At 63.0% G+C, this 96,780-nt stretch carries 87 protein-coding genes and 2 pseudogenes (1 of these 89 running past the window's edge); 47 read left to right on the forward strand and 42 right to left on the reverse strand.

Annotated features, from left to right (window positions below; translation table 11 throughout):
- The 3 genes in view from E8Q41_RS04470 to E8Q41_RS04480 are tightly spaced (at most 57 nt apart) and all read left to right on the forward strand, a layout consistent with a single transcriptional unit that may run on beyond the window.
- On the forward strand, positions 1–527 hold the 3' portion of the coding sequence (locus E8Q41_RS04470) for an ABC transporter ATP-binding protein (protein WP_137154307.1). The gene continues 460 nt to the left of window position 1, outside the view; only the last 527 of its 987 coding nucleotides appear in the window; the start codon falls outside the window, past its left edge; its stop codon occupies positions 525–527.
- A gap of 30 nt (positions 528–557) precedes the next feature.
- Positions 558–2,114, forward strand: a complete 1,557-nt coding sequence (locus E8Q41_RS04475; protein ID WP_137154308.1) for an ABC transporter substrate-binding protein — start codon at positions 558–560, stop codon at positions 2,112–2,114.
- A 57-nt stretch (positions 2,115–2,171) separates the two neighbouring features.
- Positions 2,172–3,707, forward strand: coding sequence for a trimethylamine methyltransferase family protein (locus E8Q41_RS04480; protein WP_246660074.1), 1,536 nt, complete (start codon positions 2,172–2,174; stop codon positions 3,705–3,707).
- Positions 3,708–3,905: 198 nt separating this feature from the next.
- Here E8Q41_RS04480 and E8Q41_RS04485 read toward each other — a convergent pair whose 3' ends face one another.
- Complete coding sequence (locus tag E8Q41_RS04485) at positions 3,906–6,317, reverse strand: DUF2309 domain-containing protein (protein WP_137154310.1); 2,412 nt, start codon at positions 6,315–6,317, stop codon at positions 3,906–3,908.
- A gap of 4 nt (positions 6,318–6,321) precedes the next feature.
- Positions 6,322–7,905, reverse strand: a complete 1,584-nt coding sequence (locus E8Q41_RS04490) for a proton-conducting transporter membrane subunit (RefSeq protein ID WP_137154311.1) — start codon at positions 7,903–7,905, stop codon at positions 6,322–6,324.
- 125 nt (positions 7,906–8,030) lie between these two features.
- Here E8Q41_RS04490 and E8Q41_RS04495 point away from each other — a divergent pair, with 125 nt between their 5' ends.
- A complete protein-coding gene (locus E8Q41_RS04495; protein WP_137154312.1) occupies positions 8,031–8,921 on the forward strand; it encodes a LysR family transcriptional regulator in 891 nt (296 codons plus the stop codon).
- Positions 8,922–9,028: 107 nt separating this feature from the next.
- On the opposite strand, the gene E8Q41_RS04500 is transcribed toward E8Q41_RS04495, so the two are convergent.
- From E8Q41_RS04500 to E8Q41_RS04515, 4 genes are read right to left on the reverse strand one after another with little or no spacing between them, the layout of a single operon-like run.
- The gene (locus E8Q41_RS04500) at positions 9,029–10,285 is read right to left on the reverse strand and encodes an ABC transporter substrate-binding protein (RefSeq protein ID WP_137154313.1); all 1,257 of its coding nucleotides are present in this window, start codon (positions 10,283–10,285) and stop codon (positions 9,029–9,031) included.
- Position 10,286: 1 nt separating this feature from the next.
- Entirely contained in the window at positions 10,287–11,333 is a 1,047-nt protein-coding gene (locus tag E8Q41_RS04505) for an aldo/keto reductase (protein WP_137154314.1), read from the reverse strand.
- 4 nt (positions 11,334–11,337) lie between these two features.
- Entirely contained in the window at positions 11,338–11,679 is a 342-nt protein-coding gene (locus E8Q41_RS04510; RefSeq protein ID WP_137154315.1) for a TIGR04076 family protein, read from the reverse strand.
- An 8-nt stretch (positions 11,680–11,687) separates the two neighbouring features.
- Positions 11,688–12,398: a GntR family transcriptional regulator gene (locus tag E8Q41_RS04515; protein WP_137154316.1), complete on the reverse strand. Its 711-nt coding sequence runs from the start codon at positions 12,396–12,398 to the stop codon at positions 11,688–11,690.
- 100 nt (positions 12,399–12,498) lie between these two features.
- Between E8Q41_RS04515 and E8Q41_RS04520 the strand changes: the two genes are divergently transcribed.
- Genes E8Q41_RS04520 through E8Q41_RS04540 form a run of 5 tightly spaced genes read left to right on the forward strand, consistent with a single transcriptional unit; the run spans position 12,499 to position 17,380 of the window.
- Positions 12,499–13,299, forward strand: coding sequence for an ABC transporter ATP-binding protein (locus E8Q41_RS04520; protein WP_137154317.1), 801 nt, complete (start codon positions 12,499–12,501; stop codon positions 13,297–13,299).
- Entirely contained in the window at positions 13,296–14,039 is a 744-nt protein-coding gene (locus tag E8Q41_RS04525) for an ABC transporter ATP-binding protein (RefSeq protein ID WP_137154318.1), read from the forward strand. The genes E8Q41_RS04520 and E8Q41_RS04525 overlap by 4 nt, the downstream gene beginning before the upstream one ends.
- Positions 14,036–14,947: a branched-chain amino acid ABC transporter permease gene (locus E8Q41_RS04530; RefSeq protein ID WP_137154319.1), complete on the forward strand. Its 912-nt coding sequence runs from the start codon at positions 14,036–14,038 to the stop codon at positions 14,945–14,947. Before E8Q41_RS04525 ends, E8Q41_RS04530 begins: the two co-directional genes overlap by 4 nt.
- Positions 14,944–15,915: a branched-chain amino acid ABC transporter permease gene (locus E8Q41_RS04535; protein ID WP_137154320.1), complete on the forward strand. Its 972-nt coding sequence runs from the start codon at positions 14,944–14,946 to the stop codon at positions 15,913–15,915. Before E8Q41_RS04530 ends, E8Q41_RS04535 begins: the two co-directional genes overlap by 4 nt.
- Positions 15,916–15,919: 4 nt before the next feature.
- Positions 15,920–17,380: an aldo/keto reductase gene (locus tag E8Q41_RS04540; protein WP_137154321.1), complete on the forward strand. Its 1,461-nt coding sequence runs from the start codon at positions 15,920–15,922 to the stop codon at positions 17,378–17,380.
- Between the two features lie 47 nt (positions 17,381–17,427).
- Here the strand turns inward: E8Q41_RS04540 and E8Q41_RS04545 are convergent, their stop codons facing one another.
- From E8Q41_RS04545 to E8Q41_RS04595, 11 genes are all read right to left on the reverse strand, one after another.
- Positions 17,428–17,799: a hypothetical protein gene (locus tag E8Q41_RS04545; protein ID WP_137154322.1), complete on the reverse strand. Its 372-nt coding sequence runs from the start codon at positions 17,797–17,799 to the stop codon at positions 17,428–17,430.
- A gap of 143 nt (positions 17,800–17,942) precedes the next feature.
- The gene (locus E8Q41_RS04550; protein WP_137154323.1) at positions 17,943–19,019 is read right to left on the reverse strand and encodes an ABC transporter ATP-binding protein; all 1,077 of its coding nucleotides are present in this window, start codon (positions 19,017–19,019) and stop codon (positions 17,943–17,945) included.
- Positions 19,016–19,816: an ABC transporter permease gene (locus E8Q41_RS04555; RefSeq protein WP_137154324.1), complete on the reverse strand. Its 801-nt coding sequence runs from the start codon at positions 19,814–19,816 to the stop codon at positions 19,016–19,018. The genes E8Q41_RS04550 and E8Q41_RS04555 overlap by 4 nt, the downstream gene beginning before the upstream one ends.
- Positions 19,817–19,826: 10 nt before the next feature.
- Complete coding sequence (locus tag E8Q41_RS04560; protein ID WP_246660079.1) at positions 19,827–20,690, reverse strand: ABC transporter permease; 864 nt, start codon at positions 20,688–20,690, stop codon at positions 19,827–19,829.
- Positions 20,691–20,750: 60 nt separating this feature from the next.
- Positions 20,751–21,761, reverse strand: a complete 1,011-nt coding sequence (locus E8Q41_RS04565) for an ABC transporter substrate-binding protein (RefSeq protein ID WP_137154326.1) — start codon at positions 21,759–21,761, stop codon at positions 20,751–20,753.
- A 30-nt stretch (positions 21,762–21,791) separates the two neighbouring features.
- Positions 21,792–22,130 (reverse strand): NIPSNAP family protein, encoded by a 339-nt coding sequence (locus E8Q41_RS04570; RefSeq protein WP_137154327.1) that lies wholly within the window; start codon positions 22,128–22,130, stop codon positions 21,792–21,794.
- 4 nt (positions 22,131–22,134) lie between these two features.
- Positions 22,135–23,598 (reverse strand): aldehyde dehydrogenase, encoded by a 1,464-nt coding sequence (locus tag E8Q41_RS04575; protein ID WP_137154328.1) that lies wholly within the window; start codon positions 23,596–23,598, stop codon positions 22,135–22,137.
- A gap of 10 nt (positions 23,599–23,608) precedes the next feature.
- Complete coding sequence (locus E8Q41_RS04580; protein WP_137154329.1) at positions 23,609–24,646, reverse strand: LLM class flavin-dependent oxidoreductase; 1,038 nt, start codon at positions 24,644–24,646, stop codon at positions 23,609–23,611.
- A gap of 3 nt (positions 24,647–24,649) precedes the next feature.
- Positions 24,650–25,573 (reverse strand): flavin reductase, encoded by a 924-nt coding sequence (locus E8Q41_RS04585; protein ID WP_137154330.1) that lies wholly within the window; start codon positions 25,571–25,573, stop codon positions 24,650–24,652.
- Entirely contained in the window at positions 25,563–26,375 is an 813-nt protein-coding gene (locus tag E8Q41_RS04590; protein WP_137154331.1) for an alpha/beta hydrolase, read from the reverse strand. Before E8Q41_RS04590 ends, E8Q41_RS04585 begins: the two co-directional genes overlap by 11 nt.
- Positions 26,350–26,952, reverse strand: a complete 603-nt coding sequence (locus E8Q41_RS04595) for an amino acid synthesis family protein (RefSeq protein ID WP_137154332.1) — start codon at positions 26,950–26,952, stop codon at positions 26,350–26,352. Before E8Q41_RS04595 ends, E8Q41_RS04590 begins: the two co-directional genes overlap by 26 nt.
- A gap of 97 nt (positions 26,953–27,049) precedes the next feature.
- Between E8Q41_RS04595 and E8Q41_RS04600 the strand changes: the two genes are divergently transcribed.
- On the forward strand, positions 27,050–27,745 hold the full coding sequence (locus tag E8Q41_RS04600) for a GntR family transcriptional regulator (RefSeq protein WP_137154333.1): 696 nt from the start codon (positions 27,050–27,052) through the stop codon (positions 27,743–27,745).
- Positions 27,746–27,855: 110 nt separating this feature from the next.
- Here the strand turns inward: E8Q41_RS04600 and E8Q41_RS04605 are convergent, their stop codons facing one another.
- The 9 genes from E8Q41_RS04605 to E8Q41_RS04650 form a co-directional block, all read right to left on the reverse strand.
- Complete coding sequence (locus E8Q41_RS04605; RefSeq protein WP_137154334.1) at positions 27,856–28,737, reverse strand: intradiol ring-cleavage dioxygenase; 882 nt, start codon at positions 28,735–28,737, stop codon at positions 27,856–27,858.
- Positions 28,738–28,746: 9 nt separating this feature from the next.
- The gene (locus E8Q41_RS04610) at positions 28,747–30,501 is read right to left on the reverse strand and encodes an FAD-dependent monooxygenase (protein ID WP_137154335.1); all 1,755 of its coding nucleotides are present in this window, start codon (positions 30,499–30,501) and stop codon (positions 28,747–28,749) included.
- Positions 30,494–31,609 (reverse strand): branched-chain amino acid ABC transporter permease, encoded by a 1,116-nt coding sequence (locus E8Q41_RS04615; RefSeq protein WP_137154336.1) that lies wholly within the window; start codon positions 31,607–31,609, stop codon positions 30,494–30,496. Before E8Q41_RS04615 ends, E8Q41_RS04610 begins: the two co-directional genes overlap by 8 nt.
- Positions 31,610–31,616: 7 nt before the next feature.
- The gene (locus E8Q41_RS04620; RefSeq protein ID WP_137154337.1) at positions 31,617–32,480 is read right to left on the reverse strand and encodes a branched-chain amino acid ABC transporter permease; all 864 of its coding nucleotides are present in this window, start codon (positions 32,478–32,480) and stop codon (positions 31,617–31,619) included.
- Positions 32,467–33,186 (reverse strand): ABC transporter ATP-binding protein, encoded by a 720-nt coding sequence (locus tag E8Q41_RS04625; RefSeq protein WP_137154338.1) that lies wholly within the window; start codon positions 33,184–33,186, stop codon positions 32,467–32,469. The genes E8Q41_RS04620 and E8Q41_RS04625 overlap by 14 nt, the downstream gene beginning before the upstream one ends.
- A 3-nt stretch (positions 33,187–33,189) precedes the next feature.
- Positions 33,190–33,909, reverse strand: a complete 720-nt coding sequence (locus tag E8Q41_RS04630) for an ABC transporter ATP-binding protein (protein WP_137154339.1) — start codon at positions 33,907–33,909, stop codon at positions 33,190–33,192.
- A 229-nt stretch (positions 33,910–34,138) separates the two neighbouring features.
- Positions 34,139–35,419 (reverse strand): ABC transporter substrate-binding protein, encoded by a 1,281-nt coding sequence (locus E8Q41_RS04640; protein ID WP_137154340.1) that lies wholly within the window; start codon positions 35,417–35,419, stop codon positions 34,139–34,141.
- 60 nt (positions 35,420–35,479) lie between these two features.
- Positions 35,480–36,535: a maleylacetate reductase gene (locus E8Q41_RS04645; RefSeq protein WP_137154341.1), complete on the reverse strand. Its 1,056-nt coding sequence runs from the start codon at positions 36,533–36,535 to the stop codon at positions 35,480–35,482.
- Complete coding sequence (locus E8Q41_RS04650) at positions 36,532–37,404, reverse strand: dioxygenase (protein ID WP_137154342.1); 873 nt, start codon at positions 37,402–37,404, stop codon at positions 36,532–36,534. Before E8Q41_RS04650 ends, E8Q41_RS04645 begins: the two co-directional genes overlap by 4 nt.
- 98 nt (positions 37,405–37,502) lie before the next feature.
- Here E8Q41_RS04650 and E8Q41_RS04655 point away from each other — a divergent pair, with 98 nt between their 5' ends.
- The 9 genes from E8Q41_RS04655 (at position 37,503) to nirD (ending at position 47,115) form a co-directional block, all read left to right on the forward strand.
- On the forward strand, positions 37,503–38,453 hold the full coding sequence (locus E8Q41_RS04655) for a LysR family transcriptional regulator (RefSeq protein ID WP_137154343.1): 951 nt from the start codon (positions 37,503–37,505) through the stop codon (positions 38,451–38,453).
- 224 nt (positions 38,454–38,677) lie between these two features.
- Entirely contained in the window at positions 38,678–38,980 is a 303-nt protein-coding gene (locus tag E8Q41_RS04660; RefSeq protein ID WP_137154344.1) for a hypothetical protein, read from the forward strand.
- Positions 38,977–39,576 (forward strand): ANTAR domain-containing response regulator, encoded by a 600-nt coding sequence (locus tag E8Q41_RS04665; RefSeq protein ID WP_137154345.1) that lies wholly within the window; start codon positions 38,977–38,979, stop codon positions 39,574–39,576. Before E8Q41_RS04660 ends, E8Q41_RS04665 begins: the two co-directional genes overlap by 4 nt.
- Positions 39,577–39,673: 97 nt before the next feature.
- Positions 39,674–40,882, forward strand: coding sequence for a CmpA/NrtA family ABC transporter substrate-binding protein (locus E8Q41_RS04670; protein ID WP_246660080.1), 1,209 nt, complete (start codon positions 39,674–39,676; stop codon positions 40,880–40,882).
- 352 nt (positions 40,883–41,234) lie between these two features.
- Positions 41,235–42,533, forward strand: coding sequence for a CmpA/NrtA family ABC transporter substrate-binding protein (locus tag E8Q41_RS04675; protein WP_137154347.1), 1,299 nt, complete (start codon positions 41,235–41,237; stop codon positions 42,531–42,533).
- Between the two features lie 76 nt (positions 42,534–42,609).
- The gene (ntrB, locus tag E8Q41_RS04680) at positions 42,610–43,512 is read left to right on the forward strand and encodes a nitrate ABC transporter permease (protein ID WP_137154348.1); all 903 of its coding nucleotides are present in this window, start codon (positions 42,610–42,612) and stop codon (positions 43,510–43,512) included.
- A 12-nt stretch (positions 43,513–43,524) separates the two neighbouring features.
- Positions 43,525–44,322, forward strand: coding sequence for an ABC transporter ATP-binding protein (locus E8Q41_RS04685; RefSeq protein WP_137154349.1), 798 nt, complete (start codon positions 43,525–43,527; stop codon positions 44,320–44,322).
- A 5-nt stretch (positions 44,323–44,327) separates the two neighbouring features.
- Positions 44,328–46,775, forward strand: a complete 2,448-nt coding sequence (gene nirB, locus E8Q41_RS04690) for a nitrite reductase large subunit NirB (protein ID WP_137154350.1) — start codon at positions 44,328–44,330, stop codon at positions 46,773–46,775.
- 4 nt (positions 46,776–46,779) lie between these two features.
- A complete protein-coding gene (gene nirD, locus E8Q41_RS04695; RefSeq protein WP_137154351.1) occupies positions 46,780–47,115 on the forward strand; it encodes a nitrite reductase small subunit NirD in 336 nt (111 codons plus the stop codon).
- A 2-nt stretch (positions 47,116–47,117) separates the two neighbouring features.
- On the opposite strand, the gene E8Q41_RS04700 is transcribed toward nirD, so the two are convergent.
- Together E8Q41_RS04700 and E8Q41_RS04705 are read right to left on the reverse strand one after the other, a co-directional pair.
- Complete coding sequence (locus E8Q41_RS04700; RefSeq protein ID WP_137154352.1) at positions 47,118–47,516, reverse strand: type II toxin-antitoxin system HicB family antitoxin; 399 nt, start codon at positions 47,514–47,516, stop codon at positions 47,118–47,120.
- 2 nt (positions 47,517–47,518) lie between these two features.
- The gene (locus E8Q41_RS04705) at positions 47,519–47,701 is read right to left on the reverse strand and encodes a type II toxin-antitoxin system HicA family toxin (protein WP_137154353.1); all 183 of its coding nucleotides are present in this window, start codon (positions 47,699–47,701) and stop codon (positions 47,519–47,521) included.
- Between the two features lie 152 nt (positions 47,702–47,853).
- Between E8Q41_RS04705 and E8Q41_RS04710 the strand changes: the two genes are divergently transcribed.
- From E8Q41_RS04710 to E8Q41_RS04745, 8 genes are all read left to right on the forward strand, one after another.
- Positions 47,854–50,511, forward strand: a complete 2,658-nt coding sequence (locus tag E8Q41_RS04710) for a nitrate reductase (protein WP_137154354.1) — start codon at positions 47,854–47,856, stop codon at positions 50,509–50,511.
- Positions 50,483–51,979: a siroheme synthase CysG gene (cysG, locus tag E8Q41_RS04715; protein ID WP_137154355.1), complete on the forward strand. Its 1,497-nt coding sequence runs from the start codon at positions 50,483–50,485 to the stop codon at positions 51,977–51,979. The genes E8Q41_RS04710 and cysG overlap by 29 nt, the downstream gene beginning before the upstream one ends.
- 202 nt (positions 51,980–52,181) lie before the next feature.
- Positions 52,182–53,171 (forward strand): sugar phosphate isomerase/epimerase family protein, encoded by a 990-nt coding sequence (locus E8Q41_RS04720; RefSeq protein WP_137154356.1) that lies wholly within the window; start codon positions 52,182–52,184, stop codon positions 53,169–53,171.
- A gap of 28 nt (positions 53,172–53,199) precedes the next feature.
- Positions 53,200–54,240 carry a substrate-binding domain-containing protein gene (locus E8Q41_RS04725; RefSeq protein ID WP_137154357.1) on the forward strand — a complete coding sequence of 347 codons (1,041 nt, stop codon included), beginning with the start codon at positions 53,200–53,202 and terminating at the stop codon, positions 54,238–54,240.
- A gap of 64 nt (positions 54,241–54,304) precedes the next feature.
- The gene (locus tag E8Q41_RS04730) at positions 54,305–55,816 is read left to right on the forward strand and encodes a sugar ABC transporter ATP-binding protein (protein ID WP_137154358.1); all 1,512 of its coding nucleotides are present in this window, start codon (positions 54,305–54,307) and stop codon (positions 55,814–55,816) included.
- A gap of 15 nt (positions 55,817–55,831) precedes the next feature.
- The gene (locus E8Q41_RS04735; RefSeq protein ID WP_137154359.1) at positions 55,832–56,806 is read left to right on the forward strand and encodes an ABC transporter permease; all 975 of its coding nucleotides are present in this window, start codon (positions 55,832–55,834) and stop codon (positions 56,804–56,806) included.
- A complete protein-coding gene (locus tag E8Q41_RS04740; RefSeq protein ID WP_137154360.1) occupies positions 56,803–57,675 on the forward strand; it encodes a MurR/RpiR family transcriptional regulator in 873 nt (290 codons plus the stop codon). The genes E8Q41_RS04735 and E8Q41_RS04740 overlap by 4 nt, the downstream gene beginning before the upstream one ends.
- A complete protein-coding gene (locus tag E8Q41_RS04745; RefSeq protein ID WP_137154361.1) occupies positions 57,672–58,577 on the forward strand; it encodes a ribokinase in 906 nt (301 codons plus the stop codon). The genes E8Q41_RS04740 and E8Q41_RS04745 overlap by 4 nt, the downstream gene beginning before the upstream one ends.
- Before the next feature lie 124 nt (positions 58,578–58,701).
- Here E8Q41_RS04745 and E8Q41_RS04750 read toward each other — a convergent pair whose 3' ends face one another.
- From E8Q41_RS04750 to E8Q41_RS04775, 5 genes are read right to left on the reverse strand one after another with little or no spacing between them, the layout of a single operon-like run.
- Complete coding sequence (locus tag E8Q41_RS04750) at positions 58,702–59,667, reverse strand: sugar-binding transcriptional regulator (RefSeq protein ID WP_137154362.1); 966 nt, start codon at positions 59,665–59,667, stop codon at positions 58,702–58,704.
- 27 nt (positions 59,668–59,694) lie between these two features.
- Positions 59,695–61,320 carry an acetoin dehydrogenase dihydrolipoyllysine-residue acetyltransferase subunit gene (locus E8Q41_RS04755; RefSeq protein ID WP_205910364.1) on the reverse strand — a complete coding sequence of 542 codons (1,626 nt, stop codon included), beginning with the start codon at positions 61,318–61,320 and terminating at the stop codon, positions 59,695–59,697.
- 1 nt (position 61,321) lies between these two features.
- Complete coding sequence (locus E8Q41_RS04765) at positions 61,322–62,335, reverse strand: alpha-ketoacid dehydrogenase subunit beta (protein WP_137154363.1); 1,014 nt, start codon at positions 62,333–62,335, stop codon at positions 61,322–61,324.
- A 1-nt stretch (position 62,336) separates the two neighbouring features.
- Entirely contained in the window at positions 62,337–63,335 is a 999-nt protein-coding gene (locus tag E8Q41_RS04770; protein ID WP_137154364.1) for a thiamine pyrophosphate-dependent dehydrogenase E1 component subunit alpha, read from the reverse strand.
- A gap of 2 nt (positions 63,336–63,337) precedes the next feature.
- On the reverse strand, positions 63,338–64,657 hold the full coding sequence (locus tag E8Q41_RS04775) for an NAD(P)H-dependent oxidoreductase (protein WP_137154365.1): 1,320 nt from the start codon (positions 64,655–64,657) through the stop codon (positions 63,338–63,340).
- A 249-nt stretch (positions 64,658–64,906) separates the two neighbouring features.
- Between E8Q41_RS04775 and E8Q41_RS04780 the strand changes: the two genes are divergently transcribed.
- From E8Q41_RS04780 to E8Q41_RS04810, 7 genes are all read left to right on the forward strand, one after another.
- Positions 64,907–66,460: an extracellular solute-binding protein gene (locus tag E8Q41_RS04780; RefSeq protein WP_137154366.1), complete on the forward strand. Its 1,554-nt coding sequence runs from the start codon at positions 64,907–64,909 to the stop codon at positions 66,458–66,460.
- A gap of 7 nt (positions 66,461–66,467) precedes the next feature.
- Positions 66,468–67,403, forward strand: a complete 936-nt coding sequence (locus tag E8Q41_RS04785) for a sugar ABC transporter permease (protein WP_137154367.1) — start codon at positions 66,468–66,470, stop codon at positions 67,401–67,403.
- Entirely contained in the window at positions 67,403–68,245 is an 843-nt protein-coding gene (locus E8Q41_RS04790; RefSeq protein WP_137154368.1) for a carbohydrate ABC transporter permease, read from the forward strand. Before E8Q41_RS04785 ends, E8Q41_RS04790 begins: the two co-directional genes overlap by 1 nt.
- 3 nt (positions 68,246–68,248) lie before the next feature.
- Positions 68,249–69,292 carry an ABC transporter ATP-binding protein gene (locus tag E8Q41_RS04795; protein ID WP_137154369.1) on the forward strand — a complete coding sequence of 348 codons (1,044 nt, stop codon included), beginning with the start codon at positions 68,249–68,251 and terminating at the stop codon, positions 69,290–69,292.
- A gap of 3 nt (positions 69,293–69,295) precedes the next feature.
- Positions 69,296–70,255 carry a sugar kinase gene (locus E8Q41_RS04800; protein WP_137154370.1) on the forward strand — a complete coding sequence of 320 codons (960 nt, stop codon included), beginning with the start codon at positions 69,296–69,298 and terminating at the stop codon, positions 70,253–70,255.
- A gap of 61 nt (positions 70,256–70,316) precedes the next feature.
- Entirely contained in the window at positions 70,317–71,027 is a 711-nt protein-coding gene (locus E8Q41_RS04805) for a hypothetical protein (protein WP_137154371.1), read from the forward strand.
- Positions 71,020–71,652, forward strand: a complete 633-nt coding sequence (locus tag E8Q41_RS04810; RefSeq protein ID WP_205910365.1) for a hypothetical protein — start codon at positions 71,020–71,022, stop codon at positions 71,650–71,652. Before E8Q41_RS04805 ends, E8Q41_RS04810 begins: the two co-directional genes overlap by 8 nt.
- A gap of 66 nt (positions 71,653–71,718) precedes the next feature.
- On the opposite strand, the gene E8Q41_RS04815 is transcribed toward E8Q41_RS04810, so the two are convergent.
- Together E8Q41_RS04815 and E8Q41_RS04820 are read right to left on the reverse strand one after the other, a co-directional pair.
- On the reverse strand, positions 71,719–73,116 hold the full coding sequence (locus tag E8Q41_RS04815; protein ID WP_137154372.1) for an ATP-binding protein: 1,398 nt from the start codon (positions 73,114–73,116) through the stop codon (positions 71,719–71,721).
- Complete coding sequence (locus E8Q41_RS04820) at positions 73,113–73,829, reverse strand: response regulator (protein WP_137154373.1); 717 nt, start codon at positions 73,827–73,829, stop codon at positions 73,113–73,115. Before E8Q41_RS04820 ends, E8Q41_RS04815 begins: the two co-directional genes overlap by 4 nt.
- A 219-nt stretch (positions 73,830–74,048) precedes the next feature.
- On the opposite strand from E8Q41_RS04820, the gene E8Q41_RS04825 reads away from it, so the two are divergent.
- Complete coding sequence (locus E8Q41_RS04825; protein ID WP_137154374.1) at positions 74,049–75,254, forward strand: efflux RND transporter periplasmic adaptor subunit; 1,206 nt, start codon at positions 74,049–74,051, stop codon at positions 75,252–75,254.
- Positions 75,255–75,259: 5 nt separating this feature from the next.
- The gene (locus E8Q41_RS04830) at positions 75,260–78,382 is read left to right on the forward strand and encodes an efflux RND transporter permease subunit (protein ID WP_137154375.1); all 3,123 of its coding nucleotides are present in this window, start codon (positions 75,260–75,262) and stop codon (positions 78,380–78,382) included.
- Positions 78,383–78,599: 217 nt separating this feature from the next.
- On the opposite strand, the pseudogene E8Q41_RS25820 reads toward E8Q41_RS04830, so the two are convergent.
- Positions 78,600–78,767: pseudogene (locus E8Q41_RS25820) on the reverse strand (IS481 family transposase); the annotation flags it as partial.
- On the opposite strand from E8Q41_RS25820, the gene E8Q41_RS25470 reads away from it, so the two are divergent.
- Complete coding sequence (locus tag E8Q41_RS25470; protein ID WP_170976359.1) at positions 78,738–78,908, forward strand: hypothetical protein; 171 nt, start codon at positions 78,738–78,740, stop codon at positions 78,906–78,908. The pseudogene E8Q41_RS25820 and the gene E8Q41_RS25470 overlap by 30 nt on opposite strands.
- A gap of 241 nt (positions 78,909–79,149) precedes the next feature.
- Here E8Q41_RS25470 and E8Q41_RS04835 read toward each other — a convergent pair whose 3' ends face one another.
- Together E8Q41_RS04835 and E8Q41_RS04840 are read right to left on the reverse strand one after the other, a co-directional pair.
- The gene (locus tag E8Q41_RS04835; protein WP_137154376.1) at positions 79,150–80,694 is read right to left on the reverse strand and encodes a GMC family oxidoreductase N-terminal domain-containing protein; all 1,545 of its coding nucleotides are present in this window, start codon (positions 80,692–80,694) and stop codon (positions 79,150–79,152) included.
- A gap of 85 nt (positions 80,695–80,779) precedes the next feature.
- Positions 80,780–81,475, reverse strand: coding sequence for an FCD domain-containing protein (locus E8Q41_RS04840; RefSeq protein WP_170976360.1), 696 nt, complete (start codon positions 81,473–81,475; stop codon positions 80,780–80,782).
- A gap of 315 nt (positions 81,476–81,790) precedes the next feature.
- Between E8Q41_RS04840 and E8Q41_RS04845 the strand changes: the two genes are divergently transcribed.
- Positions 81,791–82,966, forward strand: a complete 1,176-nt coding sequence (locus tag E8Q41_RS04845) for an alanine--glyoxylate aminotransferase family protein (RefSeq protein WP_137154378.1) — start codon at positions 81,791–81,793, stop codon at positions 82,964–82,966.
- A gap of 49 nt (positions 82,967–83,015) precedes the next feature.
- Here the strand turns inward: E8Q41_RS04845 and E8Q41_RS04850 are convergent, their stop codons facing one another.
- The 4 genes from E8Q41_RS04850 to E8Q41_RS04865 form a co-directional block, all read right to left on the reverse strand.
- Complete coding sequence (locus tag E8Q41_RS04850) at positions 83,016–83,948, reverse strand: ABC transporter permease (protein WP_137154379.1); 933 nt, start codon at positions 83,946–83,948, stop codon at positions 83,016–83,018.
- A 2-nt stretch (positions 83,949–83,950) separates the two neighbouring features.
- Positions 83,951–85,060 carry an ABC transporter permease gene (locus E8Q41_RS04855; protein ID WP_137154380.1) on the reverse strand — a complete coding sequence of 370 codons (1,110 nt, stop codon included), beginning with the start codon at positions 85,058–85,060 and terminating at the stop codon, positions 83,951–83,953.
- A complete protein-coding gene (locus E8Q41_RS04860) occupies positions 85,057–86,628 on the reverse strand; it encodes an ABC transporter ATP-binding protein (RefSeq protein ID WP_137154381.1) in 1,572 nt (523 codons plus the stop codon). Before E8Q41_RS04860 ends, E8Q41_RS04855 begins: the two co-directional genes overlap by 4 nt.
- Before the next feature lie 77 nt (positions 86,629–86,705).
- On the reverse strand, positions 86,706–87,668 hold the full coding sequence (locus E8Q41_RS04865; protein ID WP_246660075.1) for a BMP family protein: 963 nt from the start codon (positions 87,666–87,668) through the stop codon (positions 86,706–86,708).
- A 141-nt stretch (positions 87,669–87,809) separates the two neighbouring features.
- Between E8Q41_RS04865 and E8Q41_RS04870 the strand changes: the two genes are divergently transcribed.
- The 9 genes and pseudogenes from E8Q41_RS04870 to E8Q41_RS04910 form a co-directional block, all read left to right on the forward strand.
- Positions 87,810–88,244: a hypothetical protein gene (locus E8Q41_RS04870; protein WP_137154383.1), complete on the forward strand. Its 435-nt coding sequence runs from the start codon at positions 87,810–87,812 to the stop codon at positions 88,242–88,244.
- Positions 88,245–88,779: 535 nt separating this feature from the next.
- Positions 88,780–90,270 (forward strand): 4-hydroxyphenylacetate 3-hydroxylase N-terminal domain-containing protein, encoded by a 1,491-nt coding sequence (locus E8Q41_RS04875; RefSeq protein ID WP_137154384.1) that lies wholly within the window; start codon positions 88,780–88,782, stop codon positions 90,268–90,270.
- A gap of 90 nt (positions 90,271–90,360) precedes the next feature.
- Complete coding sequence (locus E8Q41_RS04880) at positions 90,361–90,759, forward strand: nuclear transport factor 2 family protein (protein WP_137154385.1); 399 nt, start codon at positions 90,361–90,363, stop codon at positions 90,757–90,759.
- A gap of 5 nt (positions 90,760–90,764) precedes the next feature.
- Complete coding sequence (locus E8Q41_RS04885) at positions 90,765–92,201, forward strand: amidase (RefSeq protein WP_137154386.1); 1,437 nt, start codon at positions 90,765–90,767, stop codon at positions 92,199–92,201.
- A 21-nt stretch (positions 92,202–92,222) separates the two neighbouring features.
- A complete protein-coding gene (locus E8Q41_RS04890; RefSeq protein WP_137154387.1) occupies positions 92,223–93,536 on the forward strand; it encodes an amidase in 1,314 nt (437 codons plus the stop codon).
- Positions 93,533–94,615, forward strand: coding sequence for an AbrB family transcriptional regulator (locus tag E8Q41_RS04895; protein WP_137154388.1), 1,083 nt, complete (start codon positions 93,533–93,535; stop codon positions 94,613–94,615). The genes E8Q41_RS04890 and E8Q41_RS04895 overlap by 4 nt, the downstream gene beginning before the upstream one ends.
- Positions 94,616–94,617: 2 nt before the next feature.
- Complete coding sequence (locus tag E8Q41_RS04900; protein WP_137154389.1) at positions 94,618–95,142, forward strand: flavin reductase family protein; 525 nt, start codon at positions 94,618–94,620, stop codon at positions 95,140–95,142.
- 30 nt (positions 95,143–95,172) lie between these two features.
- Positions 95,173–96,210 (forward strand): 2,5-dihydroxypyridine 5,6-dioxygenase, encoded by a 1,038-nt coding sequence (locus E8Q41_RS04905; protein ID WP_137154390.1) that lies wholly within the window; start codon positions 95,173–95,175, stop codon positions 96,208–96,210.
- A 124-nt stretch (positions 96,211–96,334) separates the two neighbouring features.
- Positions 96,335–96,714, forward strand: a pseudogene (locus tag E8Q41_RS04910) (DDE-type integrase/transposase/recombinase); the annotation flags it as partial.
- Positions 96,715–96,780 lie beyond the last annotated feature (66 nt).

Genomic DNA, 96,780 nt, shown 5'->3' on the forward strand with positions numbered 1-96,780 from the left:
TTTCAGGCGGACAGGCGCGCCGGGCAGCGGTGGCGCGGGCGCTTTCGGTGACGCCGAGGCTGATTATCGCCGATGAGCCGACCGCCGGCCTCGATCTCTCGGTGCAGGCGGGCGTCCTCAACCTGTTTCTCGACATCCGCGACGATGTCGGCTCGGCCTTCCTGATCATCACCCATAATCTGGCCGTGGCGCGCCGCGTCTCCGACCGCGTCGCCATCATGTATCTCGGCCGCATCGTCGAGACAGGGCCGACGCGCGACATCTTCGCCGCCCCGCGCCATCCCTATACGCAGGCGCTTCTGGCCGCCGAACCCGCGCCGGATCCGCGCAAGCGCCGCACGGAGCCGCCGGTGATCGGCGAAACGCCGAGCCTCCTGCATCGCCCCACGGGCTGCGAATTTCATCCGCGCTGTCGCTTCGCGCAAGACCGCTGCCGGACCGAAGCGCCTGTTGAGACGCACCTTTCCGACTACCATCGCATTCGCTGCCACACTCCGCTCGCGCCGCCGGCGTCAGGAGACGGCTGACCGCATCGCATTCAAAAAGAGGGAACGATCATGACCGGACTGTTGATGAATCGCAGGCATTTCCTTCATACCGCAGCGGCGGCGGCCGGCGCATTGGCGCTGAGACCGGGCCTTTCCTACGCCGTCGAGGGCGACACGCTGGTGATCCGCGGCGCCTCCGATATCGAGGTCCTCGACCCCGCCTTCCAGAACGGTCTTCTTGAAGAGGAGGTCGGCCGCGCGCTGTTCCTGTCACTCAACCGGCTGGGCGATGTCCGCGGCGGCACGAAATGGGATCTCTACGCCGCCAAGGAGCTCAAGCAACTGTCGCCGACCGAAATCGGCTTCGAGCTGCATGACTGGCTGGAATGGACCGGCGGCTATGGCCCCGTCACCGCCGACGACGTGAAATTCTCCTTCGAACGGGTGAAAGATCCCGCCAACGCCTCGGCCTGGGCCTATGCCTTCGACGCCATGGACAAGGTCGAGGTCACAGGCGAACGCACCGGCGTCATCAAGCTGACGGCGCCCTCGGCGCCGTTCTGGCTGACCACCATGCCCTATTACATGGGCAAGATCGTCTGCCGCAAAGCGTTGGAAAAGGCGGGCGGCAAATTCACCACCGAAGCGCCGGCGACGTCAGGCCCCTATGTGATCGAAAAATGGACGCCGAAGCAAAATCTGACGCTCGCCCTCAATCCCGGCTGGAGGGGACCCGCCCCGATCTTCCCGAAAATCCGTTTCGAGATCGTCACCGACGATGAGGCCGCCGCGCTCGCCTATGAATCCAAGGCGATCGACTATGCCAAGATCAGCCTCAACACGCTCGCCGCCTATCGCGACAAGCTGCCGGAGAGTACGGACCTGATCGAGATGGACGGCAATCGCTTTCTGTGGCTCGCCATCAACGTCAACAATGAGAAATTCAAGGACGAACGCGTCCGCCGCGCGATCCAATATGCTGTCGATGTCGAGCAGATCATGCAGGGCAGCTATTCCGGCCTCGCCAAGGCGGCCACCGGCGTGATCCCGCCTGGGATGACCGGCCATCGCGACGCGATCCTCTATCCCGCCGACGCCGCAAAGGCGCAGGCGCTCCTGGAAGAGGCCGGCGTTTCGGAGCTGACGGTGGAGTTGATCTGCCAGAACGACAAGACCAGCCAGCTGACCTGCCAGATCGTCCAGGCCCTGCTCGGCCAGATCGGCGTCACCGTCGAGATCAAGGCTTTGGATGACGGCGTTTACTGGACGGTGGGCGACAAGAGTTCGGGCGACCAGTGGAAGACGCTCGAAATCGCACTGATGAATTTCGCCGGCGGCGTCGATCCCTCCGAAAATCTCACCTGGTTCCGCCCCTCCCAGATCGGCGTCTACAACTGGTCGCAATTCGACAGTCCCGACTTCGAAAAGCTCTATCAGGAGGGCATGGCCGAGACGGATCCGGCCAAGCGCGACTTCATCTACAAGAAGATGCAGGATCTGATGGAGGAATCCGGCGGTTTCGTCTTCCTGACGCATGAAACCTTTGCCGCCGTGGCGCGCAAAGGGCTGAAGCCGCTGATCCTCGCCGATGGCTACCTCGACGTCACCCGCTTCGCCAAAGCCTGACCTTAACCCCGAGGGCTTCTCTTCGTCGAAGAGAAGGCCCTGATGCAGGAGATGACCATGACGCGACAGGCGGGACGCCGCGAGGCAAGACGGGCGGCAGGCGGGATCAGACAGATGGGTTTTGGCGGCGTCGTCAATCGCTATCCGCCGATCGGGCTGTTGAGCGAGGACGAGGTCCATTCCATCCATCTCGCCTCGCTCGATCTTCTCGCCCGGACGGGCATGGAGGTGATGCATGGGGAAAGCCGAAAGCTTCTGAAAGCGGCCGGCGCCGATGTCGACGAGACGAGCCAACGGGTGCGCTTCGATCCCGCCATGATCGAGGAGATCATCCGCAGCGCGCCATCGTCCTTCACATTGCAGGCCCGAAATCCCGCCCGCGATCTCCGGGTTGGCGACGGCAGCCTGATTTTCGCGGCCACCGGCGGCCCGGCCTTCGTCTCCGATCTCGATCGCGGCCGCCGCGCCGGCAATTATCGCGATATGTGCGACTTTATCAAAGTCGTGCAGAGCCTGAATGTCCTTCACCAGGAAGGCGGTTGCCCCTGCGAGCCGACCGATCTCGATCCTGACTCCCGTCATCTCGATTTCTACGACGCGGCCATCCGGCTGACCGACAAGACCTGGCAATGCTGGGCGCTGGGCCGCTATCGGGTGGAAGATGCGCTGGAAATGCTGACGATCGCGCTCGGCCAGAGCCGGGACGAGTTGCGCCGGAAGCCGGCGACGCTGACGGTGGTGAACTCCAATTCGCCGCTCCGCCTCGACATTCCCATGGGAGAGGGGCTTCTCGCCATGGCGCGGGCCGGCCAACCGGTGGCGATGACGCCGTTTACGCTGTCAGGCGCCATGAGCCCGGTCACGATCGCCGGCGCGCTCACCCAGCAAAACGCCGAAGCGCTCGCGCTGATCACGCTGGCGCAGATCGCAGCGCCGGGCGCGCCGGTGCTCTATGGCGGCTTCACCTCGAACGTCGACATGCGCACGGGGTCGCCGGCTTTCGGCACGCCGGAATACGCCAAGGCGCAGATCGCCTCGGGCCAACTGGCGCGGAAATACAGCATTCCCTTCCGCTCCTCCAATGTCACGGCGTCGAATACGGTCGATGTCCAGGCGGCCTATGAAAGCGGCATGTCGCTGTGGTCGACCATCATGGGCGGCGCCCATCTCATCGAACACGCCGCGGGCTGGCTGGAGGGCGGGCTGACCGCCTCGTTCGAAAAGCTGATCCTCGACGCCGAAATGCTGCAGATGATGCGCAGCTTCCTCGATCCGCTGCAAGTCAACGCCGACACCCGCGCGGTTGATACCATCGGAGATGTCGGCCCCGGCGGCCATTTCTTCGGCGCGCCGCACACTATCGCCCGTTTCGAAAACGCCTTTTACGAGCCGATGCTATCAGACTGGCGGAATTTCGAGACCTGGTCCGAGACGGGCGCCCGCAGCGGCACCGAACGCGCCAACGCCATCTGGAAGGAGCTGCTCAGGACCTATCAGCAGCCAGCGCTGGATCCTGCGATCGAAGACGAACTTGAGGCCTATGTCGCGCGCCGCAAAGAGGAAATTGGCCGCGGCCAACTCGACGCGGCCTGATCGGGCCGTCTCCGCCCCGGCCCAGCACTCGTCTCAGAGCCCTGAAAGGAGCAACGAGACATCTGTGACTCCAATCCGGCGCCTCCGGCTTTCGATGACGCCGCAGATGCGGAACCAGGGCTTAGGGACCGATGTTCGCGCCCGCGACCCCGGCCGCGTGCGCCATCCGTGTCGCAGGCGCACGCCCCACATCCCGCATCAGCTCGCGGCCTTGACCGCCGCCTCCACGTGGACATCCGAAGAGGCGTCCACCCAGCGCAGACCGCCCTGGTAACGCCAGGCCATCCGCCCCTTGTCGTCGAGCGCGAACAGGCTCAGCCAGCCATTGTCGAACAGCGCGCGGACGCCCGCATGCCGCTGCAGTATATCTGAAATGGCCTCTTTCGGAGCCTCCACCGCGACTGTCAGGCGCAAGGGTTCATGGACGAAATTCTCGCCGTCATGCACCGATTGCCAGGGAAGTCCCGCACGCAGGTTTCCGCCATTGCCTTCGACCACGCCGATGCCGCCGACGACATTGTGCAACAGCTTGTTGCCGGCTCCGAAGAGCGAGGGCGCGACAGAGGAGCCGAAATATTGCAGGCTGATCCAGCTCGCCACCACAACAGGCGCCGTCAGGATCAGTTCGAGGACCTTGAAGCCCTCGTCCTTCCGCCAGACATAGTCGTGCAGGAAGGCCTGCCCCTCGAGCGACCGCCCGACCGTGCGACTCCGCGGCGCGGCGATGAAGGCGCGGCAGCCGGCGAGACCAAATTCCGGGCGCACTTCCGACCAGTCGCGGCTCCGCCCGCTCACATTGCCCGCCTTGGCGCGGGGCAGCCTGAGCGACCGTTCCGCCCGCGTCAGCCGGCCTGCAAGCGCCAGCCAACTCCGGATGCGCGACAGGTCTTCTGCGGCGACAGCGGCGTCGACATCATCCGTAAACAAGGTGACGGCGTCGGTCGTGGTGTCATGCAGACCGGCAAGGAACACAGTATCCGTCGGGATGCGGATGCCCTTCAGCGCCAGCCTCTCGCGCACGCCGCGGTCATTGAGGAGGTCGGCCAGAAGGCGCGCATTGACATCGCCGGCATAGCCGCCGCAGGCGCCGCAATGCAGCGCGCTGGCATAGGGGTTGTTCACCGTATTGGCGCCATGGCCGGCGATCAACACATAGCGAGCGAAGCCTTCGGTCAGCGACATCGCCTTGAGCACCGTCTCGGCCATGCCGGCGCGCAGGTCGAGATCGAGGCTCGGAGAAAGGCGGGGCTTGGCGGCGTCGGGCCGCTTCCCCTTGCCGAAACCGAAGCCGTCGCGCAGCAGTTTGGCGGCATAGACGGGACCCATCGCTTCAACAAAAGCGAAGGACGACACCGCCGCGAGCTTGAACCGCCCGCAGGCCCGGGTCGCGCGGGCGCTGAACCGCGCCTGCCGATCGGCATCCTTGTTCTCCTCTACCTCGGCGCAGGTGAAGACCGACGGCTTCAGCAGAACCGGCAGGCGATGTTCGGGCACATCGGAGGCAAAGCCCTTGTGGCTCGCGCCGAGGCCGAAGAAGCCGGCGAAGCCGAGCGTCCGGATGCCGCCATCCGCGCTTTCGAGCGCGCGCCGGAAGATTTCCGACCGGACATCGATGCAGAAGGCGGCCTGCAGCATCGGCCTGACCTCGGCGAGTTTTTCGGCCTGCGGCGCGGCGAGGAGTGACGCCAGCTTGCGCTGAGCAGCCCGCTCTACGGCCAGTTGCAGCACAGCGTCGATGCGTATGTCGGCGGTCGGGGTCAGCGGTTCGGCATGGATCTTCCGCACCTTGCGCCATTCCGCCTCGATTGCGCTCTTGTGCAGCGCATAGAGCGCCTCCTCGAAGACGAGCAGGATAGCGAGCATCTCAAGCGGGGAGGGGTCGGTGCGGCCCGAGACTTCGGCCTTGAACTGACTATGCCGCGCATATTGCGCCCAGCCCCCGAGCGTCAGCAGCAGTTGGTGGAAGTACGTCCCCGGCTCGGCTCCGAGGCCGAGCGAGACGGCGGCCCGTTCGATCGCGGCCTCGGGCGCCTCCGGCGTGTCGGCCACATGCGCGCCGAAACCCTTGAGACCCAGGATCTCCGGCGTGAGGTCATGCATGGCGAAGGCCCGCCAGGCGGCGTAGAGGCCGTTGCGGCGCGAGGCTGCCCAGAGCGCCTGCCCCTCATCGAAGAAGCCGGCGGCGAAAGCCCCGATCCTGTCGGCGACGATGGCGGGCCAGTCCTTGCCGGCTGCGCGCGCGGCGAGATCCGCGATGGTCGGCAAGGCCGCCACTGGCTTGGGCTCCGACGCAGCCGCAGACTTGAGCGCGGCGAGGTCCAGATCGGATGCGCCGAAGGCGGCCAGAGCCGACAGCAAATCCTCATCGACAATCTCACCGGAAGCGATCTTGTCGGCATAGTGCTTGCGCGGAAGCGCCAGACGCACGCCGGCGATTCGAGAGAGAAGAGCGGCCGTGTTGTCGAAAGCTTCGGTCGTCTGGCCGATAAAGGGATTGACGGCAACGGTCGCCGTCAGAGGCCAAGCAGGGGGGATTGCCCTGACGGCCTTGTCCGCCGCGCGCGAAAGCGTCTGGCCATGCAGCGTGTCGAAAGAGGATGTATCGGCCATGGGTTCACTCCTTCACGGATGCGGAGGTTGAGGAGACGGAGCGGGGGAGGGACCAGCCGCCGAGAAGACGATCAAAAAGCGCGTTGACATAGAGCCCGTTGGCGAGATGAACGCGAAGGCCCGCAGCTGCCGGATGATAGGCCCAAAGCGGAAACAGCGACTGGGCGACGGCCACTGCGCCAAACGAGATGACGGCGAGCAGCATCAACGTCCATTCGAGCGGACCGGGCGACGGCGGCGGCGGCAATACGCCATGCATCAGCATGTCGGAGATCCGATGCAGCCCGAAATAGGCGGTCGCCGCCGAGATCGAATAGAGAGAGGTTCGCCAGGTCAACGCCCATGGAGCGGCGTCCGCCAGGCCCTGGGCAATCAGATAGGCGACGCCGAAGATCAACATGGCGCCGAGAGCCAGCGCCTGAATCGGCATAGGACCGAAGCCGAACAGGAAGCCGATCGCCGCATAGATGATGAGGGCCAGAAGGAAAGCCCGGCCGACCGCCCGGGCGTTGGGGATCGCCACAGGACCCGGCCTGCGGATAGACGCGACGCTTTCGACCGCCGAGCCGGAGGCCAGGAAGGCGTGCGCCTTGTAGAGCGAATGGGCGACGATGTGCAGCAGCGCGATCGGAAACAGGGCGAGGCCGCTTTGCAGGATCATGAAGCCCATCTGCGCGACAGTCGACCAGGCGAGCGAGGTCTTGACCGCCGGCTGGGTGAGCATCACCACACAGCCGAACAGCGCGGTGAAGCCGCCGACCATGACGAGAACCGCCAGCACGCCCGGCGCCTGCAGCATGACATCGGCAAACCGGATCAACAGGAAACCGCCGGCATTGACCACCCCGGCATGCAGCAGCGCGGAGACCGGCGTCGGCGCTTCCATCATTTCGGTCAGCCAGCCATGGGTCGGAAACTGCGCCGACTTCAGCAGCGCGGCGAGCGCGAAACACGCGGCGGCGCAGACCGTCAGCGGCAGACCCTGACCCTCGCGCGCAGCGGCCAGAATGGTCGCAATATCGCCGGTTCCGAAGGAAATCGCCAGAAGCGCAGCGCCGCCGATCAGCGCGGCGTCGCCGAGGCGGGAGACGATGAACTTCTTGCGCGCCGCGCGTCGGGCGGCTGGCCGCTCCGGATAAAACAGCAGGAGCCGGTGCAGCAGCAGGCTTGCGCCGGCCCAGCCGATGATCAGGACCAGAAGCGAGCCCGCCTGCACCAACAGCAGGACCGCCGCCAGGGTTGCCGTCATCCAGCCCGTGAATGCGCCTTGCCGGGCCTCGCCGTCCAGAAAGGTTCCTGCGAAGCGAAGCACCACCCAGCCGATGAAGGAGACAAGGGCGAGCATCACCAGACTGACGAGATCAAGGCGAACCGAGAAGGTGAAATAGCCGACGCCGATGGTCGCGCTGGTTCCCGCCCCGAAGAGGCCGAGCACAAACCCCGAAGCGGTAACAACTATTATGGAACTTATTGCGGCGACTTCAGCGGCGCGGATCGCTCCGCGCGGACGCAGGCCCGGGGATCTGAAGGCGTAAAGCGATGCCGCCGCGAGCAACAGCGGCGCAAGAAGCGGTAAAGCATGGATCATGAGACATCTCCGATCAGAGCTGCGGGCCTGGGAGGCGGCGCCGGGCAATTCACGGCTTTGTTATCAGTCGAGTATGCTCAATAAAAATTCATTGTTTCTGCAATTCCGTTCTATATTATAGAACCATGTCCGAGCTGAACTATCATCATTTGCGCTATTTCCGCGCCGTCGCCCATGACGGAAATCTGACGCGCACGGCCGAACGGCTGAACTTGTCGCAATCGGCTTTATCCATTCAGATCAAGCAGTTGGAGGAGCGTCTGGGGCATGCCCTGTTCGAGCGTCGGGGCCGGCAACTGTTTCTGACCGAAGCCGGCAGGATCGCGCTCGACCATGCCGACACGATTTTCTCCACCGGCGAGGAACTGGTCGAGACGCTGAAGGAAACCGGGCGAACCCGTCGCGCCATCCGCATCGGCGCGCTCGCGACCCTGTCCCGCAACTTCCAGATCGAGTTTCTTCGCCCCATTCTCGGGCGCTCGGATGTAGACATCATCCTGCGTTCGGGCAGCGCCAGCGAATTGCTAGGAGCGCTGGAGGGGCTCAATCTCGACATCGTGCTGTTGAACCAGGCGCCGATGGCCGACTCCGTCACCCCCTTTATCGCCCAGCATGTCTATCAGCAGCGGGTGAGCCTGATTGGCCGTCCGACCTATGGCCAAGCAGGCGCGACGCTCGCCGATCTCCTTGCTGCCCATCCGGTCATTCTGCCGACGCTCGAAAGCGGCGTCAGGGCGCAATTCGAAGCGCTCGTCGCCCGTCTCGGCGTGACGCCGCAAGTGGCCGCGGAAGTGGACGACATGGCGATGATGCGTCTTTTGGCGCGCGAAGGCGCAGGCCTCGCAGTATTGCCGCCGATCGTGGTCAAGGGCGAACTCGAAGCCGGCTCGCTCATGGAGTTCGACGCCCTGCCCGGCATGATCGAATCCTTCTACGCCGTGACCGTCAAACGCCGCTTCCCAAATCCGCTGATCGGCCCGTTGCTCGATCATGCGATGGACAGGGATATCGGCTGAGGGCCCATAAGGCCCGCAGATGAGGCGAAGAGCAGATACTAATTTCAGCCGGCGAATGCAGACGGGCGGCGCACATGGCGCCGCCCTTGCTCTCGTTACAGGATCAATTACTCGCCGAGCGACGCCTTGAGCTTGGTCACTTCGTCGGCTTCCATCTGGCCGACAGTGGTCACTTCGCCGTCCTTGATCTTCCACAGGCGGAAGGGGCCGGTGATGTCGCCATATTTGTCGAAGCTGACATTGCCGATCACACCTTCATACTTGATCGGCTTGCCTTCCTTGAGAAGCTTCAGCGCCTTTTCAAACTCCGCCTTGCCGGCATGGATGGGCTCGCCGCCCGGGGCCACGATTTCCGGAATAGCGGCCTTGATGGCGGCCTTGTCGGCCTTGCCGGCCTTGGCGATGGCGAGCCCGACGATCGCGCCGGCGTCATAGGAGCGGTCTGCCGCCGGCGCCGCCGGCGAGATGCCGCCCGAAAATTTTTCGTAATTGGCGTTGAAATATTCAGTCGAGGCGGTCGGGCTGGTGCCCGAGGACGTGCCATAGGCGTCGTTCAGATATTGCGCGCCGACGGCGGAGATGAAATCTCCGGAATTCATGCCGTCATTGAGCAGGAACTTGGCCGGGCCGCCGCCGGAGATCCAGGCGCGGGCAATGGTCGCGCCGTCGACCGGCGTGCTGACGAGATAGAGGGCTTCCGGCTCGCCGTTCATTGCGGCGCTGGCTTCGGCCGAATAGCTCGCCTGCTTTTCGTTATAGGGCGTGGTGGAGGTGATGACGCCGCCGAGCTTGGTGTAGGCGGCGGAAAACTCCTTCACCATGTTGACGCCGAAGTCGTTGTTGACGTTGATGATGGCGATCTTCTTGAGGCCCTGGTCGATGGCGTATTTCGCCGCAGCCGTGCCCTGCAGCGCATCAGACGTGATGGTGCGGAAGAACACGCCATTGGTTTTGCCCTCGCGACCCAGCGCCGTCAGCGTCGGCGAGGACGAAGCGGGCGAGACCTGCGGCACGCCGGCAGGCGCGGTCACCGAGGTCAGGATCGGGATCGACACCGATGAGATGATGCCGCCGATGATCACCGGCGCCTTCTTGATATTGACCAGCTGGGTCGCCTGGTCCACGGCGACATTGCCCTGGCTCTGGCTGTCACGGGTGTCCATGACGAGCTTGCAGCCGCCGACGCCGCCGGCGTCGTTGAAGTCGCGGAAGGCCATTTCGATCGATTTTGCGCCGGCCTTGCCATATTCGCCGGCCGGGCCCGTGAGTTCCATGACGACGCCGACGGTGATGTCGCAATCGGCGGCGAAGGCCGGCAGCGCGAGGCCCGCCAGCATGGTGGATGCGAGAACCAGTTTTTTCATGTCATTCCCCTTTGTTGAGATTGTATTTCATGATGCTCCCATGACGTCCCGTCCGATCCCGTTCGAGCGTGTAGACGTCCCCTTCCAGCTCCTTCGCCTCGGCCATGACGGCCTCGATTTCGGAGAGATCCTCGTCCGACAAAGTCGTGTCGGAAATCGCCAGATTGGCGGCGAGATGATCGCGATTGCGCGCGCCGACGATGACCGCAGCCACGCCCGGCCGCCGCAGCATGGCGGCGCTGGCGATCGTGGCGATGTCGGTGCCGCGCCGGTCGGCGATGCGGCGCAGCGCGCCGAGCAGCGCCTGGAACAGATCCCAGCCGCCGATATCGTCGATGATCAGCTTGTATTTGGTGAGCGAGCGGTTCTCTAGCGGATGCTCGGGCTCAGTCACACCAAGCCAGCGATCGCTCAGGAAGCCGCCAGCAACGGTGCCGTAACAGAAAAGAGCAAAGTTGTTCTCGGCGGCAAGCGCTGTCATCCGCTTTTCGGGACGCCGGTCCAGGAGCGAATATTGCAGTTGCAGCGAGGCCAGCGGCACGCCGGATCCGATCAGCGCCTCGATATGATCGCTGTCGAAATTGGTGGCGCTGACCTTGTCGATCTTGCCCGCCGCCTGCAGTTCCTTCAACCAGCCCGCTGTCTCCAGCCAGCCGTCGATGTCGTAAGCCCACCAGTGAAACTGGACGAGATCGAGCCGCTCCAGATTGAGCCGCTTGAGCGAGGTGTCGATGACGCCTTCGACATAGGCCTTGCTAATGGTGGGCAGCACCGCGAGATCGGGCACGAATTTGGTGTGAACCCGGATGCGATCAAGCGCTTCCTGGCCGCGCAGATCGCGATAGCGGAGCCGAAAGCGGCCGATCATCTCCTCGACGCCGGTATAGATGTCGGCGCAGTCGAAGGTGGTTATGCCCGCATCGGCGAACGCCACCATGTCGTCGATGGCGGCGTCGGGATCGACAGCGCCATGGCCGCCCGCCAATTGCCAGCCGCCGCGAATGACGCGGGAAATCTCGTAGCCGGGCGCGAGGGTAATGCGTTGCATGATGTCAGTCTTTCAAGGGAACGGCAGTGGTTTCGGCATGGCTGAACCTGCGCAAGCCCAGCCGCTTGATGCGCAGACGCGTGCCGCAATTGGGGTCCGGACAGGCGATTTCGGCGTCGGTGGTCATCCAGTCATGCGGATGTGTGGGGCGCTGCTTGGCGGCTAGAAGCGGCAGAACCGAGGCGAGCGAATAGATCGAAAAGCCCTGCCCCGGCGGCAGATGCAGCATCTCGCCGCGAAGCTCGAAATGATCGCCGGGCTTGGCGCCGCAATAGACGGGCCCTTTTTCAGGAATCACCACCTCGACGCGGAGATCGTAGAGTTCAAACAGATCATTGACGCTCATGGCATTCCTCACGCGGCCTGTTCGGCCAGAAGCCGGGTTCTGACGAGATCGAAGGACCGCCCGATGTCGTTGGCGAGGGCCCGCGTCGCGCCCTCGGCGTCGCCACGTTCGATCGCTTCGATCATCGCCCAGTGATGGTCGGTGGCGGCAAGCCCGCCCTGCTCGTCATGGATCTGGGCGGCAGCGCGCACGACCGGGCCGGACTGAAGCCACAGACTTTCGACGATCGGGATCAGCACATTGGAGCCAGCCGCCTGATAAATGTGAAAATGGAAGCGCTGATTGAAGCTCGACGTCACTGGGCCGATGTCGTTTCCATGCTCTCCAAAGGCCGCATCGCATTGCCTGTTGATCTCCTTGAGGATCTCGTGATCCTGCACAGTCAGATTGGCGATGGCGAGCTCGACCATCCGGCCTTCGATCAGCACGCGGGCGCGTTCGAGGTCGTCGAGCCGTTGCCGGGTGATGAGGGGCACACGAACGGTTCTGTTCGGCATTGCCTCCAGCGCCTGTTCAGAGACGAGGCGACCGAGCGCTTCGCGCACCGGCATGGTGGAGGTCTGCAGCCGTTCGGCGAGATCGACGATGCGCAACGCATCTCCGGCAGCGAAGCCTCCCGAGATCAGCGTCTGGCGCAATTGGCCGTAGACCCGATCCTGCACGGTTTCACGCCCGACCGGCGTCAGGCCTTCCACGCGATTGGGCTGTATGTCCGTCATCCCCCGCCTCATGCGTTTTCCGGCGAAATACCGGTTGATTTTCTTCCGGTCATAAAGTTTGATCAAACATCACACATCAAATCAAGTCTGAATCTTGCAAATGGCCGCCAGCACAGTTCAAACCACACCGGCCCCCCTCCCGCCCGTCATCGAGGCGCGGCGCCTGACCAAACGTTTCGAGGGCCTGACCGTGGTCTCCGAGATGTCGCTGACCGTCGGGCGCGGCGAGATGGTCGGCCTGATCGGACCGAACGGCGCCGGCAAGACGACGATGTTCAACCTCATTGCCGGCAGCCTGAAACCCACCTCCGGCGAACTCTGGATTTCCGGCCGCGAAGTCTCGGGCGCCGCGCCTGAAACGCGCATCGCGCATGGCTTGGCGCGCACCTTCCAGATCCCCCGTCCTTTTCCTGAGATGAGCGTGCTTGAAAATGTGCTGGTCGGCGGCCAGCAGCAGGTCGGCGAAAGCCTGTTCGCCAACTTTCTCCGTCCGTCGGCGGTGCGCGCCCGCGAGACCGCGCTGATCGACAAGGCCCGCAGTCTTCTTGACTTCGTCACGCTGTCGCATCTCGAACATCAGCCAGCCCGTGTTCTCTCGGGCGGCCAGCGCAAGCTGCTCGAACTCGCCCGCGTGCTGATGGCCGATCCCGATGTCATCCTGCTCGACGAGCCGGCGGCGGGCGTAAATCCCGTCTTGCTGGAGGTGATCATCGAACGCGTGACGGCGCTCAACCGTCAGGGCGTCTCCATCCTGCTGATCGAGCACAATATGGACATGGTCTCCCGGCTCTGCTCGCGCGTCGTCGCGATGGCTCTCGGAAAGCCGCTGGCGGAAGGCTCTCCTGCGGATGTGGCGGCTAACCCTGCAGTCATAGACGCCTATCTCGGAGGCGGACTGTGAACGACATCGTCCTCTCCACCCATGCCCTCGTGGCCGGTTACGAACCCGACCTGCCCATCGTCCGCGGCGTCGATTTCGAGGTGCTGAAGGGCGAGCTCGTGGTGTTGCTCGGTCCCAACGGCGCAGGCAAATCCACTTTCGTCAAGGCGATCGCCGGCCTCGTGCCTATCCATTCGGGCGCGATGACGCTGAACGGCCGCGACATCACCCGCGTCGCTCCGCATCGGAAAGTGGCGGAAGGGCTGGGCTTCGTGCCGCAGACCGAAAATGTCTTCGCCACGATGAGCATTCTCGAAAACCTGCAGATCGCGGTTGCGCATCTGCCGCGGTCCCAGCGCAAGACGGCGATCGAGGCGCTGTTTGCCCGCTTTCCAGATCTGGCGTCCAAGCCCTCTCGCCTCGCCGGCGCGCTGTCGGGCGGACAACGTCAGATGCTCGCGGTCGCACGCGCCCTGGCGCTCGATCCGCCCGTCATCATTCTCGACGAGCCCTCGGCGGGCCTGTCGCCCAAGATCGTCGGCGAGGTCTTTTCCATGCTGCGCAGCGTAAACGCCAGCGGCGTGACCGTGATCCTGGTCGAACAGAATGTGAAGGCCGCGCTCGCCATCGCCAGCCGCGCCGTGATCCTGGCCGAGGGACAGATCCGCCATCAGGGAACGCCTGCAGAACTGGCAGATGACCCGCTGGTCGGCAAGATCTATCTGGGCGCGACCCATCCGAGTGAAAGGGGCTCCCCATGAACCCGCAATTTCTGATGGACGGGCTGATTGCCGGATCGATCATCGGGCTCGGCGCGGTCGGCGTGACGCTGACCTATTCGATCCTGCGCTTTTCCAATTTCGCACATGGCGAGCTTCTGTCCTGGGGGGCTTATCTCGCCCTCGCCGCCTCGGGCGCGCTCGGCTATCTCGCGCCCGGGCTCACGGCCCCCATCGGCCCTTTCTCCTTCGGCTGGTCGCTGCCATCGGGGCTGCTTCTCGCCATCGTGCTGACTGGACTGCTGGCGCTGGCCGTGGATGCGATGCTGTTTTCCAGTTTTCGGCGCCGTGGCAGCGCCGTGATCATCATGGTCATGGCGAGTTTCGGCGCGTCGCTAGCTTTGCGCAGTATCCTCGAATTCATCTTCACCTCCAGTCCCGCCTATTTCACCAATGCGCTGCAGATCGCCATGAAGCTCGGCGGGGGCCTGCGCGCCACGCCCGACCAGCTGCTGATGCTGGCGCTCGCGGCCATCGCGGTGATCGTTGTGCATCTGCTGATGACCCGCACCGATATCGGCCGCGCCATGCGGGCGGTCAGTGAAAATCCCGCGCTCGCCAGCATCGCCGGCATCGATGTGCGCCGTGTGATCCGCACGGTCTGGTTTCTCGGCGCGGCGCTCGCCTGCGTGGCCGGCGTGATGAGCGGTCTGCTCATCCAGATCCGCCCCTATCTCGGCCATGACCTGCTGTTGCCGCTGTTCGCAGCCGCGATCCTCGGCGGCATCGGCAGCGTGCCGGGCGCCATGCTGGCGGGGCTGATCATCGGCCTTTGCGAGGCGCTGGCGGTTCAGCTTGTCGGCGCGGAATGGCGCGCGGCGGTCGCCTTCGTCATCCTCATCGCGGTTCTGCTCGCGCGCCCGCGCGGCCTGTTCGGGAGAGCGACATGAGCCTCGATATCCTCGCTTACGCCGCCTTCTTTCTGACGATGGCTCTGACCTATGCGGTCATCTGCCTCGGGCTAAATGTCCAATGGGGCATGACCGGTCTCTTCAATGTCGGCGTCGCCGCTTTCGTGGCGGTCGGCGCCTATACATCGGCCATTCTGACGACGCCCGACGCTCCCGACCGGCTGGGCGGCTTCGGCCTGCCGATCGTGGTGGGCTGGCTGGGGGCCGCCATTCTTTCGGGCCTTTTGTCCTGGGGCGTCGGGGCGCTAACGATCCGCCTGCGCGCCGATTATCTCGCCATCGCCACCTTCGGCGTGGCGGTGACGATGCAGCTCGCCATGCTCAATCTACAGCCGGTCACCGGCGGCGCCTTCGGCATCGGCTTCATTCCCCGCCCCTTCGGCGTTTGGCAGGAAAATGCCGCATTGTTCAGCTTCTCCAATCTCGGCGTCATGGCCGTCGTCGTTCTCTGCCTCTATCTCGGCCTGGAGCATCTGGCGAAAAGCCCCTGGGGCCGCGTGCTCCGCGCCGTGCGCGAGGATGAAACGGCGGCGCAGGCGCTCGGCAAGCGGCCGATCCGCTTCCGCCTGCAAGCCTTTACCCTCGGCGGCGCGATCATGGGGCTCGCCGGAGCCTGCCAGGCGCATTTCATCGGCTTTATCGCGCCGGACAATTACATGCCGATCCTCACCTTCCAGGTCTGGGCCATGCTGATCGTCGGCGGCTCCGGCAACAACAAGGGCGCGATTGCAGGCGCCATCCTTGTCTGGGGTCTTTGGGCGCTCACCGCATCCGCCGTCTCGAGTTTCGTTCCGCCCGACCAGCAAGCGCGCGCCGCCTCTCTGCAAATCGTCGCGATCGGCGTCGGGCTCTGCCTGATGCTGCTCTGGCGCCCTCGCGGCCTGTTCGGAGAGGTCAGCCCGCTGAGCCGCCTCAAATCCGCCCGCGCCGTAAAAAACAAGGACTGACAACATGACCGCCCGCCCCGACCGTATCCGCCTCACCCCCGATCTCGAGGTCAGCCGCCTCGTCTGCGGTCTATGGCAGGTCGCCGACATCGAGAAGAATGGCGAGACCATCGATCCGGAAACCGGCGCCGACGCGCTGGCCGCCTATGCGAAAGCGGGCTTCGACACATTCGACATGGCCGATCATTACGGCTCTGCCGAAATCATCACCGGCCGGCTGCTGGCCCGCTTCGAGGGCGCCGACAGACCGCGCGCCTTCACCAAATGGTGCCCGGAGCCAGGCCCGATGAGCCGTGACATCGTGCGGCGCGGCGTCGAAGAGCGGCTGCAGCGGCTGAACGTCTCCAAGATCGACCTTCTGCAATTTCACTGGTGGACATTCGAGCATCCGGCCTGGCTCGACGCCCTGCATGAAATGCAGGCGATGAAGGACGAGGGTCTCATCGGCGCGCTCGGTCTCACCAATGTCGACGCGGCGCATCTGGCGCTGGCCTTGGCTGATGGCATCGAGATCGTCAGCAATCAGGTGTCGTTCTCGCTCATCGATCGGCGCGCGGCAGGCGATCTCTCCCGCGTCTGCGCCCGATCCGGCGTCAAGCTTCTCGCCTATGGCACGCTCTGCGGCGGTTTCCTGTCGGAAAAATGGCTTGGCCAGCCCGAGCCGGCGGAGATCGCAGACTGGAGCCGGTCGAAATACAAGCGTTTCATCGACGCCGCCGGCGGCTGGGAGCCCTATCAGGCCATCCTCCGCGCCGCCTCAAACATCGCCCGCAAGCACAACGTCTCGCTTTCCAATGTCGCGAGCCGCTGGGTCCTAGAGCATCAGGCCGTCGCGGCCACCATCATCGGCGCGCGTCTCGGCGAGAGCGAGCATCGCGACGACAATCTGAATGTCTTCCGCTTCGCGCTCGACGCTGACGACCATGCCGCGCTGGATGCGGCTTTCGGTGAGACCACGCCCATTCCCGGCGATTGCGGCGACGAATATCGCAAGCCGCCATTCCTCACGGCGTCCGGCGACCTCAGCCATCATCTGGATGCAATCCCTTCGGTCTATCAGGCCGTTCCCGTGCCGGGACGTCCTGATCGTCTCAGGGTATCCTCGGGCAGCGTCTGGGAGCCGATCGCCGGCTATAGCCGCGCGGTCCGCGTCGGCGACCGCATCCTTGTCTCCGGCACCACCGCAACCCATGGCGCGAACCGCTGCGTCGCCCCGGGAGACCCCGGCGCGCAGGCGACCTATATCCTCGACAAGATCGCCGCCTCGCTCGCGCCGCTCGGCGGCAAGATGGAAGACGTGGTCCGCACCCGCATCTATCTCAAGGACGCCAACCAGTGGGAGCCGGTCTCCCGCGCCCATGGCCGCGTCTTCGGCGAGGTCCTGCCGGCCAACACGCTGATCGAGGCCGGCAATCTGATCGGCGACTATGAGGTCGAGATCGAGGCGGAAGCTGTGGTCGGCTAGGGCCGAACACAGCTTCCGGGCTCGGGCGTTTCGTACGGCCGGAAGCGTTACGCCTCCACCGGCTCGCGCACTTCGTCCAGAAGGAAGTGGACGGTGACATAGTTCGTCGTGACGCTACGACCGCTCTCGCTCACATGCTCTTCCGTTCCCCCATCGGTGGGATGCCAGCGGTGATAATGTGGGTTGGTGGTGATGAGGGTGATCGCCTTCCCCAGTCGTTCGCCGCCGAGGCGATAGCGCGCCTCCGCCAGCGGCCAGATCCGCTCGAAATCCTGTTGTGAGATCCGCACGCGCAGCGCCTTGCGCACACCATGCCCATCTCTCTCCGATCCCGCTCCGCCGCTTCCGGACGCTTCCAGCGTCACCTCTTCGGCGCCGTTCAGAATGAAGTCGAGGTCGTCAGGCCACATCCGTCTCATGAAGTCGCTCCTCCCAGCTTTCCCATGTAGATAGCAAGGACAGTCTACGCCCAATGGCTAGCGACGCAAGGAGGTGGTTGATGCGATATGCGGCTTACATCCGGATGAACCAGAAATTTATTCTGGGAGCGGCATCTGCGCCTTCAGTACCTGAAAGCATGCGCAGATGCCGGATTAAACCGGAGATGAACGCTGGCGCCATGGCCGAGACCTTCAAGCATCGGATGGCCGAACGGCAAGCGCACCGAAATCGGCTCGCCCGCACCAATATCGACGAGAAAATGGGTGTTGTTGCCGAGGAAAGTCAAATCGCGCACCTGCCCCGACAGCGCCCCCTCGCTTGTCCCCTGCCCCAGTTCGATGCGTTCAGGCCGCAGCAATAGCGATGCTTTTTGACCGGTTCCCTGGCTGTGCAGCGGCACGCCCGACACCGTCACGCCGCCCGGCAGAGCGAGAGTGCTCGTGCCGCCATCGACCGCCACGATGTCGGCTTCGACGAAATTGGAATCGCCGACGAAGCCCGCAACAAAGCGGGTGGCGGGATCGGCATAGAGTTCCTGGCCCGTGCCGATCTGGTCGATCTTGCCATGGCTGAACACGGCGATACGGTCGGACAGGCGCAATGCCTCTTCCTGGTCATGGGTGACATAGAGAATGGTGACGCCGGTTTCCTGATGGATGCGGCGGATTTCGAACTGGATTTCCTCGCGCAGCTTCTTGTCGAGCGCCGACAGCGGCTCGTCCATCAGCAGCACCGGCGGCTCATAGACCAGAGCCCGGGCGAGCGCGACGCGCTGCTGCTGGCCGCCCGACATCAGCGCCGGCTTGCGGTCTTCGAAGCCTTCGAGTCGCACGAGACGCAGCGCCGCCTTCACCCGGCGCTCGACATCGGCCTTCGGCAGCCGGCGGATGCGCAAGGGAAAAGCGACATTCTCGCCCACCGTCAGATGCGGAAACAGCGTGTAGCGCTGGAAGACCATGCCGATATTGCGTTTGTGCGACGGCGTGTCGAGCAGCGTCTTGCCGTTGAGCAGGATGTCGCCCTGGGTCGGATCCTGAAAACCGGCGAGGATGTAGAGCGTCGTGGACTTCCCCGAACCCGAGGGACCGAGAAAGGTCATGAACTCGCCTTGCCGCACATCGAGCGTCACGTCTTTCACGGCGGTGACGGGACCGTAATCCTTGCGGATGCCGCGGATTTCGAGAAAGGGTGAAGTCATGATTTCCGTCCCTTGCGGACCACAGCCGCGATGATCATCAAAAGCATGGTGAACAGGATGAGGAGTGTGGAAGCCGCCGCGATCACCGGTGTCAGATCCTGCCTGAGCGTCGACCAGATCTTCACCGGCAGCGTCTGCAGCGTCGGGCTCGCCATGAAGATCGCCAGCACCACCTCATCCCAGGAGGCGAGGAAGGAGAACACCGCCGCGCCGAACAGGCCATGGCTGATGGCAGGCACGGTGACACGGAGCCGCGCTTCCCAGGGCGAGGCGCCACAGAGAATAGCGGCGTCCTCGATCGATTTGTCGAAACCCTCGAGCGCATTGCCAATGGAGATGATCGAAAAGGGCAGCGCGATCAAAAGATGGGCGATGATGAAGCCGAGCGTCGTGCCGGCGAGCCCGATCTTAAGGAAGAAGGCGTAGAGCGCAACCGCCAGCACCACAACCGGCAGGATCATCGGCGTGAGAAACAGCGCCCGGAGCGTCTCCTTGCCAAGGAAATGGCCGCGATTGAGGCCGAGCGCGGCCAGAAACCCGATGACCACCGAAAGCACGGTCACGATCAAGGCGATCTTGAGGCTGGTGAAAGCGGAAGAGAGCCAGCGCGGATCGGCGAAGAGTTCGGCGTACCAGCGTGTGGTCCAGGATGGCGGCGGAAAGATCAGCCATTGCGACGAGCCGAAGGACAGCGCGGCGATGAACACGATCGGCAGGATGAGAAACAGACACACAAGCGTGGTGACGCCGATGAGCAGCCATTTCCATGCGCCGAGTTTTTCGAAATCCAGAAGCATCGCGTCCCCCTCAGTTCATCCGGCCTGCGCCGAAAAAGCGCAGTTGCACGCCATAGAGGATCAGCGTCACGACCAGCAGCACGAAGGCCGCCGCGCCGCCCATGCCCCAATTGACGAGCGACTGGACGAACTGCGCCACCATTTCGGCCAGCATCATATTGGCCGTTCCCCCGAGGAGAGCCGGCGTGACATAGTAGCCAAGCGCCATGACGAAGACCATCAGCCCACCGGCCGCGATGCCTGGCAGTGACAAGGGCAGCAGGATGCGGGTGAAACATTGCCAGCTATTGGCGCCGCACAGTGCGCCGGCCCTAAGTATGGCGGGGTCAATGGACCTGATGACGCCGACCAGCGGCAGGATCACGAACGGCAGCATGATGTATGTCATGCCGATGGTCACGCCGACGAGATTGTTGACCAGCGCCAAGGGCTGGTCGATCAGGCCGAGCGCCTTCAGCGTCTTGTTGATCACGCCGGTGCGCTGCAACAGCACCATCCAGGCATAGGTGCGGGCGAGCAGATTGGTCCACATCGACAGGATGATGATGGCGAAGACCAGCCGCGACCAGCGCTCCGGCATGACGGCGAGCGCCCAGGCGACGGGATAGCCGATCACCACGGACAGAAGCGTCACCACGCCTGCGACGAGAAAGGTGTTGGCGAAAATGCGCACATAGGTGCCGGAACCGATCAGTTCGGCGTAATTCTGCAGGCCGACTTGCGGCTCGGTGAGGCTGCGCAACATCAGGCCGGTAACGGGGGTCAAAAAGAAGAGAACAATGAGAATGAGCGCCGGCGCGACATAGGCGAGAGCGTTTCCGCGCCGCGCCGGTCCCCGTCTCAGCGCAACTGTCGCGCTCGTGGTCATGGCAATGGTTCCAGTGGAGAAAGAGCCGGCCGCACGCGGAGAGCGGCCGGCGATGCGATCCGGGGCTTACTTCGCCTGCCAGTCGTACCAGCGCTTGCCGATCTCATCACGGTGTTCGGCCCAGTAATCCATGTCGGCATTGACCTGGCTGTCGGCCTGCATGTCGGGCAGCGTCTTGCGGATCGCTTCTTCCATCAGCAGGTTGGAGTCGAGATTGGTCGGCGCGTAGCCGGTCGCCATGGCGAACTGCGCCTGCTGCATGTCGGCGGTCGCGTGCGCGATGAACTTCATCGCGGCGTCCTTGTTCTTGGCGCCCTTGGGCACGACCAGCGAGTCGGCGGCAGTGATGTTCTGCGCCCAGGAGGTCTCAACCGTCACGCCGGTGGCGGCGAGCGCGGTGAGGCGACCGTTCCAGAACGAGCCGAACGGCGCTTCGCCGGAGGCGAGCAACTGCTGGGAAGCCGCGCCGCCGTCCCACCACACTATGTCGGCCTTGATCGTGTCGAGCTTCTTGAAGGCGCGATCGAGATCGAGCGGATAGAGCTTTTCGGCCGGCACGCCATCGGCGAGCAGCGCGGCTTCGATCACGCCCGGCGCCGACCATTTGTAGAAGGCGCGCTTGCCGGGGAATTTCGCGGTGTCGAAGAGATCGGCCCAGGTCTTCGGGCAATTGCCGGCGATGTCCTTGTTGCAGCCGATCACGAAGGAATAATAGAAGCTGCCCACCGAATAGTCGGTGACGAAACGCGGATCGAGCTTGGACTTGTCGATCACCGAGAAGTCGAGCTTTTCGAGAAGGCCGGCCTTGCCGGCCTGAACGGGGTAGTCGCCTTCGACATCGACCACGTCCCAGGTCACATTGCCTGCTTCGACCATCGCTTTGATCTTGCCGTAGTCGGTCGGACCGTCCTGGATGACATTGATCTTGGTGTTGGCGGTAAAGCTGTCGGCCCAGTTGGCCTTCTGCGCGTCCTGCGTGGTGCCGCCCCAGCTTGCGAACACCATGTCCTCTGCTTGCGCTGCGCCGGTGAAGCCGACCACAGTCATGAGAGCGGCGATTGCGAATGATTTTTTCATGTTCCCGTTCCTTGTTTTGATTTTTGGCATTCACGTGGTTTGGATAGGCGCACTCCCGCCGAGCGGCGAAAACGCCGCCGGCTTCATGATCTTGTTTTCCGCAACCTCGATCAGGTCGCGGATCTTTGGGAGGAAAGCGCGCCAGGCCGGATCCGCCATCAGGCGGGCGCGGCGCGCGTCACGGTCATCGAGGCTGTCGAAAGCCCAGATATGAACGATCTCGTTGATGGGGCCGATTTCCGAGAAGAAGTAGCCGAGCAGTTGGCCCAGATGTTTCTTCTGGATGGCGATGCCCTCTTCGCCCACGACTTTGAGATAGTCGGGGATCGCGCCATTCTTCAGCCTGTAGGTGCGGATCTCGTAATACATGGCGTCACCGCATCACGAAGGGATCGGGGATCGGATCGTCGGAGGTGCGAACCCAGACCGTCTTGGTGCGGGTGTAGTCGAGCGCTGCGGCGAGCCCGCCCTCGCGGCCTTGGCCGGACTGGCCGAAGCCGCCGAAGGGCGCGATCGGCGACACCGCGCGATAGGTGTTGACCCAGACCACGCCGGCGCGGATGCGCTTGATCATCCGGTGCGCGCGGGTGAGGTTCTGCGTGAAGACGCCTGAGGCCAGACCAAACGGCGTGTCGTTGGCGAGCCTGACGGCCTCCTCTTCCGTTTGGAAGGACAGGACGGATAACACAGGGCCGAACAGTTCCGTCTCGACCGACGGCGAGGTCACACCGTCGCAATCGATGACGGTCGGCGCGTAATAAAGGCCCTTGTCGCCGAGCTTGCGGCCGCCCGTGACCAACCGCGCGCCGGCGGCGATGGAAGCGTCGATCGTCTTCTCGATCAGCGCGCGCTGACGCTCGGTGCAGAGCGGGCCAACTTCCGTGGCCATATCCAGCGGTTCGCCGATGCGGATTGCCTCGGCGCGGGATTTGAGGATGGCCAGGAACCGGTCCTTGACGGAGGCTTCGATGATCAACCGCGAGCCGGCCACGCAGGACTGGCCGGTGGCGGCGAAGATGCCGGCGATCTGGGCGTTGGCGGCGCTTTCGAGATCGGCGTCTGCGAACACCACGAAGGGCGATTTGCCGCCGAGTTCGAGCGAGGTGCTGGCGAGGTTTTCGGCCGAATTCCGCACGACGGCCGCAGCGGTGCTGGGACCGCCGGTGAAGGCGATATGCGCCACTTTCGGATGCCGGGTCAGCGCGCTGCCGCAGGACGGACCGAAACCGGTGATGACATTGACGACGCCGGCCGGAAAGCCAGCCTCATGGATCAGCCGCGCAAATTCCAGAAGCGGCGCCGGGCCGTCTTCGGAGGCTTTCACCACGACCGTGCAACCGGCGGCGAGCGCCGGGCCGAGCTTGACGGCGGAGAGAAACAGCTGGCTGTTCCAGGGCACGATGGCCGCGACCACGCCAATCGGCTCGCGCCGGAGCCAGACATCCATATCGGGCTTGTCGATCGACAGATAGGCGCCCTCGATCTTATCGGCGAGACCGGCGTAATAGCGGTAATAGTCTGCGACATAAGCGATCTGGGAGGATGTTTCGCGTATGATCTTGCCGGTGTCGCGGGTTTCCAGCTCTGCGAGGCGGCTCGCATTGGCGGCGACGAGATCAGCAAGGCGATAGAGAAGCTTGCCGCGTTGGGTCGCCGTCATACTGGCCCAGGGGCCGGACCAGAGCGCCGCCTCGGCGGCATTGACGGCCCTGTCGACCTCGGCTTCGCGGGCCTCCGGCATATTCGCCCAGGCCTCGCCTGTCGCGGGGTCGATGCTGGCAAAGCGTCCGCCGCCATCCTCGAATTGCCCATTGATATAGAGCTGAAAACGCTGCATCGGGCTCTCCTCAGCCGAAGGCCGGCATGACCTCGGCGATGAAGCGTTCGAGAGACGCCTTCTTGCGCTCGAAGCTCATGCCGGTGTCGATCCAGAAGGAATATTCGTCATAGCCGAGAGCTTCATAGGCCTTGAGACGGCCAATGACCTCGTCGGACGTGCCGATCGGCATATTCGCCCGCATGACATCCGGGCCGAGCATGGCGTTGGCGGCGATATCTTCCTCGCTCAGCCGTTCGATCAGGCCCTGATGGATCGGGCGCTCATTCTTGAACCAGGCGAAGAAGTAATTGTAGTAGACGCTAACTTCCTTCATCGCCTGCTGCACATCCGCCTCGTCGGAGCCGACATAGGTGTGGAGCAGCAGCATGATCTTCGGCTTGGCGATATCGGGATTTTTCTCGCAGGCGGCGTTGAAGCGGCCCATCAGGCTTTCGATCTCGGCGTCGCCGTTCCAGAGCGGCGTCACCTGAACGTTGCAGCCTTGGGAGACGGCAAATTCGTGGCTGTTGGGATCGCGCGCGGCCACCCAGATGGGCGGATGCGGCGTCTGGACCGGCTTTGGCGCGGAGGTCGTGGAGGGGAACTTCCAGAAATCTCCGTCATGGGCGTAATCGCCGGCCCAGACGCCTTTCAGCGCCGGGATGAGTTCGCGCATGCGCTGGCCCGCGCCCCATGCGTCTAATCCCGGAAGAAGGCGTTCATATTCAAAGCCATAGGCTCCTCGTGCGATGCCGACATCGAGACGTCCGCCTGTCACGATGTCGGTCATCGCCGCTTCGCCCGCCAGTTTGATCGGGTGCCAGAAAGGCGCGATCACCGTACCCGTGCCGAGCCGGACATTCTTGGTGCGGCGGGCGAGATCGGCAATATTGATGAAGGGATTGGGGGCGATGGTGAAATCCATGCCGTGATGCTCGCCCGTCCAGATGGCGTGCATGCCGCCGCGATCGGCAATCTCGCAGAGCTGGACGAACTCCTCATAGAGCTCCTGATGGGTCTGGCTGGCGTCCAGCCGCTCCATGTGAACGAAGAGCGAGAATTTCATGCGTCACCCTCTGACGGCCTGGGCGTGAACCCGGCCCTTTTCCTGATTTCCCACATAGACGCCGAAATTGCCGAGGCTGGCTTCGGCGGCGTATCGCTTGAGCACATCCCGCGTCGCAGCGTCTGCAATCCGCTCCGTCGGCAGCGCGTCGATGGGATAGAGCGCGCCCGACGCGACAGGCCCGTCGCCAAGACCGGCGCGATAGACCACATGCTGACGCCGGGTCTTGGTGTCTTCATACACCGAATAAAGCAGACCAAGCTGAACAGTGAGACCCGAGAGAGCGGCGACCGCATCGGTCAGCGCATCAAGGCTCTCGCCGCTCGCAAGCTCCACGGCCGGCAGACCGAGCGAACCGTCGGAGGTTTCCACCAAAAGAACCTGGCCGCCCCGTTCTGCCACCGCGCTGAGATGTTGCGGCATGTCCTGGCCGGCAAGCAGCGCCTTGTCGGCGAGAACGGGCGAGAAATAACCGCCGCGTGCATAACCAAGTCCGGCCTGGCCGGAATTCTCAAAGGCTTCGATGCGCCCGAGCAGAATGACGTGATCGCCAGCGTCGATCACCTGATGCATGGCGCAATCGAACCAGGCCGCAACATCCGAAAACACCGGTGAGCCATGCGGCCCCTTGCGCCAGTCGACGGCGGCGAAGCGATCCTCGACCGGACGGGCGAAGGTGTTGGACACATCCTTCTGACCTTCGGAGAGAATATTGACGGCAAAACCAGAGGCATTGGTCATGGTCGCGAAATTGCGCGACGTCTTGGCGAGGCAAACCAACAGCAGCGGCGGATCGAGCGAAACGCTGGTGAAGGAATTGGCCGTGAAGCCGATCGGCGCGCCGGCCGCGTCATGGGTGGTGACCACGGTGACGCCAGTCAGGAAGGCGCCGAAGGCGTCCCTCAGGGCTCTCGGTTCAAGCGTCATGGCGGGCCTCCTCCCTGGTCCATGTCATCCACTCAGTCAGCGCCGTAGTCACAGCATCCGGCGCCGTGAGGTTCACCATATGCCGGTGCCCCTTGATGATCACCGCCCGGCCGTTCGGGGCGGCCGCCGCCATAGCCTCGGCCATTGCAGGCGTCGAATTCAGATCTCCGTCGCCGGTCAGGAACAGCGCCGGGCAGGGCACCGTTGGCCAACGATCGGCATAAGTCGCATCGCCTCCGGCGAAGGCGCCGTAGGCGGTGGCGTAACCCTGCTGGTCGACCAGCGCCAGCAGACGCCGGGACAGAGCGTAAGCCTCCTCATGCTCATGCCCTTCGCCAAACCAGCGCCGCAGCGGCGCTTCTCGATCGAAAGCGCCCGTAACAATCTCCGCCGCCCGCGCTTTCACCGCTTTGCGGGCCGCGTCATCCCGCCTGTAGACGCCGTTCAGAAGCGCGACCCGCGCCACCTGATCGGGCGCTTCGGCGGCGATGCCGCCTGCGATCAGCGCCCCCATCGAATGGCCGGCGACGCTGACCGGACCCAAGCCGAGTTCGCGAATCATTCTGGCGAACCAGGCGACAAACCCTTCAAGCGGCGCCCCCGCAGGAAGCGGGTCACTTTCACCATGGCCCGGCAGATCCACCGCGATTACCTGGAAGCGCTGTGACAACGCCTCGATCTGTGGCGTCCAGGCTTCGAGCCGCATGCCCACGCCATGGATCAGAACGAGCGGATCGCCGGCGCCCGCCACGGCATAGGCCCCGCCCGAGGGCGTCTTACACCGCTGCGGGATTGGCGACATCGTGGCCCAACTCCTTGAGATCCTCATAGCGATTGCCGATCCGGTGATGCGGGCGCCCGCCGATCGACGCGCCAAGCGCAATGACGATCTCGTCCGCCGCCGGCGCATCCGGGATGGCGCATTGGATGGTGAGGTAATGCGAGCGGCGGCCCTCGTCATTCTTGTCCATCAGCGGGATCATGATGGGGGCGTTGGCCGGGCCGCGGGTATTGCAGAAGGCGAGATAGGATTTCGCGCCAACCGCCTGGCGATAATGATTGCCGAAACGCAGCGTGTGGATCAGCGCCGAGGCATGCTCGATTTCACCGTCGAGGCCGACGACCGCGCTCTTGCCATAGCCTTCGACCGCTTCGCCTGAGCCGGCGACATCGAGGATCATCTTGGTCAGGAGCGCACCGAGCACGGGAGCCGCCGCATGGATTTCAGGCTTGAGGTTCTCGACGAAGCCACGGCCTGCCCAAGGATTCTTGATCACCGCCATGGCCGCAATCATCTTCAGGGGAACGGCGGCTTCCTTGCCGCCCTCGATGAGCGTGTTCTCCACATGAAGAAGAGTTTTGCGTATCACGGGAACCAAGGCCGCCTCCTGTCATTTCGTATGACTGCATGTTGGTATACCATAAGACGACGTGTCAAGAGCTTGCTTGAAACAAAATTTCCGGCTACACGGAATCATGACCTCACAGGACGCTCATCTCGCTGATCTCCGGATCGACACGCCCCCCGTAACGCTGCGGGAAATCGCGCTTGAGCGCATGCGCCGCGCCATCATCGCCGGATTGTTCGAACCCGGCCAGCGGCTTGTGGAGCGAACGCTCTGCGATCAACTGGGCGTCTCGCGCTCGGTTATTCGCGAAGTGATCCGGCATCTGGAATCCGAGGGACTGGTCGAGAGCCTCGCCAAGCAGGGGCCGATCGTCGCCAAGATCACCTGGGACGATGCTCGACAGATCTACGAGATCCGCTCGGCGCTCGAATCTACGGCGGTGGCCGATTGCGCACGGCGCGCCAACGCGAAGGTCAAGGCGCAGCTTGGCGCGGTGCTCAGCGAACTCGACCGGACATCAAAGAAGAATTCACCGCCGGCCATCCTCGACGCCACCCATGAATTCTATAAGATCATCTTCGAAACCAGCGGTCACACGATCGCCTGGGAGATCGTCAACCGGCTGAACAGCCGCATTTCACGCCTCCGTGTGATGACGCTGTCCACCGCCAACCGTACCGTGTCGGGGCCGGCGCGGATGCGGGAAATCTATTCCGCCATCGAGAGAAACGACCCCGAGGCCGCCACCGCCGCATGCCGCGCCCATGTGGAAGAGGCCGCCAAAATCGCCGAGACCCTGCTCGCCAAAGAAGCGCAAGGCTGACGGCGAATACGACGAGGCGACAGACAACACGCCATAAGGTCTATTGACCATAGCCCGGTCGCCGCCGATAGCATCTCGGTTGATCGGCGGCGGCTCGCCGCCATTCTACTTTACGACGCCACCACCAGCACGAAATCGTGCTTCACCTCCCAAAACTCCTCGGTGAAGCCATAGTCGGCAGCGCGTTGCGCATCCTTCTGACGCACGAACTCGGCAAGCAAGCTTTCCTTCACGCCGAACACCGCATCGGAATTGATGTAAGGGTCGTCAGGGTCGAAGATGTGGGTGATAAGCGTCTCGTAGCCCTCGGCCTTGATGATGTAATGCAGATGCGCGGGCCGATAGGGATGGCGGCCCAATTTGCCGAGCAGTTGTCCGACCGGGCCATCATCGGGGATCGGATAGAATTTCGGCTTCACCGCCCGGAACCAGTAGGTTCCATCAGGGCCGGTGCGGAAGACGCCGCGCAGGTTGAAATCGGGCTGCACGCCCTTCTGCTGGACATCGTAGAAGCCTTCGTCATTGGCCTGCCAGACATCGATGACAGCGTTGGCGATCGGCTTGCCCTCGGTGTCGAGGATGCGGCCCGAGATCACCATGTCCTCGCCCTTGGAGTCGAGGCAGATATTGGCGCCCATCGGCAGTTCCGGCGCGTCGGCCACATGGAAGGGGCCGAGCACCGTGCTCTCGGACGCGCCCGAAGGCTTGCGGTTGTTGATCGCGTCGACCAGCATGGAGACGCCGAGCACGTCCGACAGCAGGATGAACTCCTGCCGCCATTCGTTGCACATCTGGCCGGTGCGGGTGAGGAAGAGAATCGCCTCCATCCATTCGTCCTGCGTCGGCTCCAGTTCCTTGACCGCCTCATGCAGCTTGCGGGTGATGACCTCCATCACCTGCTTCAGCCGCTCGCTTTGTGCGTTGGCGTTGCGGCCAGTCACCACGTCGACGGAGTTTTCCTCGGTGAAATAGCCCTTTTCATGCGCTTCCATGGGAGATCCTCACCGGTTCAGGATAGTTTTCAGAACGCGCCGCAGTTCTGCTTCCGGATCTTCGACAGCTGCAACCGCCCGCCACGCGACATGATGATCCGGGCGCACAAGAAGCGCGCCGGAATCGCGGATTTCGCGGGCGCGCGCCCAATCGCCGGAGAAGTCCTGCCAGGTCTGGCGCGGACCGATTTTGTGCACCGTGATCGGCAAGCCGAATTCCTTGGACAGCGTTTTCGCCGCCGCGACCCAGCCGTCGCCGCCGATGCCGGTCAGCAGCGTAAAGACGCCGTGGCCGGTCAGGTCCAGGCTCGACACCTTCTCGCCCTCCGACCCATAGAGCCAGACATGCGGCAGGCGCGCGCCCGGCCAGGTGGTCGGCTGGTGGTGCAACTCGGCGTCCTTTTCGAAGGCCGGTTCAGGCTGACCATCTGTCAGCACCGCGTCGGATTTATAACGCTGGTTCATCTCGACGCCATGGGCGTCGAATTCATAGACCTTGGCGGCGATCGCCTGACGGATCGCCTCGCGTTGGCGTTCGGCGTCGGCGGTGTCGTCGCAGCGGGCGTCCATGTTTTCCTGCATTTTTACCGGATCGACGGAATCGAGCAGGCCGAGCGCCTTGAAGATCGGGCCGAACTCTTCGATCGACTTGTTGGCGCGGGTGACGATCTGCTTGGCGACCGGGGCGCGTTCGGCTTGGTAGCTGTCGAGCAGTCCGGCGCCAGCCTGACCGCGAATGACCATGGCGAGCTTCCAGGCCAGATTGAACGCGTCCTGAATCGAGGTGTTGGAGCCGAGACCGTTAGACGGCGGATGGCGATGGGTCGCGTCGCCCATGCAGAAGACGCGACCGTTCGACATGGTCGTCGCATACATATTGTTGACGGTCCAGGTGGAGACCGACTTGATTTTCGGCTGCAGGTCCTGCACGCCGACGAGATCGCGCACCACCTTGGTGGCGAAGGCGTCGTCGACCGCCGGCGCCGGCTGGTTGATGTCATAGCCCCAGACGATCAGCCATTCGTTCCATGGGCGCACCATGCGCACGAGGCCCATGCCGATGCCGCCGACATCGGCGCCGGGCTGCAGCACCCAGTAGAGCACCGAGGGACGATGGGCGACATAGCGCGACAGATCGCATTCGAACAGGATGTTCATCGAGCCCGCGACGCCCATCTTGCCCTCGAAGGACAGACCGGCATGTTCGGCGACCTTGGAATTGCCGCCATCGGCGCCGACGAGGAATTTCGAGCGGACGGTGATTTCCTTGCCGGTCAGCCGGTCGAGGCAAGTCGTGGTCACGCCTTCGGCGTCCTGCACATGGCTCACATATTCCGTCGACATCCGCGCCTGCGCGCCGCGCGAGCAGGCGGTCTTGAAGAGCAGCGGCTCCATATAAGTCTGCGGCAGGTCGTTCATCCGGCCGGGTGAAGAGAGCAGATGTTCGGCGCGCGACAGCGGATGGTTGCCCCAGCTCTGCATGCGGCCGATCTCTTCCCCTGCAACCGCGGTGCAGAACACGTTCTGCCCCATCAGGTCCTGCTCGGTCGCGAACATATACGCCTCGTCCTCCACATCGCGGCCGAGATCGCGCAGCACTTCCATCGTGCGCTGATTGGTGATGTGGGCGCGCGGGGTGTTGGCGAGCCAGCGGTAGCGATTGATCACCATCGGCTCAAGGCCGTAGCTTGCAAGCAATGCGGCGGTGGCGGAGCCGGCCGGCCCGGTGCCGATAATCAGAACGTCGGTGGTGATGTCAGCCATGAGGCCCTCCCTTTTCTGTGTGTTCGAGTGACCCGCCGCGCAAAGTGCGACGAACCGGAAAGAGTTCGATGCCGGTGCGGTCGGTGATCAGACCCCAAATGCCCCTGGGCGCAAACAGCATGGTGATGATGGCGATGGCGCCGAGCAGCAGCAGATACCAGGAGCCATAGCTCGACAAAGCATTCTGCAGCAGGAAGAACAGGATGACCCCGAGGATCGGCCCTTCGATCGCGCCGATGCCGCCGATCACCACGATGAACACGACATAGGCCGTCCAATCGGTGAGCGAGAAAGCGGCGTCCGGCGAAATCCGCGCTTTCTGCAGATAGATCAACGCGCCGACGAGACCGGTGATAAACGCGGTGGAGAGATAGATCGCGAGCTTCAGCCGGCGGGCGTCGACGCCGAGCGCGCGGGCCGCCGTCTCATTGTCGCGCACGGCCGCGAGGCCCAGCCCCTGCTTGGAGCGCAGCAGCCGATAGACGAAGCCGATCGTCAGCACCAGCACGAGAAGCGCCAGCCAGAAGGCGATGGCGTCCGAGGCGGCGGCCGGCCGCATGCCGAACCAGTCCTTGAGCAGCACGACGCCGGCCATATCGCGCGTGGCCTCGCGCGGCAGCGATGTGCCGGTGCCGCCGCCGAGCGTCTTCCATTGCGCGAAGACGAGCCGCCCGACTTCGGCGATCACCCAGGTGCCGATGGCGAAATAGGGTCCGTAGAGCCGAAAAGCGAAAAAGGCGGTGGGCAGGGCAATCAGCGCCGCGAAGAGACCGGCGAGCGGCACGGCCAGCAAAGGATCGACGCCGAGCAGGATAACGAAACCGAACAGCGCATAGGCGCCGCAGCCGACAAAGAGTTGCTGTCCCACCGAGATCAGCCCGGCATAGCCTGCCAGCAGGTTCCAGCATTGGGCGAGCGCCAGCATCGTCAGAATGAAGAACAGGTCCTGCACCACGCCGCGCGAGACGACGAACGGCGCGAGCGCGAGCAACAGCACGAAGAGGATCGCGGCAAACGAAAACAGCGCGGAGACGCGAGTGCGGGTCTCGACCCGCCAAGTTGGAGAGCGTGTCACCGTGGTGGGGAGTGTGTCGGTCTGAACGGTCATCTCAGCCTCAATCGACGGCTCGGGGGAAGAGACCCCGGGGACGGAACAACAGAACGAGCAGGAAGGCGATATGGCCTGACAGAATCTGCCATTCCGGATTGATCGCGGCGCCGAGCGTCTGCGCCACGCCGAGAATGACGCCGCCGGCAAGCGTTCCCCAGAGGGAGCCGAGCCCGCCGATGATCACCGCCTCGAAGGCGTAGATCAGCCGCGCCGGCCCGGAAGTCGGATCGAAATTGGCGCGCGTGCCCAAATAGAGTGCTGCGATGGTGACGATGACCATGGCGAGCCCGGTGGCGATGGCGAAGATCTGGTTCGGGCGAATGCCCATCAGCCCCGCCGTCACCACATCATCTGAGGTGGCGCGAAACGCACGGCCCAGCGCCGTCTTGTAGATCAGCTGGTTGAGGCCAACGATCACCAGGATCGCAGAGGCGAAGGTCAAGAGCGGCATGACGCCGGCGTTGATACCACCGAGCGAGATCGACGCCTGTTCGAGGGCGCTGGCTGAAATGCGCCGGCTGTCGGCGGTGAAGCTCTCCAGCAGACCGTTCTGGATGACGATGGACAGGCCGAAGGTCACGAGCAGCGGCGGCAGGATATCCTTGCCGAGCGTGCGGTTAAGAAGATGAAATTGCAGGAGATAGCCAACGCCGAACATCAGCGGCGCGGCGACCAGCGCCGCCAGAAACGGGTTGAGCCCGAGCGTCGAGACGAGCACGAGGATCAGGAAGGCCGCCAGCACGATCAGATCGCCATGAGCGAGATTGACGAGCCGCATGATGCCGAAGACGAGCGAAAGACCTGCCGCAAACAGTGCGTAGAGCCCGCCAAGCAGAATGCCCTGAAGAATGGTGTCAAGCCAGTTCATGGGTGTCCGCTCCGAAATAGGCCGCATGGATGTCGACGCGATCGAGCTCGCCCGGCCGCCCTTCGAGGGTCACCCTGCCCTCCATCATGCAATAGACGCGATCGGCGACTTTCAGCGCCTGGGCGATGTCTTGTTCCACAATGACGATGGCCGCTCCCGTCTCGCGGATGCGCGGAAAGGCGGCGTAGATGTCCTTGATCACCACCGGCGCCAGCCCGAGGCTGAGTTCGTCGCAGAGCAGCACTTCCGGATTGGACATCAGCGCCCGACCGATCGCCACCATCTGCTGCTGCCCGCCCGACAGCGCCGTGGACGGATTGCGCCGTCTTTCCTTCAGAATCGGAAACAGTTGGTAGACGCTGTCCAGCGTCCAGGGACCATCGACCTTGCGGCCATGCCGGCCCACAAGCAGGTTCTCCTCCACCGTCAGCGAGGGAAAGAGCCGCCGTCCCTCCGGCACCAGCGCAACGCCGCGCGCCATCACATCCGGCGCGGAAAGCGCGCCGATCGTTTCGCCGCGATGCAGGATCGCGCTCGGCTCATTGCGCAAAACGCCGGCGATCGAGCGCATCAATGTCGATTTTCCTGCGCCATTTGCGCCGATCACGGCGATGGTTTCGCCGGGATGCAGGACAAGATTGACGCCGAACAGGGCCTGGAAGTCGCCATAAAAAGCCGTGAGGTTGTTCGTCTCGATCAGGCTCATCGCTCAGACCTCCATGCCCAGATAGATCTCGCGCACCTCGCGCGAATTCATGATGGTTTGCGGTTCGCCATGCCCGATCACCCGGCCGAAATTGAGCACCAGAATCTTTTCGGCGACAGCGGTCAGCGCATGCAGCACATGTTCGATCCAGATGATCGTCATGCCCCGCTCATGCACCCGCTTGATGGTGGCGACCAACTGCCGGCATTCGCCTTCGGTCAGGCCGCCGGCGATTTCATCGAGCAGCAGAAGCTTGGGCTGGGTGGCGAGCGCGCGCGCCAGTTCCAGCCGCTTACGCTCGAGAAGCGTCAGGCTGCCGGCCGGCTTGTTGGCCTTGCCGATCAGCCCGGTCTCGACCAGGATATCCGCGCAGAGATCGGAGACATCGGCCTCCCTCTTCTCACTGCCGAACGCGCCGGCGACCAGCAGGTTTTCATAGACCGTCAGCCGCTCGAACGGTTGCGGGATCTGAAAGGTGCGGCCCATGCCGGCAAAGCAGCGCTGCATCGGCGGCATGGTCGTCACATCCCGGCCGTCAAAGCGGATATTGCCCTTGGCGACGGAGAGATTGCCGGTGATCAGATTGAACAACGTCGACTTGCCGGCCCCGTTCGGCCCGATCACCCCCAGCGCCTCGCCGGGCTCGACGGCAAAACCGATATCCTCGGCGACCACCAGGGCCCCGAAGGATTTGGAAACACCGTTGAGTTCAAGGATCGGCATGGTTGCGGTCTCGGTTAGAAATTTGGTGTGGGAGCTTTGGGGCTACCCCCCTCTGTCCTACCGGACATCTCCCCCTCAAGGGGGGAGATTGCAGAGAGGCGTGCTTATCGCCCAGCAACTGGCGTCGAGAGGGAGGGAAGCAGGCGCCGCCAGCCAATCTCCCCCCTTGAGGGGGAGATGGTCGGCAGACCAGAGGGGGGTGCTGCATCCGCGGAGACCCCACCCATCATCACCCCAGCGCTTCCATCTTGCCGCCGAGCGGCACGTTCGGCGCCAGCCCGTTTTCGACCACGACCAGATCATAGCCGCCGCCGGATTTCAGTCGCCATTGACCACCGACGAGCGGGGTCTTGGCGACATTCTTCTGGGCGAAAGGCGGCAGCTTGTCGTTGTTCCAGGCGATCGGACCGACGAGCGTATTTAGCTTGGTCTCGCCGATGGCTTTGGCGACGGACGCGCCGTCGCCGATATCCTCGGCGCGGCCCATGACATCGACGGCGAGTTCGAACAGCGCATGGGCAAAGCCGATCGGCTGGGTCCAGGGACCGCCGGTCGCTTCCCGGAAGGCGTCGGCGACTTCCTGGGCGGTCTGGCCGGTCAGCGACGATTTGAACGGATGCGACGGCGTCCACCACACTTCGGTGGACAGGTTGTGCCCCCCGTCGCCGAGCGTGTCGACGGTCTGCGGGAACAGCAGCGCCTTGCCGATCGAGGCGATCTTCGGCTTCAGTCCCTGCTGCTTGGCCTGATTCCAGAAGGTCGTGAGATCGGGCGGGATCATCACGCCGGTGAGGATCTCGGTCTCCGCCTGCTTGAAGGCGTTGATCTGGGCCGAGAAATCGTCGGTCAGGTTCTGATAACGGCCGGTGTCGGTCAACGAATAGCCGAGCTTTTCGAGCACCGGCGGGAAGCCGACGACCTTGTCGCCCCAGGCATTGCCGTCGCCATCGTTCGGGAAGAGACCACCGACCTTCTTGTTGGTCTCGATCTGGCTCCACATGCCGGTGAACACGGCGATGATGTCTTCGAGCCCCCAGAAGAAGTGATAGGCGTAGTTGAACGGCTTCCAGCTCGCGGGATCACCGGGATTGCCCTGCTGGCCGATGAACCAGGGCTGCCAGGGGGCAACCGTCGAAATGCAGGGCATTTCCTCGGCTTCGCAAGTGGTCGAGACGGGATTGGTCGTCTCCGGCGTCGAGGAGACCAGAACCAGATTGACTTCGTCGTCGACGATCAGTTCCTTGGCCACCTCCGCCGCCCTGTTGGGGTTGGACTGGCTGTCCTTGACGACGACCTCGTAGTCGAGACCGAGTTGTTTGGCGATTTCGAGGAAATTGGTGACCACGAATGTGTCGGCTTCACCGAAAGCCGCCAGCGGCCCGGTCTGCGGGCTGACATAGCCGAGCTTCACCTTGGCTGTCTGTGCGATGGCCGGCGCGGCCAGGCCCGATGCTGCCAGAACGGCGCCGCCGGCTGCCGTCGTTTTCAGGAACTTGCGTCTCGTGAACATGCTTCCTCCCATCATCGTCTCTCCTCCCAAAGAGCGCGCCTCGCGCGTCAGATGTCTCGATCAGTCGGGCCTCACGCCCTCCCAGGCCTGCTGCAGCAGCGTCCGGATCGATGCCTGATCGATCGGGCGCGGATTCCAGTATGGATTTTCAGTGGCGATCGCAGCCGCGCGGTCGAGGTCGGCCTCGGTCAGGCCAAAATCCCGAAGCGACAGCGGCGCGCCAATCGCTTTCGCAAAGTCCCAGAGACCGCCGCCGATCGAGCCGCCAAAAATCTGCGCAGCCGGAACAAGCTCTTCGCGCGCAGCCTCGGCGTTGAAAGCGGCGGTATGTGGCAGCATCACCGCATGCGTCTCGGCATGCGGCGTATCGAAGGAGCCGCCCAGCGTGTGGCAGATCTTGTGATGCAGCGCCATGCCAACCGCGCCGAGCACCGTGCCGCAGAGCCAGGCGCCGTAGAGCGCGTCGGCGCGGGCCTGCCCGTCATGCGGGCTTTTAACGAGCGTCGGCAGGCTCTCTGCAAAGGCTCTGAGACCTTCGACGGCCATCAGCGTCGAAACGGGATTTCGATCCTGCGCATAGAGCCCTTCCACCGCATGCGCCATGGCGTTGAGACCGCTGGTCACGCTCATCGCCACGGGCAGTCCGAGCGTCAGGTCTGGATCGTAGATCACCACTTCCGGCAGGATACGGTCATGCCGCACCGTCGTCTTGCGGCCGGCTTCTGTCTGGCCCAAAATGGGCGTGACTTCCGATCCGGCGTATGTGGTGGGAATGACGATCTGCGGCAGATCGGTGCGATAAGCGATCGCCTTGCCAAGGCCGGTCGTGGAGCCGCCGCCGAGCGAGACGACGCAATCCGCACGACTCTCCGAGACCACATGGAGGGCCGCCTCGGTCACCTCGACCGGCGTATGCATCACGGCTCCTGCAAAGACGCCGACCGACAATGCGCCGAGCCGAACAGCAAGCGCCTCGGCGTCCGCCTTCTGATGCGGAGTGGCGAGCACGAGCGCGCGCTTGCAAGCCAACGCTTCGATTTCTTTCGCTGCATCGGCGCTTCGGCCGGAGCCGAAGACGATGCGGGCGGGACTGCCGCGATAGCTGAAATTCTTCATTTGCCCCTCCCCGGCCGCGCCCTGATCATGACGAATTTGACTGTGACCCGCGATGCCGGGCGTCCGTCGATTTCTGCGGGCTCGAAGGATCGCACGAGTTCGGGCCGGACGCCGAACAGCGCGTCTTCTCCCAGCCGGGGATCCCCGGCGTCATAGATATGCGTGGTGATGGTCTCGAAGCCGGGCGCGCGGACCAGGAAGTGCAGATGCGCCGGCCGCCGCAGCGGATAGCCTGCCTGGCTGAGCAGGCGGCCCACGGGCCCGTCATCCGGCACGCCATAGCCGGCCGGCCGCACCGTGCGATAGTGAAAAGCGCCCGTCTCATCGACGCGGAACAGGCCGCGCAGATTGAATTCCGGCTGCAGGTCGGGTTGCTGGTTTTCGTAATAGCCTTCGGCATTGGCTTGCCAAGTGATTATCTCGGCGCCGGGCACGGGCTTGCCGTCGAGATCCTCCACCCGCCCTTCCACCAGAAGGGGTTCGCCGACGCCATCGAGGGAAATCGAAGCGCCGGGGCGACGCTCCGGTGTGTCGGCGCGGAAGAAAGGCCCCCGGATCGTGTTCGGTGTCGCGCCCTTGGGGCGACGCGTATTGATCTCCTCGACGAGAGCGGACGCGCCGATGAGATCGGAGAGCAGCACCCATTCCTGGCGGCGCTCGTCGGAGGCATGACCGACATCCGTGAGAAATTCGATCACCTTGCGCCACTGGTCCTGCGATGGGCGGAATTCCTTGATGAGCGCATGGACATGCGAAACGACCGCGGCGAGCAGCCGGGCCGAGCCGTCATCGGGCACGGCAAAACGGCTGGCGAAAACTTCGGCCGAGGTGGTCTCGTTGAAGGCGATGAGTTCGGCGGCCCGCGACATGCATCTCCTCCCAAATCCGCATTGCTGGTCGAGGAGAAGCTAGCAGGCCTGAAATGGAAGATTGATGATTTGTTTCCGCGTCAATATAACAATTCGTTATGAAGTTCGATGAAAGGCACCTGATACAGCTGGCCGCCGTGGTCAAGACGGGCGGCGTCACCGAGGGCGCGGCGCTGCTGGGGCTTGCGCAGCCGGCGGTGTCGCGCACGCTGTCGATGCTGGAAAAGCGGATCGGCGAGCCGCTATTCATCCGCGGACGGCGACCGCTGCAGCCGACGCCGCTCGGCCTCGCGCTCGCCGAACACGGGCTGGTGATGCTCGCCGCCTCGCGCAAGGCGTCCGATCTGATGGAAAGCTTCCGGGTGGGCAAGAGCGGCGTCGTCAGGATCGGCGGCACGCCGTTTTTCATGGACTCGCTGATCGCCGGCATGTGCGCGGAATTCCAGGCAACCCATCCCGAAGTGCGCATCGACCAGTCCTACGGCTATTTCCCCGATCTCCGCGCCGCTCTGAAAGCCGACCAGATCGACCTCGCCATCTGCCCGATCGACATTCTCGACGAGGGATCGGGGCTGGCTTTCCAGCAGATCCTGCCGGGCCGCAACGTCATCGCCTGCCGGGTGACGCATCCGCTTCTCCTGAAGCGTCGCCTGCAGCCGGCGCATCTCCTCGACTATCCCTGGGTCGCGCCGCCGCCGGGCAGCCCGCTGCTCGCCGATCTCCGCGCGCTGCTGCTATCATTCGGCGCCACCGAAATCCGTATCCGCTATTCCGGCGGCTCGCTCGCCAGCGTCGTCAATTATCTGAAGGCGGCGGACGCGCTGACGGTGATGCCGCATAGCGTGGTCTTCGCGCAACGCAAGGAGAAGACCATCACGGCGCTGCCGATCAGCATTCCGCATCCGGAACGCGCGCTCGCGATCCTTCGCCGCGTCGACGCGCTCCGCTCCCCCGCCGTCGAACAGTTCTCGACCTTCATCCAGGCAAGTTTCGACAGCCTGAAACACCTGATCAAGCGACACGAAGAGGCGGTGGTCTGGGGGAACTGAGTTCGTTGGATCGACGCGAACGAACGGGAAGCTCAACCGCGTCCTTGATGGCCGCCTGCCAAGTCTTCGCGCCTAATGTGTTGCGACGCCGTCCTGTCGTGAAACCGGGGCTTGACCACCGCTCCGGAATATCTTTGTGGGGAGCCAATCACCGCCACGCCAATTTAGTGGGCATTTGGCGTAAAAATTGCTTGCTCGTGAGCCAGATGGTTCAGGAGATCTCTTTGTTTGCCTATCCGCCTATCCTCAGCATCGTCATCGGATTGTGCTGGACCGACTTCGTTGCGATGTTCTCGGCGCATACAGGCGCTTCGCGCGGACGATTGATCCGGATGACGATTGCCTCCAGTCTGCTGCTGACCTCACTGGCGTTGGTGTTTTCCGAGGCAGATTCAGCGTTGAGCCTGGCGCTTTTGCTGGCAATTGCGGCCGCCGCCCTCCTGGCGAGCCGCAGTCTGAGTTCGAATTCGGCGTTGAGCGTCGCGGGTGTCGGCTTCGCGCTCTATTTCTGCGGTGCAACGCCTTGAATGAACCGAAAAACACCGCCGACCTCACCATTCTCGTGATCGACGAGAACGCAATCCGCGCGTCGATCATCGAGGAAGGGCTGAACGAGGCGGGCCACCTCAATGTGAAGGTGATCCACGAGATGCGAGGGGTGGCGCGGCTGATCGAGACGCTCGATCCCGATGTCATCATCATCGACATCGAAAACCCGAACCGCGACATGATGGAGCATATGTTCCAGCTCAGCCGGACAGTCTCGCGCCCGATCGCCATGTTCGTCGACCGGTCCGACACGGCTGCGATCGAGGCTGCGGTCGATGCGGGCGTATCCGCCTATGTGGTCGACGGCCTGAAGAAGGAGCGCATCAAGCCGATCCTCGACATGGCCGTCAGCCGTTTCAACGCCTTCAGCCGGCTGCAGCGGGAACTCACAGAAGCGCGCAATGCGCTGGAGGAGCGCAAGGTTATCGAACGCGCCAAAGGCATACTGATGAAGATGCGCGGACTGAGCGAAGAACAGGCTTTCGCGCTGTTGAGACAGACCGCCATGAACGAAAAGAAAAAACTGGCGGACATCGCCCAGAGCGTCGTCACGGCAGCGGGACTGCTGCTGTGATGGGAGCGCCGGACGACACAGGCTGGGGAGAACCATGATGGCCACGACAGGAAACAGCGACGCCGTGAAATCTCCAGCGCGAATTGGCGGCAGCGACATGAAGGTCGTCAGGGCGGGCTTCATTCCCTTGATGGACGCTTCAATTCTCATCGTCGCCGCAGAACTCGGTTTCGCCGAGAAAGAAGGCCTCCGCCTCGATCTGGCGCGTGACGTCTCCTGGGCCAATGTGCGGGACCGGCTGGCGTTTCGCCAGTTCGACGTCGCCCATATGCTCTCGCCGATGCCCGTCGCCTCCATGTTGGGGCTGGGATCGAACCCCTCGCCGACCATCGCGCCCTTCTCCTTCGGCCGGGGCGGCAATGCGATCACTCTCTCCGCGCGCATCTTTGAACGCATGAAAGCCGCAACGGGCCTGACCGACGACGCCGGCGCGCTGGCCAACGCCCGGGCGCTCGCATCGCTTCTCGCCGACATGCGGTCTCGGGGGGAGCCCGCCCCCACGCTCGGCATGACCTATCCGTTTTCGTCCCACAATTACGAATTCCGCTACTGGCTGGCGGCGGGCGGTATTCATCCCGATCGCGACGTCAAGCTGGTCGTGGTTCCTCCGCCTCTGACCTCGGATGCGCTGGCGGCAGGCGAAATCGATGGTTTCTGCGTTGGCGCGCCCTGGAATATGGTCGCATCCGAACGCGGCGCCGGGCGTATCGTCGCCGCCAAGCAGGACATCTGGCCGCTTGCGCCCGAAAAAGTGCTCGGCATGCGCCCCGATTGGGCCGAAGCCAACATCGACACCGTATGCCGACTGATCGTCGCGCTGGACCGGGCGGCGCGCTGGTGCGACGACACCGCCCATCATGACGAACTGGCGGAAATTCTGGCAGCTCCCGCCTATATCGCTGCGCCGAAAACCATCATCCGCCGCGTTCTCAGCGGCGAATTCAGTCTGGATGCTCAGGGCACGACCCGCGTCATCCCCGATTATTTTCTGTTTCATCGTGGCGAGGCGAACCATCCGCGCCTTGATCAGGCAAGCTGGATCTACAGCCAGATGATCCGCTGGGGGCAGACGGAGTTCAGCGCCGAGGGCCTGATGCGGGCGCAAGGCGCCTTCCGCCCCGATCTCTACAAATTGGCGCTCGGCGCCGACGCCCTCGAGCCGCATGATGTCGATGAAGGCGAGGCCCATGGCTATGACGGCTTCATGGATGGCCAGCGCTTCGACCCGAACGACATCGAGGACTATGTGCAGCGCTTTTCAGTGCGCTCGAACGCGCAAGCCAAGACTGAAACCCATGAGGACTGATGGAGTGCAATGCACAATCCGAGGGCATTTGCATGGAATGCGAGGCCGTTGAACGTGCAATGTCCTGCCTCTCGCAGCGATCGATGCGAAGGCCGCCGTCCTCGAAAACACCTATATCTGTAATGGCTTGATCAGCCCGCGTCTGATTTGGCACGGCGCTTGCTTGACAATGTTTGTCTGCGGTCAACGGCGACCAAGGACGGATGAGCGCCCTGTGTGGCGCAGATAACCATCAGACACCGACGTCGCAGGCTCTTTTGCCGTCCGGCTCCTCCCGCCCGGACCTGGCAGATCAGCACGCGGCGTTTTTTTGTTTTCCGAATTCCGTCGGACTCCAGAGGGACCAAGACCCATGACGAAGAATACAGGAATGACCATCAGCCGGCGTCGGATCCTCAAGGCCGGCTCTGCAGCCGCCCTCCTCGGCGCCGTGCGCCTTGCTTTCCCGTCTGGCGCATTCGCCGCATCATCCGGACCTGAGGTCACGGGCGTCAAGCTCGGTTTCATCGCGCTCACCGACGCAGCCCCGCTGATCATCGCCAAGGAGAAGGGCCTGTTCGAAAAGCATGGCCTGCCGGATGTGGAGGTGTTGAAACAGGCTTCCTGGGGCGCCACCCGCGACAATCTCGTGCTCGGCGGCGAGGCCAACGGCATCGACGGCGCGCATATCCTGACGCCGATGCCCTATCTCATCTCCACCGGCAAGGTGACCCAAAACAAAGTGCCGGTGCCAATGTCGATCATCGCCCGCCTCAATCTCGACAGCCAGGGCATATCGGTCGCAAAGGAATATGCCGACACCGGCGTCCAGCTCGATGCGTCCAAACTGAAGGAGGCTTTCGCGGCCAAGAAGGCGGCTGGCGGCGAGGTCAAGGTCGCAATGACCTTCCCCGGCGGCACGCACGACCTCTGGATCCGCTACTGGCTCGCCGCCGGCGGCATCGATCCGGACAAGGACGTCTCCACCATCGTCGTGCCGCCGCCGCAGATGGTCGCCAATATGAAGGTCGGCAATATGGACGCCTTCTGCGTCGGGGAGCCCTGGAACGAGCAACTCGTCAATCAGGGCATCGGCTTTACCGCCTGCACCACCGGCGAACTCTGGAAGGGCCATCCAGAAAAGGCGCTGGCGCTCCGCTCCGACTGGATCGAAAAACACCCGAACGCGACCAAGGCGCTGATGATGGCCGTGATGGAAGCCCAGATCTGGGCCGACAGCATGGACAACAAGGAAGAACTCTCGACCATTCTCGGCAAGCGCCAGTGGTTCAACGTGCCGCCCAAGGATGTCGCCGGCCGCCTCAAGGGCACGATCAATTACGGCAATGGCCGCGTCCTCGAAAACACCGGGCTCGAGATGAAGTTCTGGAAGGACCACGCCTCCTATCCCTTCAAGAGCCATGACGCCTGGTTCCTGACCGAAAATGTCCGCTGGGGCAAATTCGCGCCCGACACCGATATCAAGGCTTTGGTCGACAAGGTCAACCGCGAGGACATCTGGCGCGCCGCCGCCAAGGACCTCGGCGTCGCCACAGCCGACATCCCCGCATCGACATCGCGCGGCAAGGAGACATTCTTCGATGGCAAGGTCTTCGATCCGGAAAATCCGCAGGCCTATCTCGACAGCCTGATCATCAAAGCCAGCGCGTGATGCAGTTTCGCCCTTCGCTCCTTGCTGCGAAGGGCGACGCCGCACCGGCCGACATCGCTCGAACGAGGACCAAACCATGACTGCCACCGCTCGAAAAAGCACTCCTGAACCGGCTGCGGCCTCCCTCGCCGCCAAAAGCGGCGCGGCCGTCGTTCGGATGACCCCGCCCTCAGCGCGCCGTTTCAAGCTGGCGCCCACCATCAGATCGGTTTCGCATTCGGTTCTGCCGCCGCTTGTCGTGCTGATCGCGCTCCTGGGCCTGTGGCAGATCCTCTGTTCCGGCCCGGGCGCGACGCTTCCGCCGCCATCCCAGGTCTGGATCGACAGCTATGATCTGATCGCCTATCCATTTTTCGATTATGGCTCGCAGGACATCGGCCTCGCCTGGCGCGTGCTGATCTCGCTGCAGCGCGTCGCGGTCGGCTTCGGGCTTGCGGCCATTGTCGGCGTGTTTCTCGGCGCCGTTGTCGGTCAATCGGTCTGGGCCATGCGGGGTCTCGATCCGATCTTCCAGATCCTGCGCACTGTGCCGCCGCTTGCCTGGCTGCCGCTGTCTCTTGCGGCCTTTCAGAATTCCAATCCCTCGGCGATCTTCGTGATCTTCATCACCTCGATCTGGCCCGTCATCATCAACACGGCCGTCGGCGTGCGCAACATCCCCGACGATTATCGCAACATTGCCCGCGTGCTCCGGCTCAATCCGCTGGAATTCTTCTTCAAGATCATGATTCCGGCCGCAGCCCCCTACATCTTCACCGGCTTGCGGATCGGCGTCGGCCTGTCCTGGCTCGCCATCGTCGCAGCCGAAATGCTGACCGGCGGCGTCGGCATCGGCTTCTTCATCTGGGATGCGTGGAATTCCTCCCGCCTCTCCGACATCATCGTGGCGCTCGCCTATATCGGCGTGACCGGCTTCGTCCTCGACAAGCTCGTCGCCCTCGTCGGCAGCGTCGTCACCCGCGGCACCGCCAAGAACTGAGGAGACGAGCCCATGACCGCCTATCTCAAGATCGACCATATCGACAAAAGTTTCGAACGCGGCGGCGCCCGCACGGATGTGCTCAAGGACGTGACGCTGACCATCGATAAAGGCGAATTCGTCTCGATCATTGGCCATTCCGGCTGCGGAAAGTCGACCCTTCTCAACCTGATCGCCGGATTGACGCGGGTCACGGCGGGAGCGGTGCTCTTGGAAAACCAGGAGGTCAACGCGCCCGGTCCCGAGCGCGCCGTCGTTTTCCAAAACCATTCTTTGCTGCCCTGGCTGACGGTCTATGAGAACGTCAATCTCGCTGTGTCCAAGGTCTTCGCCGGCAAGAAGAGCAAGGCCGAAAAGCATGATTGGGTGATGCGCAATCTCGACCTCGTGCAGATGGCGCATGCGAAAGACAAGCGGCCCGCCGAAATCTCCGGCGGCATGAAGCAGCGTGTGGGCATTGCCCGGGCGCTGGCCATGGAGCCAAAAATCCTGTTGCTCGACGAGCCCTTCGGCGCGTTGGACGCGCTCACCCGAGCTCATCTGCAGGATGCGGTGATGGAGATCCACTCCCGGCTCGGCAATACGATGATCATGATCACCCATGACGTCGACGAGGCCGTGCTCCTGTCTGATCGCATCGTCATGATGACCAACGGCCCCGCCGCCCGCATCGGCGAGATTCTGGACGTCCCGATCCCGCGTCCACGCGACCGCATCGCGCTCGCCGCCGACCGAACCTATCTCAAATCCCGCGAAGCCGTGTTGAAGTTCCTCTACGAACGTCACCGCTTCGTCGAAGCTGCGGAGTAATCACCATGGCGCAAAAACTTGTGATCATCGGCAATGGCATGGCCCCCGGCCGCATGCTGGAGGAGCTGTTCGAAAAAGCCCCGGGCCTGTTCGACGTGACCATTTTCAACGCCGAGCCGCGCGTCAATTACGACCGCATCATGCTTTCGCCGGTTCTCTCCGGCGAAAAGGCCTATGAGGACATCGTCATCCATAATGACGACTGGTACGCCGCCCATGGCGTGACCCTCCACAAGGGCGCGAAAGTCACCCAGATCGACCGCCACGCCAAGACAGTCACCACCGCCAATGGCGTGACGGCGCCTTATGACAAACTCGTTATCGCCACGGGTTCGCTGCCCTTCATCATCCCGGTTCCCGGCCATCAATTGCCCGGCGTACTGGCTTACCGCGACCTCGACGACGTCGAGAAGATGCTGGAGATCGCCAAGGGCAAAGGGCGCGCGATCGTCATCGGCGCCGGGCTTCTCGGGCTTGAGGCCGCCTACGGCCTGAAGCGCCAGGGCATGGAGGTCACAGTCATCCATCTGATGCCGACGATCATGGAGCGGCAGCTCGACCCGGCTGCGGCCTATCTGCTCGAAAAGGCGCTTACCGAGCGCGGCATCGAGATCATCACCAAGGCCAACACCAGGCAGATCCTCGGCGCGGAAAAGGTCGAAGGCATCGAGCTGGAAGATGGTCGCGTCATCTCGGGCGACATGGTGGTGATGGCGGTCGGCATCCGTCCGGCATCGAGCCTCGCCAAGGAGGCAGGTCTCGCCGTCAACCGCGGCATTGTCGTCGATGACGGCATGATGACATCGGACCCCAACATCTTCGCGCTCGGCGAATGCGCCGAACATCGCGGGACGTGCTATGGCCTGGTTGCGCCGCTCTATGAGGCGGCTCGGGTTCTGGCCGATCGGCTCACCGACGGTTCATCCGAATATCATGGCTCCGTCGTCAACACGAAGCTCAAGGTCACCGGCATCAACCTGTTCTCCGCCGGCGACTTCGCGGAGGCGCCCGATCGGGAAGAGATCGTGCTGCGGGACGCCTCGGCAGGAGTCTACAAACGCCTCGTGCTCAAGGACAACAAGATCCTCGGCGCCGTGCTCTATGGCGATACTGCGGATGGCTCCTGGTTCTTCGACCTGATGAAGCGCGGAACCGACGTTTCAACTATGCGCGAAACCCTGATCTTCGGCCAGTCCTTCCAGGGGGGCGCTCCGCTGGACCCTATGGCGGCCGTTGCAGCCTTGCCGGATGATGCGGAAATCTGCGGCTGCAACGGCGTATGCAAGGGCAAGATCACCTCGGCGATCACGGCCAAGGGCCTGACGACGCTCGACGGCGTCCGCGCCCACACCAAGGCCTCCGCCTCCTGCGGCAATTGCACCGGCCTTGTCGAACAGCTGATGTCGCTGACATTGGGTGACGCCTATAACCCCGCCGCTGTGACGCCGATGTGCGCCTGCACCGAACTCGGCCATGACGATGTCCGCCGCCTGATCAAGGCCAAAAGTCTGAAGACCATTCCCGCCGTCATGCAGGAACTGGAGTGGAAAACCTCCTGCGGCTGCGCCAAATGCCGGCCGGCGCTCAACTACTATCTCGTCTGCGATTGGCCCGACGAATACGCCGATGACTATCAGTCGCGGTTCGTCAATGAGCGCGTTCACGCCAATATCCAGAAGGACGGCACCTATTCGGTGGTTCCGCGGATGTGGGGCGGCGTGACCAACGCGGCCGAACTGCGCGCCATCGCCGATGTGGTCGACAAGTTCGAGATACCGCTGGTGAAGGTCACCGGTGGCCAGCGCATCGATCTCCTGGGCATCGAGAAGGAAGATCTGCCCGCCGTCTGGGCCGACCTCGGCAAAGCCGGCTTCGTCTCGGGCCAGGCCTACGCCAAGGGCCTGCGCACGGTGAAGACCTGTGTCGGCGAACAATGGTGCCGCTTCGGAACGCAGGATTCGACAGGGCTCGGCATCCGCATCGAAAAATTCATGTGGGGCTCCTGGACGCCGGCCAAGCTCAAGCTTGCCGTCTCGGGCTGTCCGCGCAACTGCGCGGAAGCGACCTGCAAGGATATCGGCGTCATCTGCGTGGATTCCGGCTTCGAGATCCATTTCGCCGGCGCCGCCGGGCTCGACATCAAGGGCACCGATGTTCTCGGCCTCGTGAAGACGGAAGACGAGGCGCTGGAGCATATCGTGGCGCTGACGCAGATGTATCGCGAACAGGCGCGCTATCTCGAACGCATCTACAAATGGGCCAAGCGCATCGGCCATGACGAGATCCGCCGGCAGATCATGGAGGATCACGACAAGCGGCGCGCCTATTTCGACCGCTTCGTCTTCAGCCAGAAGTTCGCCCAGGTCGATCCCTGGTCGGAGCGCGTCTCCGGCAAGGACAAGCACGAGTTCAAGCCGATGGCGACCATCGGCTTCCATCAGGCGGCGGAGTGAGATCATGGACAGCAACTGGATCGCAATCGGCCATATCGACGACATTCCGCTGCGCGGCGCCCGCTGTGTGAAGACGCCGCAAGGCAAGATCGCCGTCTTCCGCACCGCTGAAAACGAGGTCTTCGCCATCGACGATCATTGCCCGCACAAAGGCGGGCCGCTCAGCCAGGGCATCGTGCATGGCAAATCCGTCACCTGCCCGCTGCACAACTGGGTGATTTCGCTTGAAAGCGGCCAAGCGCTCGGCGCGGATGACGGCGCGGTCCGCACCATGCCGGTGCGCAACGTCGACGGACGTCTGTCGATCCGACTTACGCCCGTGATGATGGCGGCGGAATAATGTCAGCTCGCCGCCTCGATCTCTTTGCGGGCGCAACTGGCGAGGAAGGCAGAACGCGTCAGCCCGCGCCGCGCCGCCGTCTCGTCGATGGCTCTCAACGTACCCGCTTCAAACGTGACATTGGCGCGCACGATGCGGCTGTCATCCTCGATCAGTGGAATGCGGATCAGAAACGCGCCCTCGCCCAGCTCCTCACGCACATCATCGCGCGCCAGGATCGCCTCCAGGGACGAGGCTTCAGGCAAGACTTCGTCCTCCGCCCAGAGTTGCAGCGCCTCGATGGCGTTGCCGATAATGTCCGCCTCCTCGTCCGCCGCCGAGAACACCTGCGGAAGATCAGGGAATGCGATCCCGAACGCCGATTGCGGGTCTTTGTGAACGAGGGCGAAATAGCTGCGCATGGTCATATCCATCCTGCCTGCCGGGCAATGCTGCGCGCAGTGCCGATGGGCAGGTCCTTCTTGGGGTGGGGAACGATGACGGTTCGACCGTCCTTGCGGAACTTGTGGTGCGATCCCTTGACCGCCACCAGCTCGAAACCGTCATCCTTGAGACGCTGGATGATCTTTCGGCTGTCGCACTCCATGAATTCCCCTTCTGATGCGCATATATATACACACGAATATGGCCTGACGCAACTGTCGCATTTTGCTCGGCCGGTCGTGACCGGGCGATGCCGTCATTCCGACCCGATCTCCTCCGTTGAGGGTGAGATACCTGGCACGGCAGGAGGCTTTCATGCCCACTGAAACTCGCACCACCTGTCCCTATTGCGGCGTCGGCTGCGGCGTCATCGCCCGGGTAGACAATGATGGCCACGTCAGCGTCAAGGGCGATCCCGAACATCCCGCCAATTACGGCCGGCTGTGTTCGAAGGGGTCCGCTCTGGCAGAAACGCTCGATCTCGACGGACGGGCGCTCTATCCGGAAGTCGGCGGCGTGAGAAAGAGCTGGGATGAGGCTCTCGATGTCGTCGCCAGCCGCTTCCGCCAGACCATCGCCGAGCATGGCCCGGACGCGGTCGCCTTCTACATCTCGGGTCAGATGCTGACCGAAGACTATTACGTCGCCAACAAGCTGATGAAAGGCTTCATCGGCTCGGCGAACATCGACACCAATTCGCGGCTCTGCATGGCGTCTTCGGTCGCCGGCCATCGTCGCGCTTTCGGCTCGGACACCGTGCCGGGTTGCTATGAAGATCTCGAATTGGCGGATCTCGTGGTTCTCGTCGGCTCGAACATGGCCTGGTGCCATCCGGTGCTTTACCAGCGCCTGGCGGCGGCGAAAGCCAGCCGGCCCACGATGAAAGTCGTCGTCATCGACCCGCGCCGGACCGCCACTTGCGACATTGCCGACATGCATCTCCAGATGAGCCCGGACGGCGACGTCGCATTGTTCAATGGTCTGCTTGCCTATCTCGCCGAAAACGGCGGGATCGACGAAACCTTCGTCGGCAAGCACACGTCGGGGATCGGCGAAGCGCTGGTGGCCGCCGCCCGTTTGGACATGGCGGAAATCGCCGAGGCGACCGGAGTTTCCATGCCGGCGCTCCGTCAGTTCTTCCGGCTTTTCCGCGCCACCGAACGGGTGGTGACCTGCTACAGCCAGGGCGTCAACCAGTCGGCCTCCGGGACGGACAAGGTCAACGCCATCGTCAATTGCCACCTGGCGTCCGGCCGCATCGGCCGGCCGGGCATGGGCCCGTTTTCCCTTACCGGCCAGCCCAACGCCATGGGCGGGCGCGAAGTCGGCGGGCTCGCCAATATGCTCGCGGCGCATATGGTCATCGAAAACCCTGCGCATCGGGATCTCGTCAAGCGCTTCTGGAAAGCCCCTGCGCTCGCTGGCAAGCCCGGACTGAAGGCCGTCGACATGTTCAAGGCGGTCGCCGACGGCCGGATCAAGGCGATCTGGATCATGTCCACCAATCCCGTCGTGTCCATGCCCGAAGCCGATCTCGTGCGGGATGCGCTTCGAACCTGTCCCTTTGTCGTCGTGTCCGACATTCAGAAGAATACAGATACAGCCCGGCTTGCGCATGTGCTCTTGCCCGCAGCAGGATGGGGCGAAAAATCGGGCTCCGTGACCAATTCGGAGCGACGGATCTCCAGACAGCGAGCATTCCTGGCATCGCCGGGCGAAGCGCTGCCGGATTGGCGACAATTGGCCGAAGTCGGCAAGCGGATGGGGTTCGGCGCGGCGTTCGATTATGCTTCTCCGGCGGAAATCTTTGCGGAACATGCGGCCTTGTCGGCTTTCGAAAATGACGGCGCGCGCGACTTCGACATCGGCGGCTATGCGGATCTCGATGAACAAGCCTATGAGGAACTGACGCCCTTCCAGTGGCCTCGCTCCAAGGATGGATCGTCACGCAAGCGCTTTTTCGAGGATGGCCGCTTCTTCACGGAAGACGGCAAGGCGAAGTTCGTTGCTGTTCACGCCCCGGCGCGGTCTGAACCGGACGAGTTGTACGCCTTCACCCTGAACACCGGCCGGATCCGCGATCACTGGCACACGATGACCCGAACCGGAAAAAGCGCGCGACTGTCGGCGCATATCGCCGAACCCTTCTGCGAAATCCATCCGCATGACGCGCGCCATCTTCGCATCGGGGACGCCGATCTCGTTCGTCTTCAAAGCCCGGAAGGCGCCTCGATCATCGTGCGGGCGCTGATCACCGATCGCCAGATCCGCGGCTCGGTCTTTACGCCCATGCATTGGACGGGAGAAACCGCGCCGAGCGCTCGGGTCGACAGTCTCGTCCCGTCCCGCGTCGATCCGGTCTCGGGTCAACCCGCCCTGAAGATGGGCCGCGTCGCGCTCAGCCGTTATGCGGCGCCGGCCCATGGCTTTCTGGTGTCCGCCCGCCGGCCCACCGATCTGCAGTTTTCCTATTGGGCGATCGCCAAGGCGGATGCAGGCTATCGTCTGGAATTTGCAGGCGATCCGCCGGCCGATGGCTGGGAAGCCTGGCTCCGTCGTAATTTGCAGGCCGAAGATCTGGGCGAATTTGCCGGCTATCACGACGCAGATAGCGGCGATCATCGGTTTCTCGCCTTCGACGGTGAGAGCCTCCTCGCCGCATTGTTCGTTTCACGCAGTCCCGTGGAAGTGTCGCGCCAATGGGCGGCGGAACAGTTGAAGGTCTGTCATGCAGATTTTCGCGCCCGGACGGCGCTGATCGCGGGGCGTCCCGCCGCGGGCGGCGCAGACAAAGGCGCGATCGTCTGTTCCTGCTTTTCGGTCGGCGTCAACGACATCCAGGCGGCGGCGCGAAGCGGTTGCCGCTCCGTCGACGCCATCGGCGCGGCCTTGAACGCCGGAACCAATTGCGGCTCCTGCCGCCCCGACATCAGGAGGATTCTCGATGCGACCCATATCCTTGCCGCCGAATGAGACTGCGTCCCGCATCGAGCCCCTGGCCAAACTGCCGGTCTTCTGGGATCTCGCGGGAAAACGCGTGGTCATGGCCGGCGGCTCGGACGCCGCGGCGTGGAAAACCGAGCTGCTCCTCGCCTGCGGCGCGGACGTCGATCTCTATTGCGAGACGAGTGATCTCGGAGACGCCATGATCGCGTTGCTCGATCGGGCATCGTTACGACATCATGCGCAACCCTGGTCTTGCTCGATTTTCACGGGTGCTGCGATGGCGCTCGCGGATTGCGACGACGCCGCCCAAGCGCAGGCGTTCTTCTGCGCCGCTCGCGCGGCGGGCGTTCCCGTCAATGTGATCGACAAGCCTGACTATTGTCAGTTCCAGTTCGGCTCGATCGTCAATCGCTCGCCGATCATCGTCTCCATCTCGACGGATGGAGCGGCGCCGGTGCTGGCGCAGGCGATCCGCCAGCGGATCGAAACATTGCTTCCGCCGGCGCTGAAGCAGTGGGGCAGACTTGCCCAAACACTCCGCGAGACCATCAATCTTCGGCTCGCCCCGGGTCTCGCCAGACGGGCGTTCTGGGAGCGCTTCGCCATCCGCAGCCTGTCGACCAATGAGCCGCCGCCGAAAGAGGCGGCCGAGGAGTGGATTGCGTCGACCGACCGGATGTCCGGGCAAACGGGTTCGGTGACGCTGGTCGGCGCCGGTCCCGGCGACGCGGAACTCCTGACGCTCAAGGCCATGCGCGCCTTGCAATCCGCTGACGTCATTCTGTTCGACGATCTCGTTTCACCGGAGGTTCTGGAACTGGCGCGGCGGGAGGCGAAGCGCTTTCTCGTCGGCAAGAGGGGCGGTCGCGAAAGCTGCAAGCAGGACGACATCAACGACATGATGGTGCGCTTCGCCAAATCCGGCAAGCGGGTGGTTCGGCTGAAATCCGGCGATCCGATGATCTTCGGGCGCGCCGGCGAGGAAATCCGGCGGCTGCAGCAGGAGGGGATCGCCGTCGACGTCGTCCCCGGCGTCACCGCCGCCTCGGCGATGGCGGCTGCGCTGAAAACCTCCCTCACGCATCGCGACCACGCCCAGCAGGTGCGTTTCGTGACAGGCCACTCCAGGGACCACGACCTGCCCCGGACTATCGACTGGGCGTCGCTGGCTCAGCCGCATCAGACGAGCGTCTTCTATATGGGCGGACGCATGGCCGGGCAGATAGAAGAACGCCTGCGTGAGGCGGGGATGCCGTCGGACATGCCGGTCGTGATCCTCTCGTCGGTGAGCAGGACGACGGAGCGGCGCTGGGCCGGCCGGCTCGAGGATCTCGGCGCAGCCATGGGCAGGATTGGCGTTGACGAACCGGTCTTGATCGGTGTCGGCCAGGTGTTCGGGGCTGCGATGGAAGACCGGTCCCATATCGATTTGCCTGCTGGGCAGCAGGATCGGGCGACCCGCTACGCATCTCTCCGATCAGCCAAGGTTTCATAGCATTGCAAGTGACGTCTAATTCTTGAGGCGTTGGTAAAGCACTCCGCCTGCGCTCCGGCTCGCGACAGAGCGGAACATCAGGGATGTCAGCGGTTCAACAAATCGGCGCAACATGACGTTGTGCGGTGCAGCACATAATTTTCTTTACAAACGTTACCAAAATTGTGAAGTAGTACATAACTTCACAAATGGGACGATTGCCTTGAACCCGACACGTTTCGCCACCCGCCTCAATTCTTTCGCCTCCGGCGCGCATCTGGCCTGGCCAGGACAATCCGGCAAGCCGTCCGTGCTGCAGATGGCGGAGCGGGCCGCGCGGGTCGATGGCCTGACGGACCTCGATCTGAATTTTCCCGACCACGTTAACGAAAATCCGGCGGAACTTGCTCGAAAGCTCGGAGATTTCGGTCTTTCGATCAATGGCTTCGCCATGCGCTACTATACCAATCCGGCATTCAAGCTCGGGGCCTTCACCCATCCGGACGAAGCGGTGCGTCGCGACGCCATCGACCTCACCAAGCGCGGCATTGACGCAACCCGGGAAGCTGGCGCAAATCTGATGACCATCTGGCTCGGCCAGGATGGCTTCGACTATGCTTTCCAGGCTGACTATTCGAAGATGTGGCAACACGAAATAGATGGAATTCGTGAAGTTTGCGAGCATGATCCGGACTGCCTGATTTCGATCGAATACAAGCCCAACGAGCCGCGCTCCTACAGCCTGATGCCCGATGCCGCGACGACCCTGCTCGCCATCAAGGACGTCGGCGCCGAAAACCTCGGGGTTACGCTGGATTTCGCCCATGTCCTCTATGCCGACGAACAGCCGGCCTTTGCGGCCGCGCTGATCGCGCGCCATAGCCGCGTCCTCGGCGTTCACCTCAACGACGGTTACGCCAAGCGCGACGACGGCCTGATGGTCGGCGCCGTTCACACGCTGCAGACCATCGAACTGCTGCGCCAGATCCGCCGCGACGGCTATGACGGCGCGATCTATTTCGACACGTTCCCCGATCTCACCGGTCTCGATCCGGTTCATGAATGCGAGGTCAACATCAAGACCGTCCAGCGGATGTTGAAGGTCGTCGACCGCCTCGAGCAGGTCAATCGCCTTTCCAGCGCGATTGACCGTCAAGACGCCGTTTCCACGCAGGCCATCATCCAGGAGCTGATGTTCGGCGCGGACCACTGAACCAACCCAACGACCCGGGAGGAAACCCATGAAGAGACTTTTCGCTGCGGCTCTCGCCGCCACCCTTTGTGCTGGCATCGCGACGGCTCAAGACCTCAAGCCGTTGAATTCGGACTCGGAGCCCGACCGCATGGACTGGTCCGACCTCGAAGCCAAGTTCGGCCCCATGCCGAAGCTGCCGGAAGGTCTCAAGGTCGGAGGCGTCTCCAAGACCCTGACCAACGAGTATTGGCGTTCCCTCGGTGAAGGCTACAAGCGCTTCGCCGACAAAGTCGGCGTCGACGTCGCCTATCAGGCTGCGCAGAGCGAGGGCGATCAGCTCGGCCAGCTGACGATCGCCGAAGGCATGGTGACCCAGGGTTACAAGGTGCTGCTCGTCTCGCCGCAGACCGACGCCAACCTTCAGCCGGTCATGGAGCAAGCCAAGGCCGCCAATATTCCGGTCGTGAACGTCAACGACGCAGTAATCCCGCAGGCCGAGCATTATGTCGGCAACGTCCAGCGCGACAACGGCGTTCGCGTCGCCAAGTGGTTCCTCGAGAACCGTCCCAATGGCGGCAAGGTGGCGATCATCGAAGGCCAGGCCGGCGTCTATGCGGCCGTGCAGCGCACCGACGGGTTCAAGAGCACGATTACCGAAGGCGGCAAGTTCAACGTCGTCGCCAGCGTGCCGGGCAACTGGGACCGGCAGATGTCCTATGACGCCGCAACCAACATCCTGCAGCAGCATCCCGACCTCGTGGGCTTCTACTGCAACAATGACGGCATGGCGCTTGGCGTGGTCGAAGCCGTCAAGGCTGCGGGCCTGCAGGACAAAGTGGTCGTGTTCGGCACCGACGGCATCTCGGACGCCTACAAGTCCATCGAGGCCGGCGAACTGACCGGCACTGTCGACAGCTTCCCGGTTCTGACCGGCGAGGTCGCCATGGAAGTCGCCTTGCGGCTCGTATCAGACCAGAAGCTGCCGCGTGTCGTGGCTACGCCCCAGGCTCTGATCACCAAGGACAACATCAAGGACTATCAGGGCGGCGACGTCCGCTCTGTCCTCATGAAGGCCGCAGGCAAGTAACGCCTCACGCATGGGACGATCGGCGTGTCAGCCGGCCGTCCAAACACTGGGAGGATTGAGTTCCATGGTTGCTCCAAGACTGGCGTTTGAAGGCATTTCGAAAGCGTTTCCCGGCGTCAAGGCGCTGTCCGACGTCTCTTTCGAAGTCCGCCCAGGTGAAATCCATGCTTTGCTGGGTGAGAACGGCGCGGGCAAGTCCACGCTGCTCCGCATCCTCTCGGGCGTCTTCCGTCCGACGGAAGGCGAGGTGAAGGTCGATGGCGTCGTGCAGACGCTCCGCAAGCCTGAAGACGCCCGGCGGGCGGGCATCGCCATGATCCATCAGGAACTGCAACAGGTGCCGCATCTGACGGTGGCCCAGAACATGTTCCTCGGTCACTCCCTGAAACGCCTCGGCGGTCTGTTGGTCGATCGCCGCGAGCAGGAACGCCGCGCTGCCGAAGCGCTAGCCATGATCGATCCGACGATCGATCCGTCCGCTCCCATTTCGACGTTGAAGGTCGCGCAGCGCCAGGTCGTCGAGATCGCCCGCGCGCTGCTCGACAAAGCCAAGATCATCGCGATGGACGAGCCGACATCGAGCCTGACGCCCAGCGAGTTCGACCGGCTCGCCGAGGTCATCGAGCGGCTCGCTGCGAGCGGCGTCTCGATCATCTACGTCTCTCACAAGATGGACGAAGTGTTCCGGGTGTGCGAGCGCGCAACGGTCATGCGCGACGGCAAGGTCGTCGGCATGGGCGTCGATCTCAGGAAGACCGCGCAGCGCGATGTCATCGCCATGATGGTGGGCCGCGAACTGCTTTCGGAAGCGCATCATTCACACGCCACAGCCACGGTCTGCCTCGAGGCGCGAAATCTCACCACGCACCGCGTTCGGGATGTGTCCTTCACCCTGCGCAAGGGGGAAGTCCTGGGGGTGGCGGGCCTGGTCGGTTCCGGCAGGACCGAACTTTTGCGCGCCATCTCCGGCGCGGACAGGGTGACATCCGGAACAGTGACGGTCGACGGCGCGCCGCTCGCGCTGTCCAATCCGCGCGCGGCCATCGCCGCGGGGATCGGCCTGCTTCCCGAGGAGCGCAAGCGCGAAGGCATTATTCCCGGCCGGTCGGTGACGTCGAACATGGCCCTGCCGTCGATGGCGCGCTTCTCCCGGGCGGGCATCATCAATCACCGCAAGCTCAACCGCACGGCCGAGGATCTGCTCAAGCGCGTCAACCTCAGGCCCTTCCTGCTCGATCGCCAGATCAAGCTGTTCAGCGGCGGCAATCAGCAGAAGGCGATCATCGCCCGCTGGCTCGCGGCCGGTTCGCGCATCCTGCTGTTCGACGAACCGACCCGCGGCATCGATGTGGGCGCGAAATCCGAAATCTACCATCTGATCGAAGATCTCGCGAAGGAAGGGCATTCGATCATCGTGGTGTCGTCGGAACTTCTGGAGGTGATGAGGGTGGCGGACCGCGTGCTCGTGATGCGCGACGGGGCGATCGTGGCCGAACTCGGCCGCGATCAACTCAGCGAAGAAACAATCGTCTCCCATGCCGTCGGCAACACCGGCAGCCGCGTCGGCGCGGCATAACAGGAACTTTACATCATGTCTGACATATCCCAGAACGCCGCAGCGTCATCATCCCGGTTCCTCGGATCGCTGTCCTTGCGCGACGCCGGCACGCTGATCGGATTGGTCACCATCGTGGTGATCTTCGGGTTGCTGGCGCCGGATTTCCTGTCGCAGCGCAATCTGTTGAATATCCTGCAGCAATCGAGCATCAACGCCTGCCTGGCGCTGGGAATGACCCTGGTGATCATCTCAGGCGGCATCGACCTTTCGGTCGGGCCGACCGCAGCCATCGCCGCCGTCGTCACGGCCACGCTGCTGGTCGCGGGCGTTCCGATCCCGCTGGCCATCCTCGCCGGCCTCGGCATCGGCGTGTTGTGCGGGCTGGTCAATGGGGTGCTCGTCGCCTATGCCGGCCTTCAGCCGTTCATTGTGACGCTCGGCACGCTCTCGACCTACCGCGCCATCGCGCTGATCTATACGGGCGGCAATCCTGTCCTCGGCGTTCCCCAGGGGTTCCGGACGCTGTTCAACGGGTCGGTTGCCGGGATTCCGAACTCGGTCATCATGGTGGCCATCGTCGCGCTCCTTGCCTGGATCCTGCTGAAGAAGACGCCGCTCGGCGAATATCTGCTCGCCGTCGGCGGCAATGAGGAAGCGGCTTATGTCGCCGGCGTGCCGATCGCGATCACCAAGATCACCGCCTATGTGATTTCTGGCGTTCTCGCCGCGCTCGCCTCGATGGTCCTGATCGGCCGCCTGGGCGCCGCCGAACCGATCCTCGGAAATCTCTGGGAGCTTGATGCGATCGCCGCAGCGGCCATCGGCGGGGCGTCCCTGATGGGCGGCAAAGGCAGCGTGATCGGCACGTTGTTGGGCGCGATCATTCTCGGCGCGATGCGCAACGGATTGACGTTGATGAATGTCCAGGCCTTCTATCAACTTCTCGCCACCGGCCTTATTATCCTTGTCGCGATGATGATCGATCGCGTCACAAGGGGACGGGGATGAATTCAGCAGATGACCTCAAGGCGGTGGGCCCGCGCATCCGAATGATGATGCCGAAGCTCACCCCCCTCGAGGCGCGGGTGGTGGAGACGGTGTTCGGCTTGAGAGATTTCTCGGAGGACACCGCTCTCAAGGACCTGGCGGCGGAGGCCGGCGTGTCCGAAGCGATGGTGGTCAAGATCACCAAGAAACTGGGCTTCAGCGGCTATCGTGAATTTCGCACCGCCGTGTCCAGCTATATCCGGCTGCCGACGGCGGAAATGCATCAGGAGCTCTCGGCGGAGGACAGCACCCGGGAAATCATCCAGAAGGTTTTCCGCACCTCGATCAACGCGCTGGAGGAGACTCTCTCCATTCTCGACGTCGAGGGCTTCGATCGGGCTGCCGACCTTCTGGCGAAGGCTCGGCAGATTGACTTTTACGGCGTGGGCGGATCCGCCCAGATCGCGCGCGACGTGGCGCACAAATTCTTGAGGATCGGGGTTCGCGCCAATGTCCAGGACGATTCGCATATGATGCTGATGTCGGCCTCGCTCCTGGGAACGGACGACGTGGCGATCGGCTTTTCCCATTCCGGCAACACTACGGCGGTGATCGATGCGATCCAGCTGGCGCGGAAAAGCGGCGCGCGGACGATCGCCATAACCAATTACGGTGGTTCGGCGCTGGCCCAGATCGCCGATATCGTGCTCTGTTCGACGGCGCAGGGATCTCCCCTGATGGGCGAAAACGCCGCCGCGCGCATCGCGCAGCTCAACATCCTCGACGCGCTGTTCATGGCGGTCGCACAAAGAAATTACGAGGCGGCCGAGAGAAATCTCGAAAAGACGATGTCCGCCGTCACATCCAAACGCAAGGACAAGTTTCCATGACCACGCAAACGCCCTCCGTCGTCGTTTTCGGCAGCCTCCACTACGATATCATGGTGCATGGCCCGGCGCGCCCGCGCAAAGGCGAGACGGTCACGGGCAGCAGCTGGCGGCCGAAATGCGGCGGCAAGGGCGGAAACCAGGCGGTCTCCGCCGCAAAGACCGGCGTGCGCTCGCATATGATCGGCGCCGTCGCCGATGACGATTTCGGCCGCGCCCTCATCGACAACCTCGCTCAGCGCAATGTCGACCATCGTTTCGTCAAACAAGCGCCCGGCGTCGCAAGCGGCATGAGCGTCGCGATCTTCGACAGCGAGGGCGACTACGGCGCGGTGATCGTCTCGGGCAGCAATCTGACGCTCGGCCAGGCAGATGTCGATGCGGCGCGTGAAGTCTTCACTCCAGGCGGCGTTCTCGTCTTGCAGAACGAGGTGCCCGATCACGCCAATGTCGCCGCCGCGCGGGCGATGAAGGCGGTTGGCGGCCGCGTCATCCTCAATGCGGCGCCGGCCCGTCCGTTGTCGGAAGACCTCGAGCGGCTGGTGGATGTGCTTGTTGTCAACGCCATCGAAGCCGAACAATTGGCCGAGACGCCTGTCGTCGACACATTGGCGGGCGCGCTCGCGGCGGCCAAGCTGTTGACCCGAACTTTTCCCGTCGTCGTCGTCACCGCCGGCGGCGAAGGCGTCGCCTGCGCAAGCCAAGCAGGGGAGGAAATCTCCATCGACGCCATCAAGGTGAAGCTCGTGAGCACGCATGGCGCTGGCGATGAGTTTACCGGCGTCCTCGCCGCCGAACTCTCTCGTGGAAAGGACATCCGCACGGCCTTGGTTTCCGCCAACGCGGCGGCTGCGGTTCTGGTGAGCACGCCGCTTCCCGATGGCAATGGCCGTCAATCATCTTGAGAGCGCCGTAAACTCAATCGGCGCTATGAAGTGGCAGTCGGCTGGCTCGGAGAAGGTCATGTCCGAGAAATTTTGTTATGCAAGTCCACTGACAGGGTACAGGTGACAAGACTGGTCTGGCTTCTCATTCTTCTGCAGCAAGGCTCATCGCGGTCTGCTCATCAGTGATGAACGTCGTCGGCGAAACCGTTCGAATGGCTGCCTTGAGCGCAACGACCTTTTCCTTGCCGCCCGAAATCAAAACGCGCTCCGGCGTGCGGCTGAGACGGGTGGGATTGACGGAGATCACCCGAGAATTAACTTCGTGATCAAGGATTTCGCCGTTTTTGCCGATGAAGTTATAGAGCACATCGCCGACGGCCCCGGCTTCGATCAGGGAGCGCCGGTCGGCTTCGCTGATATAGCCGGCGCGATAGCTGGTGGTCAGCGTCGAGATGCCGCCGACGGAGAGCAGCGCGACATCGAGTTTGTCAGCCATTTCGAAGATCGCCGCCAGGCCGCAGCGCTCCAGCAAGGCGTGCTTGGTTTCAATACTGTCGACGACCGCAGGCGCGGGCACGAGATAACCGTCGCCTTGAAACAGTTCCGCGAACTGCCAGGCGAATTCGGCCGGGTTGAACCGGCGGGCGGCGGCGATGCCGCCCAGCAGCGAGACGACGCGAAAATCCTCGAGCGTGCCGCCATTGATGAAAGGCAGGGTGTTGTAGAGCGTGCGCCCCCAGCCCACGCCCACCGTCAGTCCGGATTTCATGATGCCGGAAATGAAATTGCCAGCTGCGGCGGCGATGACGCGAACGGGATCGCCGTCGGGATCGGAAAAGGGCGCCACGATGACCCGATTGATGCCGAAGCGTTTCTCGACATTCCGTTCCAGCTCCACCAGCTCCGCAAGCGGAGCCGAGACGGTCACCCGGACCTCGTTGCGCCGCCGCGCATCGGCCAGCGCCCTCACGACCATCACCCGGTTGATGCCGAGCTGGTTGGCGATCTCGTTTTGCGTCAGACCCTCAACATGATAGAGCCAGACTGCGCGAGCACGAATTCGATCGGCATCGCTCTGCACGCCAGTCAAGGGTTGCGCCACTTGCATCCTCGGTGTGTCCTCCTTGAGACATCGTCATACGGACACCATGGCGGACACGATATGTCGGCGGATGATTTTGGCAAGCCGCTCAGGGCACTCGATCTGCGGCGTATGACCCGTATTGTTCAGGAGATGAATACCAAAATCCCCATCAACCGCAAGCGCATGGCGGCTCGGAAGAATATGATCGCGCTTGCCCCACACAACCGTCGTGGGAATAGCGAGACGTCCGAGCGCTGGGCGCAGATCGAATGACTGTACGCCGTCGGGGAACAGGGTGTCGCAGAGATCCGTCTGATAGTGGCGCAACTGTGGGTCCATGCGCTGCCTCATGGCCGCTTTTGCATAGTCGTCGCTGACACCCTCCGGATCTGCTGTGAGCCGCCTGAGCCAGGGGGCGAGACTTTCGACGCGCGACGCCCGGGCAATGCCATTGAGGGTGGGACCGTCGATTTCGGGCCCCAAGCCCCCCGGCGCTATCAGAGACAGAGAGGCGACCATCTTGGATCTGATGTCGGCGATGGCGATGGCGATCGCCCCCCCAAGGGAATGGCCGACAAGGTGGACAGGTCCCGAACCGACTTCCGCGTCCACAGTCCGACCGACCAGCTTCGCAAGTTCGGCGAAACTGCCGATTTTTAGCCTGGGCGATTTTCCATGGCCGGGAAGATCGATACGGATGAGCGGATTGGGCAGGCTCAACGCGCGTTCGAACGGGGTCCAGCTCGGGCTATCCGCCGCAAAGCCGTGAATAAGCACGATCGGGGCGCCCTGGCCGTTCCGGCGCGACACATGCAGCGGACCGCCTTCGGCGCTCCATCGAGACGTCTGCATGGGCGCTGTTTCGACTCGTCTCTCGAGATGGCGGCGCACATCCCCTGCCTGAATTCGCCCGAGCGGCCCCGTGCCGGAGACGTCGGAAAGCGAAAGCGCCGCTTTGCGCGCCTCGGCGCGCGCCGCCGGCGTCGCGCGCAGACTGTCCGCCAATGAACTCGTCACACTGGCGTCCGCCATCCGCTGTGGCGCTTGGGAGGATGGCGGCGCGTCAGTGGATGTTGCTGCAGGGGTTGGCGATGGCGGGACGATCGCCTCTGCGGCCGACGGACGATCCAGTTGAACCCCTGGCGGGCAGATGTAAGCAATGACCTGCCCCACCGGCACACGGTCGCCGGGAGCGGCGCTCACATGCTGCAGCACGCCCGTAGCCGGGGCTTCCACCTCCATGGCCGCCTTGTCCGTCTCGATATCGAAGAGCGGCGCGCCTTTTTCGACATGAGCGCCTTCGGCGACATGCCAGACCGCGATCTGACCCTCGGTCATGTCCATGTCGACCTTGGGAAGGATGACCTCGACCGCTTCAGAGGCCGTCGTCGCCGGATCGGCGGGCGCGGCGACGCCCTCCCCGACCGGCGCGCTTTCGCCCTCGGCAAGAAGGAAAGCGACCACGGAACCCACGGGAACTCTGTCGCCCGGCTGGGCCGTCACCGCGCTCAATCGTCCGCTGGCGGGGGCTTCCACCTCCATCGCCGCTTTGTCGGTTTCGATGTCGAACAAAGGCGCGCCTTTTTCCACATAGTCGCCTTCCGCGACATGCCAGGTCGCGAGCGTGCCATGGGTCATGTCCATGTCCACTTTCGGCAGGATCACCTCGACAGGCATGTCAGACCTCGCCGCCGAGCAGACGGCGGGCCGCCGCCTCGATCGTGTCGACCTGCGGCACCGAGGCGCGCTCCAGGTCGGGATTATAGGGCACCGGCGCTTCCGCGCCGCCAAGCCTCAGGATCGGCGCATCGAGAAAGTCGAAGGCGTCGCTTTCCGCCACCATCGCGCTGATCTCGGCGCCGACGCCGTAGCTCTTGACGCCCTCATAGACGACCATCAGTTTGCCGGTCTTGCGCACCGAAGCGAGGATCGTGTCGCGATCGATCGGGCGAACCGATCTGAGATCGATGACTTCGACATCCTTGCCGTCAGCCGCAAGCCGCTCGGCCGCCTCGAGCGCGCGATGCACCATGATCGAGCTGGCGACGATGGTGAGATCTTTGCCCTGCCTCCGCACCGCCGCCTTGCCGATCGGCACGGTGTAATGCCCCTCAGGCACATGGCCCTTCATCTTGTAGAGGAGCTTGTGCTCGAAAATCAGCACCGGATCGGGATCGGCGAGCGCCGCCAGCAGAAGGCCCTTGGCGTCTTCCGGCGTGGAGGGCTGGACGACCTTGAGACCGGGAACATGGCCGAACCAGGCCTCCAGGCTCTGGCTGTGCTGCGCCGCGGCGCCCGTGCCGGATCCCGCCGGCATGCGGAAGACGACCGGCACCGAGGCCTCGCCGCCCAGCATGTAGCGAAGCTTGGCGGCCTGATTGACGATCTGCTCCATAGCGAGCGCCGCGAAGTCGGAAAACTGAAATTCGAAGATCGGCTTCAAGCCGGTCAGCGCCGCGCCGACCGCCACGCCCGCGCCGCCGAGTTCGGAAATCGGCGTGTCCATCACCCGATCGGTTCCGTATTTGTCGACCAGATCGAGCGTCACCTGGAAGGCGCCGCCATAGACGCCGATGTCCTCGCCCATCAGGATCACCGTGGGATCGGCGTCCATGGCGAGCGACATCGCTTCGCGGATGGCTTCAGAGTAAGACAGCGTGCGTTCTTCGATGTTTCGCGCGATAGCGTTCATCTCAGGCCTCTGCATAAACATAGCGGGTCACTTCGCCGATCGACGGCGCGAGGCTCGCTTTGGCGAATTCGATTCCGGCCGCCACTTCGGCGACGGCTGCTTCTTCGATCGACTTGGCGCCCGCCTCGTCCAGTATTCCATGGCCGATCAGGTCCGCGCGGAAGCGGGCGATGGGGTCACGCGCCATCCATTCCTCGATCTCCTCCTTGGTCCGGTAGCGGTTGCGGTCGGATTTGGAATGGCCGCGCCAGCGATAGGTGAGGTTTTCGACGAGGCTCGGGCCTTCGCCGGCGCGGGCGCGGGCGATCGCATGATGCACGGCCTCGGCGACGGCGGAAAAATCATTGCCGTCGACAGTGACGCCCGGCATGGAATAGGCGGCCGCGCGCTCGGCGATATTCTTCACGGCAGTCGATCGGGACACGGCGGTGGACATACCGTAGCGATTGTTTTCGCAGACGAAGATCACCGGCAGTTTCCAGATGGCCGCCATGTTGAGCGCTTCGTGGAAGGCCCCTTCATTGTTGGCGCCGTCGCCGAAGAAGCAGATCGTCACGTCGGTCTTGCCCAGGCGCTTGGCTGAGAGCGCCGCACCGACCGCGATCGGCAGGCCGCCGCCGACGATGCCATTGGCGCCGAGATTGCCGGTCTTCACATCGGCGATATGCATCGAGCCGCCGCGGCCATGGCAATAACCGGTCTCCTTGCCGAAGAATTCCGCGAACATCCGCCCGACATCAGCGCCTTTGGCGATGCAATGTCCGTGACCACGATGGGTGGAGGTGATCTTGTCCTGATCCGTAAGCTCGATGCAGGTCGCCATGGCGCTGGCTTCCTGGCCGATCGACAGATGCATCGTGCCGTGAATGAGGCCGCGCATATAGCTCTCTTCGGCGCCCTCTTCGAAACGCCGGATCAGAAACATGCGCTTGAGCGCTTCCCGCAATTGGTCGGGAGAATAGGTGCGGATGGCGAAGGGTCTGTTGTCCGGCGCGGTCATGATCAAAGCCCCAGCATGGCGTCTTGGCGAGCGCGCAGCGCGGCGATTTTGCTGTCGGCCGGGACCGAGGCATTGGCGGTGGTGATCAACTCGCCCTTCTTGATCGGACGGGTAACGGTTGCGCCAGCCAGGAGGCCGCAGGGAATGGCGCCGGCCGATTTCGCGTCCTCCACCGTCATGATCCAGGCGCGATAGCAATATTCGCCGATCTGATCGAGACGGTCGCCCGGCTGCAGGTCCTTCTTGGCGAGCGCGCCCACTTCGGCGACCGGCCGGGGCAGAGGCTGCATGTCGGCCTTGCCGTAAAGCACGACGCGGGCGCAGGTCAGGGGCACTTCGAGCGACGTCAGGTGATAAGGACGGAAGAAGGTGAAATAGGGGCCTTTGCCCATCTTCAGATCTTCCATGCGCTCCCAGATGCGCGGATGATCCATCTCGGCGACGACAAAAACGCCCGGAGCTACGCCCTTGCCGATGGTGAAGTCGACGCGTCCTTCCGACGAGGACAAGACGCCGCCGGCGCTTTCGGGGATCAGAACCTTGTTGAGCTCTTCGCGGCTGCAGGCGGGGCCGTGCATGCCGGGCTTGTCGGGGGTAAGGCCTGTGGCGTTGGCGATGGCCGCCATTTCCACCATGGTCTTGGAGCCGTCGACGAATTCCACCAGCATGCGCGGGTTCATATGACGGTCAGACGCTTCCTTCGCATAGGCGTCAGGCGTCGCGTCGATGTTGAGCGGGTTGTTCTTGCCCTTGCCGGCGCTGATGATCCGGTGGCCCATGGCGCTGACGAACTCGATGAGCTCCATGCAGCTCGACGGCTCGTCACCGGCGCCGAGCGAATAGACCACGCCCAGCCGCTCCGCCTCGGCGCGAAGATAGGCGCCGATGGTGATGTCGGCCTCGACATTCATCATCACGAGATGCTTGCCGCGCTCCATTGCGGTCAGACCGATCTCGGCGCCGACGGCGGGAATGCCCGTGGCGTCGACCACGACATCGATGAGGCCTGCATCGAGAAGCGCGTTCACATTGTCGGTGATGGCGACTTTGCCTTGCTCCATCGCCGCGTTGGCCTGATCGCCATTGCTCACCTCGACGACCCGCTCCTTGTCGCCATAGGCGATTTCGACCGATCTCTGGGCGGCGCCGGGCTTCAATTCGCTGATCGCGCCGATCTGGACGCCATTCATATGCGCGACGCGGCTCACGATGTCGGTGCCCATCTCGCCAGCGCCGACCAATCCGATGCGTATGGGTTTTCCAGAGTCCGCTCTGGCGGCGAGATCGCGGGCGAGGCCCGTGAGGGCGACATTCGTAGGCATGATTTCCTCCAAGGTTATGGCCTTGGTTATTGCACATTTGTTTTTTCTGTCAACATAAGTTTATGCTGCATTGCGGCGATGATTGTCTGAAAAGGAGGATTGACAGGGGTATCAATCCGTACATAGTGTATATCTGTGAAACTAAAGTTCACTTCAGGCAACAGACGCGGGGGAAACGGAGTCGCGTCCTGATGTTCCGCCTGGAAGGCTTGTCACTCGACGCGAGTGACGTTTGGGAGGATTCTGACGATGACATTGTTCAAACAAAGCGTATCCCGTCGCTCGTTTCTGCGCACCACCGCCACGGTGGGTCTTGCAGCGGGAGCGGCCGGCTTGAAACTGCCGGCTTTCGCGCAGTCCAATCTGCCTGACATCCAGGCGACGCTCGACAAGATCTCGGTCGACGGTTATGTGCGCGAGGATTACCGCAAACTCTACAAGCTGAGCTCCGATCCGCTGTGGGATCCGGCCAAGGACTGGATCCGCACCGTCGACTGGGAGAAGGTCCGGTCCGAGCAGTCCGGCAAGACGGTTCGCTTCGCCATCGGCGCCGCCGACCAGGATTCCGCCGCCGAGGGCCTCAAGCCCTTCGAAGCGCTGTCGGGCATCAAGGTCGAACTCGTGCCGATCCCGGACGACAGCTTCTATGACAAGGCCGTCGCCGAATTCGTGTCCGGCAACGCGTCCTTCGACGCGCTGCAGTTCTTCTCGCCCTGGCTCGGCGATTTCGCCGCTCCGGGATTCCTCGCCGAACTCGACGACTACGCCGCCAAGTGGAAGCTGCCGCTTGACGATTTCTACGACACCTATCGCCTGAACTACGGTTACTTCGGCGGCAAGCTCGTCGGCATTCCCTTCGACTGCGACATCCAGATGGTGCATCTGCGCAAGTCGATCGTCGAAAAGATCCTCGGCGGGCCGATCGACAAATCCAAGTCCGTTCCTTCCTATGACGAACTCATCCGCATCAGCGGCGAGGCCAACAAGCTCGGCGGCGGCGTGGCCGGCCTCGGCATGATGCTCGCCCGCGGCTTCTGGTCGACCTACACCTGGGAGCATATCGGCGCTCAGGCCGGGCTGAAGCTGTTCGACGAACAGTGGAATCCACAACTCGCTTCCGACGCAGGCATGAAGGCCATGGACATTATCATGGCGCTGCAGAAGAATGCGATCGAGGGAACCTCTGGCGCAGGCTGGGGCGAAAACCGCGCTGCATGGTTGGGAGGCCAGGTTGCGACCAATATCAGCTGGCAGGATTCGGGAACGCAGGCCATGCGGCCCGACCAATCGAAAATCGTCGACGATTTCGTCACCATCTATGAGCCGCGCATCGCCGGCGGCGTCTTCGCTCCGCCGAACATCGCGGGCTCGACGTCCTGCGTCGCCGCAACCTCGCAGAACCCGGAAGGAGCATTTCTGATGCTCGCCTTCCTCACCACCTCCTCGATCATGGCCATGAACGAAGCAAACGCCAACGGCGTCGCCCCCGGCTATCGTTCGGTGCTCGGCAACGAAAGGCTGCGCGCCATCTCGCAGCCGATGGAAGTCTGGGCCAACAGCCTCGAACACGCCTGGTGCGCCCCGCGCCTGCCCGGCATGTTCGAAATGGAGCAGGCGCTCGGCAACGAGATCAACCGCGCCGTGACCGGCCAGATTTCCGCCAAGGAAGCGCTCGAAAACGGCCAGACCGCCTGGAAGAAGATCATGGAGAAGAACGGCTTCTCGGGCGGCAAGGCGCCGGTCGCTTACGCGGATGTCGCACCCGGCATGTATGTCGGCGCCGGCAAGCCGCTGCCGTTCTGAGGCGATAATGGCTACTTACGCAAGCAGCCAGACCGCAGGGGCGCATCGCGCCGCCCCTGCGCGTCCGTACAAGCGACGTTCGCCCCTGCTGCGGGCCGCCTTCCCCTACCTGCTCGTCGCACCCGCCCTGATCTATCTTCTGGCGATCACGCTCTATCCCGGCGTCTTCGCAATCTATCAAAGCCTGTTCGTCGTCAAATTCGTCAAATGGACCTGGGCGGGCTTCGACAACTACATCGAGATCCTCCAGGATCGCGAATTCTGGGCCGCGCTCGGCAACACGCTGATCATCGGCGGCATTTCGCTCTGCCTGCAGACGGTGATCGCGCTGGCCATCGCTTATTTCGCCTATCGGGATCCCATGGTTCGCGGCTGGCGCATCGTGTTCCTGATGCCGATGTTGTTCATGCCGTCCGCCGTCGCTTTCATCTGGAAGCTCGCCTTCAATGACGGGCGGGTGATTTCAGATCTCCTGATGCATCTCGGCATCGTCAGCGGCAATGTCGACTGGCTTGGTTCCGTCTGGCTGGCGCGGTTGACGCTGATCGTCGCCGACGTCTGGCAGTGGACCCCCTTCCTGTTCATCATCTTCGTCGCTGCTTTGCAGGGCCAAGATCAGGAAATCGAGGAAGCGGCGCGTCTCGACGGCGCGTCCTGGCCGGCGATCTTCTGGAACATCTCCCTGCCGATGATGCGGCCGGTGATCGTGGTCGCGGTGACGCTGCGCGCCATCGACATCACCACAATGTTCGCCAATGTCTTCATCATGACGCAGGGAACGCCGGGCGGGACCACGGAAACCATGAGTTATTTCATTTATCGAACCGGTTTCCGCATGTTCAACTTCGGTTACGCCTCGGCCGCCTCGGTCCTGATGCTGATCATCACCATTGTCCTGGCGCAGACGATCGTCAAGCGCGCCTTCCATTCGGGGAAGAGCTGATGGCTTCCGTACGTAGGACCCGTGGCGAAAGCCTTCTGATCCGTTACCTGATCCTCGGCGCCTGGGCGCTGGTCTGCCTGGCCCCGATCCTGTGGTTCATGACCATCGCCTTCCGCCCGAGAACCGAGATCATCACCACATCGCCGATCTATTTCCCGACCTTCTCGCTCGACGCCTGGCGTCAATTGCTGGAAGACTGGCCGATCGGGAAATATCTGCGCAACTCGCTCGTGGCGGTCACCGGCTCGGTGATTATCGATCTCGCGCTGGCGATCCCGGCCGCCTTCGCCCTTTCCCGATACGAGTTCAAGGGGCGCGAGGATATCGGCTTCTATATCCTCTCCACCCGGATGATGGCCCCTGCGATCGTGGCGATCCCGATCTTCTTCCTGTTCAAGAAACTCGGACTGCTCGATTCCGTCTGGGCGTTGATGCTGGTCTACGCCGCGGTCAATCTGTCGCTGGTGACCTGGATCATCCGCAGCTACATGCTGGATATCCCGAAAGAGCTGGAGGACGCGGCCCGCACCGATGGCGCTGGCGACTTGACGATCCTCCGGGAAATCATCATTCCCGCCTGTCTGCCCGGCATCATCACCGCGGCGGTCATCGCGGCGATCTTCGCGATCAACGAGTTTCTCTTCACACTGCTTCTCGCCTCCACCGAGAACGCCTATACGATGTCGGTCGCGCTCGCCAATTTCACCGGCGGCTCCGACGGCGTCATTTACAATGCCATAGCCCTCGTCTCCTTCCTCGCCTTTGCGCCGATCCTGATCCTGGTTGTCCTCATCCAGAAGCATCTGTCGCGCGGCCTGACGATGGGCGCTGTGAAAGGATAAGCCATGGGTTCGATCAAGCTTCAGAACATCGTCAAGCGATACGGCGCCTTCATCGGCGTCCAGCATATGTCGCTCGACATCGAAGACGAGGAATTCCTCGTTCTGCTCGGCCCTTCCGGCTGCGGCAAGACCACCACCATGCGGATGATCGCCGGTCTGGAGCAACCCAGCGAAGGCGAGGTCATCATCGGCGGCGAGGTGATGAACGACATCGACGCCCGCGACCGCGACGTCGCCATGGTGTTTCAGGGCTATGCTCTCTACCCCAACATGTCGATCTACGAGAACATCCGCTTTCCCCTGCGGATGCGGAAGATCCCCGCCGACAAGCATGACCAGATGATCCGCAACGCCGCCGCCATGGTGGAGCTCGGCGAATATCTCGACCGCAAGCCGTCCGCGCTGTCAGGCGGCCAGCGTCAGCGCGCGGCTCTTGCCCGCGCCGTGGTGCGCCAGCCCCAGGTCTTCCTGATGGACGAGCCTTTGTCCAATCTCGACGCCAAGCTGCGCGCCTCGATGCGGGTGCAGATCAAGCATCTTCAGCGCCAGCTGAAAGTGACGACCGTTTATGTCACGCATGACCAGATCGAGGCGATGACGCTCGCCGACCGGATCGTGATCATGAACCGGGGCGTGATCCAGCAGGTCGGGACGCCGGACCAGATCTATTCCGATCCCGCCAACACCTTCGTCGCGGGCTTCATCGGCAGTCCGCCGATGAACCTGATCGAAGGCGTCGCAAGCGGGGGAACCTTCAACGCGCCGGGCGTCTCCGCGCCCTGCCCCGCCTATGTGTCCGGACCTGCCACGCTCGGCATTCGCCCCGAAGACTGCCGCGTGACGGAAGGCGGATATATCAACGGAACCGTCTATGGCGTCGAGCCGACCGGCGACGTCACCTATCTGACCATTTCCGCTGGCGCAAAACAAATCGAGGTCAAGGCCGACAGACAGTTTCGCCGCGATATCGACGCCCCAATCGGCATCAGCTTCGATCTGGCGAACACATTCTTCTTCGATCAGGCCGGGCAGCGGATACGAGGCTAAGTCATGGCGCCGAAATTTGACTACACCTCCATGGGCTTCATCACTTTCGACGCCCTCTGCCGCCCCGTCACCGCCATTCCTCCGGGCGGCGACACCTATTTCGTCGATGAATTCACGCTGGCCGTGTCCGGCGCGGCCGGCAGCGCCGTCATCGTCGCCGCCAAGCATGGTCTCAAGGCGCGCGCCGTGGGGGGCGTCGGCCATGACGACATGGGCGACTGGGTGCTGATGAAACTTGCAAGCTTCGGCATCGACATCGCACTGATGAGCCGATGCGAGGGCTTCACCACCTCTTCCTCCGTCGTCACCACCCGGCCAGATGGCCAGCGTCCCGCTCTGCACAAGCGCGGCGCGACCGACGGTTTCTTCATCGAGGATTCCGAGATCGACGACCTCCTTGATACGAAGATCCTGCATGTCGGCGGCGTCGGGCTGATGAACCGCATGGACGACAGCGGACGCACCCGCGAGATCATGGCGGAGGCGCGGCGTCGCGGCGTGATCACCACCCTCGACGTCTTCGCCTCGACAAAGGCGGACCTTCCGAAGGTCGAAGCGCTTTTGCCCTATACCGACTATTTCCTTCCATCCGAGGAAGAGGCTGCAGCGCTGTCGGGGCTCACAAACAATCGCGAACTGGCGCAGTTCCTGATCGATCGAGGCGCAAAAAGCGTCATCCTCACAATGGGCGGCAATGGCGCCTATTATCTCGACAGCGACGGCCAGGAAATTCGATCGCAGGCCTATGAGGTGGACGTGAAATGCACCTGCGGCTGTGGCGATTGCTTCAATGGCGGCTTTGCCACAGGATTGCTGAAGGGTCTGCCGCTGCCGGAAGCCGTCGATCTCGGCCAGGCGTCCTCTGCGCAAAATGCGACCGGGCTCGGCAGCCAGGCCGGCGTGCGCGACTATGCGACGACGACAGAATTCATGCGCAGGACGAGACGCCGCGCGTTGCTCTGAGGCTTCCCCCTGGGGCGGCTTTGGATTAAGTTCTCGTCGTCTGCAATGGAGTTGACAAGAGGTGACATCGCCACGGCCCAATCTGATCGACCCCGTCCCGCTCCGCGAAATGCTGCGTGGCATCCGCTTCATGGTCAAGCGGGGCGGAGAAGCGTTGAAATCGCGCGCCACGGCCGACCGGCTGCCCAAGCCGGCGGCGGATTTCGCCAATGCTTTGCTCGACGAGATGATGGGGCTGGGACACAAGGTCAACGCCCAGGTCTCCGTCCTGGCCAAATCGATGATCGGCGCCGAACCCGATTCCGACATCCTGCTGGCGGATCTGACGACACAGGAAGAGCCTGCAGCCCTGTTCGCGGCGACGGTTTACCCGGCGCTGAAGCTCGTAACGGCGCGCATGTCTCTTTCATCGGTATTCGTGAGCGAAACGGCGGCCCGCAAGGCCTTCGGCCAGACGATCGCGACGTCGACGCCGTCATCCGGAGCGGACTTGGCCGCAGCGCTCACATTCGCGATGCTGGACACGGAGGTGTTGCAGGGGCGCATGACCAGCGAGACCAGGATTTTGACCGGCGAGGAAGCGATCGCCGTGGCCGTTTTCGCGGTGCTTCTCTGGCTCCAGTCCCCCCGCGACGAGGCCGATCAGGAGATGGCGCTAATGTCGGCCGTCGATTTGTCGCAGGTCTTCGCCAGACAGATCGTCACGGCCTGCAAGGCGCGAGATGCAGGAGCACTGGCTGCGCTCTATCTGAAGTATGCGGACAATGTCTGATCAGTTCAAACCGATAGCGCCCCTTCCGCCGACCAACGAACCCTATCGCGTCGCGGTGCGCCGGTTACGCTGGTTCAAGGCCGCCTTTCTGAGGTTCGTGGAGACGCAGGAAGACGAACTCGGCTGCGAATTCAGCGTAGATGGAGCCAAGATCGCCGCAGTCTTCGTACGATGGCTGGAAATGATCGACCGCCAGCGGCCGAGCGACAAGAGCGAACGCCCTGCCTTCTTCGCCTTCGCCGCCTCGCTGATGTTTCGCGAACTGATCGCCGACATGCCGATCAAGGCCCGCGGTCCCGCAACGAAACCCGATCCAGACGCGCCGAGCGCCTTCTGGCCAGAGGGCTATGTCTGCACCATGTTCTGCCTCTCCGTCCACGCAGCGGCCATGGAGCAGGAATTTCACCTGCAAACCCATGTAGCGCCCGATATCGACAATATCCGGTCGTGGTGGTCCTTCCGGGAGAACGCCCAGGAAAACGGCAGCTTCGCCGCGGGCTTCCTGCAAAAAATGCTCGGCTATGAGCCCAACTGGTTCATGCCGGCGTCCTTCATTTCAAGGATCGGCGACTGGCTGGTTTCTCCGGAAACGACATCGAACAACGAGACGCTGCAACGGCTCTAGACCAGGCGCCGTCATTCTGTTGCGGGCGAGACTAGCCCATTCACGCAGCGTCGCGCTGAGCAGTCGTCAGGCGCGGGGGATCGTGACTCTCGCCGTCAATCCCCGCTCTTTCACTTCTATGAGAACGTCCCCACCATGTTGGCGTGCGATGGTGCGGGCGATGGACAATCCCAGGCCCACGCCGCCGGTCCCGGCGTTTCGTGAACTTTCGAGCCGATAAAACGGCAGGAAAACCTGCTCGATCTGTTCGCGGGGTATCCCCGGTCCGTCATCGTCGACGCTGATGTCGATCAGCGTCTCGGACGCCTGCAACCTCACCCGGGCATGTCCCGCATAGCGCACCGCATTTTCGATGAGGTTGCGGACCGCGCGTTTTAATCCGTCGGGGCGGCACCGGCATGTCAGCTTGCCGTCATCCTCAAAGGTCACGTCATGGCCGAGTTCGGCGAGATCCTCGCAAAGACTGCCCACGAGCGCGCCGAGATCCATGAGCCGGGTCGCCTCGCCGCTCGCATCGCTCTTGGCGAAATCCAGCGTTGCGGCGGTCATGGCCTCCATTTCGGAGATGGTGACCAGGATTTTTTCCCGAGCCTCGTCGTCGGGAAGGAATTCCGCCCGAAGTCTCAGGGTGGTCAGAGGCGTCCGCAAATCATGCCCGATGGCGGCGAGCATCCGGGTGCGGTCTTCGATGTAGCGGGTGAGGCGCAGTTGCATGCTGTTGAAAGCCTGTTTCAGGCGCCTGATCTCGGTGGGGCCGGCCCCTTCGCTCAGTTGGACCGCCTCCCCCCGCCCAATCGCCTCCGCCGACGTTGCAAGCTCATTCAGCGGTCTCGCAATCTCGCGCGCCAGAATGACACCGATGATGCAGAGCGCAAGCGCAGTGGCGACCATCGGCAAAATCGAATCGCGGCGCCAGAAGCCCCCTTTCAAGGGCTTGAAGTAGAACGCGTTCAGCCAGCGCCCGTCCGCCAGTTGCGTGACGATCGCCATTCCGTCCTTCTGGGCGAATTCGATGTAGCTGGCCGCGGGCTGCTTTCCCCAGGCTTCCGACGTCAGGACGGTCCAACGAAGATCGGAAGCGTCAAGGTTTTCGGCGATATGCAAAAGAAGGCGCTTGTCGTTTTCCCGGTCGCCATTGGCGTCACTCGCCCCCAGGCCCATATCGTAACGCTTCTGGGCCTCCTTCATCCAGGCTGCCGCATCCATCGGCGAGTGATCGGAGGACCAGAAGCGAGTGGAATTGGTCGCGCTTGCGGCAAGAATGTTGTCACGGAGTTCGGGCGCCTTGTCGACAAGGCGCGACAAAGCGGCGGCCCTGCCGATGAACTCCGTCAGCGAGGTTTCTCGAATGGCGACTTTCCGCTCCTGCCAGGAAAGAGCGAAGGGGATGACCTGTCCGAGGATCAGCGCCATCAACAGCAAGGAGATCAGCTGCCGGGTCAGGCTGGCCGTGAACCATCTCATTTGAGAACCTCGACATCCACCGCCAGGCTATAGCCGCCGCCCCAATGAGTCTTGATAATCACCGGGTTCTTCGGGTCGATCTCGATTTTCTTCCTCAGTCGGCTCACCTGGTTGTCGATGCTGCGGTCGAACGGGTCGGCGCTGCGCCCGATGGTGAGATCCAGCAGCTTTTCCCGGCTGAGCACGATCATCGCATGTTCGGCGAGAACCTTGAGCAATCGAAATTCGGCGGTGCTCAACGGCACACTTACGCCGTCGTCGCCGAGAAGCTCCTGACGCCCCATGTCGAGCTGCCAATGGACGAAGCGGAGAAGCTTGGCGCGATTGGTCGAGGTCTGGGCCTGGGCGCCGCCGCGGCGGAGCACGGCGCGAATTCGGGCGAGGAGTTCGCGGGGATTGAACGGCTTGACCAGATAGTCGTCGGCGCCGAGTTCGAGACCTATGATCCGGTCTGCATCTTCCGCCATGGCCGTCAGGAAGATTACGGGAACCTGAGAGGATGTCCGCAATTGCCGGCAGATGCTCAAGCCGTCCTCGCCGGGCATCATGATGTCGAGGACGATGAGATCCGGTTGGGCGCGGTCCATCATCCTGCGGAACTCGACGCCATTTGCCAGCGGCGTGACCCGATAGTCATGATCGGTCAGATATCGGGCGACCAGATCCCTGATGTCCCGATTGTCGTCGACCACGAAGATGTGAGGACTGGACATAAATCTTCTCTCGTCTTTGCCCCGTAGATACAGGCGCTTCCGACTGAAGACACGCGGAAAAGTGTAAAAAAATGTCGTCGCTTCCATCCAGAGACGGCGACGGCATACACTTTGATACAATTTCGTCGGAAGGCTGGCAAACTTTTGCGACAGGGTCTGTCTAGGGATGAGACCATGCTGCGTCGCAACAAGCCTGCAGACGCAAGATGAAAGGCAACCATGACCCGCTCTATCCTCTGCCTCGCGATCGCGCCTCTGCTGCTTGCCGGCTGTTCCGAGGACAACAAGCCGGCATCCGCGGCGGCAAGCAAACCAACCGTCGTATCTGTCGTCGCCATGCAGCCGCAGACCGTGACGCTCACATCAGAATTCGGGGGGCGCATCGTCGCGTTCAACGCCGCTGAAATCAGACCGCAGGTCACTGGCCTGATCGTCAAGCGCGAGTTCACCGAGGGTTCCGACGTCAAGGCAGGCGATCTTCTCTACCGGATTGATCCCGATACATATCAGGCGGCGCTCGCGAGCGCAGAAGCGACCCTGGCGCGCGCCCAGGCCGCCGAACGCAATGCTGCGACCAAAACCGAGAGGCTGAAGCGTCTCAACGATGAGCGCGCCGTCTCCAGCCAGGATTATGAAGACGCGCTTCTGGCTTTGGGTCAGGCCAAGGCTGATGTCGCCTCCGCAGAAGCGGCGATCAAATCCGCCCGCATCAATCTCGGTTACACCGAAATACGCGCGCCGATCGATGGCCGGATCGACGCTTCCACCGTCAATACCGGCGCCTTGGTGACATCGGCTCAGACGACGGCTTTGACGACGATCCGCCAACTGGATCCCATTTATGTCGAAATCAGCCAGCCGAGCGAGAACCTGCTCCGTTGGCGGCAGGCTGTTCGTGACGGCAAATTGAAGCACGCCGACCAAACCTCTGTTCGCCTGACGTTGGAAGACGGGTCGAGCTACCAGCTGAAGGGAAAACTGCAATTCGCAGAAGCGGCGATCAGCGAAACGGCCGGCTCGGTGACCGTTCGGGCCGTATTTCCCAACCCGGATCATCTATTGCTGCCGGGCATGTATGTGCGCGCCATCATAGAAGACGGACAGATCGACAGCGCTTATCTCGCGCCCCAGCGCGCCATCGATCGCAATGTGGCCGGCGACGCGATTGCCAAAATCGTCGGCGCGGACGGCAAGATCGTCGAACGTAAGCTCGGCGTGGCGCGGTCGCAGGGCAATGCCTGGATCGTCACCGGAGGCCTTTCCCCCGGCGACAGGCTGGTGGTGGAAGGAGGTCAGAGGGCGAGGTCCGGAGATGCGGTCGAGGCCAAAGAGGTCAAGCTCGATCCGGCCACCGGTGATCTCGCCGCCGCGGCAGATCCTGCGGCCAAATCCGAATCCGGCTCCGTCGCCGTCACGCAGCGCTGAACGCCATGTCCAGATTTTTTGTAGATCGGCCCGTCTTCGCCTGGGTTCTCGCCATTTCCGTCATGCTCGCCGGCGCGCTGGCGATAACATCCCTGGCGATCTCCCAATATCCCCAAGTCGCCCCGACAACGATCCGGATCACCGCGACCTATCCCGGCGCCGATGCGCAGACGGTGGAAAACTCCGTCACCAAGGTGATCGAGCAAGGTCTCACCGGCATCGACAATCTCGATTACATAACCGCAACCTCGACATCCACGGGCCAGGCTTCGGTGTCGGTGGTCTTCACCTCCGACGCCAGCCCCGACATCGCCCAGGTGCAGGTTCAGAACAAGGTGCAACTGATCACCAGCCAGTTGCCGCAGGCGGTGCAGTCGAACGGGCTGACGGTGACGAAAGCCGGCACCGGCTTCTTCATGGTCGTGTCCTTCGTTTCCGAAGACAATGCGCTGAGGCCTGTGGATCTCGCGGATTTCATCGACAGCAATGTCAACGATCCCATCCGTCGCATCGAAGGCGTGGGCGACACCCAGATTTTCGGTTCCGGCTATGCGATGCGGATCTGGGTGGAGCCGGACAAGCTCGACAAATATCAGCTCATGGTCGGCGACGTGAAGAGCGCGATCGAAGATCAGAATGTCCAGGTCTCCGCAGGACAATTGGGCGCGCTGCCGCAGGTCGACGGGCAGCAGCTCAACGCGACCGTCACCGCCCGCAGCCAGTTGCAGACGCCCGAGCAATTCGGAAACATCATCGTCAAGAGCGACAAGGATGGCGCGATCGTCCGGCTGAGAGATGTCGCCCGCGTCGAGATCGGAGCCGAGAGCTATGTGACGTCAGGGGTCTACAACAAGAACAATGCGGCCGGCCTCGGCATACAGTTGACCAGCGACGCCAATGCCCTGCAAACCGCCGCCGATGTTCGCGCCGCCCTGACGAAGCTCGAATCCAGCCTGCCGGCGAATGTGAAGATCTACTACCCCTACGACACGACGCCCTTCGTGCGACTGTCTCTCGAGGATGTCGGCAAGACCCTGGTGGAAGCGGTCATTCTCGTCTTCATCGTCATGCTGGTCTTCCTGCACAATTTTCGCGCCACGCTGGTGCCGACGCTCGCTGTCCCCGTGGTGCTGCTGGGCACGTTCGGCGTTCTGGCGCTGTTCGGCTACACCATCAACACGCTGACGCTGTTCGCCATGGTGCTCGCGATCGGCCTTCTGGTCGACGATGCGATCGTCGTGGTGGAGAATGTCGAGCGCATCATGGATGAAGAAGGACTTGATCCCCGCTCTGCGACCATCAAGTCCATGGGGCAGATCAGCGGCGCGCTGATCGGCATCGCCACCGTCTTGTCGGCGGTCTTCGTGCCCATGGCGTTTTTCCCGGGATCCGTCGGCGTCATCTATCGGCAGTTCTCGGTGACCATCGTGTCAGCGATGGTTCTATCCGTCGCCGTGGCGCTCGTCTTCACGCCGGCTCTCTGCGCGACGCTTCTCAAGCCGCGCGCGCATGCGACAAAGCGGGGCCTGGCGGGCTGGTTCGAACGGATCATGGAGAGGACGACCAGCGGCTATGGCGCAGCGACCGGCGCAATCCTGAAGCGGGCGCTGCAGTTCTGCGTCTTGTTCGTGATCATCGGCGCGGCGGCCGGCTGGCTGTTCGTCAAGCTGCCGACATCGTTCCTGCCGCAGGAAGATCAGGGCCGCCTGCTCGTCAGCATCCAGCTGCCGCCGGGCGCAACAGTCAACCGGACGCGCAAGGTGCTGGATCAGACGATCGACTACTTCCTGACCAAGGAAAAGGACAATGTCGTCGGCGCGTTCGGCAGCATCGGCTTCAATTTCGCCGGACAGGGCCAGAATGTCGCGCAGATCTTCCTCAACCTGAAGGACTTCAAGGAGCGGACCGCTGCCGGCTCCGACGCGCAATCGATCGCCAAACGCGCGATGGGCGCCTTGTCGGGCATCAGCGACGGCAGCGTGTTCGTCATCGCTCCGCCGGCGATCCAGGGCTTCGGCAACTCGGCCGGTTTCGAATTCTACCTTCAGGACACCGAAAACCGTCCCCGCAGCGAATTGCTCGCCGCTCGCGACGAAGTCCTGCGGCAAGCGAGGGGCAATCCGAAGCTCAGCAACACGCGACAGAACGGTCTTGAGGACGCCGCGGCCTTCGTGGTCGATATAGACCAGGAAAAAGCAAGCGCGCTGAATATCAATCTGTCCGATATCGACAGCACGCTGTCCGCCGCATGGGGCAGCAGCTATATCAACGACTTCAACTATAATGGGCGGATCAAGCCCGTTTACATCCAGGGCGACGCGCCGGCGCGCATGCAGCCGGAAGACCTAGAAAAGTGGTATGTCCGCAATTCGGACGATGAAATGGTGTCATTCTCCGCCTTTGCAAAGGGACGCTGGACGAAGGGATCTCCAAGACTGGAGCGGTTTAACGGCTTCCCCGCCATCCAGATCCAGGGAGCGGCGAACAATGCCAGCTCCGGCGAGGCGATGCAGGAAATCGTCAAAATCGTCGACGGGCTTCCCGGCGGCTACCAGATCGCCTGGACCGGCCTTTCCGCGCAGGAGGAATCGTCCGGCAATTCGGCGCTTGAACTCTATCTCATCTCGGTGCTGGTGGTGTTTCTGGCTCTCGCCGCGCTTTACGAAAGCTGGACTATTCCTTTTGCGGTTCTTCTGTCGGTTCCAATCGGGGTGTTCGGCGCGCTTGCTGCGGCAACGCTGTTCGGACAGTCCAACGACGTCTATTTCAAGGTCGGCCTGCTGACCACGATCGGACTGGCGGCGAAGAATGCAATCCTGATCATCGAATTCGCCGTCGAGCGCATCCGGGGTGGAGACAAACTCCTCCATGCCGCCGCCGAGGCCGCCAGGCAACGGCTGCGGCCGATCCTGATGACGTCGTTCGCATTCATCCTCGGCGTCCTGCCGCTTGCGATCGCCAGCGGCCCAGGCTCGAAGGCGCAGAACTCGATCGGCATAGGAGTTATGGGCGGCACCATCGCCTCCACACTGCTCGGGATCTTTTTCATTCCCCTGCTGTTCGTGGTGACCTGGCGTCTGTTCCAACGAAAGCGCACGGCGTCCAGTCAGACAACGTCGGAGGGCTAATCATGGTTGGACATGTCAATTCCAGCCGCCTTGCGGATGAGCCAAGTGAATATCCCGAGTTTGCGAGCCACCCTCGGGTCACGTGTCTGGTGTTGCTCAAACTCGACAGGCGACAGTTCCCGTTCCTGAGGTGTTTGCGTTTCAGGTTGCCCCCGGCGGTTTGAACCTCAGCAATATCTATGTGAAATGATCCACAGGGATAGGATTCGAGCATCTATTTTGGCCGCTTGTCCACATTGATCTCAAGCAACCTGGAAATGTCGTAACGTTGTAGGCGCCGGTTCAACGAAGAGTGCGTCAACCGAGGAATGGGCGACTGTAGCGTGTAGAGGCAATCATCTAGGGGCAGCAACGAATGCTTTCAGAAGCGGACGATGAAAGCCTCGTGAAGAGACCGTCCATCTCACAGGTTTGCAGCGGCTCGCGCCTCATCAATGGCGTGCTGCTGCCAAGGCCTAAGCTCCTGACCGGGATAGTTCTGGAAGACCGGCAGGAACGGATCATCGATAGCAGTCTTGGCGCCTGAGTGTTGAATTTCAGCTGGATTTGACCCATTTTCATTTCGCGGTGGACCACCTAATTGCAACTATTCTGTTGATCGCCAACATTTTCTCGCGGCGTAGGTGGACCTCTCCGAAATGAAAAAGTGGATCAAATTGATGTGAAAATCAACAATTCGGAGCCGCAACCTCTTCGCAGATGGTCATCAGCGCGTTGACCTCAAGTATTTGCGACTAGCCCCGCCGGCATCTGCCCCGTCCGCTGACCTATTGCGCGGAGGATATGGAAGGCCAGGCTGCGGCAAATGTTTCGGCGATGGCCAGCACAGCGGCGTGAACAGGACCGGAGGTGATCGCCGGGATGACCGAGGCGTCGACGATATAGAGGTTGTCCAGCCCGTTGAGCTTAAGGTCAGCATCGACCACGGCAGCGTCATCGGCTCCCATCCTGCATGTGCCGACCGGGTGATGATGGGTGATGACCGCCTTGGCGATGAACGCGTCCTTTTCCGTTTCGGACATAGGTTTGGAGCCGGGTTGCACCTCTTCCGCGCGCCACTCGTCCATGGCCTTGGCGTGGCCGACCATGCGCGCGTAATCGAGCGCCCGGCGAAACAGCCGGCGGTCGTTTTCGGTTTGCAAATAGGCGGGATCGATGACGGGCGCGTCGGCAATTTCCGGCCCGGTGATGCGGAGAGCGCCCCGGCTGGTCGGATGAGTGACGCCGAACAGCAGGGTATAGGCTTCTCCCGGCGCGAGCGCTGGCAGGCATTCCGAGGCTGAAGGGCCGATGACGCAGCCCAGCACCACATCCGGCCGTCCCGTCGCAATCGATGGATCTTCGGCGTTGAGATACATCAGCGATTCAGAATGCTGCAGCCGCGAGAGCGGCACGGGCCGGCGGGCGCGATAGGCGTTGCCGGAGCCCAGCAGATGATCATGCAGGTTCTTGCCGACCTCAGGCCGCGATAAAATGCAATCGACGCCCGCTTCGGCGAGCACGACCGGATCGCCAACGCCCGACCGCATCAGAAGCAGCGGATCGGCGACCGCGCCTGCAGCCAGAATGACCGCATCTGCGCTATAGACCAGATCCTGACCGTCGATCGTGACGGCGACGCCTGTGACGCGGCGGCCCTCAATGATCAGGCGGTGCACGGTTGCGCCGCCCTGGACGGTGAGATTGGGGCGGGCGAGCGCGGGAAACAGATAGGCCTGGGCGGCGCTGACGCGCTTGCCGTTGCGGATCGTCAGCGAATTGGCCGCCACCCCGTTGAGATGTTCGCCATTGTGATCGCCGAGCGCCGGCGCGCCGATCTCCTGCCCCGCCCGCATATAGGCTTCAGCCACCGGGCTCACCTCTTCCGCAGGTTTCCAGACCGCGAGCGGCCCTCCTTTGCCGTGATATGCGCTCGCCTCGCCGGAAAAATCCTCCATAGCGATGAAGCTTGGCAGCAGTCCCTCGTAGGACCAGCGCGCAGACGCCGTGGCCTCGGCCCAGACAGCGAAATCGTCGCGATGGCCCCGCACATGCGCCATCGCATGCAGGCAGCTCGATCCGCCGAACACCTTGCCGCGCGGCCAGGGATGGACGCGTCCCGCAGTGCCCGGCTGGGGAACGGTCTCGAAGGCCCAGTCATAGGCGCGGCCCTGGATGAACGGCCATTGCAGCGGATCATCGATGTCCGGATCGGTGGGCATGCCGCCGGCCTCGAGCACGCAGACCGTGCGCTGCGCCTCGGCGGATAGGCGGTTGGCCAGAACGGAGCCTGCAGAACCTGCTCCAAGGATGAGGACATCGAAATGCGGCATCGAAAAAACTCCATGGCGAAGCGATCCGGCCGCGCGGGGCGGCGGAGCGAGGAAATTCGGGTCTGTCGAGGCGAAAGCGGACGGCCTAGAAGCCGTCCATGCTTCCGACGCCGAGGCGGGCCGCAATCTTGCGCTGAACCACCGCGAGGTGATCCCACATGCATTTCTCGGCGCGGTCGGGGTCGCGGGCGATGATGGCCTCGGCGATCTGCTGGTGCTCCGCGTCTCGCTGCGCGATGCGCTCGGCGGTGGTTTCGTCGTCGCTTTCGGCAAAGCGCAGGCGACTGTCGTTCTGAACCTGGTTCAGAAGAAGATGGAGTTCGCTGGCGAGGCTGTTGCGCGATCCCGCAGCGATAGCCCGGTGAAACATCTGGTCCGCCTGACTGGGGCTCATGCCGGCGGGCGATTTCGCCGCCTGGGCGATGCGGATGATTTCAGCGGGCGAGGCGCGCAGAGCCGCCAGCCTGGCCAGGGCCGGCTCCAGCATCATGCGCATTTCCATCACCTCAAGCGGATTGGTCGACAGAACCAGCCGGCCGCTCTGCGCCGTCGCCTCGGTCGTCGATGTCCGGCGGCCGGCGCGCGCAGGCTCCAGCTCGCCAAGATCGCGCAGCGTCTGCAGCCCCTTGCGCAATTGGTGGCGCTTGATGTTCAGCCGTTCGGCGAGCTCGCGCTCGGGCGGCATCACCCCATGCTCCTCCATGATCCGCCTGAGAGAGCCGACCACATCGCTCGGCTCGTCGTCATTCGGCAAAGGGCGCGGCCCCGGACGCGACAGCATCTCCGCTGCCTGACGTTTCGCTTGCTTGTCCAACTTCGTCCTCTCTCCGACGCGACGCCAAACCTCCCAGGCGCCATAGTTCAATCCGTGCCGTTCGCATTTTGCTTTGGTGGCCCTATGGTTGGCCTTATGGTTGATGCGAATATCCAGGCTGCGACGACAAATTTCCTTAGCAGCTAAGCCAATCGGGTCAATCCCGCAATTGCTTTTTGCCCGACAAAACCTATTGTGCAGCATCCGGTTCAACCAATAATGAGAATTGGTAGATATATTGGTTGATTTCGCGACATCCCATCCGCCTGGAGAAAAATCCGCATGACACAGCCTCCCAAGGACACGATCTTCACCCTGACCACCGGACCGGTCAATTGCTATCCCGCCGTGCTGCAAGCGCTCGGACGCCCCGTGCTTTACGATTACGACCCCGGCTTCCTCGAAACCTATGCCCGGGCCAGCGCCAAGGCGATGGCGGCCATGCAGACAGCGTCTTCGCCGGTGATCCTGCAGGGAGAGCCGGTGCTTGGTCTGGAGGCTGCCGCCGCGTCCGTGCTCGGACCTGACGATGTCGTGCTCAATCTGGTCTCGGGCGTCTATGGCGACGGTTATCGCTACTGGCTGCAGCCGCGCTGCGGCGACTATCTCGAAATCCGCACGCCCTTCAATGAGACGATCGATCCGGATGCGGTCGCGTCCATGCTGGCGCGCCGCCCCGATATCACCGTCGTCGCCGTCTGCCATCATGACACGCCGTCCGGCACCATCAATCCGGTTGCGGCGATCGGGGCGCTGGTGGCCAAGACGCCGGCGGTGTTCATCGTCGATGCGGTGTCGTCCTTCGGCGGCATGGACATCCTGCCCGACGCCGTTCATGCGGATATCTTCGTGACCGGCCCGAACAAGTGCCTGGGCTGCCCTCCGGGCCTGTCGCTGCTCGCCATCAGCGGCAAGGGCTGGGAAAAGATCAAATCCAATCCGCAGGCGCCGCGGGGATCCATTCTCAGCATTCTCGACTGGGAGCATGCCTGGCGGCCGGAAAAGCCGTTCCCCTTCACGCCCTCGGTCGCGGAGATCAACGCGCTGGAGGCGGCGCTCGACCTCTATCTGGCGGAAGGGCCGGAGGCGGTCTGGGCGCGGCACGCCAGAACGGCGGACGCCTGCCGCGCCGGAATCAAGGCCATGGGTCTGCGGCTCTGGGCGGCGCGCGACGACATCGCCTCGCCCACCGCGACCGCCGTCGCCTTGCCGGACGGCGTCGACGAGACTGAATTGCGGCGCATCATGCGCGACGACTACGGCGTGATGATTTCGTCGGGACGCGGCGAGACGCACAACAAGCTCGTTCGCATCGGCCATATGGGCCCGACGGCTCAACCGATCTATGCGTTGACCGCGGTGGCTGCGCTGGGCGCGGCGTTGAACAAGCTCGCGCCTGAGACCTGCGACATCGGCGCAGGCGCGGCTGCGGTCATGGCATCGATCGACGCGGTGTAACCGATACGACGGGGCGGACCGGCATTGGCCGGCTCCGCCTTCGGCGCTTTTAGCGGGCTCCGCGCACATAGGCGGCTCCGAGCGCATTGGGAAGATTGGCCTTCCTGCCGAGAAACACCAGCACCAGCATCACGGCGGCGAAGGGCAGCATCTGGATGACGTCGGTCGGAATATCGACGCCCGCCACCTGCAGCGCCGTCGTCAGCGACAGACAGGCGCCGAACAGGATGGCGCCGCCCAGCACCCAGAGCGGCTGGCCGCGCGCCAGCATGGCCAGCACGATGCCGATAAAACCCTGACCGCTCGTCATGAAAGGCACGAAAATGCCCGCGCCGACGATCGCCATGAAGGCGCCGCCCAGCCCGACCAGCGCCCCGGTGATCAGCACGGCGCCGGAGCGGATGAGGATGACATCGACGCCCGCGGAATCCAGCGCCGCCGGCTTGTCTCCCGCCGCCTGCAGCGCAATGCCCCAATAGGTGCGTCGATAGGCATAGGCGAAGACGCCCACGAGCAGTAGCGAGAGATAGGCCACGGGTTCGCGGCTGAACAAGGCCGGCCCGAGGACGGGAATCTGTGACAGGCCGGGGATCGTCCACGTCATCGGCGCGGAGAGGCGCGGATAGCTCTGGCTGAACTGCACATGATGCAGGAGCGCTGTGGCCCCCTCCGCGCCGAGCGTCAACGCGATGCCGATGACGATCTGGTTCAGTCCCATGCGCACGCAAAGCAGCGCCATCAGGGCGGCCACGATCATGCCGCCGCCGACGCCGCCGACAAAGCCGAGCGCCGCAGACTCCGTCTTCCACGCCACAAGAAAGCCGAAATAGGCGCCGGACAGCATCATGCCTTCGATGCCGATATTGAGAACGCCTGCTTTTTCGGAGAGCTGCTCGCCCAATCCCGCCAGCAGAAGCGGGATGCCGGCTGCGATGGCGCCGACCAACAAGGCCGTGAGGAAGGCTTCGGTGAAAAGCGACATGGTCAGACCCTCTTGCGATCGCGCCGGCGTTGATCGAGCGTTTCGGTGATGGCGAGCAGGATGAGCAGCACCGCCATGGTCACCAGCGTGAAATAATTGGGAACGCCCATGCGTCGCGCTGCGCTCTCGCTGCCGATCGACAGCATGGAAAAGAAAAACACAAAGGCGATCGTGGCGAAGCCGTTGAAGCGGGCCAGAAACACCAAAGGCACGATGGTCAGCGAATAAGCGGGGTTCCAGTCCGCTCGCACATTGCCGTATTGGCCGAGGATGGCCGTGGCGCCCGACAGGCCCGACAGGCCGGCCGACAGAGCGAATACGGCGACAGTCAGTCGCGACACCGGCAGCCCGGCATGGACTGCGGCGCGCGCATTGGCGCCGACCACCCGCAGCTTGAGGCCGAAAGCAGTTCTGGCCATGACGAAGTGGACGATCAGGATCGCAGCCAGGCCGATGAGAACGCCGCTCGACACCGTGGTGTCGAACAACCGGGGAAGGCGGTCTTCCACCGGCAAGGTCCGCGTTTGCGGCACGGTGGTGGACGGGTCGAGAAACAGCAGTTTCACCAGCACATTGGCCAGCGAGACTCCGAGAAAGGTCATCATCATCGTGGTGATGATTTCGTTGACACCCTGATAGGCGCGCAACAGCGCCGGAACGATCGACCAGACGGCCCCGGCGACCGCGCCAATCGCCAAGCTGACGATCAGAGTGGCCCATATCGGCAGGACCTGGACGAGCAGCGGCGCGGTGGCCGCGACAAACACCGCGCCCAGCAGAAATTGGGCATCGCCGCCGAGATTCCACACCCCCGCGCGAAAGGCTACGATCAAGCTGGCCGCGATCAGCAGCAGTGGCCCCATGCCGGTCAACGTCGCCTGAAGGCCGGTGGGCGACAAGAGCCCCCGTTTGACGATATAGCCGTAATAAGCGAGCGGATCGGCGCCCATCAGCAGCAGGATCAGGCTGGCGATGAAGAGCGCGGCCACCAGGGGCCCCACCGACAAAAGCACCGTATGGAGGCGCTCGCGCAGCGCTTCGCCCGAGGGTGCGGCCGTCGTTTTCGTCGTCGCCTCGCCGCCTTTGGCGACGCTGGAAATGTCCATGCTCATTGGGCCACACCACTCATCAGTTCGCCAATCCGCTGGCGGGCGGCGGCGTCATTGTCGACAATGCCGACCACGCGTCCTTGCGACATGACAGCGATGCGGTCGGACAGTTCCATCAGTTCGTCGAGCTCCGTCGAGAACACCAGCACTGCCTTGCCGGCGTCGGCGGCCTCGCGAATGCGCCGGCGCGATGCCGCGATGTTCTGCAGATCGAGCCCATAGGTCGGCTTGGCGAAGATCACTGCCCGGGCGGCGCCCGTGAGTTCGCGGGCCAAGAGCAGCTTCTGGATGTTGCCGCCGGACAACTTGCCCGCCGGCGTATCGATGCTGGGCGTGCGAATGTCGCACTCGACCACCTGCCGGCGGGCGTTGGCGGCGATCTCGGCGGGGTTTTCGAAGCCCCTGCGCCAGAAGGGCGCCTCGCCGATCTGCTTGAGCAGAAGGTTTATCGATACCGGGAAGGCGCCGACCGTTCCCTCGCCCAGGCGGTCGTCGGTTACATAACGCAGACCGCGCTTGCGCCGGTCGCCCACGGAGAGATCTTCCAGCGGCGCGCCGTCGAGATAGATGCGGCCATTGCGAACCGGCCGCTGGCCGGCCAGCGCTTCCGCCAGTTGCTTTTGTCCATTGCCGTCAATGCCGGCGACGCCGACGATTTCGCCTGCGCGGATCTTCATTTCGACGCCGGACACCGGCACGGCCGGATCATCCACTTCGAGCGCGAGGATTTCCAGTATCGGCTCGCCCAGGGTAGTCCGCGCCGCCGGTCTGGCGTCGGTGGTCGTTGGAGCGCTTCGGTCCTCGCTTTGGCCGAACATCAGCCGGACGATTTCCTGCGTGACCTTTTCCGGTCCAAGCGTCTTCAGGGCGTCCGGCGCGATCGCGCCGACCTTCTTGCCGAGGCGCAGGACCGTGATGCGGTCGCCGTAAGCCACCGCTTCATTGAGCTTGTGGGTGATGAAGATCACGGCGAGGCCTTGCGCCACCAGACGGCGCATCAACTGCCCAAGCCTCTCCGCGTCCTTGGGCGTCAACATCGCCGTGGCTTCATCGAGAATGAGAAACCGGCTGCCGCGCATCATCGCGCGCACGATCTCGGCCTGTTGTTGCTCGCCGAGAGACAGGCTGCTCGCCACGGCCATAGGCGTGACCTCGACGCCGATCGAATGGGCGGTCTCGCTCATCCGCGCGGCGATCGCCTGTCTGTCCGGGCTGCGCCACCAACGGCCGCCGAGATTGACATTGTCCACCAGCGTTAGGCTGGGCACCAGCATGGAATGCTGAAACACCGTGCCGATGCCGATGGACAAGGCGTGCTGCGGGGATTGAATTGCCGTCCGCGTTCCGTCGATATGGATCTCGCCGTCATCGGGCTGCTGCAGCCCGGACAGCATGCTGACCAATGTCGATTTCCCGGCCCCGTTTTCCCCCAGCAGCACATGCACTTCACCCGGGAAGAAATCGATCGAGACGGAGTCGTTGGCGACAATGCCGGGGAAGCGTTTGGTAACGCCTTTCAGGGAGACAATCGGCCGGCTAGGCGCCGGAGCCGCTGCGGGAGTGGACGTCATTTAAGCTACCGCCATAATTTGCGCATTCCGAACAGTCATGTGGTCCAGGGCGGCGTTTCCTCCCCGGACCAGCCTCATCATTTCAACTGGCTGACGAGGGCGTGCACGGAATCCGCATCGAATTTCGGCGTGATCTTGATCTCGCCCGCGATGATCTGGTCGCGGATCGCCATCACCGATGTCCAGACATCGTCCGGGATCTGCTTGGTCTTGAGCAGTGACACCGAATTGTCCTTGAGCGAGATATTGTAGTTCCGCGAGCCGAACTTGTCCGCCTTGAGGTCCTCGATCATGGCCGTATAGACCGGGGTGAGGTTCCACAGCACCGAGCTCAGCAGATAGCCCTTGTCGATCGTGGACTTGTCGCCGATCACATCGATGAACAGCACCTTGCCGCCATCGGTCGCCTTTGTCGTTTCCACCGCCTGCAGCATGCCGAAGGAGGAACCATTGCCCTGGCCGAAAATAATGTCGGCGCCGGCGGCGATCAACGATTCGGTCACGCGCTTACCGCCGGCGGCGTCGGAATAGGCAGCCGGGCCGATGACCGCGTAACGGATGACGGTGGACGCCTTTTCCGCCTTCACGCCCTCGGCGAAGGCGGCGGACTGCGAATTCCATGAGGGCGGCTCGCCGGAGACGACGATGCCGACCGTTCCGGAGCGCGACATCTTGGCGGCAAGACGGCCCCCGAGATAAGCGCCTTCATGGCCGCTGGCGGTATAATCGGCGACTGCGTCCTTCTTGAGCGATTTCGGGCTGTCGACGATCGCCACCTTGACGCCAAGTTCTGCGCCAATCTCGGGCGCTGCAGTGTTGTAGCCGCTGGCATGCGCGATCAGAAGCGCATTGCCGTCTTCCGCCAGTTCGCGCAGAGTCGGGCGCACATCGCCATAGCCGAGATTTTCGGCCGTCACCACCTCGACGCCCGTCGCCTTGCCGGCCGCCTTCGCTCCTTCGACGCCTTGCTGATTCCAGCCAAAGTCTGTTCCCTGCTCTGGCGTAAGAATTGCGATCGATTTTATATCTTGGGCATGCACAATAGACGCCGATATTGCAAAAGCAACTGACGCAAGAAGTCCATAGATAGTTCTATTTTTCATTGCTGTTCCCTTCTTTTTTGTGTCCTTTACATGAATATATCTCGATGGTAGGCCTTTATAAATTCAAAGGAGCCACATATGAGACATATTCAATCTTTTCTGGCCGTAGCTATCTTCTTCGCCGCCATTCCTGTAACCGGCGCCCTCGCCACGCCGCTGGAGCGCGGGTCCAAGGGACTGTTGCCGATCGCCATCACTCTCAAGAACGAGGGCGGAAAGCCCATCGCCTGCGGCGCCACCCTGGCGCACTGGTATTCTCAACCGCTTGGCGCCGTGAAGCCGGGCGGCGCGCTGCATGCCGTTCTCTGGCAGAAGCAGAAGACCGGCGCGGTCTATCTCCTGAACCAGATCGAGGACCGGATGCCTGTCGAACGCCTCTGGTGCGGACTGGCCGACCAATCCTGGCAGACCCGCGCCGAGGTCAGTTTCGAGCGAAAGGCGGGCGTCAGGATCGGGTCGATCATCATGACCTGCGCGTCGGAGGCCGGCGGCGTTCGCTGCCGCCAGGACTGAGGCGCCGCGGCGGCGTTCGCCGCCAGATGTCGATGATAGAGACGCCATGGAAAACTCCGCTGCCATGAGCCTGTGCGGCAACTGCTTGGCCGAAGGAGCTCAACCATACCGAAAATGGTTGGCTTCCTCGTCTGCCGGGGGACTATAATCTCACTGTCGACAGCGTCAACAGAGATTCAACCATTATTTTTTGGTTGGATCTCGGTTGAGAATATCACAAAATTTTTTTGCCTTTTTGTTGGGCTAGAAACGCCGTCAAACGCACTCTGCATGCGGGAAGATGACCTGCAAACTACCGAGAATCCCGTTGTTCTGCGCGTTTTTCGAGCGGTATTTGCATGTGGGGCTATTTTTTAGGCGACCATCAAAATACTCCAACCAATAATTTTGGTTGATTTTAATTGGTTGAAGGTTACCTTGACCTCCGTCGGCTCCAGGAAGCCGCACGGGGCCACACTGGACGCCTGTTTTTCCGTTGATCGCCTGACGAACACGGCAGGGCGGGGCGTCCGACTTGAGGGTTTAGGAGAAGCCAATGGTCAACACACTGTCCGCCGCGAAGACAAAGGTCGTGAGCCGCCTGAAGACAGGCGACGAGTTCAAGGCGTCGCTTGATGATGGGCGTCAGCTCTGGGTCGGCGGCAAGCGCGTCGAGAAGGTGACCGACGAACCGGCGCTGAAGGCAGGCGTCGATCTGCTCGCGTCGATGTTCGACGATCAGTTCACTGAAGAATATGCCGACGCCACGACATATCTCGAGCCGACGACTAATGAGATTGTCAGCCGCTCCTGGCAGATACCCCGCACCCGGCAAGATCTGGAAGATCGTCGCAAGATGATCGAATATACAAGCCTCAAGACGGGCGGCACGTTTGGCCGTCCGCCGGATCTGGCGCCGGCGATCGCCGTGGGTCTGGCCGCCTATCTGCCGACCTTCAAGGCGAAGAAGTCGCTTGTCGACGGCTGCAGCCCCGATTTCGCCGAGAATATCGAAAGCTACATCGCCTTCGGACGCGAAAACAATCTCACCGCCTCCGAAAGTCTGGCGGGTCCGCAGACCGACCGCTCCGATCCGAAGGCGGCAGAGGGTTCGCTGCTGCGGGTCAAGTCTGTCGAGAAGGGTGGCATCCGGATTTCAGGGGCCAAGACCGTCGGCTCGATCGCGGCGCAAGCCAATGAAATCTTCTTCACCAATCTGGGCGGCATCCAGTCGACGCCGGCGGACGCCTGCATCTGGGGGTCTGTTCCGATCAACACTCCCGGCATCAAGATGATCTCCCGCGAAATGGTGTCGCAGCCGGGCTCGGATCCCTTCGATCATCCGGTCGGCCATCGCGGCGAGGAAGCAGACCAATTCATCGTCTTCGACAATGTGTTCGTGCCGACCGAGCGCATCTTCAATCTCGGAGATCCGACCGCCATGCAATGGTATGGTCCGGTTTGCGTGTTCGCCCATTGGCATGTGCTGACGCGCCTGGCTGTGAAGGCGGAACTGTTCGTCGGCGCGGGCCAGATGGTCATCGAGGTCCTCGGCACCGACAAGATCCCGGCCGTTCAGATGATGCTGGGAGAACTGATCGAATATGCCCAGACGCTGCGCGCCTTCATCTATGCGGCCGAGGCCAAGGCCAAGCCGACGGAAGCCGATGTCATGGCGCCGGATGTCGGTATGCTGACGGCTGGCCGTCTCTATTCCATCCAGCATTATCCGCGCATCATCCACATCTTGCAGGAAATGTGCGGCCAAGGCCTGGTGATGCGGTTCGGCAAGGCTGCCTACCAGAATCCGGAGATCGGCCATCATCTCAAGGATCTGCTGCCCGGCCATGGCGTCTCGGCGATGCAGAAGGAATTGCTGATGAACTTCATCTGGGACATGACCGCGAGCGCGCTCGCCGGTCGCGTGGCCCTGTTCGAGAATGTCAACGCCAGCCCGGCTCCACGCCTGCGCGCCCGCCTTTTCGACGAAGTCGATCGCAAAGGTTATGTCGCCCAGGTCAAGAAGCTCGCCGGCATGGACTGGTGATCCGGACAAATCCGGCAAGGCGCGCCCCGCGCCTTGCCTTCCCATCTCCCATTTTGGCAGCCGCGACGCGGCTCGACCGAAAGACGTCCCATGTTGTCTCACGATCAGCTTATCGACCGGTTCTACGATAGTTACAATCGCCATGACGCCGCCGCCGCCGCCGCGCTCTACGCGGATGACGGAAGCCATGTCGAAGTGGCCATGAGCAAGACGCGATCCGGCGCTTCAGCGCTCCAGGCCGGACTGGAAGGGTTTTTCAGAATGATGCCGGATGTCGTCTGGCAGGAGCGGGAGCGCATACGCTCCGCCGACAGCATCGCCGTCGTCTATACGATGACGGGTCATGTCGCCACGCGCGCGACCGAGACTGCTGTGGAGCCAAAACCGTTCGCCTTGCCCGGCCTGCATCTGTTCAAATTCCAGGACGGACGGATCATCGAGACGCAGGATCTCTGGTCCAAGGCTGATTTTCTGGCTCAGATCGCGTGACGTCGATGAAGATCGCGGATTATCAAAGCTTCGACGCGCTTGGCCTGGCAGAACTGGTGAGAACCAAAGCCGTCTCGCCCGGTGAATTGCTGGAGACCGCCATATCGCTGATCGAGGCCCTCGATCCTGTTCTGAACAGCGTGGTGCACCGCCATTTCGATCTCGCGCTGGCGGCGATCCGAAACGGCCTGCCCGACGGGCCTTTTTCCGGCGTGCCCTTCCTGATCAAGAACACCGGCTTCGACGTCAAGGACATGATCCTGTCGACAGGGTCGAAGCTGTTTGCCGATGCGGTGTCGGGACGCGACGGAACGCTCGCCGCCCGCTACAAGGCTGCGGGCCTCGTCATCCTGGGCAAATCAAACACGCCGGAATTCGCCCTGAGCTTCGCAACAGAGCCCGCCGCATTCGGCGTGAGCCGGAATCCGTGGAACACGGATCACGGCCCAGGCGGGTCCTCCGGCGGGTCGGCCGCCGCCGTCGCCGCCGGCATTGTTCCCATGGCCAATGCGTCGGATGGCGCCGGCTCGACGCGGCTGCCGGCATCCCATTGCGGCCTGTTCGGCTTCAAGCCCAGCCGCATGCGCAACCCGCTTGGGCCAGTGGCGGTCGAAGGCATCGCCGGCATGTCGACGCCACACGCTCTGTCCTGGAGCGTGCGCGACAACGCAGCGCTTCTGGACGCCTCGGCGGGCCCGGACATCGGTGATCCCTATGCGGCGCCGGCTCCCGCCTCGAGCTTCCTCGCCGCCGCTGGGCGCGACCCCCGGCCTTTGCGGATCGGCGTGACGCTCGCCTCGCCGCTCGGAACGCCTGTTGACCCCGATATTCTCAGCACGGTCGAGGCGGCGGCGCGCTTTCTCGAACACCTTGGTCATCATGTCGATCCGGTGGACGACGCCGGCTATGACGCGCATGCGCTGAAAGCGGCCTGGCGGGTGATTGCCGGCGTCAATGTCGCGCCTGCGGTTTTGGCGCGCGGCCGGCAGCTCGGGCTTGCCGATCCGGTCACCGAACTGGAGGCCGTCAATGCGCAATGGGTGCGCGAGGGGCTTGAGCGCAGCGGCGTCGAATATCTTTCGGCCGTCAATCAGTTGCACCAGACAGCGCGGTCGCTCGGGCGCTTCTTTGAGCGCTACGACGTTCTGCTGTCGCCGGTGACGGGCGAACTTGCGGCGGTGATCGGCGAGATGGCGAGCAGCCACGGCGATCTCGACAGTTTCTACGACCGCTTCTGGTCGCATGGCCCGTTCACCTGCGCCTTCAACGCTTCAGGCTTCCCCGCCATGAGCGTGCCCTTCGGCCGATCGCAGTCGGGTCTGCCGATCGGCGTCCATTTCGGCGCCGCCTTTGGCGACGAGGAGCTTTTGTTTTCGCTGGCGGGCCAGATCGAGCGCGCGCGCCCGTGGTTCCATTGCCGTCCGCAGAGTTTGCCGGTCTGATCGGCTGGCAAAGGAGAAGAAATGAGCACGATGTCCTACTCCGATATCCGCGCGCTCGGCGCGAGAGACGTGGCCGCTTCTGTCGAAGCCGGCAGGCTCTCCGTGGTCGACGTCGCCGAAGCCTATCTGGAACGGGTCGCCGCACGCGAGCCCGATGTCCAGGCCTGGGAATATCTCGACCCTCGGCAGGCGCTGGCGACGGCGGCGGCATTGGACAAAGTCGGCCCCAAGGGCGCCCTGGCCGGCGTGGCGGTCGGCGTCAAGGACGTCATCGACACGGCCGATATGCCGACTGGCTATGGATCGGCGGTGTATAAGGGGTTCCAGCCGGCCTGCGACGCGCCCTGCGTGGCGCTGAGCCGGGCCGAGGGCGCGCTGGTGCTCGGCAAGACCGTCTCCACGGAATTCGCCATGGCAAGCCCGGGCAAGACGCGCAACCCCTATAACGGCGCCCATACCCCGGGCGGATCGTCGAGCGGCTCCTGCGCGGCGGTCGCGGCAGGCATGGCGCTCATGGCCTTCGGCACCCAGACCGCCGGCTCAATCATCCGGCCCGCCTCTTATTGCGGCGTGGTGGGCTACAAGCCGAGCTTCGGACTGATCGACGCCGCCGAGGTCAAAGTGCTGTCGCACCAGCTCGACACGCTCGGCGTGATCACCCGCACCGTGGCCGATGCGGCCTGGTGCGCGGCCGCCGTGTCCGGGCGCTCGCGGCTGGTCGTCAACGACCTGCCGGACCGACCGGTCATCGGGCTTCTGCTGCCGTCCCGGCTGGACCAGGCGCATCCGGACGCCCTGACGGCGCTGGACCAGGCGGCCAGTAAAATCGCCGCAGCCGGCGGCGTGGTGAAGACCCTTGCTCTTCCCGACTGGTTCGACAGCCTGCACGACTTGCACGCCGCGATCATGGGATGGGATGTAACCCGCGCTCTGGCGCATGAACGCTTGACCCTCTGGAGCAGACTGACCCCGGTGACCCGCGACTTCCTGGCCGAAAAAGCCAAAACAACCATTGAGGAATACGAAGCCGCCTGCATCGCCATCCATGAACGGCGTTTGCAGCTGGCGGCGTTGATGGACGGACTTGACGCGATCATGACATTGCCGGCGCCGGGACCGGCGCCGGAAGGTCTCGCCGCAACGGGCGCGCCGGTGTTCAACAGTCCCTGGACCGTCTTGCATGGTCCCTGTGTGACAGTTCCCGTGATGCTCTCGGCCAAGGGCCTGCCCATCGGCGTGCAACTGGTCGGCGCAGCGGGTGATGATGCGCGCCTGCTGCATGTTGCGGCTTTCGCCGAACGCGCGTTTGGCTTTGCGGGTGGTCGGTTCGCATGAGCATCGCAGATACAGACGGTCCGCGGCGGAGCCATGGCGCCCTGATCATAAACTGGGCCGGACTCCTCCTGCTGGCCATAGTGCTGGCCTTCGTGCTCACGCAGGTCGGCTTTCCCGCGGCGGTGCTTCTGGGTTCGATGGTGGCGGGAATTGCGTTCGGTGTCGGCGGCGCCAAGCTGCGCATGCCGCGGATCATCTATATCTTGGCCCAGGGCTTCGCGGGCGTCTTCATCGCCCGCAGCCTGACTCCTTCCATTCTACTGGATGTGTCTGCCCATTGGCCTCTGCTGATCCTGTTCACGGCGCTGACGCTTGCGTCCGCTTTCTTCGTCGGCTGGTCGATCAATCGCTGGGGTTCAGTGGCGCAAATGCCCGCAATACTCGGCAGCCTGCCGGGCATGTCCGGCGCCATGGTGATCATCGCCCAGGAGCGCGGCATCGACGGCCGGGTCGTGGCGTTGATGCAATATACGCGGCTGGCCAGCGTGATTTTCGCCGTCTCGATGATCACCCATTTCCTCCCGAATGCGCCTCTGACGACCATCACGCCCGATGCGGCGGAAGGATTTTCGTGGACGACCGTAGGACTTTCGGCGGCCTTGGCGCTGATCGCGCCCTTTGCGGCGCGGCTGCGCTGGATCCCGGCCGCCGCCATGCTGGCGCCCCTGGTTCTCGGCGCGTGCCTGGAGGCCTCGGGAGCTTTTCACATCGTGCTGCTGGATCCGGTCGTGTCGCTGACATTCGCCGTCATCGGCCTGGAAGTAGGACTGAAATTCACCCGCGATACGCTCGTCAATCTCATACGCATCGTGCCGGTGGTGCTCGCCTCCTGCCTGTTGCTGATCGCCCTGAGCGGAATTTTGGCGCTGGCGCTCCGGTTGTTCCTGCCCATCGACTTGCTCACGGCCTTCCTGGCCACGGCGCCCGGCAGCATCGAAACCGTCGCCATCGTGGCGATCACCGGCCATGCCGACGTGTCCGTCGTGCTCGCATTCCAGACTGTGCGGATGCTCGTGGTCGTGCTTTTCGGTCCTTTCGTCATGAAGCAGATTGCCCGTATTCCGATTTGGAAGGATTAGTCGTGCCAGATCCTGAAACTCTCTCGTGCTACAAAGCCGACCTTGAGCCGCCCGTCGATGCCTTCAAGGGCGCTATGCGGCGCTTTGCCAGCGGGGTCGGCGTGATCACCGCCGGCCAAGGCGACAGCCGCCGGGGCCTGACCGCAACCGCGATTTCCAGCGTGACCATGGACCCGCCGACCATTCTTGTCTGTGTCAACCGACAGGGCGAAGCCCATCAGGCGATCGAACAGGACGGCGCCTTCTGCGTCAACATTCTCGCGAGCGAAGCCGAGGGGGTGGCGATGGATTTTGCCGGCCAGACCGGGCGCGTGGGAACAGACAAATTCGCGTCCTTCTCCTGGAGCACGCTGGCGACGGGCGCGCCGGCGCTGGATGGCGCGCTCGCCAATATTGACTGCGAAATCACAGAGCGCGTGGAGACAGCCTCCCATACCGTTTTCTTCGGCCGCGTCCTCGATGTCCGCCTTTCGGATGGCGCGCCGCTGATCCATTTCGACCGAAAATTCGTCCGACTGGAAAATTGACCAACCATTCTTTTCAAGGAGTATCCGCCCATGGCCATCAGTGACGCAGATCTCGTCATCGCCTGGAAAAACGTGCTGGACATGTGCAATGTCAAGGCCGGCGAACAGGTCACGATCCTGACCAGCGACGATTCAAACCCGCAGATCGTGTCGACCTGCCGCATCGCCGTGGCCCAGACCGGCGGCGTGCTCACTATGCTGAACCTGCCGCCGATCAATGGCGAAAAGGCGCTGAGCCGCGACAAGTCCGGTTATGTGGGCAAGACGCCGCTGGCGTTCAACTCGGCGGCGCTCGCAGCCCTGAAGGCCAGCGACATGATCATCGACACGATGCAATTACTGTTCTCGCCCGAACAGGCCGAGATCCTGGAGACCGGCAGCCGCATGTTGCTCGCCGTCGAGCCGCCCGAAGTGATGATGCGCATGCTGCCGACGCCGGAAGGCAAGGCGCGCGTGCTGGCGGCGGAAAAGATCCTCGAGAAGGCCAAGGTGATGACGGTGACGTCCAAGGCCGGCACGGATTTCCGCTGCTCGGTCGGGCAATATCCCGTCCTTACCCAATATGGCCTCGCGGACAAGCCGGGCCGCTGGGACCATTGGCCGAGCTGCTTCGTCGCCACCTGGCCGGATGAACAGACATCCGAAGGCGTGATCGTTATCGACGAGGGCGATATTCTGCTGCCGTTCAAGATGTATGCGCGCGAGAAAGTGACGCTGACGATCGAGAAGGGCTTCGTGACCCGGATCCAGGGCGGGTTCACGGCCGAATACATGAAGAGCTTCATGGACAGTTTCGACGACCTGTCGGCCTACGCCATGGCTCATGTCGGTTGGGGCCTCGAGCCGCGCGCCCATTGGACGACGCTGGGTCTTTATAATCCGGAAGCTGGGCTAGGTATGGATGCGCGCTCATTTGCGGGCAATTTCCTGTTCTCGACAGGCCCGAACACCGAAGCCGGGGGCACGCGCGACACGCCCTGCCATCTCGACATCCCGCTCCGGGGCTGCTCGCTGTCGCTCGATGGCGTGGCCATGACGAGGGAAGGCGCTGTCGTGAAAACGGCGTGATAGATGAGTGAGGCTGGCGAAATGTATGCCGCGGCGTAACATAGCCGGCCAGACCGCCTGTCGGGATGGGATCGAGACAGCCTGTTCGACATCATAGATGTTCATGACCGATATTCAGGAGCTTGCCTATATCGTCATCAAGGCCAATGACGAGTTCAAGGACAAGACCACGCGACCGAACGAGATGTGGCAAACCGACCTCACCTACTTGAAGATCATCGGCTGGGGATGGTTCTACCTGTCGACCATTCTCGACGATTACTCCCGCCACATCATCGCCTGGAAGCTGTGCATCAGCATGAAGGTGGACGACGTCACCGACACGCTCGACCTGGCGCCGGCAAGCTCAGGTTGCGAATTGGCCAAGGTCGAACACCGGCCGCGCCTGCTGTCCGACGACGGCCCGTGTTACGTCGCTTCCGATCTCGCTGAATGGCTGGAGACATACAAGATCGACCAGGGGTTCACGGCGCTCCGGGCCATCCGCAGACACAAGGGAAAATCGCCTTTCGGCGTTGCTTGCAACGCCTGCCGGCCAGGGGAAAGCTGGCATCAGACGTTGAAGAACCG

Source organism: Rhizobium sp. FKL33, assembly GCF_005222915.1.
Classification (GTDB): domain Bacteria; phylum Pseudomonadota; class Alphaproteobacteria; order Rhizobiales; family Rhizobiaceae; genus Rhizobium_E.

Excerpts from the sequence above, each read along its gene's own strand:
- E8Q41_RS04735 (WP_137154359.1), top strand. The coding sequence starts at position 55,832 with ATGTCTGACATATCCCAGAACGCCGCAGCGTCATCATCCCGGTTCCTC.
- E8Q41_RS04505 (WP_137154314.1), bottom strand. The coding sequence starts at position 11,333 with ATGCAACGCATTACCCTCGCGCCCGGCTACGAGATTTCCCGCGTCATT.
- E8Q41_RS04645 (WP_137154341.1), bottom strand. The coding sequence starts at position 36,535 with ATGAAGAATTTCAGCTATCGCGGCAGTCCCGCCCGCATCGTCTTCGGC.
- E8Q41_RS04740 (WP_137154360.1), top strand. The coding sequence starts at position 56,803 with ATGAATTCAGCAGATGACCTCAAGGCGGTGGGCCCGCGCATCCGAATG.
- E8Q41_RS04570 (WP_137154327.1), bottom strand. The coding sequence starts at position 22,130 with ATGTATTACGAGATCCGCACCTACAGGCTGAAGAATGGCGCGATCCCC.
- E8Q41_RS04750 (WP_137154362.1), bottom strand. The coding sequence starts at position 59,667 with ATGCAAGTGGCGCAACCCTTGACTGGCGTGCAGAGCGATGCCGATCGA.
- E8Q41_RS04795 (WP_137154369.1), top strand. The coding sequence starts at position 68,249 with ATGGGTTCGATCAAGCTTCAGAACATCGTCAAGCGATACGGCGCCTTC.
- E8Q41_RS04540 (WP_137154321.1), top strand. The coding sequence starts at position 15,920 with ATGACCGCCCGCCCCGACCGTATCCGCCTCACCCCCGATCTCGAGGTC.
- E8Q41_RS04855 (WP_137154380.1), bottom strand. The coding sequence starts at position 85,060 with ATGAGCATGGACATTTCCAGCGTCGCCAAAGGCGGCGAGGCGACGACG.
- E8Q41_RS04880 (WP_137154385.1), top strand. The coding sequence starts at position 90,361 with ATGTTGTCTCACGATCAGCTTATCGACCGGTTCTACGATAGTTACAAT.
- E8Q41_RS04590 (WP_137154331.1), bottom strand. The coding sequence starts at position 26,375 with ATGTCGCCAATCCCGCAGCGGTGTAAGACGCCCTCGGGCGGGGCCTAT.
- E8Q41_RS04630 (WP_137154339.1), bottom strand. The coding sequence starts at position 33,909 with ATGCCGATCCTTGAACTCAACGGTGTTTCCAAATCCTTCGGGGCCCTG.
- E8Q41_RS04530 (WP_137154319.1), top strand. The coding sequence starts at position 14,036 with ATGAACCCGCAATTTCTGATGGACGGGCTGATTGCCGGATCGATCATC.
- E8Q41_RS04870 (WP_137154383.1), top strand. The coding sequence starts at position 87,810 with ATGAGACATATTCAATCTTTTCTGGCCGTAGCTATCTTCTTCGCCGCC.
- E8Q41_RS04825 (WP_137154374.1), top strand. The coding sequence starts at position 74,049 with ATGACCCGCTCTATCCTCTGCCTCGCGATCGCGCCTCTGCTGCTTGCC.
- E8Q41_RS04670 (WP_246660080.1), top strand. The coding sequence starts at position 39,674 with ATGAAGGTCGTCAGGGCGGGCTTCATTCCCTTGATGGACGCTTCAATT.
- nirD (WP_137154351.1), top strand. The coding sequence starts at position 46,780 with ATGGACAGCAACTGGATCGCAATCGGCCATATCGACGACATTCCGCTG.
- E8Q41_RS04605 (WP_137154334.1), bottom strand. The coding sequence starts at position 28,737 with ATGGAAGCGCATGAAAAGGGCTATTTCACCGAGGAAAACTCCGTCGAC.
- E8Q41_RS04905 (WP_137154390.1), top strand. The coding sequence starts at position 95,173 with ATGGCCATCAGTGACGCAGATCTCGTCATCGCCTGGAAAAACGTGCTG.
- E8Q41_RS04480 (WP_246660074.1), top strand. The coding sequence starts at position 2,172 with ATGACGCGACAGGCGGGACGCCGCGAGGCAAGACGGGCGGCAGGCGGG.
- cysG (WP_137154355.1), top strand. The coding sequence starts at position 50,483 with ATGCGACCCATATCCTTGCCGCCGAATGAGACTGCGTCCCGCATCGAG.
- E8Q41_RS04655 (WP_137154343.1), top strand. The coding sequence starts at position 37,503 with ATGAAGTTCGATGAAAGGCACCTGATACAGCTGGCCGCCGTGGTCAAG.
- E8Q41_RS04495 (WP_137154312.1), top strand. The coding sequence starts at position 8,031 with ATGTCCGAGCTGAACTATCATCATTTGCGCTATTTCCGCGCCGTCGCC.
- E8Q41_RS04890 (WP_137154387.1), top strand. The coding sequence starts at position 92,223 with ATGAGCACGATGTCCTACTCCGATATCCGCGCGCTCGGCGCGAGAGAC.
- E8Q41_RS04745 (WP_137154361.1), top strand. The coding sequence starts at position 57,672 with ATGACCACGCAAACGCCCTCCGTCGTCGTTTTCGGCAGCCTCCACTAC.
- E8Q41_RS04675 (WP_137154347.1), top strand. The coding sequence starts at position 41,235 with ATGACGAAGAATACAGGAATGACCATCAGCCGGCGTCGGATCCTCAAG.
- E8Q41_RS04710 (WP_137154354.1), top strand. The coding sequence starts at position 47,854 with ATGCCCACTGAAACTCGCACCACCTGTCCCTATTGCGGCGTCGGCTGC.
- E8Q41_RS04775 (WP_137154365.1), bottom strand. The coding sequence starts at position 64,657 with ATGCCTACGAATGTCGCCCTCACGGGCCTCGCCCGCGATCTCGCCGCC.
- ntrB (WP_137154348.1), top strand. The coding sequence starts at position 42,610 with ATGACTGCCACCGCTCGAAAAAGCACTCCTGAACCGGCTGCGGCCTCC.
- E8Q41_RS04485 (WP_137154310.1), bottom strand. The coding sequence starts at position 6,317 with ATGGCCGATACATCCTCTTTCGACACGCTGCATGGCCAGACGCTTTCG.
- E8Q41_RS04580 (WP_137154329.1), bottom strand. The coding sequence starts at position 24,646 with ATGAAATTCTCGCTCTTCGTTCACATGGAGCGGCTGGACGCCAGCCAG.
- E8Q41_RS04885 (WP_137154386.1), top strand. The coding sequence starts at position 90,765 with ATGAAGATCGCGGATTATCAAAGCTTCGACGCGCTTGGCCTGGCAGAA.
- E8Q41_RS04520 (WP_137154317.1), top strand. The coding sequence starts at position 12,499 with ATGGCCGCCAGCACAGTTCAAACCACACCGGCCCCCCTCCCGCCCGTC.
- E8Q41_RS04475 (WP_137154308.1), top strand. The coding sequence starts at position 558 with ATGACCGGACTGTTGATGAATCGCAGGCATTTCCTTCATACCGCAGCG.
- E8Q41_RS04875 (WP_137154384.1), top strand. The coding sequence starts at position 88,780 with ATGGTCAACACACTGTCCGCCGCGAAGACAAAGGTCGTGAGCCGCCTG.
- E8Q41_RS25470 (WP_170976359.1), top strand. The coding sequence starts at position 78,738 with ATGCTTTCAGAAGCGGACGATGAAAGCCTCGTGAAGAGACCGTCCATC.
- E8Q41_RS04820 (WP_137154373.1), bottom strand. The coding sequence starts at position 73,829 with ATGTCCAGTCCTCACATCTTCGTGGTCGACGACAATCGGGACATCAGG.
- E8Q41_RS04895 (WP_137154388.1), top strand. The coding sequence starts at position 93,533 with ATGAGCATCGCAGATACAGACGGTCCGCGGCGGAGCCATGGCGCCCTG.
- E8Q41_RS04515 (WP_137154316.1), bottom strand. The coding sequence starts at position 12,398 with ATGACGGACATACAGCCCAATCGCGTGGAAGGCCTGACGCCGGTCGGG.
- E8Q41_RS04640 (WP_137154340.1), bottom strand. The coding sequence starts at position 35,419 with ATGTTCACGAGACGCAAGTTCCTGAAAACGACGGCAGCCGGCGGCGCC.
- E8Q41_RS04585 (WP_137154330.1), bottom strand. The coding sequence starts at position 25,573 with ATGACGCTTGAACCGAGAGCCCTGAGGGACGCCTTCGGCGCCTTCCTG.
- E8Q41_RS04565 (WP_137154326.1), bottom strand. The coding sequence starts at position 21,761 with ATGAAAAAATCATTCGCAATCGCCGCTCTCATGACTGTGGTCGGCTTC.
- E8Q41_RS04815 (WP_137154372.1), bottom strand. The coding sequence starts at position 73,116 with ATGAGATGGTTCACGGCCAGCCTGACCCGGCAGCTGATCTCCTTGCTG.
- E8Q41_RS04850 (WP_137154379.1), bottom strand. The coding sequence starts at position 83,948 with ATGTCGCTTTTCACCGAAGCCTTCCTCACGGCCTTGTTGGTCGGCGCC.
- E8Q41_RS04830 (WP_137154375.1), top strand. The coding sequence starts at position 75,260 with ATGTCCAGATTTTTTGTAGATCGGCCCGTCTTCGCCTGGGTTCTCGCC.
- E8Q41_RS04575 (WP_137154328.1), bottom strand. The coding sequence starts at position 23,598 with ATGCAGCGTTTTCAGCTCTATATCAATGGGCAATTCGAGGATGGCGGC.
- E8Q41_RS04510 (WP_137154315.1), bottom strand. The coding sequence starts at position 11,679 with ATGAGCGTCAATGATCTGTTTGAACTCTACGATCTCCGCGTCGAGGTG.
- E8Q41_RS04770 (WP_137154364.1), bottom strand. The coding sequence starts at position 63,335 with ATGACCGCGCCGGACAACAGACCCTTCGCCATCCGCACCTATTCTCCC.
- E8Q41_RS04765 (WP_137154363.1), bottom strand. The coding sequence starts at position 62,335 with ATGAACGCTATCGCGCGAAACATCGAAGAACGCACGCTGTCTTACTCT.
- E8Q41_RS04620 (WP_137154337.1), bottom strand. The coding sequence starts at position 32,480 with ATGAACTGGCTTGACACCATTCTTCAGGGCATTCTGCTTGGCGGGCTC.
- E8Q41_RS04625 (WP_137154338.1), bottom strand. The coding sequence starts at position 33,186 with ATGAGCCTGATCGAGACGAACAACCTCACGGCTTTTTATGGCGACTTC.
- E8Q41_RS04725 (WP_137154357.1), top strand. The coding sequence starts at position 53,200 with ATGAAGAGACTTTTCGCTGCGGCTCTCGCCGCCACCCTTTGTGCTGGC.
- E8Q41_RS04500 (WP_137154313.1), bottom strand. The coding sequence starts at position 10,285 with ATGAAAAAACTGGTTCTCGCATCCACCATGCTGGCGGGCCTCGCGCTG.
- E8Q41_RS04490 (WP_137154311.1), bottom strand. The coding sequence starts at position 7,905 with ATGATCCATGCTTTACCGCTTCTTGCGCCGCTGTTGCTCGCGGCGGCA.
- E8Q41_RS04790 (WP_137154368.1), top strand. The coding sequence starts at position 67,403 with ATGGCTTCCGTACGTAGGACCCGTGGCGAAAGCCTTCTGATCCGTTAC.
- E8Q41_RS04845 (WP_137154378.1), top strand. The coding sequence starts at position 81,791 with ATGACACAGCCTCCCAAGGACACGATCTTCACCCTGACCACCGGACCG.
- E8Q41_RS04800 (WP_137154370.1), top strand. The coding sequence starts at position 69,296 with ATGGCGCCGAAATTTGACTACACCTCCATGGGCTTCATCACTTTCGAC.
- E8Q41_RS04835 (WP_137154376.1), bottom strand. The coding sequence starts at position 80,694 with ATGCCGCATTTCGATGTCCTCATCCTTGGAGCAGGTTCTGCAGGCTCC.
- nirB (WP_137154350.1), top strand. The coding sequence starts at position 44,328 with ATGGCGCAAAAACTTGTGATCATCGGCAATGGCATGGCCCCCGGCCGC.
- E8Q41_RS04610 (WP_137154335.1), bottom strand. The coding sequence starts at position 30,501 with ATGGCTGACATCACCACCGACGTTCTGATTATCGGCACCGGGCCGGCC.
- E8Q41_RS04785 (WP_137154367.1), top strand. The coding sequence starts at position 66,468 with ATGGCTACTTACGCAAGCAGCCAGACCGCAGGGGCGCATCGCGCCGCC.
- E8Q41_RS04730 (WP_137154358.1), top strand. The coding sequence starts at position 54,305 with ATGGTTGCTCCAAGACTGGCGTTTGAAGGCATTTCGAAAGCGTTTCCC.
- E8Q41_RS04600 (WP_137154333.1), top strand. The coding sequence starts at position 27,050 with ATGACCTCACAGGACGCTCATCTCGCTGATCTCCGGATCGACACGCCC.
- E8Q41_RS04840 (WP_170976360.1), bottom strand. The coding sequence starts at position 81,475 with ATGCTGTCGCGTCCGGGGCCGCGCCCTTTGCCGAATGACGACGAGCCG.
- E8Q41_RS04705 (WP_137154353.1), bottom strand. The coding sequence starts at position 47,701 with ATGGAGTGCGACAGCCGAAAGATCATCCAGCGTCTCAAGGATGACGGT.
- E8Q41_RS04810 (WP_205910365.1), top strand. The coding sequence starts at position 71,020 with ATGTCTGATCAGTTCAAACCGATAGCGCCCCTTCCGCCGACCAACGAA.
- E8Q41_RS04780 (WP_137154366.1), top strand. The coding sequence starts at position 64,907 with ATGACATTGTTCAAACAAAGCGTATCCCGTCGCTCGTTTCTGCGCACC.
- E8Q41_RS04555 (WP_137154324.1), bottom strand. The coding sequence starts at position 19,816 with ATGCTTCTGGATTTCGAAAAACTCGGCGCATGGAAATGGCTGCTCATC.
- E8Q41_RS04700 (WP_137154352.1), bottom strand. The coding sequence starts at position 47,516 with ATGCGCAGCTATTTCGCCCTCGTTCACAAAGACCCGCAATCGGCGTTC.
- E8Q41_RS04615 (WP_137154336.1), bottom strand. The coding sequence starts at position 31,609 with ATGACCGTTCAGACCGACACACTCCCCACCACGGTGACACGCTCTCCA.
- E8Q41_RS04535 (WP_137154320.1), top strand. The coding sequence starts at position 14,944 with ATGAGCCTCGATATCCTCGCTTACGCCGCCTTCTTTCTGACGATGGCT.
- E8Q41_RS04545 (WP_137154322.1), bottom strand. The coding sequence starts at position 17,799 with ATGAGACGGATGTGGCCTGACGACCTCGACTTCATTCTGAACGGCGCC.
- E8Q41_RS04685 (WP_137154349.1), top strand. The coding sequence starts at position 43,525 with ATGACCGCCTATCTCAAGATCGACCATATCGACAAAAGTTTCGAACGC.
- E8Q41_RS04650 (WP_137154342.1), bottom strand. The coding sequence starts at position 37,404 with ATGTCGCGGGCCGCCGAACTCATCGCCTTCAACGAGACCACCTCGGCC.
- E8Q41_RS04860 (WP_137154381.1), bottom strand. The coding sequence starts at position 86,628 with ATGACGTCCACTCCCGCAGCGGCTCCGGCGCCTAGCCGGCCGATTGTC.
- E8Q41_RS04550 (WP_137154323.1), bottom strand. The coding sequence starts at position 19,019 with ATGACTTCACCCTTTCTCGAAATCCGCGGCATCCGCAAGGATTACGGT.
- E8Q41_RS04755 (WP_205910364.1), bottom strand. The coding sequence starts at position 61,320 with ATGCCTGTCGAGGTGATCCTGCCGAAAGTGGACATGGACATGACCCAT.